At 66.7% G+C, this 102,548-nt stretch carries 106 protein-coding genes, 3 tRNA genes and 2 pseudogenes (1 of these 111 running past the window's edge); 52 read left to right on the top strand and 59 right to left on the bottom strand.

The window, feature by feature from the left end; genetic code table 11:
- From BMX43_RS15165 to BMX43_RS15135, 7 genes and pseudogenes are all read right to left on the bottom strand, one after another.
- Positions 1-232: pseudogene (locus BMX43_RS15165) on the bottom strand (HTH domain-containing protein); the annotation flags it as partial.
- Positions 233-339: 107 nt separating this feature from the next.
- Positions 340-885, bottom strand: coding sequence for a hypothetical protein (locus tag BMX43_RS15160; RefSeq protein ID WP_091302847.1), 546 nt, complete (start codon positions 883-885; stop codon positions 340-342).
- Positions 885-1,316 carry a hypothetical protein gene (locus BMX43_RS15155; RefSeq protein ID WP_091302845.1) on the bottom strand — a complete coding sequence of 144 codons (432 nt, stop codon included), beginning with the start codon at positions 1,314-1,316 and terminating at the stop codon, positions 885-887. Before BMX43_RS15155 ends, BMX43_RS15160 begins: the two co-directional genes overlap by 1 nt.
- Positions 1,316-1,591, bottom strand: coding sequence for a hypothetical protein (locus BMX43_RS15150; protein WP_091302843.1), 276 nt, complete (start codon positions 1,589-1,591; stop codon positions 1,316-1,318). The genes BMX43_RS15155 and BMX43_RS15150 overlap by 1 nt, the downstream gene beginning before the upstream one ends.
- Positions 1,588-1,995: a hypothetical protein gene (locus tag BMX43_RS15145; RefSeq protein ID WP_091302841.1), complete on the bottom strand. Its 408-nt coding sequence runs from the start codon at positions 1,993-1,995 to the stop codon at positions 1,588-1,590. The genes BMX43_RS15150 and BMX43_RS15145 overlap by 4 nt, the downstream gene beginning before the upstream one ends.
- A gap of 16 nt (positions 1,996-2,011) precedes the next feature.
- On the bottom strand, positions 2,012-2,251 hold the full coding sequence (locus BMX43_RS15140) for a hypothetical protein (RefSeq protein WP_091302838.1): 240 nt from the start codon (positions 2,249-2,251) through the stop codon (positions 2,012-2,014).
- A gap of 100 nt (positions 2,252-2,351) precedes the next feature.
- Positions 2,352-2,783 (bottom strand): hypothetical protein, encoded by a 432-nt coding sequence (locus tag BMX43_RS15135; RefSeq protein ID WP_139201595.1) that lies wholly within the window; start codon positions 2,781-2,783, stop codon positions 2,352-2,354.
- Between the two features lie 136 nt (positions 2,784-2,919).
- Between BMX43_RS15135 and BMX43_RS15130 the strand changes: the two genes are divergently transcribed.
- From BMX43_RS15130 to BMX43_RS15065, 13 genes are all read left to right on the top strand, one after another.
- A complete protein-coding gene (locus BMX43_RS15130) occupies positions 2,920-3,954 on the top strand; it encodes a tellurite resistance TerB family protein (RefSeq protein WP_091302834.1) in 1,035 nt (344 codons plus the stop codon).
- 287 nt (positions 3,955-4,241) lie between these two features.
- A complete protein-coding gene (locus tag BMX43_RS19855; protein ID WP_175482129.1) occupies positions 4,242-4,712 on the top strand; it encodes a hypothetical protein in 471 nt (156 codons plus the stop codon).
- 504 nt (positions 4,713-5,216) lie between these two features.
- A complete protein-coding gene (locus tag BMX43_RS15120) occupies positions 5,217-5,459 on the top strand; it encodes a hypothetical protein (protein ID WP_139201594.1) in 243 nt (80 codons plus the stop codon).
- Positions 5,456-5,746, top strand: coding sequence for a hypothetical protein (locus tag BMX43_RS15115; protein ID WP_091302830.1), 291 nt, complete (start codon positions 5,456-5,458; stop codon positions 5,744-5,746). Before BMX43_RS15120 ends, BMX43_RS15115 begins: the two co-directional genes overlap by 4 nt.
- Positions 5,743-6,042, top strand: a complete 300-nt coding sequence (locus BMX43_RS15110) for a hypothetical protein (protein WP_091302828.1) — start codon at positions 5,743-5,745, stop codon at positions 6,040-6,042. Before BMX43_RS15115 ends, BMX43_RS15110 begins: the two co-directional genes overlap by 4 nt.
- Complete coding sequence (locus BMX43_RS15105) at positions 6,039-6,236, top strand: hypothetical protein (protein ID WP_091302826.1); 198 nt, start codon at positions 6,039-6,041, stop codon at positions 6,234-6,236. The genes BMX43_RS15110 and BMX43_RS15105 overlap by 4 nt, the downstream gene beginning before the upstream one ends.
- Before the next feature lie 44 nt (positions 6,237-6,280).
- A complete protein-coding gene (locus BMX43_RS15100; RefSeq protein WP_091302896.1) occupies positions 6,281-6,607 on the top strand; it encodes a hypothetical protein in 327 nt (108 codons plus the stop codon).
- A 26-nt stretch (positions 6,608-6,633) separates the two neighbouring features.
- On the top strand, positions 6,634-7,494 hold the full coding sequence (locus tag BMX43_RS15095) for a DUF2303 family protein (RefSeq protein WP_091302824.1): 861 nt from the start codon (positions 6,634-6,636) through the stop codon (positions 7,492-7,494).
- A gap of 94 nt (positions 7,495-7,588) precedes the next feature.
- Entirely contained in the window at positions 7,589-7,798 is a 210-nt protein-coding gene (locus BMX43_RS15090) for a hypothetical protein (protein WP_091302822.1), read from the top strand.
- Positions 7,799-7,856: 58 nt separating this feature from the next.
- A complete protein-coding gene (locus BMX43_RS19850; protein WP_175482128.1) occupies positions 7,857-9,101 on the top strand; it encodes a nucleoside triphosphate pyrophosphohydrolase family protein in 1,245 nt (414 codons plus the stop codon).
- Positions 9,098-9,799 (top strand): hypothetical protein, encoded by a 702-nt coding sequence (locus tag BMX43_RS15080; RefSeq protein ID WP_091302820.1) that lies wholly within the window; start codon positions 9,098-9,100, stop codon positions 9,797-9,799. Before BMX43_RS19850 ends, BMX43_RS15080 begins: the two co-directional genes overlap by 4 nt.
- The gene (locus BMX43_RS15075) at positions 9,796-10,131 is read left to right on the top strand and encodes a thermonuclease family protein (RefSeq protein WP_091302818.1); all 336 of its coding nucleotides are present in this window, start codon (positions 9,796-9,798) and stop codon (positions 10,129-10,131) included. Before BMX43_RS15080 ends, BMX43_RS15075 begins: the two co-directional genes overlap by 4 nt.
- A gap of 192 nt (positions 10,132-10,323) precedes the next feature.
- Positions 10,324-11,349, top strand: coding sequence for a tyrosine-type recombinase/integrase (locus tag BMX43_RS15065; protein WP_091302814.1), 1,026 nt, complete (start codon positions 10,324-10,326; stop codon positions 11,347-11,349).
- Positions 11,350-11,427: 78 nt separating this feature from the next.
- Here BMX43_RS15065 and BMX43_RS15060 read toward each other — a convergent pair.
- A tRNA-Met gene (locus tag BMX43_RS15060) sits at positions 11,428-11,504 on the bottom strand.
- A gap of 61 nt (positions 11,505-11,565) precedes the next feature.
- The gene (locus BMX43_RS15055; RefSeq protein ID WP_091302812.1) at positions 11,566-13,569 is read right to left on the bottom strand and encodes a hydantoinase/oxoprolinase N-terminal domain-containing protein; all 2,004 of its coding nucleotides are present in this window, start codon (positions 13,567-13,569) and stop codon (positions 11,566-11,568) included.
- A 132-nt stretch (positions 13,570-13,701) separates the two neighbouring features.
- On the opposite strand from BMX43_RS15055, the gene selD reads away from it, so the two are divergent.
- Positions 13,702-15,912, top strand: a complete 2,211-nt coding sequence (selD, locus tag BMX43_RS15050) for a selenide, water dikinase SelD (protein ID WP_245749492.1) — start codon at positions 13,702-13,704, stop codon at positions 15,910-15,912.
- 59 nt (positions 15,913-15,971) lie between these two features.
- Here the strand turns inward: selD and mnmH are convergent, their stop codons facing one another.
- A complete protein-coding gene (gene mnmH, locus BMX43_RS15045; protein ID WP_091302810.1) occupies positions 15,972-17,018 on the bottom strand; it encodes a tRNA 2-selenouridine(34) synthase MnmH in 1,047 nt (348 codons plus the stop codon).
- 183 nt (positions 17,019-17,201) lie between these two features.
- Complete coding sequence (argE, locus tag BMX43_RS15040) at positions 17,202-18,350, bottom strand: acetylornithine deacetylase (RefSeq protein ID WP_091302809.1); 1,149 nt, start codon at positions 18,348-18,350, stop codon at positions 17,202-17,204.
- A 143-nt stretch (positions 18,351-18,493) separates the two neighbouring features.
- Here argE and BMX43_RS15035 point away from each other — a divergent pair, with 143 nt between their 5' ends.
- Positions 18,494-19,126 carry a hypothetical protein gene (locus BMX43_RS15035; protein ID WP_091302807.1) on the top strand — a complete coding sequence of 211 codons (633 nt, stop codon included), beginning with the start codon at positions 18,494-18,496 and terminating at the stop codon, positions 19,124-19,126.
- Between the two features lie 54 nt (positions 19,127-19,180).
- On the opposite strand, the gene iolG is transcribed toward BMX43_RS15035, so the two are convergent.
- The 6 genes from iolG to BMX43_RS15005 form a co-directional block, all read right to left on the bottom strand.
- Positions 19,181-20,182 (bottom strand): inositol 2-dehydrogenase, encoded by a 1,002-nt coding sequence (gene iolG, locus BMX43_RS15030; protein WP_091302805.1) that lies wholly within the window; start codon positions 20,180-20,182, stop codon positions 19,181-19,183.
- A 115-nt stretch (positions 20,183-20,297) separates the two neighbouring features.
- Positions 20,298-21,065, bottom strand: coding sequence for an ATP-binding cassette domain-containing protein (locus tag BMX43_RS15025; protein WP_091302803.1), 768 nt, complete (start codon positions 21,063-21,065; stop codon positions 20,298-20,300).
- A 13-nt stretch (positions 21,066-21,078) separates the two neighbouring features.
- On the bottom strand, positions 21,079-22,095 hold the full coding sequence (locus BMX43_RS15020) for an ABC transporter permease (protein ID WP_091302801.1): 1,017 nt from the start codon (positions 22,093-22,095) through the stop codon (positions 21,079-21,081).
- A gap of 117 nt (positions 22,096-22,212) precedes the next feature.
- A complete protein-coding gene (locus tag BMX43_RS15015) occupies positions 22,213-23,154 on the bottom strand; it encodes a sugar ABC transporter substrate-binding protein (RefSeq protein ID WP_091302800.1) in 942 nt (313 codons plus the stop codon).
- A gap of 87 nt (positions 23,155-23,241) precedes the next feature.
- Entirely contained in the window at positions 23,242-24,063 is an 822-nt protein-coding gene (locus tag BMX43_RS15010) for a TIM barrel protein (RefSeq protein ID WP_091302798.1), read from the bottom strand.
- A gap of 97 nt (positions 24,064-24,160) precedes the next feature.
- Positions 24,161-25,207 carry a LacI family DNA-binding transcriptional regulator gene (locus BMX43_RS15005; RefSeq protein ID WP_091302796.1) on the bottom strand — a complete coding sequence of 349 codons (1,047 nt, stop codon included), beginning with the start codon at positions 25,205-25,207 and terminating at the stop codon, positions 24,161-24,163.
- A 161-nt stretch (positions 25,208-25,368) separates the two neighbouring features.
- Between BMX43_RS15005 and BMX43_RS15000 the strand changes: the two genes are divergently transcribed.
- Genes BMX43_RS15000 through BMX43_RS14990 form a run of 3 tightly spaced genes read left to right on the top strand, consistent with a single transcriptional unit; the run spans position 25,369 to position 27,574 of the window.
- Complete coding sequence (locus BMX43_RS15000) at positions 25,369-26,448, top strand: fatty acid desaturase family protein (RefSeq protein WP_091302794.1); 1,080 nt, start codon at positions 25,369-25,371, stop codon at positions 26,446-26,448.
- 11 nt (positions 26,449-26,459) lie between these two features.
- On the top strand, positions 26,460-26,777 hold the full coding sequence (locus BMX43_RS14995; RefSeq protein ID WP_091302892.1) for a MocE family 2Fe-2S type ferredoxin: 318 nt from the start codon (positions 26,460-26,462) through the stop codon (positions 26,775-26,777).
- Positions 26,774-27,574 (top strand): 3-methyl-2-oxobutanoate hydroxymethyltransferase, encoded by an 801-nt coding sequence (locus BMX43_RS14990; protein WP_091302792.1) that lies wholly within the window; start codon positions 26,774-26,776, stop codon positions 27,572-27,574. The genes BMX43_RS14995 and BMX43_RS14990 overlap by 4 nt, the downstream gene beginning before the upstream one ends.
- Positions 27,575-27,633: 59 nt before the next feature.
- On the opposite strand, the gene BMX43_RS14985 is transcribed toward BMX43_RS14990, so the two are convergent.
- From BMX43_RS14985 to BMX43_RS14975, 3 genes are all read right to left on the bottom strand, one after another.
- Positions 27,634-28,035, bottom strand: a complete 402-nt coding sequence (locus BMX43_RS14985; RefSeq protein WP_091302790.1) for an OsmC family protein — start codon at positions 28,033-28,035, stop codon at positions 27,634-27,636.
- A 66-nt stretch (positions 28,036-28,101) separates the two neighbouring features.
- Positions 28,102-30,612 (bottom strand): ABC transporter permease, encoded by a 2,511-nt coding sequence (locus BMX43_RS14980; protein WP_091302788.1) that lies wholly within the window; start codon positions 30,610-30,612, stop codon positions 28,102-28,104.
- Positions 30,609-31,280, bottom strand: a complete 672-nt coding sequence (locus BMX43_RS14975; RefSeq protein WP_091302786.1) for an ABC transporter ATP-binding protein — start codon at positions 31,278-31,280, stop codon at positions 30,609-30,611. Before BMX43_RS14975 ends, BMX43_RS14980 begins: the two co-directional genes overlap by 4 nt.
- Here BMX43_RS14975 and BMX43_RS14970 point away from each other — a divergent pair.
- A complete protein-coding gene (locus BMX43_RS14970) occupies positions 31,279-31,956 on the top strand; it encodes an arylesterase (protein ID WP_091302785.1) in 678 nt (225 codons plus the stop codon). The genes BMX43_RS14975 and BMX43_RS14970 overlap by 2 nt on opposite strands.
- Positions 31,957-32,063: 107 nt before the next feature.
- Here the strand turns inward: BMX43_RS14970 and BMX43_RS14965 are convergent.
- Positions 32,064-32,138 (bottom strand) — tRNA-Glu (locus BMX43_RS14965).
- An 80-nt stretch (positions 32,139-32,218) separates the two neighbouring features.
- The gene (recJ, locus tag BMX43_RS14960; RefSeq protein WP_091302783.1) at positions 32,219-33,964 is read right to left on the bottom strand and encodes a single-stranded-DNA-specific exonuclease RecJ; all 1,746 of its coding nucleotides are present in this window, start codon (positions 33,962-33,964) and stop codon (positions 32,219-32,221) included.
- 210 nt (positions 33,965-34,174) lie between these two features.
- On the opposite strand from recJ, the gene BMX43_RS14955 reads away from it, so the two are divergent.
- Positions 34,175-35,605, top strand: a complete 1,431-nt coding sequence (locus tag BMX43_RS14955) for a S8 family serine peptidase (protein WP_091302781.1) — start codon at positions 34,175-34,177, stop codon at positions 35,603-35,605.
- Positions 35,606-35,650: 45 nt separating this feature from the next.
- Entirely contained in the window at positions 35,651-36,358 is a 708-nt protein-coding gene (locus tag BMX43_RS14950; RefSeq protein ID WP_091302779.1) for a DUF6065 family protein, read from the top strand.
- A 169-nt stretch (positions 36,359-36,527) separates the two neighbouring features.
- Here BMX43_RS14950 and BMX43_RS14945 read toward each other — a convergent pair whose 3' ends face one another.
- The 3 genes from BMX43_RS14945 to BMX43_RS14935 form a co-directional block, all read right to left on the bottom strand.
- Positions 36,528-36,896 (bottom strand): hypothetical protein, encoded by a 369-nt coding sequence (locus tag BMX43_RS14945; RefSeq protein WP_091302778.1) that lies wholly within the window; start codon positions 36,894-36,896, stop codon positions 36,528-36,530.
- A 181-nt stretch (positions 36,897-37,077) separates the two neighbouring features.
- Entirely contained in the window at positions 37,078-37,824 is a 747-nt protein-coding gene (locus BMX43_RS14940; protein WP_091302777.1) for an anti-sigma factor family protein, read from the bottom strand.
- A complete protein-coding gene (locus BMX43_RS14935) occupies positions 37,821-38,342 on the bottom strand; it encodes an RNA polymerase sigma factor (RefSeq protein WP_091302775.1) in 522 nt (173 codons plus the stop codon). The genes BMX43_RS14940 and BMX43_RS14935 overlap by 4 nt, the downstream gene beginning before the upstream one ends.
- Positions 38,343-38,665: 323 nt before the next feature.
- Here BMX43_RS14935 and BMX43_RS14930 point away from each other — a divergent pair, with 323 nt between their 5' ends.
- The gene (locus BMX43_RS14930; RefSeq protein WP_091302774.1) at positions 38,666-41,293 is read left to right on the top strand and encodes a cation-transporting P-type ATPase; all 2,628 of its coding nucleotides are present in this window, start codon (positions 38,666-38,668) and stop codon (positions 41,291-41,293) included.
- 193 nt (positions 41,294-41,486) lie between these two features.
- On the opposite strand, the gene parA is transcribed toward BMX43_RS14930, so the two are convergent.
- From parA to BMX43_RS14915, 3 genes are all read right to left on the bottom strand, one after another.
- On the bottom strand, positions 41,487-42,110 hold the full coding sequence (parA, locus tag BMX43_RS14925) for a ParA family partition ATPase (protein ID WP_091302891.1): 624 nt from the start codon (positions 42,108-42,110) through the stop codon (positions 41,487-41,489).
- 80 nt (positions 42,111-42,190) lie between these two features.
- A complete protein-coding gene (locus BMX43_RS14920) occupies positions 42,191-42,394 on the bottom strand; it encodes a YgaP family membrane protein (RefSeq protein WP_091302889.1) in 204 nt (67 codons plus the stop codon).
- A 106-nt stretch (positions 42,395-42,500) separates the two neighbouring features.
- Positions 42,501-42,821, bottom strand: coding sequence for a hypothetical protein (locus BMX43_RS14915; protein ID WP_091302772.1), 321 nt, complete (start codon positions 42,819-42,821; stop codon positions 42,501-42,503).
- Positions 42,822-42,970: 149 nt separating this feature from the next.
- On the opposite strand from BMX43_RS14915, the gene BMX43_RS14910 reads away from it, so the two are divergent.
- Positions 42,971-44,962, top strand: a complete 1,992-nt coding sequence (locus BMX43_RS14910) for a protein meaA (protein WP_281243141.1) — start codon at positions 42,971-42,973, stop codon at positions 44,960-44,962.
- Between the two features lie 172 nt (positions 44,963-45,134).
- Here the strand turns inward: BMX43_RS14910 and lpdA are convergent, their stop codons facing one another.
- The 10 genes from lpdA to mdh all read right to left on the bottom strand — a co-directional run bounded on the left by lpdA (position 45,135) and on the right by mdh (position 57,098).
- Positions 45,135-46,523: a dihydrolipoyl dehydrogenase gene (lpdA, locus tag BMX43_RS14905; RefSeq protein ID WP_091302767.1), complete on the bottom strand. Its 1,389-nt coding sequence runs from the start codon at positions 46,521-46,523 to the stop codon at positions 45,135-45,137.
- 78 nt (positions 46,524-46,601) lie between these two features.
- Positions 46,602-46,997: an MAPEG family protein gene (locus BMX43_RS14900; RefSeq protein WP_091302765.1), complete on the bottom strand. Its 396-nt coding sequence runs from the start codon at positions 46,995-46,997 to the stop codon at positions 46,602-46,604.
- A gap of 87 nt (positions 46,998-47,084) precedes the next feature.
- Positions 47,085-48,293 (bottom strand): 2-oxoglutarate dehydrogenase complex dihydrolipoyllysine-residue succinyltransferase, encoded by a 1,209-nt coding sequence (gene odhB, locus BMX43_RS14895; protein ID WP_245749491.1) that lies wholly within the window; start codon positions 48,291-48,293, stop codon positions 47,085-47,087.
- A 3-nt stretch (positions 48,294-48,296) separates the two neighbouring features.
- A complete protein-coding gene (locus tag BMX43_RS14890) occupies positions 48,297-51,263 on the bottom strand; it encodes a 2-oxoglutarate dehydrogenase E1 component (RefSeq protein WP_091302763.1) in 2,967 nt (988 codons plus the stop codon).
- Between the two features lie 186 nt (positions 51,264-51,449).
- Positions 51,450-52,334: a succinate--CoA ligase subunit alpha gene (gene sucD / locus BMX43_RS14885; protein WP_091302761.1), complete on the bottom strand. Its 885-nt coding sequence runs from the start codon at positions 52,332-52,334 to the stop codon at positions 51,450-51,452.
- Between the two features lie 73 nt (positions 52,335-52,407).
- Positions 52,408-53,601, bottom strand: a complete 1,194-nt coding sequence (gene sucC / locus BMX43_RS14880) for an ADP-forming succinate--CoA ligase subunit beta (RefSeq protein WP_091302759.1) — start codon at positions 53,599-53,601, stop codon at positions 52,408-52,410.
- A gap of 210 nt (positions 53,602-53,811) precedes the next feature.
- Positions 53,812-54,489, bottom strand: coding sequence for a class I SAM-dependent methyltransferase (locus BMX43_RS14875; protein WP_091302758.1), 678 nt, complete (start codon positions 54,487-54,489; stop codon positions 53,812-53,814).
- 50 nt (positions 54,490-54,539) lie between these two features.
- The gene (locus tag BMX43_RS14870) at positions 54,540-55,307 is read right to left on the bottom strand and encodes an SHOCT domain-containing protein (RefSeq protein ID WP_091302756.1); all 768 of its coding nucleotides are present in this window, start codon (positions 55,305-55,307) and stop codon (positions 54,540-54,542) included.
- Positions 55,308-55,329: 22 nt separating this feature from the next.
- Positions 55,330-56,136, bottom strand: a complete 807-nt coding sequence (locus tag BMX43_RS14865; RefSeq protein WP_091302755.1) for a glycosyltransferase family protein — start codon at positions 56,134-56,136, stop codon at positions 55,330-55,332.
- Positions 56,136-57,098, bottom strand: a complete 963-nt coding sequence (gene mdh / locus BMX43_RS14860) for a malate dehydrogenase (protein ID WP_091302753.1) — start codon at positions 57,096-57,098, stop codon at positions 56,136-56,138. The genes BMX43_RS14865 and mdh overlap by 1 nt, the downstream gene beginning before the upstream one ends.
- Positions 57,099-57,253: 155 nt before the next feature.
- Here mdh and BMX43_RS14855 point away from each other — a divergent pair, with 155 nt between their 5' ends.
- The 11 genes from BMX43_RS14855 (at position 57,254) to BMX43_RS14800 (ending at position 65,550) form a co-directional block, all read left to right on the top strand.
- Complete coding sequence (locus BMX43_RS14855) at positions 57,254-58,006, top strand: sulfite exporter TauE/SafE family protein (RefSeq protein WP_091302887.1); 753 nt, start codon at positions 57,254-57,256, stop codon at positions 58,004-58,006.
- Positions 58,007-58,234: 228 nt separating this feature from the next.
- A complete protein-coding gene (locus tag BMX43_RS14850) occupies positions 58,235-59,104 on the top strand; it encodes an HpcH/HpaI aldolase/citrate lyase family protein (protein ID WP_091302751.1) in 870 nt (289 codons plus the stop codon).
- A 39-nt stretch (positions 59,105-59,143) separates the two neighbouring features.
- Positions 59,144-59,689 (top strand): NnrU family protein, encoded by a 546-nt coding sequence (locus BMX43_RS14845; RefSeq protein WP_091302885.1) that lies wholly within the window; start codon positions 59,144-59,146, stop codon positions 59,687-59,689.
- A gap of 13 nt (positions 59,690-59,702) precedes the next feature.
- Complete coding sequence (locus BMX43_RS14840; RefSeq protein WP_091302883.1) at positions 59,703-59,906, top strand: DUF1737 domain-containing protein; 204 nt, start codon at positions 59,703-59,705, stop codon at positions 59,904-59,906.
- Positions 59,907-59,976: 70 nt separating this feature from the next.
- Positions 59,977-61,008, top strand: coding sequence for a MaoC family dehydratase (locus tag BMX43_RS14835; RefSeq protein WP_091302749.1), 1,032 nt, complete (start codon positions 59,977-59,979; stop codon positions 61,006-61,008).
- Between the two features lie 377 nt (positions 61,009-61,385).
- Entirely contained in the window at positions 61,386-61,769 is a 384-nt protein-coding gene (gene sdhC / locus BMX43_RS14830; protein ID WP_091302747.1) for a succinate dehydrogenase, cytochrome b556 subunit, read from the top strand.
- Between the two features lie 10 nt (positions 61,770-61,779).
- Positions 61,780-62,151: a succinate dehydrogenase, hydrophobic membrane anchor protein gene (gene sdhD / locus BMX43_RS14825; RefSeq protein ID WP_091302744.1), complete on the top strand. Its 372-nt coding sequence runs from the start codon at positions 61,780-61,782 to the stop codon at positions 62,149-62,151.
- A gap of 9 nt (positions 62,152-62,160) precedes the next feature.
- On the top strand, positions 62,161-63,963 hold the full coding sequence (sdhA, locus tag BMX43_RS14820; RefSeq protein ID WP_091302743.1) for a succinate dehydrogenase flavoprotein subunit: 1,803 nt from the start codon (positions 62,161-62,163) through the stop codon (positions 63,961-63,963).
- A 187-nt stretch (positions 63,964-64,150) separates the two neighbouring features.
- On the top strand, positions 64,151-64,471 hold the full coding sequence (locus BMX43_RS14810) for a hypothetical protein (RefSeq protein ID WP_091302739.1): 321 nt from the start codon (positions 64,151-64,153) through the stop codon (positions 64,469-64,471).
- A gap of 5 nt (positions 64,472-64,476) precedes the next feature.
- Positions 64,477-64,770: a hypothetical protein gene (locus BMX43_RS14805; RefSeq protein WP_091302881.1), complete on the top strand. Its 294-nt coding sequence runs from the start codon at positions 64,477-64,479 to the stop codon at positions 64,768-64,770.
- 3 nt (positions 64,771-64,773) lie between these two features.
- Complete coding sequence (locus BMX43_RS14800; protein ID WP_091302737.1) at positions 64,774-65,550, top strand: succinate dehydrogenase iron-sulfur subunit; 777 nt, start codon at positions 64,774-64,776, stop codon at positions 65,548-65,550.
- 71 nt (positions 65,551-65,621) lie between these two features.
- Here the strand turns inward: BMX43_RS14800 and BMX43_RS14795 are convergent, their stop codons facing one another.
- The gene (locus BMX43_RS14795; protein ID WP_245749490.1) at positions 65,622-66,401 is read right to left on the bottom strand and encodes a cation efflux transmembrane domain-containing protein; all 780 of its coding nucleotides are present in this window, start codon (positions 66,399-66,401) and stop codon (positions 65,622-65,624) included.
- 90 nt (positions 66,402-66,491) lie between these two features.
- Here BMX43_RS14795 and BMX43_RS14790 point away from each other — a divergent pair, with 90 nt between their 5' ends.
- Both BMX43_RS14790 and BMX43_RS14785 read left to right on the top strand, forming a co-directional pair.
- On the top strand, positions 66,492-66,683 hold the full coding sequence (locus BMX43_RS14790; protein WP_091302879.1) for a hypothetical protein: 192 nt from the start codon (positions 66,492-66,494) through the stop codon (positions 66,681-66,683).
- A 145-nt stretch (positions 66,684-66,828) separates the two neighbouring features.
- The gene (locus BMX43_RS14785) at positions 66,829-67,692 is read left to right on the top strand and encodes an urea carboxylase-associated family protein (protein ID WP_091302732.1); all 864 of its coding nucleotides are present in this window, start codon (positions 66,829-66,831) and stop codon (positions 67,690-67,692) included.
- Here BMX43_RS14785 and BMX43_RS14780 read toward each other — a convergent pair.
- The 3 genes and pseudogenes from BMX43_RS14780 to BMX43_RS14775 all read right to left on the bottom strand — a co-directional run bounded on the left by BMX43_RS14780 (position 67,689) and on the right by BMX43_RS14775 (position 70,041).
- Positions 67,689-68,468, bottom strand: a complete 780-nt coding sequence (locus BMX43_RS14780) for an aldo/keto reductase (RefSeq protein ID WP_342711640.1) — start codon at positions 68,466-68,468, stop codon at positions 67,689-67,691. The two genes, BMX43_RS14785 and BMX43_RS14780, sit on opposite strands and share 4 nt — an antisense overlap.
- Before the next feature lie 5 nt (positions 68,469-68,473).
- A pseudogene (locus BMX43_RS20465) lies at positions 68,474-68,608 on the bottom strand (aldo/keto reductase); the annotation flags it as partial.
- A 113-nt stretch (positions 68,609-68,721) separates the two neighbouring features.
- A complete protein-coding gene (locus BMX43_RS14775; protein WP_091302877.1) occupies positions 68,722-70,041 on the bottom strand; it encodes a serine hydroxymethyltransferase in 1,320 nt (439 codons plus the stop codon).
- Between the two features lie 87 nt (positions 70,042-70,128).
- Here BMX43_RS14775 and BMX43_RS14770 point away from each other — a divergent pair, with 87 nt between their 5' ends.
- A complete protein-coding gene (locus BMX43_RS14770; RefSeq protein ID WP_091302730.1) occupies positions 70,129-70,989 on the top strand; it encodes a LysR family transcriptional regulator in 861 nt (286 codons plus the stop codon).
- On the opposite strand, the gene deoD is transcribed toward BMX43_RS14770, so the two are convergent.
- The 3 genes from deoD to BMX43_RS14755 all read right to left on the bottom strand — a co-directional run bounded on the left by deoD (position 70,986) and on the right by BMX43_RS14755 (position 73,338).
- On the bottom strand, positions 70,986-71,690 hold the full coding sequence (gene deoD, locus BMX43_RS14765; protein ID WP_091302729.1) for a purine-nucleoside phosphorylase: 705 nt from the start codon (positions 71,688-71,690) through the stop codon (positions 70,986-70,988). The genes BMX43_RS14770 and deoD overlap by 4 nt on opposite strands.
- Before the next feature lie 269 nt (positions 71,691-71,959).
- A complete protein-coding gene (locus BMX43_RS14760) occupies positions 71,960-72,604 on the bottom strand; it encodes a GntR family transcriptional regulator (protein ID WP_091302727.1) in 645 nt (214 codons plus the stop codon).
- 32 nt (positions 72,605-72,636) lie between these two features.
- Entirely contained in the window at positions 72,637-73,338 is a 702-nt protein-coding gene (locus BMX43_RS14755) for a M48 family metallopeptidase (protein WP_091302724.1), read from the bottom strand.
- 151 nt (positions 73,339-73,489) lie between these two features.
- On the opposite strand from BMX43_RS14755, the gene BMX43_RS14750 reads away from it, so the two are divergent.
- The 4 genes from BMX43_RS14750 (at position 73,490) to BMX43_RS14735 (ending at position 75,255) form a co-directional block, all read left to right on the top strand.
- A complete protein-coding gene (locus tag BMX43_RS14750) occupies positions 73,490-73,822 on the top strand; it encodes a TIGR02300 family protein (RefSeq protein WP_091302723.1) in 333 nt (110 codons plus the stop codon).
- Positions 73,823-73,943: 121 nt separating this feature from the next.
- Positions 73,944-74,019 (top strand) — tRNA-Ala (locus BMX43_RS14745).
- 147 nt (positions 74,020-74,166) lie between these two features.
- Positions 74,167-74,706, top strand: coding sequence for a calcium-binding protein (locus BMX43_RS14740; RefSeq protein WP_091302721.1), 540 nt, complete (start codon positions 74,167-74,169; stop codon positions 74,704-74,706).
- Between the two features lie 60 nt (positions 74,707-74,766).
- Positions 74,767-75,255, top strand: coding sequence for a hypothetical protein (locus tag BMX43_RS14735; RefSeq protein ID WP_091302719.1), 489 nt, complete (start codon positions 74,767-74,769; stop codon positions 75,253-75,255).
- On the opposite strand, the gene ade is transcribed toward BMX43_RS14735, so the two are convergent.
- Positions 75,252-76,952, bottom strand: coding sequence for an adenine deaminase (gene ade / locus BMX43_RS14730; RefSeq protein ID WP_091302717.1), 1,701 nt, complete (start codon positions 76,950-76,952; stop codon positions 75,252-75,254). The two genes, BMX43_RS14735 and ade, sit on opposite strands and share 4 nt — an antisense overlap.
- A gap of 117 nt (positions 76,953-77,069) precedes the next feature.
- On the opposite strand from ade, the gene BMX43_RS14725 reads away from it, so the two are divergent.
- Positions 77,070-78,011, top strand: a complete 942-nt coding sequence (locus tag BMX43_RS14725; protein ID WP_091302715.1) for a DMT family transporter — start codon at positions 77,070-77,072, stop codon at positions 78,009-78,011.
- A gap of 86 nt (positions 78,012-78,097) precedes the next feature.
- On the opposite strand, the gene BMX43_RS14720 is transcribed toward BMX43_RS14725, so the two are convergent.
- Complete coding sequence (locus BMX43_RS14720; protein WP_091302713.1) at positions 78,098-78,913, bottom strand: uracil-DNA glycosylase; 816 nt, start codon at positions 78,911-78,913, stop codon at positions 78,098-78,100.
- A gap of 123 nt (positions 78,914-79,036) precedes the next feature.
- On the opposite strand from BMX43_RS14720, the gene BMX43_RS14715 reads away from it, so the two are divergent.
- Genes BMX43_RS14715 through plsY form a run of 5 tightly spaced genes read left to right on the top strand, consistent with a single transcriptional unit; the run spans position 79,037 to position 82,829 of the window.
- Entirely contained in the window at positions 79,037-79,999 is a 963-nt protein-coding gene (locus tag BMX43_RS14715) for an aspartate carbamoyltransferase catalytic subunit (RefSeq protein WP_091302711.1), read from the top strand.
- The gene (locus BMX43_RS14710) at positions 79,996-80,451 is read left to right on the top strand and encodes a hypothetical protein (RefSeq protein WP_245749489.1); all 456 of its coding nucleotides are present in this window, start codon (positions 79,996-79,998) and stop codon (positions 80,449-80,451) included. Before BMX43_RS14715 ends, BMX43_RS14710 begins: the two co-directional genes overlap by 4 nt.
- The gene (locus tag BMX43_RS14705) at positions 80,448-80,948 is read left to right on the top strand and encodes a hypothetical protein (protein WP_091302708.1); all 501 of its coding nucleotides are present in this window, start codon (positions 80,448-80,450) and stop codon (positions 80,946-80,948) included. Before BMX43_RS14710 ends, BMX43_RS14705 begins: the two co-directional genes overlap by 4 nt.
- Positions 80,945-82,219 (top strand): dihydroorotase, encoded by a 1,275-nt coding sequence (pyrC, locus tag BMX43_RS14700; RefSeq protein WP_091302706.1) that lies wholly within the window; start codon positions 80,945-80,947, stop codon positions 82,217-82,219. Before BMX43_RS14705 ends, pyrC begins: the two co-directional genes overlap by 4 nt.
- 1 nt (position 82,220) lies before the next feature.
- Positions 82,221-82,829, top strand: a complete 609-nt coding sequence (gene plsY / locus BMX43_RS14695) for a glycerol-3-phosphate 1-O-acyltransferase PlsY (protein ID WP_091302704.1) — start codon at positions 82,221-82,223, stop codon at positions 82,827-82,829.
- Positions 82,830-82,936: 107 nt separating this feature from the next.
- Here the strand turns inward: plsY and BMX43_RS14690 are convergent, their stop codons facing one another.
- From BMX43_RS14690 to BMX43_RS14680, 3 genes are read right to left on the bottom strand one after another with little or no spacing between them, the layout of a single operon-like run.
- Positions 82,937-84,283: a glutamate--cysteine ligase gene (locus BMX43_RS14690; protein WP_091302702.1), complete on the bottom strand. Its 1,347-nt coding sequence runs from the start codon at positions 84,281-84,283 to the stop codon at positions 82,937-82,939.
- A gap of 60 nt (positions 84,284-84,343) precedes the next feature.
- Positions 84,344-84,892: a hypothetical protein gene (locus tag BMX43_RS14685; protein WP_245749488.1), complete on the bottom strand. Its 549-nt coding sequence runs from the start codon at positions 84,890-84,892 to the stop codon at positions 84,344-84,346.
- Positions 84,889-85,614 (bottom strand): 16S rRNA (uracil(1498)-N(3))-methyltransferase, encoded by a 726-nt coding sequence (locus tag BMX43_RS14680; protein WP_091302871.1) that lies wholly within the window; start codon positions 85,612-85,614, stop codon positions 84,889-84,891. Before BMX43_RS14680 ends, BMX43_RS14685 begins: the two co-directional genes overlap by 4 nt.
- A 15-nt stretch (positions 85,615-85,629) precedes the next feature.
- Here BMX43_RS14680 and ubiA point away from each other — a divergent pair, with 15 nt between their 5' ends.
- The 4 genes from ubiA (at position 85,630) to BMX43_RS14660 (ending at position 90,636) form a co-directional block, all read left to right on the top strand.
- Positions 85,630-86,601 carry a 4-hydroxybenzoate octaprenyltransferase gene (ubiA, locus tag BMX43_RS14675; RefSeq protein ID WP_091302700.1) on the top strand — a complete coding sequence of 324 codons (972 nt, stop codon included), beginning with the start codon at positions 85,630-85,632 and terminating at the stop codon, positions 86,599-86,601.
- Positions 86,602-86,662: 61 nt separating this feature from the next.
- Complete coding sequence (locus BMX43_RS14670) at positions 86,663-88,666, top strand: OmpA family protein (RefSeq protein ID WP_091302698.1); 2,004 nt, start codon at positions 86,663-86,665, stop codon at positions 88,664-88,666.
- 34 nt (positions 88,667-88,700) lie between these two features.
- The gene (locus BMX43_RS14665) at positions 88,701-89,030 is read left to right on the top strand and encodes a hypothetical protein (protein WP_091302696.1); all 330 of its coding nucleotides are present in this window, start codon (positions 88,701-88,703) and stop codon (positions 89,028-89,030) included.
- A 121-nt stretch (positions 89,031-89,151) separates the two neighbouring features.
- Positions 89,152-90,636: an NAD-dependent succinate-semialdehyde dehydrogenase gene (locus BMX43_RS14660; RefSeq protein ID WP_091302694.1), complete on the top strand. Its 1,485-nt coding sequence runs from the start codon at positions 89,152-89,154 to the stop codon at positions 90,634-90,636.
- A gap of 99 nt (positions 90,637-90,735) precedes the next feature.
- On the opposite strand, the gene BMX43_RS14655 is transcribed toward BMX43_RS14660, so the two are convergent.
- From BMX43_RS14655 to BMX43_RS14625, 7 genes are all read right to left on the bottom strand, one after another.
- Positions 90,736-91,302, bottom strand: coding sequence for a DUF1190 domain-containing protein (locus BMX43_RS14655; protein WP_091302691.1), 567 nt, complete (start codon positions 91,300-91,302; stop codon positions 90,736-90,738).
- 7 nt (positions 91,303-91,309) lie between these two features.
- Positions 91,310-92,497: a glutathionylspermidine synthase family protein gene (locus tag BMX43_RS14650; protein WP_091302689.1), complete on the bottom strand. Its 1,188-nt coding sequence runs from the start codon at positions 92,495-92,497 to the stop codon at positions 91,310-91,312.
- A gap of 140 nt (positions 92,498-92,637) precedes the next feature.
- On the bottom strand, positions 92,638-93,105 hold the full coding sequence (locus BMX43_RS14645; RefSeq protein ID WP_091302869.1) for an Hsp20 family protein: 468 nt from the start codon (positions 93,103-93,105) through the stop codon (positions 92,638-92,640).
- A 125-nt stretch (positions 93,106-93,230) separates the two neighbouring features.
- Positions 93,231-94,016 carry a trypsin-like serine peptidase gene (locus tag BMX43_RS14640; RefSeq protein ID WP_091302688.1) on the bottom strand — a complete coding sequence of 262 codons (786 nt, stop codon included), beginning with the start codon at positions 94,014-94,016 and terminating at the stop codon, positions 93,231-93,233.
- A gap of 63 nt (positions 94,017-94,079) precedes the next feature.
- Positions 94,080-95,363 carry a glycolate oxidase subunit GlcF gene (gene glcF / locus BMX43_RS14635; protein WP_091302686.1) on the bottom strand — a complete coding sequence of 428 codons (1,284 nt, stop codon included), beginning with the start codon at positions 95,361-95,363 and terminating at the stop codon, positions 94,080-94,082.
- Positions 95,364-95,366: 3 nt separating this feature from the next.
- Positions 95,367-96,446 carry an FAD-binding protein gene (locus BMX43_RS14630; protein ID WP_091302867.1) on the bottom strand — a complete coding sequence of 360 codons (1,080 nt, stop codon included), beginning with the start codon at positions 96,444-96,446 and terminating at the stop codon, positions 95,367-95,369.
- Positions 96,447-96,511: 65 nt separating this feature from the next.
- The gene (locus tag BMX43_RS14625; RefSeq protein ID WP_091302685.1) at positions 96,512-97,945 is read right to left on the bottom strand and encodes an FAD-linked oxidase C-terminal domain-containing protein; all 1,434 of its coding nucleotides are present in this window, start codon (positions 97,943-97,945) and stop codon (positions 96,512-96,514) included.
- 90 nt (positions 97,946-98,035) lie between these two features.
- On the opposite strand from BMX43_RS14625, the gene BMX43_RS14620 reads away from it, so the two are divergent.
- Entirely contained in the window at positions 98,036-98,749 is a 714-nt protein-coding gene (locus tag BMX43_RS14620; RefSeq protein ID WP_245749486.1) for a DUF599 domain-containing protein, read from the top strand.
- A gap of 1 nt (position 98,750) precedes the next feature.
- Here the strand turns inward: BMX43_RS14620 and BMX43_RS14615 are convergent, their stop codons facing one another.
- Positions 98,751-100,838 (bottom strand): hypothetical protein, encoded by a 2,088-nt coding sequence (locus tag BMX43_RS14615; RefSeq protein ID WP_091302682.1) that lies wholly within the window; start codon positions 100,836-100,838, stop codon positions 98,751-98,753.
- Positions 100,835-102,548, bottom strand: the 3' portion of a protein-coding gene (locus BMX43_RS14610; protein WP_091302680.1) for a DUF4159 domain-containing protein. Its footprint extends 1,034 nt past the window's final position; only the last 1,714 of its 2,748 coding nucleotides appear in the window; its start codon lies off the right edge, out of view — the gene reads right to left on this strand; it ends in the stop codon at positions 100,835-100,837. Before BMX43_RS14610 ends, BMX43_RS14615 begins: the two co-directional genes overlap by 4 nt.

Raw genomic sequence — 102,548 nt, 5'->3', positions numbered from 1 at the left:
TCCGCCGCTGCTTGCGCGACTTCCCGGCCTCGGTCTTCAGCCAGCCCGACAGTTTGGCCGCAAAGGGGTCAAGTTTGCTCGGTCGCTCGGCAACCTTGAACTCAAGCTCAACCGCCCCAGACCGCAAATACTTCCTGATGGTGTTGCGCGACAACTTCGTCCGCCGCGCGATCTCCCGAATGGACAGATGCTCCCGCAATGCCCAACGCCGAATAATACTCAAAAAGGCCATGCCGATCACTCCAATGTCCCCTGCTGCCAGCAGCCAAGGGGAAGGTGTCACATGGGTCAGTTCTCAATGAAAATTACGCCGCTACCCGGGTCACTTCTGGGTGGAAATCAACAGAACTGGTCCAGACGGATCAGATACATCTGATCCTCTGCCAGCCGCTTTCCGCCCCCGGCCCTGACAATCTGACCCGGCAACGCCTCCAGCCGCTTGCGCTCGCGCTCGGAAGCCCGCCGCGCCAGATGATCCTCGCGCGATCCAAGCGCAGCCTGAACCACCTCCAGCACAACCGGGTGATACCAGCGCAGCGCGCCGCGATCCGTGCGGCACCGCCGCCACCCGTAAAGCGGCGAAACCTGCCGCTCCACCAGCGCCCGCCACACGTCCAGCGGCTCTGCCACCAGCTTGGCCAGCATCCGCTCATCCACCGGCAGCGTGCCCACCGGGTCTTCATCCTGCGCGCTGAAAAACAGATCCAGCCCGACAGCGCGAACCTCGCGATCCGCCAGCCCGCGAAACTCCGACCGCAGCCAGCGCCGGTGATGCCAGACCGTGAAGTAATGGGTTTCCAGCCGCTGCCCAGTCGAAATCGGGTAAAGCGGCAGACTGGCGTCATCAACCGCGACCAGCCGTGTGGATGCAGATGACACCGCCATCACGCATCCTCCCCCATGGCCCGCGCCATCCGCGCATGGCGCTGCCCGCACCAGGCCGATTGCAGCAGCGTCACATAGCGCCGCGCGGCGCGGGCCAGCGCGGCCTGCGCCGGATCGGTCGAATACTTGTACATGCGCCACACCAGCAGCGGCTGCGCCGCCCGATGCCCCCAACGCCGCGCCTCGCGCAGATCCGCATCCCGGCAGGCGGCACAGCAGTAAATCTGCCACTCCCGCGCCACCCGGAAAGGCTTGGAGCAATCCGGGTAAAAACAACGCCCCGGCTGGTGATAGGGTGCCGCCGCAATCTCGCGCGCCGCATAGACCGCCCACCCCTCCGGCTCAAAATGCGCTGCCAGTCCATTTGCGTGGGCAGGTGCGTCCATATCCGCGCCACCATCCTGCGCCACTGCGCCCTGCGCGCGCGCCATCACAGCACACCCCGCTTGGCTTCGGCCACGGCATCGCGCAGCTCGCCCACGAAAGCCAGCGCCAGAGGCCCCGGCACTCCGCACATGACGGGCACGCCATCCACGGCCACCGGCTCCAGCGTCAGATAGTCATCCGACCGCGCCGCCCAATCCATCCGCGCCCGGAACTGCGCCACCCGGCGTTGCCCGTCCGGCAATTGCGCCGCCAGACGCGAGATTTCATCCAGCATCACATGCCACGCCGACAGATCGCCCCGAAATTCCATCTGGCTCATGCCCCTCCCCCCACCGGATCGCCTGAATTCTCGGCCACCCAATCCAGACCCTCTTGCGTCAGCACCAGCCGCGACGCACCGCACATCCCCGCGCCGCCCGGCTCGCGCCGCAGCAGCCCATCCATTTCCATCCGCTGCACCGACTGCGTGACCGTCGCAATCCCCAGCCCCGACTGCGCCGCAATCTCGCGCCGCAAATGACAGCCAGCCAGAATCGCCGCGACCACGCGACGCCGCGTGTTGATCACCCGCTGCGAATTGCTGATCCCCGCGCGCGGCTGCAAATTCATCTGCCCAGCCGCGCCCGGCGGCATCCGCCCGCCACTTGCACCCATCGCCGCCAGCATCGCTGCGCACAGCGCATCCTGATCCCAGGCGTCAAACCGCATCCCCGCCGCGCTCATGCCACACCCTCCGTCATCACACCGCACCCCCGAAAATCCCGTCCAGATGCAGCGCCAGCGCGCGCAACTGCGCCGCCACGCCCGCATCGGCGAACTCATTGCACAGTACCGACCGGGCGGCCTGCCCCGGCATCCAGCCATCGCGCGTGACGATCAACTGCACCGTGCCTTCCACCTGCCCGACCGTGATCACCAGATCACTGACCGGGAAATCCCGTGCCGCGCTGACCACCGCGCGCTGCGCCTGACTGGCCATCACGCCACCCCCGGAACTGCAGGCTGGCGGGGCTGCCGCCTGTCCGCAGCCCCGCCTTTGCGCGCCGGTTTCGCCCGGCGCTGCGATGTGACACGGCAGGTCATCCCCGACCCTCCGCCCCACGCGACAGCGCCGCCTGCAGGCGCTGTGCTTTCTCGATAACGTCTTGCAGCTCTTTCGCCGCCTGCGGGCGCATCGCCGGATCGGCCACGGCGGAAAGCGAGGCGTGCTGCGCCTCACCCACCTCGCGCGACAGATCGGCCACCCCCTGCACCAGACAGACAGACCGCGCCTCCGCAGGCACCTGACCCATCAGCCAGTCGAACAAAGACCAGTCCCCCGCCGCCTCTTGCAGCGCCAGAATATCCGGCAGCGTCCAGTCCAGCTGCCGCGCCCGCTTCTTGCTCAGCGTGCCCGCCGAATGCCCGCCACCCCACCGCGCCTCCAACACGGCATTGGCAGCAGTGACGCCGCCCAGCCGGTCGATCAGCGCGCAGACATGGGCATGGATGATCGGGCGCGGGTCAGACATGCAGGTCACCATGGGTAAAGCGCGCAGCGGCGCAACGCGGGAAAAGCTGAGCTGCGGCCACAAGCAGGAGTTGCGAAACATGCACCTGCGCGTAACCATGCAGAGCATTGGTCACTGTCGTTAGGAGTGTCGTGAGATGAGTTTTCTGAAATGGCTTTTCGGGCGCGCAGGCAAAGCCACCGAGGCACCGCCGCCCATCATCCTGCGGGGTGACAGCCATGAACTGCCGCCCCTCGTCGATCTGGACAAGGAGGACGACCCTGACCTGCTGCCGGATGATGACGCGGATGATGACGCCGCGCTTCCCGACATTCTGGCGGAAATCATAACCCCCGCCCAAACCGAGGTTGCGCCGCCGAAACCAAAGTCCAAGCGCGACAAGGGAGAACCGCTCGAAAACCTCTACTGCGAAATCGAATACAGCGATGCCACTGGGAAACTGACCCGACGTGCGATCACCATGCTCAGCCTGAAACAGGAAGGTGATGCCACGCAGATTTACGCCCTTTGCCACATGCGCAAGGCGCAGCGCTGTTTCCGTTGTGACCGGATCGTCAATGTCATCACAGCCGATGGCGAAGTGATGGATGGCGCAACCTTCCTGCGCGACATCCTCTGCATCGACTTCATCCAGCCGGACCCGAAGCCGAAGAAAACCGCGCCCATGGTGATCACGGCTAAAGCCGCCCAGGATGAACCACCCACGCCGCGCGGCAAGCCCGGCAGGAAGCCCGGTCCCGCCCGCAATATCCGCGATGCGATCATGCCGCAGCTTGCCGTTCTGGTGACCTGTGCCAAGAGCGATGGCCAGTTCCACGCAGCCGAGATTGACAGGATCATGTCTTACGCAGAGTCCGAGGCGATCCATCTGCAGCGCAGCGGCGCGCTGGACTGCGAACTGACCATCGAGATGGCCGACAATCTGGCAAAAGCCCTTGCGACCATGCGCCCGCAGGCACGCACCCTCGAACGGAACATACTCGCCGTCCTCGCTTTGCCTGACGCTGCCCGCGCCAGATTCAAGCGCGCGCTTGATGGCGTCATCATGGCTGACGGCGATCTGCATGAGGGCGAAGCGCAGTTCCTGCGTGACTTTGACGATCTTGCCCTGCGCTCTCGCTACGACCTTGCCGGGGCCACCGAAGAGGTGCTTGCCGCTGCCCAAGACTGAGCAGGAAACGTGATTTCCTGTGCAACGGGCGCTGATTGCTGGATGCACAGGAAAGGCACAGAAAACGCAGGGAGGAGACATCATCATGAATCACCCCGGCCAATTATGCCTCGCCGCTCACGCTCTCGGCGCAACGCATCACGGATCGCAGCCTCGGTCTCTGGCCAAATCCTTCGCCCCTCACGGAGGCGATCAAGCAGCTTACCGTTACGAGCCAGCAGAATCCCCACGCGATGTGCGGAAAGACCAGTCTCAGACTGGAAATTTTCAACGACTTTGAGGAGGCTATGGCTCTGCATGTCAAAGCAATCGCACGCTATAGCGTGCAGTTCAATACACGCGATAACGTCCACGATTCACCCGCCCAAGCGTGCTACGCCAAGTCCATGGAAAATGGATGGTTTGACCGACTGAAAGAAGCGATTGAGAGCGATCCTCGCAGCCCGCGAGCGATCAGCTTAGCCGCAAGGTGCGGGCCTAACTACGTCCAGCAGATGCTGAAAGAAGGCAAAGAGCCGGGCTCTGACCGCCTAGCCAGGCTGCTGGATGTGCTAGGCACGTCCGGCGCGATGTATGTATTGGCAGGCATCAGAATGAGCGACGATGATCGCGAACTCTTAAAGGCGATCACGCCTCTTTCACCGGAGCTTCGGGCAAGCGCGCTTCGCTTTCTGACGGAGCTTGCAGCGAGCGGAAGTGGCTCAATGCAGTTTTCCGCTGATTCTGATCAAGTCGCCTCCAAATCAAAACCATCTTAACTATATCTTCCATCCCGCCACCAATGTTCCATATTTGTTCTAATCTGCCTTAAGGTCGATTCGGTCAATCGCAACTCATCCGAGACGCTATAGTGATCCGCCACGCACTGCCGACCCTACCGATTATCCTACTCTCTGCCTGCGCCCAGTATGCGCCGGGTCCAGCCGTTATGATCGACGGACATTCGATCAAGGTTCAGCAATCACTATCAAATTCAAACTCTTACGCCGCAGTTCACGAGAAACTGTTTCGCGGAATCAAGCCAAACGACAACAGCAGGTTCCCCCGGGAGCGCGCAGCCATTGAGCGCGTGACTGGCTGCGCAATTGTTGAGGGCACAGTTGTTCTTGGCGACTACGGCACCACCGCCCTTGTTGACTGCGCAGGCGCACCGTAGGCGAATCGGCGCCATCGACGCATGCACGCTATTGCGTTAGTTCCACAGTTGCAACGAACGCCATAGCGTGCAACACTCGCCCCATCGCAACCCGATGGAGGCACCCTTGTCCGCTCACCTGCACCCCCTGCAAGCCTTCGCCCTCCCGCCCGGCCAACTGCCGCCGGTCGCCATCCCCGGCACCACCCTGCCGATGCCCGCCCCGATCCGCCCTGCCGATCCGCGCAGCGGCTTCGCCCGGCAGATCGCCCACGCCCGCCGCATCGTCACTGATCCAGCAGAGCGCGCAGGCCGCCCGCATATCCTGACCATCGCCCAAGCCGTGCTGAAATCGGCAGGCGCAGCATGATTGCCGCTATCACCCCGCCTGACCACTGGCTGCCCGAGGCCGCCACCTTTTCCCAGCTCAAGCGCATACTGGAAGACCGCCATGTCTTCAGCCCCTGTGAGGCCTGCACTCAGCAGGATCGCGGCTGGACGCTGCTCTCGGAATCCGAGGTCGGCAGGGCAACGGAACTGACCATCGGCGGGCACGCGTTTTTCGCCATGATCTGCCGCCACTGCGGACACACGAGGCTGCACCACAAGCGGACGCTGTTTCTCGCCATCAATGGCTTGCTGGAGGCCGCACCATGATGCGCACCCCCTGCACCGTCCCGCCCGAACTGCGCCGCCTGCGCGACGCACGGGCTTGGGCGCGCCGCACCAGCCCCGCCGCCGACCGCATCGGCGCCCGCTGCCCCGTGATGATCGAGCGGCAGTTGCAACCCGGCATCCACACCCTGACCGCCACCACCACCACGGGCGACGGCGTGGCCGTGATGATCCGCGACACCGAACTGGTGATCCTCCACGTCGCCGACGCGCCGGAACGGATCACCCTCCCCCTGCCCACCCACCTCCACGCAACCCTGCCGAGGCCGCACGCATGATCACCCCGCAGACCCACCTCAACCGCGCCACGATGCGCGCCGAACGCACCGCCCGCGCCCTGCGCCTCGGCGGCGCCGCAGCCCTCGCCACGCTGATCGTGCTGGCCGTGCTGATCGGTGCGGGCACCGTCCTCGCCGCCGCCCTCACCCTCCCCGAAACGCTGGCCCAGGCCAGCGCCGCCCGGGGGATGTGATGACCGCGATCCTCAAACCCCACCCCGCTGTCGGAGCGCCGCGCATGGCAAAACACGAACTGAATTTCCTTGAATTCCTGCAGACCTTCCGGCGCGGCGAACTGCTGAACGAGGGCGACCAGAAGCTGACCGAGCTGATGGAGGCGATCCGCGACACCGGCGGCAACGGCAGCCTGACCCTGAAGATCAACTTCAAGGTCAACAAGGCGGGCCAGCTTGAGGCGACGCCGGATCTGACCGTCAAGAAACCCGCCCGTGCCCTTGGCACCGGCATCTATTTCGCCACCGACGATGGCCGCCTGACCCGGCGCGACCCGAACCAGATGGACATCGAGGACGAAATCGAGCGCCGCCGCGGCCTCGATAACTGACAACCCGAAGCTGAAAAGGACACAGCATGTCAAAACCCGTCCCCCCCGAGGCGACGCCGCCCGCCACCCCGGCAGCACATTCCCCGCGCGAGGCGCTGGATACCGCGATCCGCGCCGCCTATCTCGCCAATCCGGTGATCACCGGGGCCGATGGCCGCCAGAGCATCGTGCTGCCTCGCGAATTCTCGCTGCAGCCGATCCCTGACGAGGCGCGCCTGCCGGCCATTCCGGCACAGCGCGTCACCGTCGATGACCGTGCCTCGCTGGTCACCTATGCCAACCGCTTCCGCGATGACCGCTCGCTCATCGTCGCGGATTTCGACGCGCTGGAAATTGCCGCCCATCTGGATTGGCACCCGCACAACACGCATGAGGATTTCCTGACCTCTGGCGCGCAGAAACACAGCGTCACCCTGAAACTGCGCCCCTCCGAGGAATTCGCCCGCTGGGACGACATGGAGGGCAAGTTTGTGCCGCAGGCGGAATTCGCGCGCTTTCTGGAAGAGAACTCCAGCGACGTGGGTTTCCCCGAGGCAGCGACGATGATCGAGATCAGCCGCGATTTCGAGGCGACCGTGGGCCAGTCCTACAAATCCTCGGTCCGGCTCGACAACGGCGACCGCAAACTGGTGTTCGAGACCGACACCAAGGTGCAGAACGGCGTCACGATCCCGCAGAAATTCACCCTGTCGATCCCGATCTATAACGGCGAACAGCCCGACACGCTGGTGGCCCTGTTCCGCTGGCGCGCCATGGGTGGCGGCGTCATTGCGCTGGGGTTCCAGTGGCACCGCGTCGAATACCAGCGCCGCGCCCATTTCGCCCAGATCGCCGCCAGCGCGGCAGAGGACACCGGCCTGCCGTGGATCATGGGCCGCAAGGCCTGACCCCCGCCCCATGCCGGGCGGGGCGGCGCTTCCCCGCGTACCTCCCTGTTGACCTCCCCCGGCCCCGCGCCGGGGGCCTTTTTCAGAGGCAGCAATGACCCAATCCCACCCGATCATCACCCTCTCCCGCCTGATCCGCACCGCCCGCGTCCACACACCCGGCGGCGTGCTGTTCGCGGATGACCTCACCGGCCTCTACCGCCGCACCGCCAGCCTGCACGGCCTCACCCCAGACGCCGTGCAGCAGCTGCACCGCAGCGCCGAATCCGCAGGCGCCCACATCCCCGGCGCCCGCGCCGCCTGACGTTTCGGTGTCCGCCCGCAGGCCGGGCGGCATCCCAAGCCTCAGTTTGGAGAGAGCAATGACCACCACCCAACAGATCGACGCGCTAACCGAGGCTCTGAAAAGCATCCGCGATGATGCGCACCTGATGATGACTGGAAGGACCAGTCTGCTTGGCAAGATCGAGCGGACTGTCGATGCCGCCCTCGCCGCCGTGCAGGCCCCGGCAGAGGCGGAGAACACCAAAAGCCTGCAACAGCGGGCGCATGAATGGGCAATCGCCTGCTTTGGCGCGGACATCGCGGCAGATAAAACCGAAAGGACGCATCGCTTTGTCGAGGAGGCCCTTGAACTCGCGCAGGCCTGCGGATGCAGCAAGGGCGAGGTATCGCAGCTTGTCGATTACGTCTTTGCCCGCGATCAAGGCGTGGTCATCACCGAGGTCGGTGACGTGCTCAACACCATTGCCATGCTCTGTACGGCCCACAGGATCAACATGGAGGATGCGGGCCACGCTGGGCTAGATCGGTGCTGGGCGAACATCGAAAAGACGCGGGCCAAGCGGGCAACAAAGCCTGACATTGGGCCATTGCCCGAAGCCCCGGCAGAGATGGAGCCGGTGGCGGTGAAGGTCAAGCCGCTGGTTTGGGTTGACGGAGAGGCCACCGACCATATTACCGCGGGTGACTACAATATATACTACAGGGACCATAAATATTGGCTCTATTTCTGGGGTGTGATTCTGGCACCATCGCACCTCACTCTCGCCGAGGCTCAGGCTGCCGCATGGCATCACCACCAGATCCGCATCATTTCCTCACTGGACTCAGTGTCTGAGGAAATCATGCAGGACGCAGCACCAGCTCCGAATACATCATCAAAAATCATGCGCGGTGAATTTATCGAGCGGTATTGCAAATATTTTGATCAGAGAACACAGCGATATATGCGGGGGACGAATTACAAAAATATGGGCTGCGACTACCTCACCGCTATAGAATCTATCAAAAGCAATGCCGAATGGGCGTGGAATGACAATGGCGGGCGCGATGGACGGTCGCCGGAGGATTGCGCTGAGGAATCATTGCAGGACTGGGAAATCGACTGGGTCGATGAGTCTACCGTCCCGGAACACTGCCGCACCAAGCCAACCGCCCCGACCGTGCAGGACGCGGCGGGGGTGCCAGAGGTCGCTGCGGCTGAGAATTTCAGCGACTGTGACCGCCGCTCTGAACAGGTCGGCGCAGATCTGCCAGCTAAGGCTAGCGGCTGTATGGACCGGCTGCGCCGAGCCCTCCGCGCCATCGCAGGGGGTGAGGGATGATTTTGTGGTTGTGCGGATCGCTTGTCATATTTCTTGTGATTATTATCGTGATCTTCCTGAACGTTGATGACCCTGTTGATGGGGTTATGGGGTCATATCTCACCGTTATGGGCATGCTTGCAGTAAACGGCATGATCTATTTGCTATGGAATTTTCCCCCGAGCTTCATTCTCGGAATTAATTTTGACTGGATGGGCGGGAATATCAGGCTGGCAATTCTGTGCCTTATTGCCGCCGCCATCATTACTTTCACGAATGGCTGGGCCTATAAACGATACCAGTGGTGGCGCTGGGGAATGCCAGCCGAGCAGGCCGCAAGGACCGCCACGCCGCCCGGCGAAGACTTGAGCCTGTTCAGGCTTGAAGGTCACAGCGAGCCGGTCGCTTGTAGGGAACACCTGCCTGCCGGATGGCGGATCATCTACATGCGCGACCGCTTTGCTAGGCGAATTTTCCTTCTGCAAAAACACAACGTCACGGTGGCAAAAGGGGGTGCTGATGACTTTCGGCTGATCGTTCGGAAGTATGTTCTCAACACGCCGGAGGCCATCGCTCTGATAGATGCGGTCCTGAAAGGCAAGGAAGAAGGCCGCCAGGCTGACATGGCTCGGCGCCATGCTGAGGCCCGACGCCAGCATGAAAACGCGGAGGCGTGGCAGCGTGAGGCGGCGCAGCGCGCGCTGTTCGGTGGCAAATGACCTGCACCCTCGCCCTCTGCCTGACCGCCGCGCTCACCGTCACAGACGGCGATACCATCCGCGACGGCGCCCTGCGCATCCGCCTCTGGGGCATCGACGCGCCTGAGCTGCAAGACCCGCGCGGCCCGGCCTCACGCGCCTACCTGCGCGCGCTGATCGACGGCCAGCCCGTGGCCTGCGACCCGCGCAATGCCGATCGGTATGGCCGCACCGTGGCCACCTGCCACCTGCCAGACGGACGCGATCTGGCCTGCGAAATGGTCAGGGCCGGGATGGCCCACGACTGGCCGCGCTACAGCAAGGGCGCCTATGCGCGCTGTGAGGGGGAGTGATGGGGCGCAGGCAGGCATTCACGCGGGCCGAGCTGGCCGATGCAGCCGCCGTCGCCCGCATCGAGGGCGCACGCATCACCCTGCGGCGCGGCGATATCATCGCCGTTGTCGATCCTGCCCCCACCACTGTAGCGTCAGGGCCAGATCAGGCAGGCGCAGAATCGGCACTGGAGGCATGGATTGGAGGTCGCAATGAGGGGCCTGCATAAGGTCAACCGCCGTCTGGCGGATGGGTCAACGCGCACCCATTACTACGCATGGCGCGGGGGGCCGACGATCACCGCCGCACCCGGCACCACCGAATTTGCCGCGGAATTCGAGCGGCTGACCGCCAGCCGCGATGCAGCCCCGATCCGGCAGGACACGCTGCAGCACCTGATTAACGAGTATCAGCGCAACCCCGCTTTTACCCGGCTCAAGCCCGACACCCGGTCGGGCTATATCCGCTGCATCCGGCGGATCGAGACGGATTTCGGCACACTGCCCATCAAGGCGCTGTCGGCGCCGAAGGTGCGCGGCGTGTTCCTTGACTGGCGCGACCGCATGGGCGCCACCGAGCCCCGGCAGGCCGATTACCGATTTGCCGTGCTGGCGCGCATCCTGTCATGGGCCTATGACCGGCGCATCATCCCGGCCAACCCCTGCGAGCGGCCCGGTCGCCTGTCATCGGGCTCGCGCGCCGAAATCATCTGGACTGAGGATCAGGTGGCCGCGCTGCTGGCCGCAGCCTCGCCGCAGGTGGCACTGGCCACGATGCTGGCAGTTGAGACAGGCCAGCGGCAGCGCGACGTGATCCGCATGACATGGACGGCCTATGACGGCCAGGCTCTGCGCCTGCGCCAATCCAAAAGCGGGCGCAGCGTGATTGTGCCAGTGACCGCAACCCTGAAAGCGATGCTGGACGCCGCCCCACGCCGGGCAGTGACGATCTGCACCACAGCGCGCGGCACGAGCTGGACGCCAGACGGGTTTCGCACCTCGTTCGGAAAGGCCAAGTTGGCGGCAGAGGTTGAGGGGGTCACATTCCACGACCTGCGCGGCACGGCAGTCATGCGTCTGGCCCGCGCTGGCTGCACCCTGCCGGAGATTGTCGCCATCACCGGCCACAGCGCCCGAGGCGCCGCAGCGATCCTCGAACGGCACTACCTCAGCGCCGATCAGCGGGTGTCCGAATCGGCCATTGCCAAGCTGGAACAAGACCGGAACGCGAACAGGTGATGTAAACGGCCCTGTAAACGGCCCCGAATCAGCGATACGGGGTGCAACATCAGTCGCTTGATTTATATGGGGAATTTTTGGTGGCGAGGGGGGGACTCGAACCCCCGACCCTGCGATTATGAGTCGCATGCTCTAACCAACTGAGCTACCTAGCCACTGGCGCGCTAACTATTGATGCGCGCGGGGGGCGTCAAGCGGGAAATGCGATTTTCCGTCTTAGCCATGTGCGACGCGGGGGCGGCCCGTGGCGGTGACGGTGAGCCGCGCCTCGATGAACATCACCCGGCCCTCGATCTCGGCCTCGCGCACCTCGCGCTGCGTGGTCAGATGCGGGTCCAGTGCCCCGGCCTGATGCGCGCGGGTGGTGGCGTCATGGGCCAGCGCGGCTTCCAGCGCGTCCAGTGCCGCGTCGCGGCTGGGGAAAAGCTGGTTGCCCTCGGGCAGATGCGCGATGAAGCGGCCCTCGGCGGGGCTGGTGACGAGGCCGGTGGCGCGCTGGCTGACTTGCCCCACCACGGCGCCGATGGCATTGGCCACCCCGGCATGTTCGGGCAGGATCATCCGGGTGCCGAGCCGATCCCCCACCGCGCCGTAATAGGCGGGGGCGGAGGCACCCAGGCCGATCACCGGCACACCAAGGCAGAGCGTTGCCTGAATCACCCCGCGATGCGGGCCTAACGCGCGGCGGGTCAGCAGGTGGCGGGCCAGCGCCTCGGGGGGTTCACCGGCAAAGGCCGGATCTTCGGCGAAGGCGGCTTCCAGCAGGCAATCCACCGTCTGCGCGGTGAGCTGATCGACGATCCCCTGCGCCAGCAGCGCAGGGTCCGCGGCAAAGCGTTCGCCCCGCCCGGTGCGGCGGCGGCCCAGCAGGCGCAGCGCCTTTTCTGCCGCCGCGCCATCCCAATCGGCCAGCCGCCCCAGCACATGGCTGGCATCCGAGGGCGTGACGCCCGCGATCATCACCAGCCCGCGCGCCACCAGCCGATCCATCGCCGCCACCTCCAGCCGCGAGGTGATCGGGCGGGCCAGCGGCATGGGGTCGGTGATGCGTGCCAGCAGCGCGGCTTCGCGCGCGGACAAGCCGCCGGTCTGCCCGCCCATCGGCACCACGAAGCGCCCGTCGAACTCGCCCGCGACCTCGGTCGCCAGCGCGCGGTCCAGCGCGGCATGGACCATGGCGCCATGATCCACCGCCAGCAGCGACACCGGGATCAGGCGGCGCGGGCCGAGGCGCAGCCCGCCGTCCAGCCCGGTCGTCAGCAGATGCACCTCGCTGTCGCCGCCCAAGCCTGTGGTGCGCATCGCCACCGCCTCGACCATGGTGCGCCAGCCGCCGACGCGGGCGCCTTCGGGGTCGATCTCGGGCAAGCCGTCTTTCAGCAGGGCCACGTCGGTGGTGGTGCCACCGATGTCGGAGACCAGCGCATCGGACTCGCCGGTCAGCCAGCGCGCGCCGACGATCGAGGCGGCGGGGCCGGAGAGGATGGTCTCGATCGGGCGTTCGCGGACCATGGCGGCGGAAATCAGCGCGCCGTCGCCGCGCACCACCATCAGCGGCGCCGTGATGCCGATCTGCGCCAGATGCCGTTCACAGGCGGCGACCAGCCGGTCGATCATGCCGATCAGCCGGGCGTTCAGCACGGCGGTCAGCGCGCGTTTGGGGCCGTTGAGATTGGCCGAAAGCTCGTGCGAGCAGGTGACGGGCCGCCCGGTGACGCGGCGCAGCAGATCGCGGGCGGCGCGTTCATGGGCAGGGTTGCGGGTGGCAAAGCGGGCGGCCACGGCAAAGCCCATCACATCGGGGCCAAGGCGCGCGGCCTCGGCCTCCAACGCGGCCAGATCGAGCGCGGCGGATTCGATCCCGGCATGATCATGCCCGCCGGCCAGCCGCAGCACCGGATCGCCCGCCAGCGCCTCGGCCAGACCGCCGCGATCCAGATCGCCGTCATCGAAGCCGATGAAGATCAGGGCCACGCGCCCGCCCTGCCCTTCGACCAGCGCATTGGTGGCGAGTGTGGTGGAGAGCGAGACCATCGCCACCTGATCCGCCGCCACCCCGGCGCTGGCCAGCGCGGCATCCACCGCCGCCCCGATGCCCTGCGCCAGATCGCGCCGTGTGGTCAGCGCCTTGGCCTTGCCGATCACCCGGGTCGCGGCCTCGTCCATGAGAACCGCATCGGTATAGGTGCCGCCGGTATCGACGCCGAGAAGATATGCCATGCTGTGCCGTCCCTGTTCCTGCCCCCTCCAGATAGGCCGAAGCGGTGGCGCGGTCACGCCCCCGGGCGACGCGATCTGTCGCGGCGGCGCCTCTCGCCCTTGCCGGGGCTTGGGGATAGGGTGGCGGGGAAGATGAGTATTTGGGCCAGGGTGATGATGCAGACCTATCCGCTGACACGCGATCTGGTGCTGATGGGCGGCGGCCATGCCCATGCGCTGCTGCTGCGGATGTGGGGGATGGACCCGCTGCCGGGGGTGCGGGTGACGGTGGTCAATCCGGGGCCGGTGGCGCCCTATACCGGGATGCTGCCGGGGCATATCGCCGGGCATTACCGGCGCGACGAGATGATGATCGACCTTGTGGCGCTGGCACGATTCGCCGGGGCGCGGGTGATCCTGGACCGGGTGGAGGGGATCGACCGGGCGGCGGGCCGGGTGCATCTGGCCGGGCGCGGGCCGGTGGCCTATGACTTGGCCAGCATCGACATCGGGATTTCGTCGGAATTGCCGGAGATTGCGGGCTATGCCGCGCATGGCGTCTCGGCCAAGCCGCTGGGCGGTTATGCCGCCGCATGGGAGGCGTTCGTGGCGCGCGGGCTGGCGGTGCCCCGGGTGGTGATCCTCGGCGCGGGGATCGGCGGGGTGGAGCTGGCGCTGGCCTCGGCGCATCGGTTGCGCGCAGCGGGCGCGCGGCCCGAGGTGACGCTGCTGGAGCGCGAGGCGACCGCCCTGCCACATATCGGCGCGGGTGCGCGGCGGGCGCTGCTGGCGGAACTGGCACGCGAGGGGGTGCGGCTGATGACCGGCGCGCGGGCGGTGCGGATCGCGGCGGGGGCGGTGGAGCTGGACGGGGGGCAAAGCCTGCCGTCGGATTTCACCCTGTCGGTGGCCGGGTCGCGGCCACAGGGCTGGCTGGCGGAAACCGGGCTGGCGCTGCATGAGGGGTTCGTGGCTGTGGGGCCGACGCTGCAAAGCTCGGACCCCGCGATTTTCGCGGCGGGGGATTGCGCGCATCTGACCCATGCGCCGCGCCCCAAGGCCGGGGTGTTCGCGGTGCGCGAGGCGCCGATCCTCAGCCATAACCTGCGCGTGGCGCTGAGCGAGCAGGGGCGGATGCGCAACTACCAGCCGCAGCGCGATTATCTGAAGCTGGTGTCCACCGGGCGGCGCAATGCGGTGGCCGACAAGTTCGGCCTGCGCCTGTCGCATCCGTGGCTCTGGCGCTGGAAGGACCGGATCGACCGGCGCTTCATGGCGATGTTCGCGGCCTATCCGCAGATGGCACAGCCCGCCCTGCCCTCGCCCGCCGCTGCCGGGCTGGCCGAGGCGCTGGGACCAAAGCCGCTGTGCGGTGGCTGCGGCGCCAAGGTCGGCGCCGCCGATCTGGCCCGCGCGCTGGCCAGCCTGCCCGCGCCGCGCAACCCCGCCGTGCTGACCGGGCCGGGCGATGATGCGGCGGTGATCGCGCAGGGCACGGGGTATGAGGTGCTGACCACCGATCACCTGCGCGCCTTCACCGCCGATCACGGCCTGATGGCGCGCATCACCGCGCTGCACGCAATGGGCGATATCTGGGCGATGGGGGCCGCCCCTGTGGCGGCGCTGGCGCAGATCACCCTGCCGCGGATGAGCGAACGGCTGCAGGCCGAAACCCTGCGCGAGATCATGGCGGTGGCCGCCACCACCTTCCGCGAGGCGGGGGCGGATATCGTCGGCGGCCATACCAGCATCGGGGCCGAACTGACCATCGGCTTCACCGTCACCGGCTGGGCCGAGCGGGTGATCGCCAAGGGCGGCGCGCGGGTGGGTGATGTGCTGGTGCTGACCAAACCGCTGGGCACCGGCACCCTTCTTGCGGCGGAAATGGCGGGCACCGCCCTGCCCGGCGGGTTGCTGGGCGAGGCGGTGGCCGGCGCTTTCGCGTCGATGACCAGTTCACCTGCCTTGGCCGCCGCGATCCTGCGCGAAGGGGCCACGGCGCTGACCGATGTCACCGGCTTTGGCCTTGCGGGCCATCTGATGGAGATCTGCGAAGCGTCAGGCACGGCGGCCACCCTCAGCCTTGCCGAAATCCCGCTGCTGCCGGGCGCTGCGGCGCTGGCGGCGCTTGGCGTGGCCTCCACCCTCGCCCCGGCGAACCGTGCGGCGCTGATCGGGCGGATCGCCGCCCCCACCACGCCCGAAGCCGCGCTGCTGTTCGATCCGCAAACAGCGGGCGGCTTTCTTGCCGCACTGCCCGCCGCCCGCGCCGACAGCACCATGGCTGCGCTGCTCCACGCCGGTATCCCGGCTGCGCGCATCGGCACGGTGACAGAGGGGCCGCCCCGCATCACCGCGCGCTGATTTCATCCTGGCAAAAATACTCCCGCCGGAGGCGTCCGCCCGTTCAGCCCGGCACCCGCTCAGCCCGGCAGGCGCTTGGCCAGTGCGGCGGCGATGCCCGGCAGCGCCTCGGGCGCGAGGCTGTCCACCGACAGCGAGACCACCGGCGCCGCCATGCGGGCGCGGTGCTTGGCATAGCGCGGGTCGTAATGCTGGGCCATCAACCCTTCGGCCAGCGCTTCAAACTGCCCGGTCTCGGCCATGGCCAGCCAGTCGGCGATCAGCTCGGCCGGATGGGCGGGGCGCAGCAGGCCCACCACCTGCATCAGCCGCGCCGGATCGGCCACCAGATCGGCATAGGCGCGGGTCAGATAGCGGGCGCGTTCGGCCAGCGGCGCCACCACCTCGATCCGTGAGGCGGCGACCATCGCCTTCCACAGCGGCGCGGGCAGGCGACAATTGCCGACCTTGGAGCTTTCGGCCTCTACCACCACGGGCCGCGCCGGATCAAGCTGCGCCAGCGCCAGGGCCAGCGCGCCCTCGAACGCCTTTTGCGACGGCTGCCCACCCGGCATGGCGCCGAACAGCGATCCGCGATGCCGGGCCAGCCCTTCCAGATCGATCACCTGCACGCCCTGCGCCGCCAGCAGCGCCAGAAGTTCGGTCTTGGCCGATCCGGTATTGCCATCCAGCACCACGACCGGGCTGGCGACCGGCCGGTCATAGACCTGATCCACCACCAGCTTGCGCCACGCCTTGTAGCCGCCCGCCACCACATCGGCCCGCCAGCCGACGCTTTGCAGGATCGTGGTGAACGACCCCGAGCGTTGGCCGCCGCGCCAGCAATAGACCAAGGGCTTCCAGCCGCCGTCCTTGTCGGCCAGTGGGCCTTGCAGATGGGCGGCGGCGTTCTTGGCCACCAGCGCCCCGCCGACCTTGCGCGCTTTGAACGGGCTGTCCTGCTTGTAGATCGTGCCGACAATCGCGCGTTCGGCATTGTCCAGCACCGGCAGGTTGATGGCGCCGGGGATGCGATCTTCGGCCCATTCGTCGGGGGATCGCACGTCGATGATCGTATCGAAGCCGAGGTCGAAGATCTGGGTGAGGGAGGTGAGTGTGATGGCCATGTGCCGTTCTACCCAGTCGCGCGCCGACCCGAAACCCTTTTCATCCTGGCAAAAATACTCCGGGGGGTGAGGGCCGCCCGGACGGGCTTCCGGTGGAAGCACGTCAGGCCCGAACGCGTGATCCGCAAGGATCAGGCCGGACCGTCGCAGGCGGGGGGCAGCGCCCCCCTCGCGGTCTCCGCCTCAGAACCCCGCTTCGCAGCGCGCCAGCAGCGCATCCAGCATCGCGGCGCCGCGGGCCATCTGTTCCACCGTCACGAATTCGTCCGGCTTGTGGCCCTGCGCCATGCTGCCGGGGCCGCAGATCACCGTGGGGATGCCAAGGTGTTGCGCGAACAGCCCGCCTTCGGTGCCGAAAGCCACCTTGATCGTGCCATTCGCCCCGGTCAGGCCCTTGACGAAATTCACCACGGCGGCATCCGATGGCGTGCCGAGGCCGGGGTAATCCCACAGCCGCTCCACCCGGATTTCCGCCTCGGGGAAGGTGGCGCGCAGCGGGGCCACGATGGTTTCGGCCGCGGCGCGCAGATCGGCGATCAGGGTTTCGGGGTCATCTTCGGCCAGCGACCGGATTTCGAAATCCAGCGTGGCGGTGTTGGGCACGATGTTCACCTGCACGCCGCCCGCCATCTTGCCGACATGGATCGTGCTATAGGGCACGTCATAATCGCCATCGCGGTGGCCGCTTTCCGCCACCCTTGCCTGCAAGGCCCTGACCGCGTTCAGGAAATCCGCCGCCAGATGCAGCGCGTTCAGCGCAAGCGGGGCCAGCGCCGAATGGCCCTCGCGCCCGGTGCAGGTGGCGCGCAGGGCGACCTTGCCCTTGTGGCCGGTGGCGACCTGCATCCCCGTCGGCTCGCCCACGATGCAGAAGCGCGGCTTCACCGGGGCCAGCGCCAGCAGATCGACCAGCGAGCGCACGCCCATGCAGCCGATTTCCTCGTCATAGGACAGCGCCAGATGCAGCGGCACTTTCAGATCGCGCGTCGATGCCTTCAGCATCGCGTCGATGGCCAGCGCGCAGAAACCCTTCATGTCGGCGGCACCGCGCCCGTAAAAGCGCCCGTCCGCCTCGGTCAGCGCGAAGGGGGGTTTGGTCCAGGCCTGCCCTTCGACCGGCACGACATCGGTATGGCCGGACAGCATCACACCGCCCACCCCCTGCGGGCCGGTGGTGGCAAAGAGATTGGCCTTCTGCCCTGTGGCATCGGGGATCAGGTGCGCGGTGATGCCCGCATCGGCCAGCAGATCGCGGACATATGCCATCAGCGCCATGTTGGGTTTGGCGCTGACCGTATCGAAGGCCATGAGTGTTTCAAAAATCCCGCGCATCCTGCCCTCTGCTCCGTGCCGCCTTTGCCAAGGCATAGCGCACTCCTCCGCGAACGGAAGGGCGTTCCGCCAAAGCGGCGCTTCGGGCTTTCCTTTGCCGTGGGGTTCGGCCAGCATGGCGCGACACTCGAACCGGGGTTCCGATGCGCCTTTTGCCTGCCGTTCTTTGCCTTGCCGCCCTGCCCGCTGCTGCCGAACCTGTTGTGCCTGATGCAGCCAGCCCCGTGCGGGCGCTGGTGCTGGGCCATGCGCTGTTTCATCAGGGGCAGGCCACGCGCGACGGGCTGGCGCAGATCGCCGGGGCGCGGATCGTTGCGGGGGTGGTGGTGCAGATCGTCGAGCGCGACAGCAAGATCGAGGGGAAAGCCAGCAAGGAGGCTGCCGCCGCGCGGGCGCCGCTGGATGGCACGCAGATGATGACCGAGGCCGCTGCCGCCGTGCAGGCGGACGAGACGCTGGCCTATCTGCTGACGGTATCGGAGACCACGACGGCGGTGCTGCCCAAGGCCACGGTGAAGGCCACCGCCGCGCAACTGGCCGCCGGGCAAAGCCAGACCTTCCGCCTTGCCGCCGATGGCGGGGCGCGGCTGGATTTGGGGGTGATCGGGGCCGGGCCGGGCGGGCTTGCGCTGGTGGCGCGGGCGGGCGAGGCGGTGCTGTGCCAAAGCGCCGGGTTGCCGCTGTGCGAGGTGGTGCTGCCGGACAGCGGCTTTGTCGATGTGACGGTGCGCAATGCCGGGACGCAGACCGAGAATTACCTGTTTGTCAGCAACTGAAACCGCAGGAGGCCGGGGAGGCGGCCCCCTGCGGGATGCGAGACCTGTGGCCCGTTACAGGATCTCGCTGAGCAGAACGGTGCGCTTTTCGGCGACCGATTTCACCGCCGCATCGGCCAAGGCCAGCGCGATCAGGCCATCTTCGCCCGAGGGTGACGCCGTGCCCTTGCCCGACAGCGCCGCGATGAAACTGGCGATTTCGGCGGCATAGGCCTCGGTATAGCGGGTCATGAAGAAGTCGTGCAGCGGCGGGCGGGTATAGCCTGCGGCACTGGCCACCTCGATGGAGACCGGGCGCTGGTTTTCCGCGCTGACGGCGCCCAGCGAGCCGTGAATCTCGATCCGCTGGTCGTAGCCATAGGTGGCGCGGCGCGAGTTGGAGATCATCGCCTGCTTGCCCGAGGCGGTTTTCAGCATGACCTGAACCGAGTCGAAATCGCCTGCGGCGCCGATGGCCGGATCGACCAGCACGGCGGCGGTGGCGGCAACCTCGGTCACCTCTTCGCCCAAGAGGAAGCGCGCCATGTCGAAATCATGGATCGTCATGTCGCGGAAGATGCCGCCGGACCGGCCGATATAGTCGATCGGCGGCGCGCCGGGATCGCGCGACACGATCACCACCATTTCCACGTCCCCGATGGTGCCCTTGTCGATCTCGGCCCGCACCGCCTTGAAATGCGGATCGAAGCGGCGGTTGAAGCCCACCATCAGCGTGCCTTTGTGGGCGCGCACCACGTCGAGACAGGATTTCACCCGCGCCAGCGACAGGTCGATGGGCTTTTCGCAGAACACCGCCTTGCCCGCCTTCACGAAGCGTTCGATCAGGTCGGCATGGGTGTCGGTCGGGGTGCAGATCACCACGGCGTCGATGTCGGTGGCGGTTTCAATCGCCTCGATGGAGCGGATGTCGCAGCCATATTGCGCGGCAATCGCCTGCGCGGCGGCGGGAAAGGCATCGGCCACCGCCACCAGTTGCGCCTGCGCATCGCCGGTGATCGCCTTGGCATGGACCTTGCCGATGCGGCCTGCGCCCAGAAGCCCGAATTTGACAGTCATCTTGTCCTCACAAGGTTGGCCCTGCGGGCCGGTTGGTCACTCCGGGTGGGCCCCGGAGACGTTTTGATCGAAATCCACCACGGCCCCGGTCATCCCCACAACCGAGGCCGCAGGATCAGGCATAAGAGGCGTCAGAGCCACCCTTGACCCCGGTGATATAGGACACGATGTCGTTGCCGTCGGTTTCGTCCTTGTGCAGGCTGGCCACGATGCGGCCCCGGCGGAACACCACGATGCGGTCCATCAGATCGAAGACCTGCCGCAGGTTGTGGCTGATCAGGATCAGCGGCACGCCCCGGTCTTTCAGGCCGCGGATGATGTTTTCCACCTGCGCGGTTTCCTGCACGCCCAGCGCCGCCGTGGGTTCATCCATGATGATGAGCTTGGAGGCGAAGGCCGCCGCGCGGGCGATGGCCACGCATTGGCGCTGGCCGCCGCTCATGTTGCGGATGGTGTTGTCCACATTGGGGATTTTCACCGCCGTCGCTTCCAGTGCGCGCAGGGTGCGTTCGCGCATCGCCTTGCGGTCGAGGATGGAAAACGGCCCGAGCGGAAACTTGATGATCTCGCGCCCGAGATAGAGGTTGGAGGGCACGTCGAGGTCATCGGCGAGGGCGAGGTTCTGGAACACGGTTTCGATGCCGGATTCGCGCGCCTCCAGCGGGCCGGTGAAGTTCACCTCCTGCCCGTCGAAGAACACCTGCCCGGCGCTGCGCTGTTCCACGGCGGTGATCTGGCGGACGAAGGTCGATTTGCCCGCGCCGTTATCGCCCACCACGGCGATATGTTCGCCCTTGCGCAGCACGAAATTGGCATCGGTCAGGGCGTGAACACCACCGTAACGCTTTGTCAGGCCCCGGGTTTCGAGAATGATGTCGCTCATGGTTTCCCCTCCCTCACGACCGGCTGCGCTTGCGCTGGCGGGCCACGTCGGCGACCACGGCCACCACGATGATCACACCCTTGATCATTTCCTGATAGTAGGCGTCGATGCGCAGGAAGGTGAACCCCGAGATGATCACCCCGAAGATCAGCGCCCCCAGCACCGTGCCGATGATGGAGCCGCGCCCGCCGGACAGCGACACGCCGCCGATCACGGCCATGGCGATGGCGTCGAGTTCATACATCATCCCCATGCCCGCCTGCGCCGTCAGGTTCTTGGACGACACGACGATGGCGGCCAGACCGGCCAGCAGACCCGCGATGGCATAGACCAGCACGATATGGCGTTCGACCTTGATGCCGGAAATCCGCGCCGCCTCGGTGTTCGAGCCGATGGCATAGGTGTGCTTGCCGTAGAGCGTGTATTTCAGCGCCAGATGGAACAGCAGGGCGATCAGCGCGAAGATCACCACAGGCATGATGCCCTTGCCGATCATCGCATAGCTGTCGGTCGGGAACGAGACCGGCTTGCCGTTGGTATACCATTTGGAGATGCCGCGTGCCGCCACCATCATGCCCAGCGTGGCGATGAAGGGCGGGATCTTGGTATAGGCGATGAGCGAGCCGTTCACCACGCCCGCCAGCGCCCCCATGCCCAGCCCCACCGCCACCGGCACCAGCACCGGCAGGTCGGTCAGTCCGGCATAGACCGGCGCCGGGCCGGTGGAGGCCTGGGCGAAGCTCATGGCGATCATGGCCGTGGCGCCCACGACCGAGCCGGAGGACAGATCTATCCCGCCGGTGATGATGACCTGCGTCACCCCGACCGAGATGATGCCGACAATGGACACCTGCAGGATGATGATCATCAGCCGCTGCTTGTTCAGCAGGAAGCTTTGGCCGACCAGCAGCCAGCCCAGAAGTTCAAAGACTGCGATGATGGCGATCAGGCCCAGCAGCACGTTCAGTTCAGCCGGGCGTTTGCGATGGGCGGATGCGCCCGTCAGGCCGGCGGCGGTAATCCCCGTCATGTCCTTCCCCTCCCCTTGGTCAGGTCGATGGTCTCAGGCGCGCCCGCATGCGCTGCGGGCGCTTCAAGCGAAAGGGAGGCGGCGCTGGCCGCCCCCCTGTGTGGCTGCGCGTGGCGCTCAGTTCTTGGTCTGGAACTCTGCCATGTTGGCCGGGGTGACGAGCTGGAACGGGATATAGACCTTCTGGTCCACCGCCTCGCCCCGCGCCAGTTTCAGCGCTGCGTCGATCGAGCCCTTGCCTTGACCGGCGGCATCCTGGAACACCGTCACATCCAGATCGCCTGCCGCCATGGCCGCCAGCGCGTCTTGCGTGGCATCCACACCGCCCACCACGACCGAGGCCATATCAACGCCCGAGGCTTTCATCGCCTGGATGGCGCCGATGGCGCTTTCGTCATTGTTGGCGATCACGGCATCGAAGGCGGTGCCGGTGGACAGCCAGTTGGTCATCAGGGTCTGCGCCTGATCGCGCTGCCAGTTCGAGGTCTGTTCGTCGATGATCTTCATGAACGAACAGTCCGGCGTGGCAATCACGTCATGGATGTCCTTGGTGCGCATCACGGCGGCCTGGTTCGACAGTTCGCCCATGATGACATAGATATTCGCCTCGGTCTTGCCTGCTTCTTTCAGGATGCGGCAGACCTCTTGCGTTTCCAGCGTACCGGAATCGGCCTCGTTCGACGCGACGAAGGCCTGATTGTCGGGCAGGGTGGCGACGTTGATCGGCTCGCGGTTCACATAGACCAGCGGGATGCCTGCGGCGGCGGCGGCATCGGACATGGCCTGTGTGGCCGAGGTATCGACCGGGTTCACCACGATGGCGCTGACGCCCGAGGCGATGAAGTTGTTGATCTGGTCAAGCTGCTTGGCCACATCATTGCCCGCATCTTCGACCTGAAGGGTCACGCCGTCCAGCGTACCGGCATATTCGGTCATGCCGTTGCGCAGCACGGTCAGGAAGTTGTCGTCGAACAGTGCCATCGACACGCCGATATTCTCGGCCATTGCGGTGGTCGCCATCAGCGAAGCGAAGCTCGCCATCATCAGGGTCTTTTTCATTCTCGTTCCTCCACTAGGGTGTCCGGCGCACCCGTTCCGTCCCAACCGGACCGCCCCTCCCCGAGGCGGCTGTCTCTGTCTGGCGCCTCAGGCGGCGCGCAGTTGTGCCACGCCCGCGTCGATGAACCCCATCGAGGCTTGCAGCGGGGCGAAAGCGTCTTGCAGCGCATGAACCTGCGGCGCGAAGGGTTCAAAGCTGATCGGGCCGGTGTAACCGGCGCCGCGCAGTGCGGCGATCTGCGCCACATTGCCCAGCCGGTCCTGCGCATCGACCAGAACGCGATGCGGGTCACGCATGTCGACCACCGCCACCGCAGGATCGACCACGCCCGAGACATGAACGATGCCCGTCAGTTCCGGGAACAGCGGCCCGCCCCCGGCGAGGTGGTGGTGGAAGGTGTCATGCACCATCCAGTAGGTGCCTTCGCCGCCGACTGCCGCGATGGCCTCGGCCAGAATATCCTTGTAGCGCAGCGAGCAGACCTCGAAGCCCAGCGGCTCGACCATCGCCTTCAGGCCGTAGTGGCGCAGCATCGGCAGGATTTCCCGCAGCGCAGTTTCGGTGACGGCGCGGCTTTCGGCGCGATCCGTCGCCACACCGTCATTGCGCGGGATCAGGCTGACCGCCTCGGCCCCAGCGACCACGGCGATCTGCATCAGCGCCTCGGCCTCGGCGCGTTTGGCGTCGGACCAGTCGTTGAACATCTTCACCTCGGCCAGCGCCAGAAAGCGCAGCCCGCGTGCCCGGACCGCCGCGCCGACCTCTGCCGGATCGGCGCCCTGAAACAGCGCGCCCGGCAGATCGTTGCGAAACTCCACCCCCACACAGCCCAGACGGGCGGCCAGATCGACAAAGGCCTGCCAGTCCAGCCGCGGCGTTGTCATGTGGTTCAAGGCGAAAGGCAGCATATCCGTGATTCCCCCGTGATGCAGGGATGCCCCTGCCGCTTGGATGGAATTGATATTCTATTTATGGATCATTTCAACAAAAAAATTCCAATCTGTTTCAGATCGATTCCGCCACATGCAGATCGGGGGGCAGAAAGATCTGCACGCCATTGGGCGGCGCCCCGGCCTGCACCGTGTCGCGCATCTGCGCCATCAATGCCCGGCACAGCTTGTCAAGCGGGGTGTCGATGACCAGCGTCACCACGCCTTCGGCCAGCCCCGCCCGCGATTCGGGGGTCAGCGCCGAGACGATCAGGGCGACCTGCCGCCCTGCCCTGCCCCCCGTCCCGGCCCCCGCCTCGCGCAGCGCGGCAATCGCCCCCTCCATCCCGCCGCCTGCCACATAGACGCCGCGCAGGTCGGGCTGGCGGGCCAGCAGGCCCAGCGTCGCCTCGTAGGTGAGTTGCCGGGTTTCAAGGTTCACCAGCGGTTCCAGCACCGCAAGCTGCGGCGCGGATTCGCGCAAGTAGGCGCGAAAGCCGGTTTCGCGCAGATCGTGCCCATGCCAGCGATGCCCGCCCACGAACACCGCCACCTTGCCCGGCTCCGGTGCGGCAAGGCTCATCATCCAGGCGGCAGTGCGCCCGACCTTGAGATTGTTCAGCCCCAGATAGCCCGCCCGCGCGCCCTGCGCGAAATCCGACAGCAGCGAAAACACCGCCAGCCCCTGCCCGTGCAATTCCTCTACCGCCGCCGTCACCTCGGGGTGGTTGACCGCCGTGGCCGCCAGCACATCGCAGCGCCCGGCCATCGAGCGCAGCAGCCCCGCCATTTCCGACGGCGCCTGCGAGGCGGAAAATTCCAGCAGCAGCCGCCCGCGCACCCCCGGCAATTCGGCCACGGCGCGGTGCAGCGCCTCGGCGAAGGCCTTGTAGAATTCCTGCCCCTGTTTGTGCAGCACCACGCCGAAGCGCAGTTCCGGCAGGTCGGCGGCCAAGGGCGCGATGCGCCGCGCCGCCGGGTGGCCGATGCGCAATGCGGCGTCATGCACCCGGGCGACGGTATCGGGTTTCACCTTTTCGCGCCCGTTCAGCACCCGATCCACCGTGGCGACCGACACCCCTGCCGCCTGTGCCAGTTCCACCATTCCGGGCCGTCGCGCCATGCTGCACCTGATGATTTTTCGTCATTTTACCGCTTGGATTATGACGATTTGCGACGAGAAACACCAGCCCCCCGATTGCAGAGAATCGCAAGGCGCCTATCCTGCACCGCATCAGGGCGCCCTGCCGGGAGGGTGGCGGCGCCCGTCAGGGGAGTTTCACAATGGGAAAACGCGATTACAGCCTTCTGGGGCCGGATGCCCTGCGCGCGGTGGAAACCGGGCTGGCGGCGGCAGAGTGGTATCATACCGAGGTGCCGCGCAAGGTGATGAAGGAACTGATGCAGCGCCGCGACGGCCCGGCGCTGCGCGACACGGCGCTGCTGTTCGGCACGATGATCGTCTGCGCGGGCCTTGGCTGGGCGCTGTGGCCCTCGCTGTGGGCGCTGCCGTTCTGGGCCGTTTACGGCGTGCTTTACGGATCGGCGATGGATTCGCGCTGGCATGAATGCAGCCATGGCACCGCCTTCAAGACGCCGTGGATGAACAACGCGCTGTATCAGGTGGCCAGTTTCTGCATGATCCGCAACCCGGTGACCTGGCGGTGGAGCCATGCGCGCCACCACACCGATACGGTGATCGTGGGCCGCGACCCGGAAATAGCGGTGATGCGCCCGCCGGTGTTCTTCAAGGTCATCGCCAATTTCTTCGGCATTTTCGACGCGATCACCGGCTGGGGCCGGATGCTGCGGAATGCCAGCGGGCGGCTGGATGCCGAGGAGCGCACGTTCATCCCAGACAGCGAACAGCCCAAGGTGATCCGCGTCGCCCGGATCTGGCTGCTGATCTATGCCGCGACGATTGCGCTTGCGGTCTGGATGGGCTCGATCCTGCCGCTGATGGCGATCGGTCTGCCGCGGCTGTATGGCGCGTGGCATCATGTGATGACCGGGCTGTTGCAGCATGGCGGGCTGGCCGACAATGTGAACGACCACCGGCTGAATTCGCGCACCGTCTATATGAACCCGGTCAGCCGCTTCATCTACTGGAACATGAATTACCATGTGGAACACCACATGTTCCCGATGGTGCCCTATCACGCGCTGCCCAAGCTGCATGATCTGATCAAGCATGATCTGCCCGCGCCCAACCGCTCCATCGCCGCAGGCTTTGCCGAGATGTGGCCCGCCCTGCGCCGCCAGTTGGCCAACGAGGATTACTTCGTGCGCCGTGATCTGCCGCTTGGCGCCCGCCCCTACCGTGACGATTTCCACGCTGCCGCCCTTGGCACCGCCGCCGAATGAAAGGACAAACCATGCCCCAATGGATCGCTGCCTGCGCCACCGATGACATCGACGAAGAAGACGTGATCCGCTTCGATCACGGCGCCCAGACCTTCGCCATCTACCACTCGCCCGAGGGGGAGTTTTTCGCCACCGCCGGACGCTGCACGCATGAGGATGTGCACCTGTGCGACGGGCTGGTGATGGGGCACCTGATCGAGTGTCCCAAGCATAACGGCCAGTTCGACTATCGCACGGGTGCTGCCAAACGCGCCCCGGTCTGCGAGGCGCTGCGCACCTATCCGGTGAAGGTGGAAAGCGGTCAGGTTTTCGTGCAGGTGGCGGAATGAGCCGCCGTCCCACGGTGGCCGATCTGCGCGCCAATCGCGGCAAGCACCAATATGCCATGCTGCGGGTCGAGACGCTGGACGAGGCCGAGGCGGCGGCGCAGGCGGGGGTCGAACTTCTGTCGGTGCCCGCGGCCCTGCTGATGCACCCGCGCTTTCGCGCTGTGGCCCCCCATGCCTTTGCCTGCCCCGGCGACAATTTCTTCAACATCGGCGGGCCGGACAAGATGCTGGACTGGGCGCTGACCATGCTGCGCCATGGCGCGGATGCGGTCTATTGTTCGGGCAGCGTGGCGGCGGTGCGGCTGTTGGCCGACCATGCGGTGCCGGTCTGTGGCCATGTCGGGCTGATCCCGTCGAAGGCCACCTGGACCGGCGGGTTCAAGGCGGTGGGCAAGACGCTGGATCAGGCGCAGAGCGTCTTCGCCCAGTGCCGCGCGCTGGAGGAGGCCGGGGCCTTCGCGGTGGAGATCGAGGTGGTGCCCCATTCGATCACCGATGCGATTGCCGACCATACCGATCTGTTCCTGATCTCGATGGGCGCGGGCGCGGGTGGACATGCACAATATCTGTTTGCCGATGACGTGCTGGGCCAGAATACCGGCCATGTGCCGCGCCATGCCAAACGCTATCGCGATTTCGCGGCGGAATATGCGCGGCTGCAAGGCGAACGGGTCGCCGCTTTCGGCGAATATGTCGCCGATGTGCATTCAGCGCGCTATCCGGCGCCGCAATATCTGGTGGATGGCGACCCGGATGTCACCGCGGCCTTCCGCGCGTGGCTCTCCGAAAGCGTCTGACCCCGCTCCCTCTGGCCTTTCCGCCAGACCTGCCCCGCCGATCCTTCGGCGGGGCTTTTTCAAGCCCGGCGCACCGTTCCCACCAGTTCCACCGCCGGGGCCAGCGTGTTGTGGATCGTGCCGAATTTCTGCACATTGCGCAGCAGCAGATCAAGCCGGTGATCGCTTTCCGCCGTGTCCACCAGAAGCTCATAGGTGATGCGCTGCAACCGGGGCGGGCTGTCCTGCCGGACGCCATGCAGGCGCACCGATACGGCAGAAAGCTGAAAGTTCAGGATCGGCATCACCCGCTCCACCCCTTTGAGGATACAGGCGGCCAGCGCGGCCAGCAAAAGCTCTGCCGGGTTCAGCGCATCCGCCCGCCCGGCCAGATCGGTATCCAGCACCAGCACGGCCTCTTTCGCCCGCGCCTCTGATCCATGCGCGTCGATCCGCCGCGCGCTGACCCGATACTCCAGCATATGTCCCCCCTCCATGATGCATCAGCTTGCCAGAAACCCTGCGGCAGAACCCTGATCTGGCGCAAGCTATTCGGCAGAGCGCAAGACCTGCGCGGGGCGGGCCGCCAGCGGCCGCCAGGCGAAGGCGATGCCAGCCAGCAGCGTGACCAGCACCCCGCCCGCCACGATGGCCAGCGCCGAGACCGGCTCGAAACTGTAGGCGCTGTCCATCACCAGCACCATCACCGCCCAGCCCGCCACGGCGCCTGCGCCGATGGCGACCAGCCCCGCCGCAGCCCCCATCAGGGCGGCGCGCAAGCCAAAGCTCCACAGGATGCGGCCACGCGTGGCGCCCAGCACTTTCAGCACCGCCGCCTCGTAGACCCGGGCGCGTTCGCCCGCCGCCGCCGCGCCGATCAGCACGACAAAGCCGGTGACCAGCACCGCCGCCGCTGCCCAGGCTGTGGCTGTGGCAATGGCATCCAGCGCCTCGGTCACCCGGTCGATGGCGTCGCGCACCCGGATCGCGGTGATATTGGGCCATTGCCCGGCCAGATCGCGCAGGATGCGCGCCTCGGCCTCGGGCGGGGCATAGATCGTGGCGATATGGGTATGCGGTGCCCCCGCCAGCGCGGCAGGGTTCATCGTCATCACGAACCCCATCCCGGCGCTGGAAAAATCGACCTCGCGCAGGCTGGTGATCGTGGCGGCGATGTCGCGGCCCAGCACATTGACCGTGACGGTATCGCCCAGCTTCAGCCCGATCTCGGCGGCCTCTTCGGCGGCAAAGCTGACCTGCGGCGGGCCCGCGTAATCCTCGGGCCACCAGGCGCCGGCCACCACCTTGGTATTTGCGGGCGGGGCTGCGGCATAGGTCAGGCCCCGGTCGCCGCGCACCACCCAATGTTCGCCCGCCACCTCGCGCGCGGGGCGGCCATTGATCTGCGTCAGCACCCCGCGCAGCATCGGCGCGCTTTCGACGCGGGTGATCGCCGGATCGGCCTGCACCCGTGCCAGAAAGCCCTCGATCTGATCGGCCTGAATATCGACGAAGAAATAGGCGGGCGCCCGCACCGGCAGATCGCGGTCAATGGCGGCGCGCAGGTTGGCGTCGATCTGCCCCACCGCCGCCAGCACCGACAGCCCCAGCCCCAAGGACAGGATCACCGCCATCGCCTCGCCCCGTGGCGCGGCAATCGCCCCCAGCGCCGCGCGCAAGGCCACCGCCCCCCGCGCCCGCCGGGCCCCTGCCCGCGCCAGCCGCCGCGCCGCCCAACCGGCCAGCGCCAGCACCAGCAGCGCCGCCACCACGCCGCCCGCCGTGCCCAGCGCCAGTCCGCGCGCGCCCGACAGCGCCACCGCGCCGCCCACCAGCAGCATCGCCAAGCCCGCAAGTGCCGCCAGCAGCAGCGGGCGCGGCCACCCCGCCTGCCCCGCCCCGCGATACAGCGCCGCCGCCCGCACCCGCTCCACCCGCGCCAGCGGCCAAAGGGTGAACAGCAGCGCCGTCACCGCGCCATAGAACCCCGCCTCCAGCAGCGGTTGCGGGTACACGGCAAAGGCCACCGGAAACGGCAGCGAGGCCGCGATCACCGGCCCCGCCAGCAGCGGCACCAGCGCGCCAAGGCCCAGCCCCGCCGCGATGCCCAAGCCCGCCAAGGCGCCGATCTGCAACAGATAGGTGCGGAAGATCAGCCGCCCCTCTGCACCCAGCGTCTTCAGCGTGGCGATCACCGGCACCTTGCCCTCCAGATAGGCCCGCACGGCGCTGGAGACACCGACGCCCCCCACCGCCAGCCCGGCCAGACCCACCAGCACGAGGAAAGAGCCGATCCGCTCGACAAACCGCTCCACCCCCGGGGTGGCGCGGCGGCTGTCGGACCAGCGCAGGCCGGTATCGGTGAACCGCGCCTCGGCCTGCGCCTGCACCGCCGCCAGATCGGCGCCCGGTGGCAGATCCAGCCGGTATTGGGTTTCATACAGCGAGCCGGGCACGATCAGCCCCGACTGTGCCAGATCCTTTGTATACACGATCATTGGCGGGCCAAGGCTGAAGCCGCCGGTCGCACTGTCGGGCATCCGCAACAGTGCGGCCCCCAGCCGGAAGTCCTGCGTGCCCAACCGCAGCACATCGCCGGGCTGCAGGCCCAGCCGGTCCATCAGCACGCGGTCCACCACCGCGCCGGGCAGACCGCCACCGCCCGCCAGCGCCTGCGCCAGCGGCACGGCCGGATCAAGCTCCACCTGCCCGATCAGCGGATAGAGATCATCCACCGCCTGCACCTGCGTCAGCGCCCGATCCTCGCCCAGCGCGATCATCGAGCGGAAGCTGACCACCTGCGACACGCGGTCGGCAATGCTGGCCATGAAGGCCAGTTCGGCGGCGTCGGCGTAGCGATAGGTGAATTCCATCTGCGCATCGCCGCCCAGCAGCACCGCACCCTGATCGCGCAACCCCGCCTCGATCGCGCCGCGCACCATGCCCACGGCGGCAATCGCCGCCACACCCAGCGCCAGACAGGCCAGAAAGATGCGGAACCCCTTGATCCCGCCGCGCAATTCCCGGCGCGCCAGCCGCGCCGCCAAGGGCCAGCTCATGCGCTCACCCGCCCATCGACCAACCGCACGATCCGGTCACAACGCGCCGCAAGCTCTGGCGCATGGGTCACCAGCACCAGCGTCGCCCCGTGCATGTCGCGCAGGCCGAACAGCAGATCCATGATCGCGGCGCCGTTCACGCCATCCAGATTTCCGGTCGGTTCATCCGCCAGCAGGATCGCCGGGCGCGGCACGGCGGCGCGGGCCAGGGCGACGCGCTGCTGCTCGCCCCCCGACATCTGCGCCGGATAGTGATCCAGCCGCTTGCCCAGCCCCACCGCCACCAGTTCCGCCTCGGCCCGGGCGAAGGCATCCTTCGCCCCCGCCAGTTCCAGCGGCACGGCGACATTTTCCAGTGCGGTCATCGTGGGGATCAGGTGGAAACTCTGGAACACCACGCCCATGTTGCCCCGGCGAAAGCGGGCCAGCGCATCCTCGCCCATCGCGCCCAGATCCTGCCCCAGCGCGCGCACCTGCCCGCCGGTTGCCCGCTCCAACCCGCCCATCAGCATCAGGAGCGAGGACTTGCCAGAGCCGGACGGGCCGACCAGCCCCACCGTCTCGCCCCGTTCAACTGTCAGTGTGATGCCCCGCAAGATCTCGACCGGCCCGGCATTTCCCGCCAATGTCAGCTGCGCCTTGTCCAGTGCCAGAATCGGATCGCCCATGTTGCCTGCCTTTCGCCTCGCTTCCCTCGGATATGGGGCGCGCCTCACCCTTGGCAAAGCCCTGATCGTACTGGCATTGTCGGTTTCCCTTGCGGAAGCCGAACCGCTGGAGATCGTGGCGCTCGGCGACAGCCTGACGGCGGGTTATGGTTTGCCCGAGGGCCAGGGCCTTGTGCCGCAACTGCAGGCCTGGCTGGCCGAACATGGTTCTGACGCCCGAATCGTGAATGCGGGCGTGTCGGGTGATACCTCGGCGGGTGGGCTGTCGCGGCTGGATTGGTCGCTGACGCCGCAAACCGATGCGCTGATCGTCACGCTGGGCGGCAACGACCTGCTGCGCGGGCTGGACCCGGCGACGACCCGCGCCAATCTGGAGGCGATCCTTGCGGCAGCGCAGGCGCGCAACCTGCCCGTGCTGCTGATCGGCCTGCCCGGCCCGGCCAATTACGGCCCCGACTACAAGGCCAGCTTCGACGCGATCTTCCCCGATCTCGCCCGCCAATACGGCGCGTTGATGGAGCCGAACTTCATGGCAGGCCTCGGCGCCAGCGATCCGGCCAGCCTTCAGCCGCTGATGCAGGCGGATGGCATCCACCCCAATGCCGAAGGCGTGGGCAAGATCGTGGCGCATCTGGGGCCAAGGGTGCTGGAATTGCTGGGCAAGGCGGCGGGCTGAGCAGAGACATGGCAGCGCAGAGCCCGGGCCGGTGCCGGACGCAGCGCCGGATATACTGCATACAAGCTTCGTAAAGCCTGTTCGCACCAGAGGATCAGAAGGGAAAATGGCAGTCCGTAGGGGAGTCGAACCCCTCTTCCCAGGTTGAAAACCTGGTGTCCTAACCGATAGACGAACGGACCGCGCTTGGTGAGGCGCTATCTATGTCAGTGGCATGACGGGCGCAAGAGGAAAAATGCGTGCGTTTTGCGCCGCATGGCGATCAGGCGCGGGCGGCGTCTTCCAGCCGCAACTGAACCTTCGTGCGCCCGCCATAGGTGTTCAGTTCCAGCTTGCCCGCCAGATGGAACCGCTGGTGCCCCGGATCCAGCAGGGCAGGCCCCAAAGGCCCGTCAAAGGCGCCGAAGGCGATGGCTTCCAGCTTGGCGCCCAGCCCGTCGCCGAAGGTCAGCCGCAGATGGCTTTCGCCGATCCGCCGCGCCTGCACCGCGCAATCGGCGAAGGCGAATCGCGGGGCGGGCGAGGCGGCGCCAAAGGGCCCGGCCTCTTCCAACTGCTCTACCAGTGCCAGCGTGGCCGCGCCCGGTGCCAGCAAGCCATCCAGCCGCAGATCGGCAGGCCCGCCGGCCCCCGCGCCCTGCTTGGCCAGCAATTCGCCCAGCCGCGCCATTGCCGCTTCCAACTGATCTTCTGCCACCGTCAGCCCGGCGGCCATCTTGTGCCCGCCGCCCTTCAGCAACAGCCCCTCGGCGGCACAGCGTTGCACCGCCGCGCCCAGATCGACGCCGCTGACCGACCGGGCCGACCCCTTGCCGATGCCGCCTTCCAGCCCGATCACCACCGCAGGCCGGTTGGTCGCCTCTTTCAGCCGCGCCGCCACGATGCCCACCACGCCGGGATGCCAGCCTGCACCCGCCGCCCAGACCAGCGGCCCGTCCAGCCCCCGCGCCTCGGCCTGCGCCAGCGCCGCCGCCCGCACCGCCGCCTCGATGTCGCGCCGTTCGGTGTTCAGCACATCCAGACGTTCGGCCAAAGCTGCGGCTTCGGCGGGGTCATCGGTGGCCAGCAGCCGCGCGCCCAGATCGGCCTGGCCGATTCGCCCACCCGCATTAACCCGCGGCCCCAGCAGGAAGCCCAGCGCATAGGGGGTGGGCGCCGTATCCATCCGCGCCACATCGGCCAGCGCCCGCAGGCCAACCCGCTCGCGCCGGGCCATCACGCGCAGCCCCTGACGCACGAAAGCCCGGTTCACCCCGATCAGTGGCGCCACATCCGCCACCGTGGCCAGCGCCACCAGATCCAGCAGCGCCATCAGATCCGGCCCGGCAACCCCTTCGGCGCGCAACCGCCGGTTCGCCTCGACCAGCAGCAGAAACACCACCGAGGCGGCACAGAGATGCGCCAGAGATCCATCCTCGTCCTGCCGGTTGGGGTTCACCACGGCCAGCGCCTCGGGCAGCGTCTCGCCACCCAGATGGTGATCCAGCACCACCACATCCGCCCCCTTGGCGGCCGCAATCGGCTCGTGGCTCAGGGTGCCGCAATCGACACAGAGGATCAGGTCATGCGTCGCCGCAAGCGCCTGCATGGCCGGCACGTTCGGGCCATAGCCCTCGTCGATCCGGTCGGGGATATAAAGCGTGGCCTGCCGCCCCATCGCACGCAGCCAGACCAGCAGCAGGGCGGCGGACGATCCGCCATCCACATCGTAATCGGCAAAGATCGCAATCCGTTCGCGCCGCGCCACGGCAGCCAGAAACCGCTCCGCCGCGCGGCCCATATCCCGCAAGCTCAGCGGATCGGGCAGCAGATCGCGCAGGGCGGGGGCGAGATAGGCCGCCGCCGCCTCGGGTGCCACGTCGCGCTTCACCAGCGTCAGGCACAGCGCCAAGGGCAGGCGCGTCACCTGCGCCATGGCTTCCGCCATCCGCTCGGCCTCGGCCCCCGGCCCAACCCAGCGCCGCCCGGTCAGCGACGCCGCCACATTCAGGAAAGCCCGTTCACTCATGCCCTTCTCCTGCCGCGCCCGCCCCCGCACCGCAAGCCTTTCTCAGCCCTCCGTTGAAAATATCCACGCGGAATGGGGGAGGGTATGGCCGAAGGCGGCGGCGACGGGGCGGGTCGGGCAGCAGGCCCTGTCATCGGGGCGCGGATGGACTAGATCTGTGTGACACACGTTGTTGCAATCCACGACGTTCAGCCACGGATACGCATCGCCATGAACCGCCCTGCCCTGACCCGCTTGACCATACTGCTGTTGATCACTGCGATGGCGGGTGCCACGCCTTGGGCCGGTGGGCCTGACCCGTCGATGGGCGCGGCCTGGGCAGACGACGACGATGATGATGGCGGGCGTGATGACGATGACCGGGGGAATGGCGACAGGCCGACCGCCCGCGCGCAGGGGCGGGGGGGCCCTGCCCCGCTGCGGCAGCGCCGGGTCGCCCCTCGGGTGATCGCGCCCGCGCCGGTGCCCCCGCCCCCGACATTCGCGCCCGAGATCGTGACGCTCGGCCTGACGGCAGGGGATGCGGCGGTCTTGCTGGGGGAAGGCTTCGCGCTGATCGAGACGCGGGCCTTGCCCGGGTTCGGCCGCGACCTGCACCGCTTTGCCCCGCCGCCCGGGGTGACGCTGACCACCGCCCGGGACCGGGTGCGCGCCCTGCCCAGTGGCGGGACGGCGGATTTCAACCACTATTACCGCAGCGGACAGGACATCCTGCCCGCCGCCGCCCCATCGCCCGCCCCCGCCGATTGCCGCCATGGCAACTGCCAGTCCCATGCGCTGGTCGGCTGGCCCGACGCCGCAGCGCGGGCGGCGCGGTGCGCGGTGCCGCCCGTGATCGGCGTGATCGACACCGGCGTAAACCAGACGCATGACCTGCTGACCGGCGCAAGGATCGACGTGCAGGGCCTTGCAGCCGAAGGTGGAGATCCGTCGGCCAAGGTGCATGGCACGGCGGTCCTGTCCGTGCTGGCGGGCCGCCCGGGATCGCGGGTCGAAGGGCTGCTGCCCGAGGCGCGCTATGTGGTGGTCGATGTCTTCACCCGCGCCGGGCGGGACGAGCGGGCCGATGTCGTGGCCCTGTTGCGCGGGCTTGACCTGATGGACAGCCACGGGGTGCGGGTGGTGAACCTGTCGCTGGCCGGGCCAGCCAATACCGCGCTTGAAACCATGGTGCGCCGGCTGATCGAAGACCGCAGCATGGTGCTGGTGGCTGCCGTGGGCAATGGCGGCGCGCAGCAACCGGTCGCCTATCCTGCCGCCTATGCGGGGGTGATCGGCGTCACCGCGCTGGATTCGCGCGGGCGGGTGTACCGGGCAGCGCAGCGCGGGGCGGAGGTCGATCTGGCGGCGCCCGGGGTGGGGCTTTTGCTGGCCACCTCGATCCGCGGGGCGCGCGCGCAGACCGGCACCTCGTTTGCAACGCCCTTCGTGACCGCCGCCGCCGCGCTGGTTCTGGCACAGGCCCCCGCACTTGGCTCGGAGGAGGTTGCGGCGCGGCTTGCGGGCACCGCCCGGGATTCGGGCGATACGGGGCGCGACGATGTGTTTGGCCACGGGCTGCTGCAGGCGGGCGCGCTGTGCCCCGCCCTGCCCGCCGCCGAAAGACCTGCGGCACCCGCAATCCTGCCGCCGGGGGAATAGATCGCCCTTCCACGCGTTGTGCGGCATGGTTTCCAGGAGGATGACATGTTCCGCAAACGCCCTGCCCCCGCCATCCGCTTCACCTGCGCCCCGGCAGATCACGGTGTCATTGCGCCGCCGGTGCCGTCCAAGGCCTATCTGCCCCACTGGTTCCGCCGCCTGCCCGCCGTCGATGACGCAAAGCTGGCGCGGAATGACAGCGGGCTGACCGTCAAGCGCTGCCTGCCGTTTCTGGACGCGATGACCACCGGCTGGATCATCCCCTTTGCCGCCACCGTGCGGCTTGAGATTTCCGAGGGGGGCGCGCGGGTCGATGCGGGCTGGGATTTCGACCGCAGCATGGTTTCGAACCACGGCGCACATCAGGTGAAAGGCAACCCGTGGGGGCCGCGCCCGCCCTGCAAGGTGCATAATTACTGGACCATCACCACCCCGCCGGGCTGGAGCTGCCTGTTCGTCAACCCGCTGAACCGCCCGAATGGCGTGATCGAGATCGTGGCCGGGATCGTCGATACCGACACCTACCGCGCGCCCATCCATTTTCCGTTCTTCGCCATCGGCGAGGATGGGCTGCATGTGATCGAAAAGGGGTCGCCGCTGGCACAGGTAATCCCGTTCCGCCGCGACAGCGCCGAACTGCCCGCCGAGATCCGCGCCGAAACTACGGTCGAGGCCGAGACGCGGCAAAAGATCCTGCGCAACACGCAGGCGCAGGAGGGCTGGTATCGCCAGCAGGCACGGGCCAAGCGCTAGACCCGGGGACAGGCGCCCCCCGGGGTGACACAGACCGCAGGTGACCCTGCGGTCTTTTGTTTGGGCACCGCCACGCCATGCGCCATCCTGTCGGGCCGATCTGCCTGCCCCAAAACAGGCAAGGCCGCGAGGAACTCTCGCGGCCCTTTCAGTCTGGTGTCCGGCGCGATCAATCGTCGTCGCGATCATTGTTGGAGGAACTGTTCGACGAGGAGTTCGACGAGGAATTGCTGGAACTGTTGGAAGACGAATTGCTCGAACTGTTGGAGTTGGAATTGCTGGAACTGTTCGAATTGCCGCGCGAGCGGCGGTCATCGTCCCGGTCGTCATCGTCGCGGTGATCGCGGGTGAAGGGTTTCTTGCCGCCCTTCTTCTTTTTCACAAGGAAATGCACCTGTTCAACGGGATCGTCGGACAGGAAGGTGCCCAGCGGCACGACCAGCGCGGGGTGTCCCTTGGCGAAGGGGGCGGCGATGCCCGGCAAGGTGGCGGTCGCGGTCACGATCACGGCGGTCAGCAGGGTTTTGAAGACTTTCATGGCACTCTCCATTGGTTTGGGTTTCGTACCAGAACAACGCCGCAGCCCGGGATCTATTCCACCTATCTCTCTATTTTACAAAGAATAATAGATCCCGAGATTGCCCGGACGGCAGGCCGTAAAAGCATGGCGCCCCGCCCATGACAGGCGAGGCGCGCGGTCTGTCGTGCCGGTGGCCCCCTCAGGATGACCAGCCATGCTGGATCAGCGCGGCTTCCTCGTCGGCGGAAAGCGCCATGCCCGCCCCGCGCCGATCCAGCCAGGGATCAATCGCGCCCGCATCGTTGCCCGAGGCGGGCAGATAGCCCGAGGCCGTCTCGCCCCCGGTTGCGGCGGTTTCGGCCAGCAGCACATCCACCGCCCATCCCGTTCCTGCGCGGCAGGCCAGACCCAGTTGAATATCCCCCGTCTCTGGTGCGACCAGTTCAAACTCGCGGCAATACCCGCCGGTCGCGGGCAGCGTGGCAAGGATGGTCAACTGCCCGGCCTCGCCCAGCGGCTGCACCGCGCCCGAGGCCTGGGCCATCAGCGCCGTCTCCAGCGCCGAACCCGCCGCTACCGGGCCGACGCGCAGCCCGGCGTCTGGCTCGGGCAGGACCGCCATCACCGCCAGCGCCGCAGCCAGAGCGAGCGCGGCCCCGGCCCAGATCCGGGGCATGGACCAGCGGGGGCGGAACGCGACCACATGCGCCGCAGGGTCGGCATCGGGCAGGATCAGCGCCTGAAAGCGATCCGGCACCGGCTCTGCCATCGGCGCAGCGAAGGCCCGCGCCAGCGCCATGTTCGCCGCCATCACCTCGTCCACCCAGGCCTGATCCTCGGGGTGGTCGGCCAGATGCATGACCACGGCGGCGGCCTCTTCGGGCGACAGTTCGCCATCGGCGAAGGCGGCCAGCCGGTCCTTGTCGATCATCGGTTTGCGGGTCATTGGCGGTGTCCTTCGGCGAGGCCAAGTTTCGGAAGCAGACTGTCGCGGGCGCGGGACAGGCGGCTCATCACTGTGCCGATGGGCAGGCCCAGTACATCGGCGGTTTCGCGGTAGCTCAACCCCTCGATCGCGACAAGCGACAGAACCTCGCGCTGGCCTTCGGGCAGGCTGCCCATGGCGACACGCACCTTGGCCAGCATCATGCGGTCTTCGGGCAGGCTGGCGGCCTTTCCGCCATCCGACAGATGCGCGTCCTCGGGATCAATCGAGGTGCCACGCACCTTGTGACGGCGCCGGTCATCCAGCCACAGCGTCTGGACGATGCGATACATCCAGCTGTCCATCCGGCTGCCCGGCTGGAACTGGCTGCGGTTTTTCAGCGCCTTTTCGCAGGCCGCCTGCACCAGATCATCCGCATCCTGCATATGGCCTGCAAGGCTCAGCGCAAAGCGCCTGAGCTTTGGCACCAACCCCACCAGCTCGCGCCGGAAGGCGATTTCCGCGCCCTGATCGGTCATCCTGTCCATCCTCATGGGTGATCATTGCCGAAAACGCTTCAGATGCGCCGCTATTCCCGAAAGGCGAACATTTTTTTCATGCGCACCCCAAACAGGGTGCTGTGGCGATGGGGGACAGAAACGGCGGGGGGTCCGGCGGGGCACCCTTGCGCGCATCGAGGGGTCCGCCGTTTTGCGATCAATCTGTTACTGTCCATCGGTTAGCGCTGGATCGGTCGCAGGATCTGGTGCCTTTTGAACCCGTCGCTGCGAAGCCGCCGCCTGTCTGGCCGATCTCTGACGCCTGCAGCACGGCGCATGTTGCCTGGAGTACCGGATTGCCCATGCCCCTGCCCACCCCCCTCGCCATGCCGCACAGCCTGCCCGCCGAGGCCTGCCTTGCCGCGCTGCAGGCCGGGCCCGAGGGGCTGAGCCACGACGAGGCCGACCGGCGGCGGGCACAGCATGGGCCGAACCGCCTGCCCGAGATACGGGCGCGCGGGCCGGTCCTGCGTTTTGTCCTGCAGTTTCACAATGTGCTGATCTATGTGCTGCTTGCCTCTGCCGTGGTGACCGGCGCCTTGCAGCACTGGGTGGATACCGGGGTCATTCTGGCCGTGGTGCTTGCCAATGCCGTGATCGGCTTTCTGCAAGAGGGCAGGGCCGAAACCGCGATGTCCGCGATCCGCAAGATGCTGGCCCCCCGCGCCGCCGTCTTGCGCGGTGGCGCGCGGGTGACGGTGGACGGGGCCGATCTGGTGCCCGGCGACATCGTGCTTCTGGAGGCGGGAGACAAGGTGCCCGCCGACCTGCGGATCCTCGAGGCGCGCGGGCTGGCGGCGCAGGAGGCGATCCTGACGGGCGAATCCGTGCCGGTGGAGAAGGCACCGGGGCCGGTTGGCGCCGATGCGGCCCTTGGCGACCGTCGCTCGATGCTGTGGTCTGGCACGCTGCTGACGCAGGGCACCGCGCGCGGGCTGGTGGTGGCAACTGGCAGCCGCACCGAGATCGGCCGGATCGGCGGGCTGCTGGCCAGTGTCGATTCGCTGACGACCCCGCTGGTCGCACAGATGGACAGGTTCGCGCGCTGGCTGTCGTTTCTGATCCTGCTCTCTTCGGGCCTTCTGCTCGCCTATGGCCATTTCGTGGACAGGCGCGACTTTTCCGAGATGTTCATGGCCGTGATCGGCATCGCCGTGGCCGCGATCCCCGAAGGATTGCCCGCCGTGATGACCATCACTCTGGCCATCGGGGTGCAGGCCATGGCGCGGCGCCACGCCATTGTCCGCCGTCTGCCCGCGATCGAGGCGATCGGCTCTGTCTCGGTGATCTGCACCGACAAGACGGGCACCCTGACCCGCAACGAGATGGTTGTGGCCGCCGCCGAAACCCCGGCTGGCAGTTTTGCGATCTCGGGCGCGGGCTATGCGCCCGAAGGCGCGGTGACACCTGCGGGCGATCTGTCGCGGCTCGCACGGGCGGCGGCCCTGTGCAACGATGCCGGTCTGATCTGCCGGGATGGGGTCTGGACGGTCGAGGGCGATCCGATGGAGGGCGCGCTGCTGGCCTTTGCGGGCAAGGTGATCCCCGATCCCCGTGCGACGGCCCGGCGGCTGGATGCCATACCCTTCGATTCCCGCCATCGCTTCATGGCGGTGCTGACCGAAAGCGCCGAAGGGCGCATGGTCCATGTGAAGGGCGCCCCCGAACGGGTGCTGCGCATGTGTGCCGGGCTCGATATCCAGCACTGGCACCAGCGCGCCGAAGCAATGGCGGCGCAGGGGCTGCGCGTTCTGGCGCTGGCCGAGCGGGTCAAGGCCGGCAAATGGATCGACCCCGCGCATCTTGAGGATGGTCTGAGGTTCCTTGGCCTCATCGGCCTGATCGACCCGCCGCGCCCCGAGGCGATTGCCGCCGTGGCCGAATGTCGGGCGGCGGGTATCCGCGTCAAGATGATCACCGGCGACCATGCCGGCACGGCCCGCGCCATCGCTGCCCGGATCGGGCTGGAAAACCCGGACCGCGTGCTGACCGGCGCCGACCTTGACAGGCTGGACGATGCGCAACTGGCGCTGGAGGTGGCAACGGTCGATGTCTTTGCCCGCACCAGCCCGGAACACAAGCTGCGCCTCGTGACCGCGCTGCAGGCCAACGGCCTGTCGGTTGCCATGACCGGCGACGGGGTGAACGATGCGCCCGCGCTCAAACGTGCCGATGCGGGCATCGCCATGGGGCTGAAAGGCTCCGAGGCGGCGAAGGAGGCCGCCGTTCTGGTGCTGGCGGATGACAACTTCGCCTCCATAGCCGCGGCGGTGCGCGAGGGGCGCACGGTTTATGACAACCTGAAAAAGGTGATCAGTTTCGAGCTGCCCACCAGTGCGGGCGAAGCCCTGACCGTGGTGCTGGCTTTGCTTGCCGGTCTCGCCCTGCCGATCACGGCGGTCCAGATACTCTGGGTCAACCTGATTACCGGGGTCACGCTGGGAATCGCTCTGGCCTTCGAGCCGACCGAAGCGGGCACCATGGCCCGCCCGCCCCGCCCCCGTAGCGCCCCGATCCTGTCCGCTGCGCTGGTCTGGCATGTGGTGCTGGTGGCGGCGCTGTTCCTTGCGGCGGTCTTTGGCATCTTCACCTATGCCATCGGCCAAGGCCATCCGCTGGCACTGGCACAGACCATGGCGATGAACATGATGGTCGTGCTGGAGATTTTCCATCTGTTCTTCATCCGCAGCCTGCACAGCACCTCGCTGACATGGGCCGCCGCGCGCGGCACCCGGGTGGTCTGGGCCGTTGTGGCGGCCATGACCGCCGCCCAGCTCGCGGTGACATATCTTCCGCCCCTGCAGGCGATCCTTGGCACAAGGCCGGTGCCGCTGACCGATGGCCTGCTGATCCTCGCGATCGGGGTCGCGTTCTTTGTCATTGTCGAGATCGAAAAGCAGATCCGGCTGGGGTTGAAAGGCGCGTCGTAGCACCGCCCTGCCGCCACATCGGGAACCCCCTGCGCTGCGGCGCGTTGCCTGTACAGCAACACAGGAGACGCACCATGAAAGGTATCCTCGCATGGGTGATCGGCATCCCGATCCCGATCATCATCCTGCTATATCTGTTCGACGTATTCTGAAACGGCGCGGGTATTCTGAAACAGGCGGGGGAAACCCCGCCCTATTCCGCCAGAACCGCCAGAACCTCGGCCGCCAGCGCCTTTCCCTCGGTCGCCGCCGCGCCGCGCCCTTCGACGACCGAAAGCCCCTGACCCAGCGATTCCGCAAAGGCCACACGATTGGCCAGCCGCGCCGTGGCCACCTGCGCCACGCCATGGGCCGCCTGTGCCACCTCTTCCGCCAGCCGCGTGCCGGTATTCATCCGGTTCAGCACGATCAGCGCCCGCGTGCTTTCGCGCGCCACCAGATCCAGCACGCCGTCTGTTGCCCACAGATCCACATGGCTGGAGGCCACCGGGATCAGCACCAGATCCGCCTCGCGCAGTGACGGGCGCAGGTCGCTGTCCACCTTGGGCGGCGTGTCCACGATCACGATGTCATGGGTCTGGCGCAGTTTCTTGCACTCATAGCCCACCCCCCAAGCCGAAGCGGTGGAGAATTCGACATCTGCTGCCCCCAGCCGTTCCACCCGCGTCATGAACCAGCGCCCGAGGCTGCCTTGCGGATCGCTGTCCAGCAACGCCACCCGAAGCCCCTGCCGCGCAAAACTGATTGCCAGCGTCACGGCCAGCGTGGTCTTGCCCGCGCCGCCCTTTTGTTGTGCAACCGTGATTACTTTACCCATCCGAATCCCCTCGCTGCACCGCAGCATAGCGAAGTGATCCGAACAAAGACAGGGATTTCCCCCGCGTCAGACCGCCACGTTTACTGGAACGCGCAGCCTGCCTTGATGCCCAGCGCCTTGAAGATCATTGCCGCCGGGCAAAAGCCGGTGAAGGACGACTGGATCAGGTTGGCGCCGATGAACACGGTGAACCACACGAAATAGGGTGAAACCCACAGGGTCAGTGCCACGCTCAGCAGCACCATCACACCGGCAAACAGGAAAATCGAACGATCAAGCGTCATGGCCATCCCCTTTTTTCGGGCGCGACCCGCGCCCCCAGGACCATATAGCGCGACACCCCATCAAATTCAACTTATTGAATTTGATTTCCCCCGTTTCTCGCGAGAATTATTCGACCTTGTAGACAAGCGCGGTTCCATCCGGTCGCATCACGGTCAGCGTGCTGCCGTCAAGTACCGCATCCAGACAGGCCTTACCCGCCAACCGCTGTGGCTCTGTGATTGTACGGCACATCTGGTTGCTCTGCACGCTCCACCGGCCCTTCAATGCATCCTTGCCCACTGTCCCCGACATCACACCGTCGGCCCCGAGAACGATTGTGGCCCCCTTTGCCGTCAAGGTGCGTCCCGAAAGCCCTGCTTGCAGATCGGCCAAGGCAGGGCCGGCCGCTGCGACAAATGCCAGTAGACAAAGAACCTTGGTTTTCATGGCAAGCCTCGATGTTGAAACGATCAGACCTCATCTGAGGCATACACGGCAGGATCCGTGGCCTTGCCGCACATGCACCAGATTTGCCGCAACGCGGCGAATTGACATTGACATAATCTTTCCCCCATATACATCAGAACGAAATAAAGTTGCAATCCCGATTCACGAGGCCCGCCATGACCGTAGCGAAGGATTCCCCCTGGCTGTTCCGCACCTATGCCGGGCACTCCACGGCCAAAGCGTCGAACGCGCTCTATCGCACCAACCTCGCCAAAGGGCAGACCGGTCTCTCGGTCGCCTTCGACCTGCCGACCCAGACCGGCTATGACAGCGACCATGAACTGGCGCGCGGCGAGGTGGGCAAGGTGGGCGTGCCGGTGGCGCATCTGGGCGACATGCGGGCGCTGTTTCAGGACATTCCGCTGGAACAGATGAACACCTCGATGACGATCAACGCCACCGCGCCCTGGCTGCTTTCGCTGTATATAGCGGTGGCCGAGGAGCAAGGCGCCGATATCTCGAAGCTGAACGGCACGGTGCAGAACGACCTGATCAAGGAATACCTGTCGCGCGGCACCTATATCTGCCCGCCGAAGCCCAGCCTGTCGATGATCACCGATGTCGCGGCCTATACGCAAAAGCACCTGCCGAAATGGAACCCGATGAACGTGTGTTCCTACCACCTGCAAGAGGCGGGGGCGACGCCGGAACAGGAACTGGCCTTCGCGCTGGCTACCGCCTGCGCCGTGCTGGACGATCTGAAAGGCAAGGTGGCCCCGGCTGACTTCCCCAATATGGTGGGCCGGATTTCCTTCTTCGTGAACGCAGGCATCCGCTTCGTGACCGAGCTGTGCAAGATGCGCGCCTTTGTCGATCTGTGGGACGAAATCTGCCGCGACCGTTACGGGATCGAGGATGCCAAATATCGCCGCTTCCGTTACGGCGTGCAGGTGAACTCGCTGGGGCTGACCGAACAGCAGCCGGAAAACAACGTCTATCGCATCCTGATCGAGATGCTGGCCGTCACCCTGTCGAAGAAAGCCCGCGCCCGCGCCGTGCAGCTTCCGGCCTGGAACGAGGCGCTCGGCCTGCCCCGCCCCTGGGATCAGCAATGGTCGCTGCGGATGCAGCAGATCTTGGCCTATGAAACTGATCTGCTTGAATATGATGATCTTTTTGACGGCAACCCCGCCATTGACCGCAAGGTGGAAGAGCTGAAGACCGGCGCCCGCGCCGAATTGGCGCAGATCGACGCCATGGGTGGCGCCGTGGCCGCCATCGACTACATGAAGGGCCGGCTGGTCGAGTCCAACGCCGAACGCATCGCCCGGATCGAATCGAAAGAGACCATCGTGGTCGGCGTCAACCGCTGGACCGAGGCCGCGCCCTCGCCGCTGACGGCGGGGGACGGCGCGATCATGGTGGCCGATGCCGATGCCGAACGCGACCAGATCGAACGGCTGAACACCTGGCGCGCCAGCCGCGACGAGGCCAAGGTGCAAGCCGCGCTGGAGGCGGTGCGTCAGGCCTGTGCCAGTGGCCAGAACGTCATGCCCGCCTCGATTGCCGCCGCCAAGGCGGGCGCCACGACCGGCGAATGGGGCGCCGTGGTGCGCCGCGCCTTCGGCGAATACCGCGCGCCCACCGGCGTCTCGCGCAGCCCCTCCAACCGCACCGAAGGGTTGGAACCGATCCGCGAGGCGGTGGCCGCCGTTTCCTCCAAACTCGGGCGTCAGTTGAAATTCCTCGTTGGAAAACCGGGGCTTGACGGCCATTCCAACGGCGCTGAACAGATCGCCGCCCGCGCCCGCGATTGCGGCATGGACATCCATTACGAAGGTATCCGCCTGACCCCGGCCGAAATCGTCAGCGCGGCGGTGGAGCAAGAGGCGCATGTCGTCGGGTTGTCGATCCTGTCGGGCAGCCACCTGCCGCTGATCGCCGAGATGATGGAGCGGATGCGCGACGCGGGCCTTGCCGATATTCCGGTGGTCGTCGGTGGCATCATCCCCGAGGATGACGCGGCAGCGCTGCGCGCCATGGGCGTTGCCGCCGTGTATACGCCGAAGGATTTCGAGCTGAACCGGATCATGCTCGACATTGTGGGGCTGGTCGATCAGGCCCCGATCGCAGCCGAGTAACCCTTTGATCCGAAACCCGAAAGCCCGCCATCCCTGGCGGGCTTTCGGCTTCTTCTTTGCTGAAATACCCGCGCCGCAGGCCCCTGAGCGGCCTGCGCAGGCAGGACGCGAGGCAAAACAGCAACGCCCGGACCGCAGGTCCGGGCGTTTCCGTTTGCTAGGCCGGGGTCGATCAGGCGTGGATCGCGCCGTCGCCGCAGGCCAGCGCTGCTTCGCGCACGGCCTCGCTATAGGTGGGGTGCGCATGGCAGGTCAGCGCCAGATCCTGTGCCGATGCGCCGAATTCCATCGCCACGCAAACCTCGTGGATCAGGTCGCCCGCGCCCGGCCCGATGATGTGGCAGCCCAGAATCCGGTCGGTTTCCTTGTCGGCCAGCATCTTGACGAAGCCATCCGCCTGGAACACCGCCTTGGCGCGGCCATTGCCCATGAAGCTGAACTTGCCCACCTTGTAGGCGCGGCCTTCCGCTTTCAGTTGCTCTTCCGTCTTGCCGACCGTGGCCACCTCCGGCGTGGTGTATACCACACCCGGGATTACCCCATAGTTAACGTGACCGGCCTTGCCCGCCAGAATTTCGGCCAGCGCCATGCCTTCGTCTTCGGCCTTGTGGGCCAGCATCGGGCCGACAATCGCATCACCGATGGCATACAAACCCTTGATATTGGTGCCAAAATGCCCGTCGGTCTTCACCTGCCCGCGCGGTTCCATCTCGACGCCCAGGGCCTCCAGCCCCAGACCGGCGACATAGGGTTTGCGGCCCGTGGCGACCAGCACCACATCGGCCTCGATCTCATGTGCCGAGTCATCCTTGCGCAGTTTGTAGGCCACTTTCGCGCCCGCGCCCGTGCGCTCGGTGCCCTGCACCGCGGCGCCGAGGATGAACTTAAGACCTTGCTTGGCAAGGATTTTCTGGAAGGTCTTGGCCACTTCGGCATCCATGCCAGGGGTGATGGCATCCAGATATTCGACCACCGTCACTTCAGCACCAAGGCGGGCATAGACGGAGCCCATCTCCAGCCCGATCACGCCGGCGCCGATCACGACCATGGATTTCGGGATCGCAGCCAGCGCCAAGGCGCCGGTGGAGGTGACCACAACCTCTTCGTCCACGGTGACGCCGGGGAGGCTCGACGGCTCGGAACCCGTTGCAATCACGATGTTTTTCGCGGTGTGAACCTCATCCCCCACCTGCACCTGACCCGCTGCCGGAATGGTGCCCCAGCCTTTCAGCCAGGTGACCTTGTTCTTCTTGAACAGGAACTCGATCCCCTTGGTATTGCCGGTGATCACGTCCTGCTTGTAGGCCTGCATCTTGGCCCAATCCACCGTGGGATGCGCGCCCATCAGGCCCATTTTCTCAAAGTTTTCATGGACTTCGTGCAGCTGGTGCGTGGCGTTCAGCAGCGCCTTCGACGGGATGCAGCCCACGTTCAGACAGGTGCCGCCCAGCGCATCGCGCCCTTCGACCACTGCGGTTTTCAGGCCCAGCTGGGCGCAGCGAATGGCGCAGACATAGCCGCCGGGGCCGCCGCCGATGATGATGACATCAAATTCCGCCATGGTCAGATCCTTTCCTAGGGGGGGGTGACATCTGTGCACCCTTGGTACACCCGCTGTTCACCCGCCGTCAGACGTTTTTCAGGTCAGTGCGGCGACAAGCATCGCCACGGTTGCGAAGAATCCCACCGCCCAGATGGCGGAACGCCAGGGGCACCAGCCAAGGGCATAGGCGGGAATGTAGAAGATGCGGGCGGCGAGATAGGCCCAGGCACAGGCCTGCGTCACGCCGGAGGATTGGTTGCCGAGCGTCACGACGACGACGGCGAGGGTGAAGAGGATCAGCCCTTCGAAATGGTTGGCCATCGCGCGTTGCAGACGGGCGGTGACGGGGGAGAGCTGCCGCGCAGGCGGCGTGTCGCGGGGGCCGGAGGTGTAGGTGGTGCCGAGTTCGAGATTGGCGGGGACGGCGAAGAGCAGGTATTGGGCGACCTGCACCAGACCGGCGAGCGCAAGGGCGGTGAGTTCGGGGGTCATTGGCGGGCTCCGCAACAAGATGCGCAAGGGATGCGCATCTCAGGGGGTTTTCGGCAGGGTGCGCCGTTCTGGCGCACCCTGAGCGGATCACAGATCCATCAGCAACCGGCGCGGGTCTTCCAGGGCTTCCTTGACGCGGACGAGGAAGGTCACGGCGCCTTTGCCGTCCACGATGCGGTGATCGTAGGACAGGGCGAGATACATCATCGGGCGGATGACGATCTGGCCGTTCACCACCACCGGGCGATCCTGGATCTTGTGCATCCCGAGGATGCCGGATTGCGGGGGGTTCAGGATCGGCGAGGACATCAGCGAGCCGTAGACGCCGCCGTTGGAGATGGTGAAGCTGCCGCCCTGCATTTCCGCCATCGACAGCTTGCCGTCACGGGCGCGCAGGCCGAATTCACCGATCTTCTTCTCGATCGCGGCAAAGCCCATCTGGTCGGCATCCCGCACCACCGGCACGACGAGGCCGTTCGGGGTGCCGACGGCGACGCCCATGTGGACGTAGTTCTTGTAGACCACATCCTGACCGTCGATCTCGGCGTTGACTTCCGGGACTTCTTTCAGCGCGTGGACGCAGGCCTTCACGAAGAAGGACATGAAGCCCAGCTTGACGCCGTGCTTCTTCTCGAACTGGTCCTTGTAGGCGTTGCGCAGTTCCATGATGCCCGACATGTCCACCTCGTTATAGGTGGTCAGCATGGCGGCGGTGTTCTGCGCGTCTTTCAGGCGGCGGGCGATGGTGGCGCGCAGGCGCGTCATCTTCACACGCTCTTCGCGGGCGGCGTCATCGGCGGGCACGGGGGCGCGCGGCGGGGCCGCGACCGGGGCGGGCGCCACTGCGGCAACGGCCAGAGCCTTCGCCACGTCTTCCTTCATCACGCGGCCATCCCGACCCGAGCCTTGCACGGCATCGCGCGAAAGACCGGCCTCGGCCATGGCTTTCTTGGCGGCGGGGGCGTCTTCGACATCCTTGGCCGCCGGGGCTGCGGCGACCGGGGCCGGGGCGGCCACGGCAGCGGCGGGTTTGGCCGCCGGGGCGACAGCACCGGCAGCGCCTTCGACGATGGTGGCCAGCAGCGCGGCAGCGGCGACGGTTTCGCCTTCCTGCGCCAGAATCTCGCCCAGCACGCCTGCGGCGGGCGAGGGCACGTCGAGGCTGACCTTGTCGGTTTCCAGCTCGCACAGGATTTCGTCCACCGCGACAGTATCGCCCGGCTTCTTGAACCAGGTGGCGATGGTGGCTTCGGTGACGCTTTCGCCAAGGGCGGGGACGCGGACTTCGATGCTCATGGCTTATTTCCCTTCAACCGTCAGCGCATCATTCACGAGCGCCTGTTGTTCAGCTTTGTGTTTGGAGGCAAGGCCCGTGGCGGGCGAAGCGGAGGCGTGGCGGCCCACATAGCGCGGACGCTTGGTCGCGCCGCCGACCTGATCGAGCACCCACTCGATATTCGGCTCCATATGGGTCCAGTAGCCCTGATTCTTCGGCTCTTCCTGACACCAGATGACCTCGGCCTGCGGGAAGCGGCCCAGTTCGGCGCGCAGCGATTGCGCCGGGAACGGGTAGAGCTGTTCCACGCGCAGCAGATACACGTCGTCGATGCCACGGGCGTCACGTTCGGCCAGCAGATCGTAATACACCTTGCCGGTGCACATCACGACGCGCTTGATTTCGGCATCCGGTTTCAGCGCGGTTTTCGACACGCCGAGTTGCGCATCATCCCACAGCACGCGGTGGAACTGCGAGCCGGTGGTGAAATCGGCGGCGGTCGAGACGCAGAGCGGGTGACGCAGCAGCGATTTCGGCGTCATCAGCACCAGCGGCTTGCGGAAGTCGCGGTGGATCTGGCGGCGCAGGATGTGGAAGTAGTTGGCCGGGGTCGAGCAGTTGGCGACGATCCAGTTTTCTTGCGCCGACAGTTGCAGGAAGCGTTCCGGGCGGGCGGACGAATGTTCCGGCCCCTGCCCTTCGAAGCCGTGCGGCAGCAGCATCACAAGGCCCGACATGCGCAGCCATTTGCTTTCGCCCGAGTTGATGAACTGGTCGAACATGATCTGCGCGCCGTTGCAGAAATCGCCGAACTGGGCTTCCCACATCACCAGCGCATTGGGTTCGGACAGCGAATAGCCGTATTCGAAGCCCAGCACCGCATATTCCGACAGCATCGAGTCGATCACCTCATACCGCGCCTGACCGGGGCGGATGTGGTTGAGCGGATAGTAACGCTCTTCGGTGGTCTGATCGACGAAGGCCGAATGGCGTTGGCTGAAGGTGCCGCGCGTGCAGTCCTGACCGGACAGACGCACCGGGAAGCCTTCGACCGCGAGCGAGCCGAAGGCCAGCGCCTCGGCCGTGGCCCAATCGAAGCCAGTGCCGGTTTCGAACATCTTCTTCTTGGATTCGAGCTGACGGCCGACGGTCTTGTGCAGGTCGAAATTGTCGGGCACGCGGGTCAGCGCAGCCCCGACCTCGGCCAGCGTTTCCGGCTTGATCGCGGTCTGCCCGGCGGAATATTCGCGCCCTTCTTTCGACAGGTTCTTCCAGCGGCCATCCAGCCAGTCGGCCTTGTTCGGCTTGAATTCCTTGCCGGCCTCGAACTCTTCGTTCAGGCGGGCCTGGAACGCGGCCTTCATGTCCTCGATCTCGCCTTCCGGGATCAGGCCGTCCTTGACCAGCCGCTCGGTGTAAAGCTGCAGCGTGGTCTTGTGCTTCTTGATCGCGGTATACATCGCCGGGTTGGTGAACATGGGCTCGTCGCCCTCGTTGTGACCGAAGCGGCGGTAGCAGAAGATGTCGATCACGACATCCTTGTGGAAGGTCTGGCGGAATTCGGTCGCCACCTTGGCGGCATGCACCACGGCCTCGGGGTCATCGCCGTTGACGTGGAAGATCGGCGCTTCGACCATCAGCGCGATGTCGGTCGGATAGGGCGACGAGCGCGAGAAGTGCGGCGCGGTGGTGAAGCCGATCTGGTTGTTCACCACGATGTGGATGGTGCCGCCGGTGCGGTGGCCTTTCAGCCCCGACAGGCCGAAACATTCGGCCACGACGCCCTGCCCCGCGAAAGCCGCATCGCCATGCAGCAGGATCGGCAGAACCTGATGGCGGTCGGTCTGATCGCCCAGTTGATCCTGCTTGGCGCGGACCTTGCCCAGCACCACCGGGTTCACGGCTTCGAGGTGCGAGGGGTTGGCGGTGAGGCTGAGGTGGACGGTATGGCCGTCAAACGTGCGGTCGGACGAGGCGCCAAGGTGATATTTCACATCGCCCGAGCCATCCACGTCTTCCGGCTTGAAGCTGCCGCCCTGGAATTCGTTGAAGATCGCGCGGTAGGGTTTCATCAGCACATTGGCCAGCACCGACAGGCGGCCGCGGTGCGGCATCCCGAAGACGATTTCCTTCACGCCCAGATTGCCGCCGCGCTTGATGATCTGTTCCATGGCGGGGATCAGCGCCTCGCCCCCGTCCAGGCCGAAGCGTTTGGTGCCCATGTATTTGACATGCAGGAACTTCTCGAAGCCCTCGGCCTCGACAAGCTTGTTCAGGATCGCCTTGCGGCCTTCGCGGGTGAAGGCGATTTCCTTGCCATAGCCCTCGATCCGTTCCTTCAGCCAGCCGGCCTGTTCGGGATCGGAGATATGCATGTATTGCAGCGCGAAGGTGCCGCAATAGGTGCGCTTCACGATGTCCATGATCTGGCGCATCGAGGCGGTTTCCAGCCCCAGCACCTTGTCGATGAAGATCGGGCGATCCATGTCGGCTTCGGTGAAGCCATAGGATTTCGGGTCAAGTTCCGGGTGCAGCGAGGCGTCGCGCATCCCCAGCGGATCGACATCGGCGATCAGGTGGCCCCTGATCCGGTAGGCGCGGATGATCATCAGCGCGCGGATCGAATCCAGCACGGCGCGCTGGATCTGCGCGTCGGAAAGCGAGATGCCCTTTTCCTCGGCCTTGGCGGCGATCTTGGCGCCCGCGCCCTTCGCCTCTTTCGGCGCGATCGGCCATTCCCCGGTCAGCGCGGCGGTCAGATCGTCGCGCGGTTGCGGCGGCCAGTCGGCCCGCGCCCAGGACGGGCCCGCGGCGGCGCGCTTGGCGTCCAGCTCGCTGTCGCCCAGCGCCTTGAAGAAGGCGGCCCAGCCGGCATCCACCGAAGCGGGATCGGCGGCATAGCGGGCCTGAAGCTGGTCGATGTAATCGGCGTTGGCGCCGTCCATGAAGGACGAGGCGTGCAGCGCGTCGTTGGGGGATTGGTCGTTCATCGGCATTATCCTTGAGGATGATCGGGGCCGGGGGTCAGGATCGGGTGAGGGACAGGGGAGAGAGGGAACGGCAAAACGCCCGCCATTGGGACGGGTCCGGCGCGGTCACGAGATATCGACTTTGGACCATCTCACTCCCCTCCCCGGAGTGTGGCCCCCCGCAACCGGGAGGCCAGAGATCAGGCATTACTTGCCCAGCGCCTTCATCACGGCTTCGCCGAGGCCCGCCGGGCTGTCGGCCACGATGATGCCCGCCGCTTTCATGGCTTCGATCTTCGATTCCGCATCGCCTTTGCCACCGGCGACGATGGCGCCCGCGTGGCCCATGCGGCGGCCTTTCGGCGCGGTACGGCCCGCGATGAAGCCCGCGGTGGGTTTCCAGCGGCCACGCTTCTTTTCATCGGCGAGGAACTGCGCGGCTTCTTCTTCAGCCGAGCCACCGATTTCGCCGATCATGATGATCGACTGGGTTTCCGGGTCGGCCAGGAACATTTCCAGCACGTCGATATGCTCGGTGCCCTTGATCGGGTCGCCGCCGATGCCGACCGCCGAGGATTGGCCGAGGCCGAGGTCGGAGGTCTGCTTCACTGCCTCATAGGTCAGCGTGCCCGAACGGGACACGACGCCGACCGAGCCGCGACGGTGGATGTGGCCCGGCATGATGCCGATCTTGCAGGCGTCGGGGGTGATGACGCCCGGGCAGTTCGGCCCGATCAGGCGCGATTTGGAGCCTTCCAGCGCGCGCTTCACCTTCATCATGTCCAGCACCGGGATGCCTTCGGTGATGCAGACGATCAGCTCCATCTCGGCGTCGATCGCCTCGAGGATCGAGTCGGCGGCGAAGGGCGGCGGCACATAGATCGCGCTGGCATTGGCGCCGGTGACGTGCTTGGCCTCATGCACCGAGTTGAACACCGGCAGGTTGAGGTGCAGCGTGCCGCCTTTGCCGGGGGTTACGCCGCCCACCATCTTGGTGCCGTAGGCAATCGCCTGTTCGGAGTGGAAGGTGCCCTGCGAGCCGGTGAAGCCCTGGCAGATCACTTTGGTATTTTCGTTGACGAGAACAGCCATTTGTCTCTCCGTAGGGTGGGGTTCACCCCACCAAAGTTGGAACGGAAGGCGGGGTTTGCCCCGCCCTACGGGTTCAGCCCTTGACCGCTTTCACGATCTTCTGCGCGGCGTCCGACAGGTTGTCGCCCGCGATCACGTTCAGACCGGAGTTGCGGATGATGTCCTTGCCCAGCTCGACGTTCGTGCCTTCCAGACGCACGACCAACGGAACCTGCAGGCCGACCTCTTTCACCGCGGCCAGCACGCCTTCCGCGATCACGTCGCAGCGCATGATGCCGCCGAAGATGTTCACGAGGATGCCTTTGACGTTCGGGTCAGAGGTGATGATCTTGAAGGCTTCGGTCACTTTCTCTTTGGTGGCGCCACCGCCCACGTCCAGGAAGTTGGCCGGTTCGGCGCCATAGAGCTTGATGATGTCCATCGTCGCCATGGCGAGGCCTGCGCCGTTCACCATGCAGCCGATTTCACCGTCCAGCGCGATGTAGTTCAGATCGAACTTCGACGCGGCCAGCTCTTTCGGGTCTTCTTCGGTTTCGTCGCGCAGCGCCTGAATGTCGGGATGGCGATAGAGCGCGTTGCCGTCGAAGGACACCTTGGCGTCCAGCACCTTCAGGTTGCCGTCGGGCATCACGATCAGCGGGTTGATTTCCAGCATCTCCATGTCCTTCTCGACGAAGGCCTTGTAGAGCGTTTTCACCAGAGCGACGCATTGCTTGACGGCAGCGCCTTCCAGACCCAGCGCGAAAGCCACGCGGCGGCCGTGGAAATCCGAAAGCCCCGAGGCCGGATCAACGGAGAAGGAGATGATCTTTTCCGGGGTGTGGGCGGCCACTTCCTCGATGTCCATCCCGCCTTCGGTGGAGGCCACGAAGGAGATGCGCGAGGTCTGACGATCCACCAGCAGCGCGAGGTAGAGTTCGCGCGCGATGTCGGAACCGGCTTCGATATAGATGCGGTTCACCTGCTTGCCAGCCGGGCCGGTCTGGTGGGTGACCAGAGTGCGACCCAGCATCTGCTTGGCCAGCGCTTCGGCTTCTTCCACCGATTTGGCGAGACGGACACCGCCCTTTTCGCCCGCTTCCGGCTCTTTGAACTTGCCCTTGCCGCGGCCGCCGGCGTGGATCTGCGCCTTGACGACCCAGAGCGGCCCGTCCAGCTCACCCGCTGCCGTTTTCGCCTCTTCCGCCTTCAGGACGACGCGGCCGTCAGAGACCGGCGCGCCGTAGCTGCGCAGAAGCGCCTTGGCCTGGTATTCGTGGATGTTCATGGATCATGTCCCATCGCTGCTGATTTGGCGGCGTGATGCCATAGAAAACAGCAGGTTCAAAACGGGATTTGCAGGACAGGCGGGTTTTGGCGCAGAAAAATCGCCTTTGTGATCACAGCCAGAAAAAGTGTGATCACAAGGTGGGAACTGTTTACGCAAACGCTGCATTGCCGCGTTGCGGCGCGCACAAGTCCGGTGATTCCAAAGGACTCAGCGGCGCTGCGCCACGCAGAGCACCTGACCGCGCGGCAGGCGGTTGGGGCGGATTTCGACGGCCAGCCCGGCCTGTGCGGCAAGGTGGTGCACATCCTCGGCCAGCAGGTGATAGGGCGGGCGGATGTCATGGGTCACCACGCCGTCGGGCTGACGCACCGGGCCAAGGCTGGCCTGCGCATCGGGGGCGAGGAAGACGGTGAAGATCAGCTTGTCAAACCGCGTCACATGGGTGGCGATGCGCAGCAGGGCGCGGCGCAGGTGGTTCATCGGCAGATGGGTGAAGACGGCGAAGCACAGGATATAGTCGAAGTCGCGCGGCACGCCGGGCAGCGCGAAATCGGCGTCGCCGATCAGGTGATCGCGCGGCAGGCGGGCGCGGTCGCCCTCGGTCAGTTCTTCGGCATAGCCTTTGAGGATCAGATCGCGCGACAGATCGGTGCCCCAGTAGTTGCCGGGGTTCAGATAGGGCACAGCCCGACAGCCGGTGCGCAGCGGGCCGCAGCCGATGTCGAGCAGGGTATGTTTGGGGCGCAGCCCTTCGGCCAGCAGCATCTGCATCTGGATCACGCCGGTTTCCTCCCACCGGCCGCCAATGATGGCGCGGTGCTTGCCGCGGGCCAGCGCGTCGGGGATGAAATCGGGGGCGTGATAGGGCGAGATGTGCGTGGTCATGGCGCGGGACCTAGCATGGGCGGGCCGGGGCGGAAAGGGGCGCGGCGGTGTCAGAGCCGGGCGAGGAGTTCGGCCTTCTTGCTGGCAAATTCGGCCTCGGTCAGCACACCGATCTGGTGCAGGGCCGCGAGCTTTTCCAGCGCGGCGAAGATCTGGTCGTGGGTGGTGGCCTGGCCCGAGAGGGCTGTGGCGGGCGGGGCGGGTTGTGCCATGACGGGCTGCAAAACGGGTTCGGGGGTGGAGAAGGCCGGGGGGGTGCCCGAGACCACCGGCAGGCTGGCGAGGTTGACCGGGCCGAACTGGCTGGTGAAGGCCCAGTTGGCATCGCCGGATTGCTGCTGGCTGATGCCGCCGATCTGATGCTCGCCGGTGTCATAGACGGTGATCTGGCCGTTCAGGTTGACGGCAAGCCGGCGGCTGGCGGGGAAGATGGCGTAGCTGAGGGCGTTCTGCCCGCCGGAAGCGGAGGGCTGACCAAGGTCGGCAGGCCACCATGTGCCGCCCGACATCTGCATCAGGGTGCCCGCATACTGCGGCGGGGGCAGGTAGAAGCTGCCCTGCGCATGTGCGGCGGCAATCTCGTTGCACAGGCTGGAGACGAGGTGCTGCAACCCGGTGTTGAACATGTCGCCCACCATCGTCATGCCGCCCGAGGACCATTGCCCCATGCCGCCGAGCTCCGGGTGGCTGAACTGCGCCTGATAGCCCGCGCCGCGGCTGACGGCATCCATCAGGGTGCGCACGGCATCAGGGCTGACGCCGTAGCGCTGGCTGAGCGCGCCTTGGACTGCGGCGCCGTGGTCGGTCAGGTCAGACATCGCGCGTTCCTTGTGTTGGGGGTCAGGACGGGTCGCCGCCCTTGCCCTTCGGGCCGGGCACGCGCAGAAGCCCACGGCGCGGGGCGCCTTCGGGCCAGGTGGGATCGGCCTCGACCAGGGTGGTGAGGATCTGCGCCCGTTCGCGGCTGAGCAATTCGCGCATCCGGTAGAAGGTGGCGGGATCGCCCGGCTCGGCGAAATGCAGGGCGCGCACATGCAGGATACGCGGGGCGCCGAATTCGGTGGGCCAGTGATCCAGCAGCGACAGGTGGATGACGTTGTATTCGCCGGGCAGCACCAGAAACGGCAGCCGACTGTCGAACAGCACCTCGCGCAGGCAGCCTTGATCGAGGGCTGCGCCGGTGTCGCGCATCAGCGTTTCCCACCGGGTCAGCAGGTCTTGCGTGGCCGGGCTGTGGCGCAGGGCGATGACGCCGCCGTTGAGCATCGGAAAGGCGCGCGGCAGGCGGCCGGTGCCGTAATAGACCTTGGCGCGCGACCAGCCCTGCGCGGCGGCCAGCTCGGTGTGATCCAGCAGGTCGAACAGCTCGCTGACATCGCAGAGCACGGCGGTATCGGTATCGAGATAGACGGTGCGGGCGAAACGGGAGCGGCGCAGCGCCTCGATCTTGGGGCGATGAAAGCTGTCGGCCAGCAGGTGGATGCGGTCGAACACGTCATCCTGCAGCGGCTGGTCGGTAAAGAGATCGACCTGCGCCGAGGGCATGGCCCGGCGCAGGGTGCGGGCGGCGCGTTGCGCCGCCACGGTATAAGGCCCGGTTGCCGCGAAGACGAAGCCGCGCGTGTCAGATCCGGGTGCCGGTTGCATCAGGCCAGCGACGGGTCGATGGCTTTGCAGGCGGCGACGAGGCCTTTGACGGCATCGACCGACTTGTCGAACATCGCCTGTTCGGCGTCGTCCATCTTGATGTCCACGATCCGCTCGATCCCGTCCTTGCCGATGATGGTCGGCACGCCGACATACATGCCGTCAAGGCCAAGGGCGCCGTCAACGTAAGCCGCGCAGGGCAGCAGGCGCTTCTGGTCTTTCAGATAGGCTTCAGCCATTTCGATGGCCGAGGTGGCGGGCGCGTAGAAGGCCGAGCCGGTTTTCAGCAGGCCAACGATTTCGGCGCCGCCGTCACGGGTGCGCTGCACGATCCCGTCCAGCTTTTCCTGCGTGGTCCAGCCCATGGCGACCAGATCCGGCAGCGGGATGCCGCCGACGGTGGAATAGCGGACCAGCGGCACCATGGTGTCGCCATGGCCGCCCAGCACGAAGGCGGTGACATCGCGCATCGAGACGTTGAATTCCACCGACAGGAAGTGACGGAAGCGCGCCGAATCCAGCACGCCGGCCATGCCGACGACCTTGTTGTGCGGCAGGCCCGAAAACTCGCGCAGCGCCCAGACCATCGCGTCGAGCGGGTTGGTGATGCAGATCACGAAGGCGTTCGGGGCGTGTTTGGCAATGCCTTCGCCGACCGATTTCATCACCTTGAGGTTGATGCCCAGCAGGTCGTCGCGCGACATGCCCGGCTTGCGCGGCACACCGGCGGTGACGATGCAGACATCGGCGCCCGCGATGTCTTCATAGGAGTTGGCGCCCTTCATCACGGCGTCAAAACCTTCCGAGGGGCCCGACTGCGCGATGTCGAGGGCTTTGCCCTGCGGCGTGCCTTCAGCGATATCGAACAGGATGATATCGCCGAGTTCCTTGATCGCTGCGAGATGGGCGAGCGTGCCGCCGATCTGGCCTGCGCCAATCAGTGCAATCTTCGGTCTTGCCATGATTCCGTCTCCGGCTGGGGATTGTATACGGTGGTATGCATAGTGACTTCGCGGGATTTCCGCAAGTCGCGGGTGCGGCATGACAGGCGCCACTGTTTCACGCAAGTTGTTTGCGCTAAAGCGGACGCGATTTGACGGCAGAGGGCGGCGGGCGCGTGGAAGACATGGGATTTTGGGCCATTGCGGGGCTGGCCGCCGTGCTGGTGGGCATGGGCAAGGGCGGCGTTCCGGTGGTGGCGATGCTGTCGGTGCCGCTGATGAGTCTTGTCATGTCGCCGGTCATGGCGGCGGGGCTCTTGCTGCCGATCTATGTCGTGTCGGACGCGTTCGGGCTTTATGCCTATCGCCATGCGTTTGACCGGCGGGTGCTGGCGATCCTGGGGCCGGCGGCAACAGTCGGCATCGGGCTGGGCTGGGCCACGGCCGAGGTGGTGCCCGAGGCGCTGGTCACCGGGCTTGTGGGGCTGATCGGCGTGGTGTTTGCCGCGAACCTGCTGCTGCGGCGCCGGGTGCCGGTCGAGCCGCAGGCGGCGCGCGTGCTGCCGGGGTTGTTCTGGGGCGCCGCTGCGGGCTTTACCAGTTTCGTCAGCCATGCGGGCGCCCCGCCCTATCAGGTTTACACCATGCCCCTGCGGCTGCGGAAGGAAGTGTTCGCGGGCACCTCGACCATCCTGTTCGCTTATATCAACGCGGCGAAGCTGATCCCCTATTGGGCGCTGGGGCAGATCAACATCAGCAATCTGAAGCTGACGCTGGTGCTGTGCATCCCGGCCTCGCTGGCGGTGTTTGCCGGGGTGCGGCTGGTGCGGGTGCTGCCGGAAAAGCTGTTCTTCCAGCTGGTGACCTGGGCGCTGCTGATCCTGTCGGCAAAGCTGGTCTGGGATGGCGCGCGCGGTCTGGCGGGCTGAGCGGCGGCTGGCTACCGGCGCGACCACCCCCACCCCAGCCCTCCCCCCTGCAGGGGGAGGGGGCGCGTTTGTCAGGCCGGGGCGCTACAACATCAGCGGCGCATAGGCCGGGGTTTTGACGCACAGAGGAAGGAGCAGGGCGGAAATTCTGCGCTGCGGCAAATCGGGGCTTGCCGAATATGCCGCTGATGTGGTCTTTGGCGAAAGAATCTTGCTTGGGAGAGACTCATGACCCAGACCGCCCGCCCCTACCGTTCGGTGCTTTACATCCCCGGCTCGAAAGAGCGGGCGCTGGAAAAGGCGATGGGCCTGCCCGCCGATGCGATCATCTTCGATCTGGAAGACGCGGTGGCGCCGGATGAAAAGCCCGCCGCGCGCAAGCTGCTGGCGCAGGTGCTGACCGATTGGGATTTCGGCGCGCGCGCGCGCATCGTGCGGATCAACGGGCTGGACACCGAATGGGGCGCCGCCGATTGCAATGCGATGGACGAGGCGATTGCCCGCGGCGCCAAGATCGACGCGGTGCTGATCCCCAAGGTGAACTGCGCCCGCGATCTGGATGCGGTGGCGGCGCTGGTGCCGGGCGCCGATCTCTGGGCGATGATGGAGACCTGTCAGGGGATGCTGAACGCCGCCGAAATCGCGGCGCATCCCAAGCTGAAGGGCATGGTGATGGGCACCAATGACCTTGCGAAAGAGCTGAACTCGCGCTTCCGGGCCGACCGGCTGCCGATGCAGGCGGGGTTGGGGCTGTGCCTGCTGGCCGGGCGGGCGCATGGGCTGATTCTGGTCGATGGCGTCTATAATGCGTTCAAGGACGAGGACGGGCTGCTGTTCGAATGCGAACAGGGCCGTGACATGGGCTTTGACGGCAAGACGCTGATCCATCCGGCCCAATTGGAGATTGCCAACCGCGCCTTTGCGCCCTCTGACGCGGAAATCGACCTGGCGCAGCGCCAGATTGCCGCCTTTGACGAGGTGATGGCGAATGGCGGCGGCGTGGCGGTGGTCGATGGCAAGATCGTCGAAAACCTGCATATCGTGACCGCCAAGGCGACGCTGGCCAAGGCGGCGGCGATTGCGGCGCTGGCCGGATAAGCGCAGGGTGGCGGTGATCCTTCACACCGGAGCTGCATGATGCCCCTTCTGATCCTTGGCCTGCTGATCTGGGCGGGCGCCCACATGTTCAAACGGCTGGCGCCCGGCCCCCGGGCGGCGATGGGCGAGCGTGGCAAGGCGGTGGTGACCGTCGCCCTGCTGGTGTCGCTGGGGCTGATGGTGATCGGCTATCGCGGGGCGGAGGGCGCGGTGTTCTGGGGCCGCAGCCCGGCGCTGGTGGGGATCAACAACCTGCTGATGCTGGTCTCGGTCTATCTGTTTGCCGCAGCGGGGATGAAGACCGCCGTGGCGCAGCGGATGCGGCATCCGATGCTGACTGGGGTCATCGTCTGGGCCGTGGCGCATCTGCTGGTGAATGGCGATGTGCCGTCTTTCGTGCTGTTCGGCGGCATGGCCGTCTGGGCGGTGCTGGAAATGGCGATGATCAACCGGGCGCAACCGGGCTGGGTGCCGCCGCGCGGCAAGGGCGCGAAGATGGAGGTCATGGCGGCGGTGGGCACCCTGCTGGTCTATGGCGCAATCGCCGGGGCGCATATCGCGCTCGGCTATCCGACATTCGGGTGATGTGATGAAGACGATGAAACTCTACCGCTTTCTGTCCGACGATGACACTTCGGCCTTTTGCCACAAGGTGACCGCGGCGCTGAACAAGGGCTGGGCGCTGCAGGGCGACCCGGCCTATGCCTTTGACGCGGCGCGCGGGGTGATGCGCTGCGGGCAGGCGGTGGTGAAGGAAGTGCCCGGCGAATACAGCCCCGAGATCAAGCTGGGCGAACAGTGATCCCGCGGGGCAGGCCGCCTGCCCCGTTTTTCAGACGGCGGGAAGCCCCCCGCCCTACGGAGTATCCGCGATGAAAACCAATCCGGGCCGCTTCTTCGAGGATTACCGCCTCGGCGAGACGATCATCCACGCCGTGCCGCGCACCGTTTCGGGCGGCGAGCGGGCGCTGTATCACGCGATGTATCCGGCGCGTCATGCGCTGTATTCCTCGGACGCATTCGCGCGGGCCTGCGGGCTGCCGGCCAGCCCGATCGACGATCTGGCCGCCTTCCATGTGGTGTTCGGCAAGACGGTGCCGGATGTCAGCCTGAATGCGGTGGCCAATCTGGGCTATGCCGAGGGGCGCTGGCTGGCGCCGGTCTATCCGGGCGATACGCTGCGGTCGGAATCGACGGTGATCGGGCTGAAGGAAAACTCCAACGGCAAGTCAGGCGTGGTTTATGTGCGCACGCGCGGCATCAACCAGAACGACACCGTGGTGATGGAATATGTGCGCTGGGTGATGGTGCGCAAGAACCGGCTGGAGGTGCCCGCGCCCGAAGCGGTGGTGCCGGATCTGGCAAAGGTGGTGGTGCCCGGGGCGCTGGTGATCCCGGCGGGGCTGGATTTCAGCAGCTATGATTTCGCGCTGGCGGGCGAGGCGCATCGTCTGGGCCATTATGAGATCGGTGAAAAGATCGAGCATGTCGATGGCGTGACGATCGAGGAAGCGGAACACATGATCGCCACGCGCCTGTGGCAGAACACCGCCAAGGTGCATTTCGACGCCACCTTCCGCGAGGATGGCAAGCGGCTGATCTATGGCGGGCATGTGATCTCGATGGCGCGGGCGCTGAGCTTCAACGGGCTGGCCAATGCGCAGATGATCGTGGCGCTGAATGGCGGTGCCCATGCGAACCCCTGCTTCGCCGGCGATACGGTGAAATGCTGGTCCGAGGTGCTGGACAAGGCGCCGACCGCAGCGCCGGGGGTCGGCGCGATCCGGCTGCGGCTGGTGGCGGTGAAACAGGGGGCGGCGCCGTTTGCGCTGAAGGGTGAGGATGGCAAGTATCTGCCCGAAGTGCTGCTGGATCTGGATTACTGGGCGCTGATGCCGGTGTGACGCCGTGGCGAGGGGGCGATGCCCCCTCTTGGCCTGCGGCCAATTCACCCCCTGAGTATTTGGGCAGGGTGAAGCGGCAAGGCGGGCTCTTTCATCTTGGTAAAAATATCCCGGGGGAGCGCCGCAGGCGCGGGGGCAGCGCCCCCCTGCCCGCGTCGATCCGGGCGCAGCGGCTGAGTCGGATCGATCCGGCCGGTCGTGATCACAGCCCGAAAAAACGTGATCACAAATCGAAAAAATCCTGCCTGATAGCGGCAACAGCCCGGAATGGCAGCGAAAGCGCGCGTGACTTGCGCGAAAAAGGCGCTAATGAAACATACAGGAAATCCTGCCAGCGCGCGGCCCTTCTGCCGCGCCAAGCGACAAAGGGAAATGTCATGGCTGAAGTGAAGCGGGTCGAGCGCCCCCTTTCCCCCCATCTCCAGATCTATCGCCCGCAACTGACCTCGATCACCTCGATCCTGACGCGGATCACCGGCAACGGGCTGATCGTGGGCACGCTGCTTGCGGTGTGGTGGCTGCTGTCGGCCGCGATCTCGCCCGAGTATTTTGCACTGGCCAATGGCGTCGCAACCTCGTGGTTCGGCGATCTGGTGTTCACGCTGTCGGCCTGGGCGGTGTGGTATCACTACCTCGCCGGTCTGCGGCACCTTTATTACGATGCGGGAAAGGGGCTCGACATTCCCACCGCCGAGAAGCTCGGCTGGGCCTGCATCATCGGGTCGGTCGTGCTGACCGTCATCACCATCATTCTGGTCTGAGGAGGCTGAGATGCGCTATCTGACCGACCGCAAGCGCGCCGAGGGCAAGGGTGCCGCAGGCACCGGCACCGAGCATCACTGGTACATGCAGGTGTCCGCCGTCGGGCTGGCCTTCATGGTGCCGGTCTGGCTTTATGTCTTCGGCTCGGCGCTGGGGAAAAGCCATGACGCGGTTCTGGCGACCTTTTCGCACCCGTTTCCGGCCATCCTGACCGGGCTCGTCCTGTTCGTGGGGATGCGCCATTTCGCCAAGGGGGCCACCATGATGATCGAGGACTATGCGCGCGGCAGCGCGAAGAAGGGCCTGATCATGCTGGTGATTTCGATTTCTTACGCGGTGATCGCGGTGGGCTTTTACGCCCTTGCGAAACTGGCGCTCTGAGAGGCTGACATGACTGCTTATCCCTATGAAGTGCACGACTATGATGTCGTGGTGGTCGGTGCCGGTGGCGCGGGTCTGCGCGCGACGCTGGGCATGGCCGAACAGGGCCTGCGCACGGCCTGCGTGACCAAGGTGTTCCCGACGCGCAGCCACACCGTTGCGGCACAGGGCGGCATCGCCGCCTCGCTGTCGAACATGGGCCCGGACAACTGGCAGTGGCACATGTACGACACCGTGAAAGGGTCGGACTGGCTGGGCGATACCGACGCGATGGAATATCTGGCGCGCGAGGCGCCGAAGGCGGTGTACGAGCTGGAACATTACGGCGTTCCGTTCAGCCGCACCGAAGAGGGCAAGATCTATCAGCGCCCGTTCGGCGGCCATACCACCGAATTCGGCGAAGGCCCGCCGGTGCAGCGCACCTGCGCCGCCGCCGACCGCACCGGCCACGCCATCCTGCATACGCTGTATGGCCAGAGCCTGAAGAACAACGCGGAATTCTTCGTCGAATATTTCGCGCTCGATCTGATCATGACCGACGGGCGTTGCACCGGCGTGGTGGCGTGGAAGCTGGATGACGGCACCATTCACGTCTTCAACGCCAAGATGACCGTGCTGGCGACCGGCGGCTATGGCCGGGCCTATTTCAGCGCGACCTCGGCCCATACCTGCACCGGCGACGGCGGCGGCATGGTGGCCCGTGCGGGCCTGCCGCTGCAAGACATGGAATTCGTGCAGTTCCACCCGACCGGCATCTATGGCTCGGGCTGCCTGATCACCGAAGGTGCGCGCGGCGAAGGGGGTTATCTCACCAACTCCAAGGGCGAGCGGTTCATGGAGCGTTATGCGCCCCATTACAAGGATCTGGCGCCGCGCGACTATGTGTCCCGCTGCATGACGCTGGAAATCCGTGAAGGCCGGGGCGTGGGCGCGGAAGGCGACCATATCCACCTGCACCTGAACCACCTGCCGCCGGAAACGCTGGCGCTGCGTCTGCCGGGCATTTCGGAATCGGCCAAGATCTTTGCCGGGGTCGATCTGAACAAGGAACCGATCCCGGTTCTGCCGACGGTGCATTACAACATGGGCGGCATCCCCACCAACTATTGGGGCGAAGTGCTGAACCCGCAGCCGGGCAACCCGGATGCCGTGTTCCCCGGCCTGATGGCGGTGGGCGAGGCGGGCTGCGCTTCGGTGCACGGGGCGAACCGGCTCGGCTCCAACTCGCTGATCGACCTTGTGGTGTTCGGTCGGGCGGCGGCGATCCGCGCGGGCGAGATCGTGAACCCCAAGGAACGCTCGGCCCCGGTGAACACCGCCGAGGTGGACAAGGCGCTGGGTCGGTTCGACGATCTGCGCCACGCCAAGGGCGCCGTGCCGACCGCCGAATTGCGGCTTGAGATGCAGAAGACGATGCAGGCCGACGCCGCCGTGTTCCGCACCGAAAAGACGCTGGCCGAGGGCGAGCGGAAGATGACCGCGATTGCGGGCAAGATGGGCGATCTGAAAGTGACGGATCGCAGTCTGGTGTGGAACAGCGACCTGATGGAAACGCTGGAACTGACCAACCTGATGCCCAACGCGCTGGCCACGATCTATGGCGCCCATGCCCGCACCGAAAGCCGCGGCGCCCATGCGCACGAGGATTACCCGACGCGGGACGATCTGAACTGGCGCAAGCACACGCTGGCCTGGGTGGATGGCGCGAAATGCACGCTGGATTTCCGTCCCGTGCATGTCGATCCGCTGACCCCGGAATCGGCGGGCGGCATCAGCCTGAAGAAGATCGCCCCGGCAGAGCGGAAGTTCTGATGACTCTGCGGCCCGCATATCCGCGCCTTGCATCCCAAGGGGCCCCGCTTGCCGGGGGCCTGCGGCGGCAAGGCTGCGCGGGCCGCAACAAGCGGCTTCTTGCCGCCCGGCGCGTTTTCACCTTGTCGCAGGCGGCGGATGCGGCAGGCTGCCCTGATCAGCAACGCAAACAGATTGTGAGCGGATCATGAAACCTGTCCTCCTCCTGCCCCTCTGCCTTCTGGCCCTGACCGCCTGTTCGCCGCAAACGCTGGCCGACAGTGTGAACCGCAAGGCGGCGCGCACGGTGGTCGTGCCGGTGCTGCAGACCTACATGACCGCACCGCAGGCCGAAACCGCCGCCGATTGCGTGATGGCCAATGCCTCGCCCGCCGAGATGGCCGCACTGGCGCGCGATGTCGGCACGCGGGCGGGCACGCTGACGGTGCAGAATGTGGTGACCATCGTGCGCCGTCCGGCCACGGGGGCCTGCATGCGCGCCGCCGGTGTCGGGCCGATCGCGGGATGAACGGGATGGGGCGCCTCGGTCTGATCCTGCTGGGCCTGCTGGCGGCCTGCGGCCCCGTCCCGCGCGAGGTGGCAGAGCGGAACTGTTACGAACGCGCCCGACTTGCGCAGCAACCGCGCGGCGAGATCCGCGCCGGTCTGGGCTCTGACGGCGAGGCGGCAGGCGGCTTCGACATCGCCGTGTCGTCCGATTTCCTCATGGGGCGTGACCCCGCGCAGGTCTACGACTCCTGCGTCTATCAGCAATCCGGGCAGCTGCCCTCTCAGCCGCTCTACTCCCGTTCAGATTGGAGAAACTAGCCAATGGTTCAGTTCACCCTGCCAAAAAACTCCAAGATTCGCACCGGCAAGACCTGGCCGAAGCCCGAGGGCAAGAATGTCCGCAAGTTCCAGATCTATCGCTGGAACCCCGATGACGGCCAGAACCCGCAGGTGGACACCTATTTTCTGGATATGGACAAGTGCGGCCCGATGGTGCTGGACGCGCTGATCAAGATCAAGAACGAGGTCGATCCGACGCTGACCTTCCGCCGGTCCTGCCGCGAGGGGATCTGCGGGTCTTGCGCGATGAACATCGACGGCATCAACACACTGGCCTGCATTTACGGGCTGGACGAGGTGAAGGGCGATGTGAAGATCTATCCGCTGCCGCATATGCCGGTGATCAAGGATCTGATCCCCGATCTCACGCATTTCTACGCCCAGCATGCCAGCATCATGCCCTGGCTGGAAACCAAGACCAACCGGCCCGCGAAAGAGTGGCGCCAGTCGATCGAAGACCGCAAGAAGCTGGACGGTCTGTATGAATGCGTGATGTGCGCGTCGTGTTCGACCTCCTGCCCCAGCTACTGGTGGAACGGCGACAAATACCTCGGCCCGGCCGCGCTGCTGCACGCCTATCGCTGGATCATCGACAGCCGTGACGAGGCGACGGGCGAGCGTCTGGACGGGCTGGAAGACCCGTTCAAACTGTATCGCTGCCACACGATCATGAACTGCGCCAAGACCTGCCCCAAGGGGCTGAACCCGGCCAAGGCGATTGCCGAGATCAAGAAGATGATGGTGGAACGCGCGGTGTAAGCCGCCGCTCTGCACAGGGCCGCCCGCATAGGCCCCCCGCACTGGCCCCGGTATCCCCGGGGCCTTTTGCGTCAGCGCAGCTCGGCCCTTGCATCGCGCAGGATGATCCGCGCCGCGCCAAGGAACAGCCCGGCAATGCCCAGCGCCACCACAAGGTCGGGCCAGGGCGATCCTGTCACTCCGACCAGCGCGGCCGCCGCCACAACCGCCAGATTGCCCAGTGCATCATTGCGCGAGAACAGCCAGACCGCCCGCATTCCGGCATCGCCCGACCGGTGCCGCAGCAGCAGCCCGGCACATCCGAGATTGACCAGCAGCGCCCCCATCCCCGTCCAGCCCATGACGGCTTCGTCCGGCAAGGGCGGTGCCTGCATCCGCCAGAGCGTGCCGCCGATGACCCAGAGCCCCATCAGCGCCAGAAACCCGCCCTGCAACAGCGCGGCCCGCGCCCGCGCCCGCAAGGTCCAGCCGAGCGCCAGCAGTCCAAGCCCCGAAATCAGCCCGTCCCCCAGGAAATCCAGCGCATCGGCGCGCAGCGCCTGCGATCCGGCCATCCAGCCTGCGATGATTTCCACCAGCGCATAGCCCAGATTAAGCGCCACCACTGTCCCCAGCACCTGCCGATAGGCCGGATCCGCCGCCACCGCCCCCAGCGGCGCGATGTCATGGCCGGTTGCCCGCACCGCCGCCAGAAGATCGGCCGTCTGCGGCGTGCCCGTCACCGTCAACTCGCCCGTCACCAGCGAGGCGGTCGCCGCCGCCACCCCCGGCACCGCGCGGGCCGCAGCCTCGATCCGCGCGACACAGGCGCCGCAATCCAGATCGGTGACGCTGAAGCGCTGCTCCGCCATGGCCGCCCTTCCCATGTGCTGAAAACCGGGCCGTGCAAAGGCCTTGCCGCCATGCTAAGGCTGCGGCGCCTCTCTGCACAAGAGCCCCCCATGCTCCTGCTCATCCCCCTGCTCGCCCTCGCGGTCTTCCTGTTCCTCTGGCTGTCGCGCCGCGGCTCCAGCCTAACCCGGCAGTGCCTCTGGCGCGAACACCGCGCCGAAGACCTGTGGCGCTGCGCCGCCTGCGGTGCGATCTGCCACCCCGAGAAAGGCGCGCCGCGTCACTGCCTGCGCCCGCGCTGATCCCGGGCCCTGCTTATTTTCTGTTTGAAAATATCCTCTGGGGGTCCGGGGGGCGAAGCGCCCCCGGCGGCGTCCGCCCCGCGTTGCGGTTGACCTTCTGACCCTGCCGCCGCAGTCTGGCCCGGCCAGCAAAAGGGTCATCCCGATGAAACCTGTCCATCCCGATCACACCGCCCCCGCCGATGCCGAAACCCGCCGCGCCGTGGCACCCGTGATCTGCTATCCGGTCGAAGGCCTGCCCGCCCCCGATCTCGCCCCCTATCGCGCCGCCCGCGACGGCTGGACCAAGGTCGGCGAAACGCAGGTGCCCGCCCGCGAGGCGCGCTGTTTCCGCGTGCCCGCCGGGCATTTCTTCCGCATCACCTCGGTCGAGGGGCCGCAGGTCGGCGATCTGAACCTGTGGAACGCCACCAATCTGGCCGAGCGGTTCTATTCCGGCAAGACCCGCGCGCTGCATGGCACGCATCTGTCCAGCGGCGACCGGATGTGGAGCGCGCATCCCTATCTGCGCCCGATGGCCACGATCACTGATGACAGCCTGGACTGGTACGGGTTCGATGCGTTTGGCGGCGCGGTGCATGATGTGATCGGCACGCGCTGCGACCCTTACACCCACAACCTGCTCAGCCATGGTGGCCAGTATCACCACTGCTGCCATTCCAACCTGACCCGCGCGCTGGCCGATACCACCGGCCTGTCGCTGGCCGAGGCAGAGGGGCATGTGCATGACGTGCTCAACGTCTTCATGTGCACCGGGTTCACCCGCGACACCGGGCAGTATTTCATGAAGGCCTCGCCGGTGCGGGTGGGCGACTATCTGGAATTCTTCGCCGAGATCGACCTGCTGGGCGCCCTGTCGGCCTGCCCGGGCGGCGATTGTTCGGCGGAACATTCGTCAGATGCCGCCGCCTGCCATCCGCTGCTGGTCGAGGTGTTCCGCCCCGTGGCGCCCCCGGCGGGCTGGGTCAGCCCGCCGGTCAATGGCTATGACCGCAGCCACGGGCGCTAGCAATAACGCTCGATGGATTGCAACTGGTGGTCGCCATAGCGATCCCCGGCGGCAAAGCCCACAGGCAGGATACGGTCCAGTTCGGCCCGGTCTTCGGCGCTGAAGCGGATGTCCGGGGCGGGCCGCCATTGGCGCAGCCGGTCGGCGTGGCGGGTGCCGGGGATCGGGATCAGGTGATCGCCCTGTTGCAGCACCCAGGCCAGCGCGGTGGCCGGGGTGCTCCACCCCCGGGCAGCGGCGAAGGCGCGCAGGCGGTCGAAGCTTGCGGTGTTGCGGGTGAAGTTTTGCCCCGAAAAGCGCGGGTTCATCGCGCGGAAGCCGTCTTGCACCTGATCGCGGGTCAGCGCGGTATCGCTGGCCATGCCGCGCGCCAGCGGCGAGAACGGGATGAAGGCCACCCCCAGCGCCGCGCAGGTCTGGATCAGCCCCAGTTCGGGCTGGCGGGTCCAGAGCGAATATTCATTCTGCACGGCGGTGCAGGGATGGATCGCATGGGCCTCGCGCAGCGTATAGGGCGCGATTTCCGACAGTCCGTAGCCGCCGATCTTTCCCTCTTCCTCGAACCGGTGCAGCGTGCCCACCACATCGGCCAGCGGGATCGTGGGGTCGCGGCGGTGGATATAGAACAGCTCCACATGATCGCGGCCAAGGCGGCGCAGCGAGGCTTCCAGTTCCGCCCGCAGATGGCTTCGGAATTGTCGACGCGCCGGGGCGGGCCGTTGACGATGCTGGCCTTGGTGGCAATCGTCACCCGCGGCTTGCGGCGGGCCAGCCATGTACCGATCACCGTTTCGCTGATGCCCGTGCCATAGATATTGGCGGTGTCGATGAAGTCGATGCCGCTGTCCAGCATGGCATCCAGACAGGCGAGGCTTTCCGCCTCGGTCGTCGGGCCGAAAATGCCGCCGAACGACATGGCGCCAAGGCCGATGGCCGAAACCATCGGCCCGCGCTGGCCGAGTTTGCGCTGCTGCATGGAATGTCCTTTCCGCTGGGGGGAGGGCACTACAGCGCAGCGAATCGGATCGTTCAAGCCCGGATGTAGTGCAGCCCGGTAAATTTCTGCCGCAGCGCGGCGGTGCGGGGGGCGATGGTTTCCGGCGCGTTGGACCGCAGGGCCTCGGCGATCAGCGCGGCAAAGGCCGGGGCATCGGCAGGCGTGACACCCCGGCGCACCAGTTCCGGCGTGCCGATGCGCAGCCCGTTCAGGTCGCCCGGCACCTCGGCCAGCGGCAGGCCGATGCCGCAGGCCAGAAACCCCGCCTTGCGCAGGGTTTTCGACGCCGCCTGCCCGCCTCCGAACGCCGCCGCTTCGATGGCAAACTGGTGGCTTTGCGTCGCGCCCCGGTCGGCGGCGAAAACCGGCAGGCCAAGGGCGGACAATTCGCGCGCCAGGGCTTGCGACAGGTCCACCATGGCCTGCGCATAGGCCGGGCCATAGTCGCGCCAATCCAGCAGCGACAGCGCCAGTGCGGCAGATTTCGCCGCGTCGAAATTCGCGGTCATGCCGGGGAAGGCGATATGGTCCAGCGCCTCGGCAATGCCCGCGTCATTGGTGACGATCAGCCCGCCCGCCGGGCCGCCCAGCGATTTATAGGTGCTCATCGTCATCAGATGCGCGCCCTCGGCCAGCGGATTGGCCCAGAGGCCGCCCGCGATGATGCCGCATTGATGGGCGGCATCGAACAGCACCCTGGCCCCCACCGCATCGGCAATCGCCCGGATCTCGCGCACCGGATGCGGGAACAGGTTCAGGCTGCCGCCCACGGTGATGATCCTGGGGCGCACCCGGCCCGCCAGATCGGCCAGCCCTTGCAGATCAAGGGTATAGCCGTCAGCGTTCACCGGCGCCGCATGGGTTTGCAGCCCGTAAAGCCCGGCACAGCCCGCCGCGTGATGGGTGACATGCCCCCCCACCGCAGCCGGGGGCGCGATGATCGCATCGCCCGGTTTTGCCAGCGCCATGAAGCCGTAAAGATTGGCCAGCGCCCCCGACCCGACGCGGATTTCGGCATGGGTGGCGCCGAAAACCTCGGTCGCCAGTTCGGCGGCGATCACCTCGATCTCCTCGATCGCCTCCAGCCCCATTTCATACTTGTCGCCCGGATAGCCCAGCGAGGGGCGGGAACCGAGGCCGCGCGACAGCGCCGCTTCGGCCACCGGGTTCATCACATTGGTTGCGGGGTTGAGGTTGAAACATTCGGCATCATGGATCGCGCTGTTGCGGGCGATCAGCGCCTCGATCCGTGCGGCGACGGTGGCCGAGGCGGCGGTGGCATCGCGGGCGATCTGCTGCACGCGGGTTTCGCAGGCGGCGGGAACCCAGGGACGGGGGGCAAGATGGGGCATGGGGATCTCCTTTTGCGCCATCTGGCCAGAGGTGGGGCTTGCGGGCAAATCAGATTTGCGGAAATCTAGGGTCAGGAAAATTAAGCCATGCCCGTCGCCCCGCCCCGCCCGAAAGACCTTGCGCTGAACGCGCTGCGCGCCTTCGAGGCGGCAGCGCGACTGGGCGGGTTTGCCGCGGCGGCGGCCGAACTGGGGGTGACGCCGGGCGCGGTGACAGCGCATGTGAAGGCGCTGGAGGATCGGCTGGGCGCGGCGCTGTTCGCGCGTGGCGCCAAGGGGGTGCAGTTGACCCCGCTGGGCGCGCGGGTGCTGCCGGAGTTTACGGCGGGTTTCGATGCGCTGGGGCTGGCGGTGCATCAGTTGCGCGCCGAGGCCGCCCCCCGCGTGGTGCATATCGCCACCCTGCCCGCGCTTGCGCAGCTTTGGCTGTCGCCCCGGCTGCCAGCGCTACGGGCGCAGATGCCGGGGGTGGAGATTTCGATCACCGCGATGGAGGCGCCGCCCAACCTGAAACGCGCGCCCTATGATCTGAGCCTGTTTTACGGCGATCAGGGGCGGCTGGTGGCCGAAGACGAGATCTTTCCGGTCTGCGCCCCGGCGCTGGCCGCGCGGCTGACAGCGCCCGCCGATCTGGCCGCCCTGCCCTGCCTGATCGACAGCGCCTGGGCGGGCGACTGGGCGCTGTGGGCGGCGGTGGCACTGCCCGGCGGCTTTGCCCCGCGCGGGCCGGTGTTTTCACTTTACGCGCTGGCGGTGGAGGAGGCGGCGAATGGCGCCGGGGTGCTGATGGCCCATGGCGCGCTGGTCGCAGGCCATCTGGCACGGGGCACGCTGGTCGCGCCGCTGCCACAGCGGGTGCGGCTGGCGCAGGGGCTGCGGCTGTGGTCGGCACGGGCATTGCGGGCGGGCCAGCCGGTGGAACAGGTGGCCCGCGCCTTGCTGGCCTAGGCGAATGCCGCGGTCAGCGCGATATCCACCATATCGGCAAAGCTGGTTTCGCGCTGATCGGCGGGCAGCGCCTCATGCGTCAGCAGATGGTCGGAAATCGTCAGCACCGCCAGCGCGCGGCGCTGATAGCGGGCGGCAAGGGTGTAAAGCTCTGCCGCCTCCATCTCCACCGCCAGCACGCCATGGCGCTGCATCTGCTCGTTCAGGTCGGGGCGTTCGTCATAGAAGGTGTCAGAGGAGAAGATCTGCCCGGCATGAAGGCCGATGCCCTTGGCCTGTCCCGCCTCCCACGCGGCTTTCAGCAGGCCGAAATCGGCGGTGGGGGCATAGTGGAGTTCCTTGAAGATGGTGCGCGAGGGCGTGCCCGCCGTGCAGGCCGACATGCCCAGCACCACATCGCGCAGCTTCACCTGCGGCTGCATCGCCCCGGCGCTGCCGATGCGGATCAGCGTCTGCGCGCCATAGTCGCGGATCAGTTCGTTCACATAGATCGACAGCGAGGGCATCCCCATGCCGGTGCCATGGATGGTGACGCGCTGCCCCTTCCAGGTGCCGGTATAGGCCAGCATCCCGCGCACCTCGTTCACCAGCACGGCATCCTTGAGGAAGGTCTGCGCCGCCCAGCGCGCCCGGTAGGGATCGCCGGGCAGCAGCACGGTTTCAGCAATCTCGCCGGGTTTGGCGCCGATGTGGAAGGTCATGGGTCTCTCCTGCGGGTTTGGGCGACTATGCCGCCGGGCGGCGGCAGGGGCAAGACAGGCAGCGCGGCGCATATGGCTGCCGCAGCATGGGGGGCTGTCTGCCCCCCAACGGCCCTGCGGGCCGCCCCCCGAGGATATTTAGGAACAGAAAATGAAAGAAGAACGCGGACCTGCTTCATTTTCTGTTCCTAAATATCCTCGGGGGTGAATTGGCCGCAGGCCAAGAGGGGGCGGAAAGCCCCCTGCCCCATTGGATGCAGGGCGCGGCCTCAGGACGCCAGATGCCGCAATCCCTGCGTGACATCGGTGCGCACGGCGAGGCGCAGGCCCGGCTCATCCCCCGCGCGCAGGGCGGCGAGGATCATGCGGTGATGTTGCGGCGGCTCGTTGCGGCGCAGGCGGGAATAGAGCGCGCGCATGGTGGGGCCGAGTTGCAGCCAGACGGTTTCCAGCATGGCCAGCATCGCGGGCGCCTGGGCGCGCAGATAGAGGGTGCGGTGAAATTCCAGATTGGTGCGGATATAGGCGACCGAATCCTGCCGGGCCACCGCATCGGCATTGGCGGCGTTGATCGTGGCCAGACGGTCGATCAACGCGAAATGGGCGCGCGGCAGGGCGCGCGAGGCAAGCTCGGGTTCCAGCAGGGCGCGGATGGCGGCCAGTTCCTCGATCCGGTCGGGGGTCAGTTCCGGCGTGGCGACACGGCCCGACGAGGACAGCGACAGCGCGCCTTCGGCCACCAGCCGACGCACCGCTTCGCGCGCGGGGGTCATCGAGACGCCGTATTGCTTGCCCAGCCCCCGCAGCGTCAGCGCCTGACCGGGGGCCAGTTCGCCATGCATGACCTGCGCACGCAAGGTGCGGTAAAGCCGTTCATGCGCGGCGGTGGTGTCATTGGGGCGGCTGTTCAGCATGGAGTGAGCGAAACACCCGCCACGGCCCCGGGTCAAGGGCCATCGAAGCGCCAGGCGTGCAGGCCCTGCCCCTGCGCCTTCAGCCAGCCACGCGGCGCCGCGTATCCGGGGCACAGCCGGGTGACCTCGGCCCAGAAGGCGGCGGAGTGGTTCATCTGCGCCAGATGCGCCACCTCATGCGCCGCGACGTAATCCAGCACGGCGGGGGGGGCCATGATCAGGCGCCACGAATACATCAGCCGCCCGTCATGGGTGCAACTGCCCCAGCGCGAGCGGGTGTCGCGCAGGGTGAGGCTGCGGTAAGGCAGGCCCAGCGCCGCCGCGTAGCGGTCGGACGCGGCGGCCAGCCGGTCACGGGCGCGCAGTTTCAGATAGGCGGACAGGCGGCGCGGCAGCAGATCCTCGGCCCCCGGGATCAGCAGCGAATCGGCCTCGGCCCGGATCAGGCGGCCATCACCGGGCGCCAGCCGCAACAGCCGCCCTTCCAGCGGAAAGGCCGCCCCCCAGCGCAGCGCCGCCTGCCCCGGCACGGCTTCCAGCGCGCGGCGGATCCAGCTTTCCTGCGCATGGGCGAAGGCCAGCGCATCGGATTCGCGCGCGCGGGTCGGCAGCGACAGGGTGACCCGCCCGTCAAGCCGCGAGACGCGCAGCGAAAAGCGCCGCGCCCGCGCGGAACGGCGCAGGGTGATCTCGATTGGGGCATGGCCGGGCTGCGTGGGTGGGAGGTGGGGCATAGAACGCTCTTGATTTTCCTGCGTAGAATAGCCAGATGGGCGGTTCTCGCAACCGCTGCAAAAGGTTTTGACAGCGGGGCTGCGCTGTGGCATGGGCCAGCTTTCGCTGGTTCTGCCAGCCCGCCTTTAGGCCTGTTTCAAGGGAACCACCATGCCCAAGGAAGACTGGGGTACGAAGCGTATCTGCCCGACGACCGGCAAACGCTTCTACGACCTGAACAAGACGCCGATCGTCAGCCCCTATACGGGCGAGATCGTCGATATCGAAACCGCGCGGCGCAAGATGGCGGCCTCGGTCATCGCCCGTGTGCCCGAGAAGGACGACGACGTTCTGGTGGACGATCTGGATACCGATGTCGATCTGCTGGAAACCGCAGGCACCGATGACGCGGATCTGGATGATGATCTGCTGGAAGATGATGCCGACGACAACGTCTCGCTCGACGATCTGGCCGATGTGCCGGGCGACGAAGAGGACGTGTAAAGAAATCGTCGCGGGGGGATGAATTTTCCACTTGCAGCCCCCCGCGCCATCCCCTAGATAGCCCGCATCGAAGCGAAGACGCTGACGGAAACGACAGCAGAAGCCGCCAAGATACCCCGGTGGGGTCATAGCTCAGATGGGAGAGCGCTTGAATGGCATTCAAGAGGTCGGGAGTTCGATCCTCCCTGGCTCCACCAACTTCCTCGCCCAGAGGATAACAGGAAAAACCCGCGCCTCGGCGCGGGTTTTCTGCTTTTCGGGCAATGGGTTGGCTTGAGGGGCTTTCGGGTTGTGCCGCGTGGCGGCACATTTGGCACGCGTGAAGGGTTGCCGGAGATGTGCAGATGATTGTCCATGAACCTGTCTATTGGGGAGGCATCGAAGAGCCGGATGGGGACCCCGATATCTTCGTGGTCGCCCTTGGCACATCTGGGCCAGACCGGATGCGCGGCTCGGATGGCGTCGATCTGCTTTATGGCCGCGCCGGGGATGACCGGCTGCGGGCCGGGGCGGATGATGATGTGCTGTGCGGCGGGCGTGGGCAGGACCGGTTGATCGGCGGTGCAGGCGAGGACAGGTTTCTGTTCAACGGGCCGCTGGGGCAGGCCCATGCCGACCGGCTGGTGGATTTTGAATCGGGGGTGGACCGGGTGCTGCTTGCGACCGCCCTGTTTGGCGTCGATGCGCCGGGGCAGATCGCTGCCGGAAGTTTTGCGCTGTCCTCGCGCGGGCAGGCGGCAGAGGCGGATGACCGGATCATCTTCAACCCCGTCACCGGGCGGTTGTTCTTCGACCCGGACGGCAGCGGCGCGGCAGAGCGGCAGTTGATCGCGGTGCTGGACCCGGACAGCGGGCTGTCGGCGGCGGATGTGTGGCTGATCTGACAGGCTCTTGACGCGCGGGCGGGCAGGCGCACCAATGGGGGGCCGCCACGGAGGACCGCCATGCGCCTGCCCTTTGCCCTGTTTGCCCTGCTGGCCTGCCCGGCTGCCGCCCTTGCCGAGCCGCTGGACGGCAAGAGCTATATCATCGAGCTGTCGTCGAGCCAGTATACCAGCGGTTACGGAGAATACCTCGTGCCGCCGCTGGCCAGTGTGCTGGCGAAATCGGGGATGCGGGCAAAGAACGGGCCGGGGGCGGATGTGGTGGTGAACATCGTGCCCGAATCGGATGTGGGCCAATGGGTTGGCACGGGGGATGCCCGGCAATGGCTGTATACGGTGAAGATCACCGTGGGGATTTCGCCCGAAAGCTATGTGATTCCCTATGAGGGCACGCCTGCCTTTGGTGTGACCGCCCGCCTGATGACCCCCAATTCCGACCGCGAGGACGAGTTGGCCTGCCTCGTCAAGCTGGCTGCCCGCACCGCGCTGGCCCATTACCGGCCCACGGGTGCGGTGCAGACCGATGGCAGCGCCTGCCTGCGCCGTTAGGGCATCACCTCGAACCGGTCCACATCGACCATGCCGTGATCGGTGATCTTCAGATGCGGGATCACCGGCAAGGCGAGGAAGGCCAGTTGCAGGAAGGGTTCTTCCAGCACCACGCCCAGCGATTTCGCGGCGGCGCGCAGGGCGATCAGGTGGTCGCGGACCACCTCGAACGGCTCAAGGCTCATCAGCCCGGCCACCGGCAGCGCCAGTTCGGCCAGAACCTTGCCGCCTTCCACCACAACGAATCCGCCCTCGATTTCCGACAGGCGGTTGGCGGCCAGCGCCATGTCGGCGTAATCGGCGCCGACCACCGCGATGTTGTGATGATCGTGGCAGACGGTGGAGGCGATGGCGCCGCGCTGCAAGCCAAAGCCCTTGACGAAGCCGGTGGCGCGGTTGCCGTTCTTGCCGTGGCGTTCGATCACCGCGATCTTCACCAGATCGCGGGCGATGTCGGGGCGTTTGTCGCCGTCTTGCGGCGCAATGTCATAGGTCAGATGTTCGGTGATGATCTTGCCGGGCAGGATGCCGATCACCGGCGTGTCGATGCGGTTGCCGCCGGTGCGGAAATCACTGGCGGCAATCGGTGGGGCCTTCACCGAATGGCGGGCCACCGGGGGGATGATCTTGCGCGCGGCAAAGGCGGCATCACTGGCGCGCACCCCGCCGGTGAACACCATCTCGGGGCGACACGCGGCCAGATCCCCCAGCACGACGATATCCGCCCGCTTGCCCGGCGCGATCAGGCCGCGATCCTTCAGCCCGAACGCCTCGGCCGCCGACAGCGAGGCGGCGCGGTAGACCGCCAGTGGCGGGCAGCCCAGCGCAATCGCGGTGCGGATCATGTAATCCAGATGGCCGTGTTCGGCGATGTCGAGCGGGTTGCGGTCATCGGTGCACAGGCACAGGTAAGGCGCGTGGCGTTCGGTCAGAATCGGCGCCAGCGCGTGCAGGTCTTTCGACACCGAGCCTTCGCGGATCAGCACCCGCATCCCCTTGCGCAGCTTCTCCAGCGCCTCGGGGGCACTGGTCGCCTCGTGTTCGGTGCGGATGCCAGCGGCGATATAGCCATTCAGATCGCGCCCCGACAGCAGCGGCGCATGGCCGTCGATATGGCGACCGCGAAACGCCTCCAGCTTGGCCAGACAGCCGGGGTCTTTCATCAACACGCCGGGATAGTTCATGAATTCCGCAAGCCCGATGACGCGCGGATGATCCATCAGCGGCGCGATATCCGCCGCCTCCAACACCGCGCCGGTGGTTTCCATATGGGTGGAGGGCACGCAGGAGGACAGTTGCACCCGAATGTCCATCACCGTATGGGCGCTGGCTTCCAGAAAATAGCCGATGCCGGTCAGGCCAGCGACATTGGCAATCTCGTGCGGATCACAAATGGCGGTCGTCACGCCATGCGGGGTGACGCAGCGGTCGAACTCATAGGGGGTCACCAGGCTCGATTCGATATGCAGATGCGTGTCGATGAAGCCGGGGACGAGGATCTTGCCGGTGACATCGACGACCTCACGCCCCTCGTAGCTGTCGAACACCCCCACGATCACGCCGCCACAGATCGCCACATCGCCCGCGCGCAACTCGCCCGAGATCAGGTCGAACACCTGTCCGCCACGCAGCACCAGATCGGCGGGCGCCAGCCCGCGCCCTTGGTCAATCAGATCGGCAAGCGGCGGTCGGGTCATGGCGGCACTCCTTTTTGCGCCAGTCAAACCCATGTGCGCAGGCGCGGCAAGCGGCGTTTCGCCCTTGCCCCCGGCGGCGCAGAGTGCGACGCATTGGCGCAGACAACGGAGCCTGCCATGCAGCCGACCCGCCCCCCGCAACGCCCGCTGCGGGGCATTACACTAAAGATCCTGTCGGTGATCGTATTCATCGTCATGTCGGCGCTGATCAAATCGGTGGCTCAGCATGTGCCCCCCGGTCAGACAGTGTTCTTTCGCTCGCTGTTCGCCATTCCGGTGATCGTGGTCTGGCTGGCACTACGGCGCGAATTGCGCGGCGGCTTGGGCACCTCGAACCCGCTGGGCCATGTGTGGCGCGGGGTGATGGGCACGCTGGCGATGGGGCTGGGCTTTGCCGGGCTGGCCTTCCTGCCGCTGCCCGAGGTGACGGCAATCAGTTATGCCGGCCCATTGCTGACCGTGATCTTCGCCGCAATGTTTCTGGGCGAGGAGGTGCGCGCCTTCCGCATCTCGGCCGTAGCCTTGGGCATCGCGGGGGTGATGATCGTGCTCTGGCCGCGCCTGTCGCTGACCGATGGCACCGCCAGCCATACCGAGGCGCTGGGGGCGATGCTGGTGCTGGGCGCTGCGGTTTTCGCGGCGCTGGCGCAGGTTTTCGTGCGCAAGCTGGTGGATGGCGAAAAGACCGCCGCGATTGTCTTCTGGTTTTCGACCACCGCGACCGTGCTGTCGCTGGCCACCCTGCCCTATGGCTGGGTGATCCCCACGGCGCGCGAAGCGGCCATTCTGGTGCTGGCGGGCCTGCTGGGCGGTGTCGGCCAGATCCTGCTGACCTCCAGCTACCGCGAGGCCGATGCCTCGCTGATCGCACCGTTCGACTATGCCTCGATGCTGTTCTCGCTGGCGATCGGCTATGCGGTGTTCGACGAGGCGCCCACCCTGACCATGCTGGCGGGGGCCGCGCTGATCATCGCCGCCGGCATCCTGATCATCTGGCGCGAACGCAAACTGGGGCTGGAACGCGCCCGCCAGCGCAAGGCGATGTCGCCGGGGGGCTGACCCCGCCCTGTTTCATTTTCTGTCTGAAAATATCCTGGGGTGAATTGGCCGCAGGCCAAGAGGGGCAAAGCCCCTGCTTGCTGCCGTCACCCACGCAACCTTGCCTGAAGGCTCAGCAAATCCGCCCAGGCCTCGCGCTTCTGATGCGGCTGGCGCAGCAGATAGGCGGGGTGCAGCATCGGCAGCACCGGCTTGCCCCAGGCCTGTGCCCATGTGCCGCGCAGCTTGGTGATGCCACGGCTGCCCAGCACCGCCTGCGCGGGGGTATTGCCCATCACCACGATCACCTCGGGGTCAGCCAGGTCGACATGGCGCTGCAGGAACGGGATCATCATCGCCATTTCCTCGGGCGTGGGGTCGCGGTTCGACGGCGGGCGCCACGGCATGACATTGGTGATATACAGCGCGTGCTCGGCATCCGGGGTGTCGCGGTGCAGGCCGATGGCGGCGAACATGCGGTCCAGCAACTGGCCCGCGCGACCAACAAAGGGGCGCCCCTCCTGATCCTCGTCCCGCCCCGGCGCCTCGCCGATCAGCATGACCCGCGCCGCCGGATTGCCGTCGGCAAACACCGTGCTGCGCGCGCCTTTCTTCAGCTCGCACAGCTCATAGCCCGCCAGCGCCGCGCGCAATGCGTCCAGCGTGGGCGACTGTGCGGCGGCCTGGGCGGCGATGGCGACGGGATCGACCTGCGCCGCAACCACCGGCGCGGTTGGCGCGGCGGGTTTGCGCGGGGCCTGCGCCTGTGCTGCGGGTGCGGGCGCAGCCCGCACCGGCTCGGCCAGATCATAGCGGTTCAGCGGCGTCTCGCCCACCGGATCCAGCGCGCCAAGTTCCTGCTGCCACTGCAGCGCGGCATAGGCGGCGTCCCAATCGGCCAGAATGTCGGTTTCGATTCCCATCGCGCGAGGGTAGGCCCGCAGCGCCGCAGCGGCAACCGGGGCGCCCAGATATTTCCACCCTCCCTTGCCGCGCCGCCCCCCGCTGCCTATAAGGCCCCAAACCCGCCGCCGAGGGAGAGCCCCATGAGTTTCCGTGCCCGTCACCTTCTCGGGATCGAACATCTGGCGCCCGATGAAATCCGCGCCGTGCTGGATCTGGCGGATCGCTATGTCGATCTGAACCGCCGCACGATAAAAAGCTCTGATGCTTTGGCGGGCATGACGCAGATCAACATGTTCTTCGAAAACTCCACCCGCACGCAGGCGAGTTTCGAACTCGCCGGCAAGCGGCTGGGTGCCGATGTGATGAACATGAGCGTGGCGCAATCGAGCGTGAAGAAGGGCGAGACGCTGATCGACACGGCGCTGACGCTGAACGCCATGCACCCCGATCTGCTGGTGGTGCGCCATCCCAGTTCCGGCGCGGTCAACCTGCTGGCCAGCAAGGTGAATTGCGCGGTGCTGAATGCGGGCGACGGCAAGCACGAACATCCGACGCAGGCGCTGCTGGACGCGCTGACCATCCGCCGCGCCAAGGGCCGGATTCAGCGGCTGACCGTGGCGATCTGCGGTGACATCGCCCATAGCCGGGTCGCGCGCAGCAACCTGATCCTGCTGGGCAAGATGGAAAACCGCATCCGCCTGATCGGGCCGCCGACGCTGATGCCGTCGGGCGTGGCTGAATTCGGCTGCGAGGTGTTTGACGACATGCGCGAAGGGCTGCGCGGCGCCGATGTGGTGATGATGCTGCGGCTGCAGAAAGAGCGGATGGACGGCGGGTTCATCCCGTCGGAACGCGAATATTACCACCGCTACGGGCTGGATGCCGACAAGCTGGCCTTCGCCAGCCCCGAGGCGATCGTGATGCACCCCGGCCCGATGAACCGCGGGGTGGAGATCGACGGAGAGATTGCCGACGACATCAACCGGTCCGTCATTCAGGATCAGGTCGAAATGGGCGTGGCGGTGCGCATGGCCTGCATGGATCTGCTGGCGCGCAACCTGCGGTCCGAACGCGGCGCCAAGGCCACCGGGGTGATGGTGTGACCGGCCCGGCGCGCGACAGCCTGTTCACCGGCCCCCTGCCCTTGGCAGAGGGTGAACAGTTGCGCGCCAGTTTTGTGCCGGACCGGCGGCTCTATGTCCGCAACAATCTGATCATGGCGGTTCTGCTGGGCTTTGTCGCGGGGGCCGCCCTGCTGATTGGCGGCAATCCTTCGCCCTGGGTCGGCCCGGTTGCCGCCGTTCTGGCCATCGGCATCCGCGCGGCCTATGTCGCCTCGGACGCGCTGGCGGCGGAGTGGCGGCTGACCGACCGGCGCCTGCTTGGCCCCGCCGGGCGGGCCGTCGCGCTGGCGGATATTGCCACGGCCCGGCCGTTTTTCGGCGATGTGCAGGTGGTCAGCCGCAGTGGCGACAAGCATCTGCTGAAATATCTGGCCGATGCGCCTGGGGTGATCGCCGCGATCGAAACCGCGGCAGGCAGGACCGCACGATGACCCTGCTGCCGGGCGAAAAGATCCTGTGGCAAGGCCGCCCGGAAGCGCGCGCGCCGCTGGATGTTTCGCGCCCGTCGCAACTGCTGTTCGGGGTGGTGTTCGTCGCCTTCTCGATGGTCTGGATGGACAAGGCGCGCGAAAGTGGCAGCCTGATCTGGCTGGCGGGGTTCGTGTTCATGGGGCTGGGGTTGAAGCTGTCGGTCTGGCGGGCCTGGCAGCCCCGGCTGCGGGCAAAGTTCGCCCGCTATACCCTGACCGACCGCCGCGCGCTGGCCGAAATGCGCTGGCCGCTGATCGCGGCGCGCGGGGCTGCGCTGACGCTTTCGCCCGCTACCATCATCGACATCGAGGGGCATGACCCCGCGACGCTGAGTTTCACCCAATCCGGCCTCGCCGGGCGCGAGGGCGCCCGGTCGCAGACCCTGCGCTTCGAGCGGATTGCCGAGGCGCGCCATGTGCTTGCCCTCGCCCGCGATGTTCAAAAAGGTGCCGCATGACGCTCCATTTCACCAATGCCCGCCTGATCGACCCCGAAGCGGGCACCGACGAAATCGGCAGCCTGACCGTTTCGGGCGGCGTGATTACGGCCCGCGACGGCGCGGCGCCCGCAGGGGCGCGGATCGTCGATTGCGGTGGCAAATGTCTGGCACCCGGGATCGTCGATCTGGGCGTGAAGATCGGCGAGCCGGGCGAGCGGCACCGCGAAAGCTTCAAATCCGCCGGGCTGGCGGCGGCGGCAGGCGGGGTGACCACGATCATCGCCCGCCCCGACACCACCCCGGCCATCGACACGCCCGAGGTGCTGGAATTCGTCACCCGCCGCGCCGCCGAGGCGAGCCCGGTGCGCATCCGCCACATGGCCGCGCTGACCAAGGGGCGGCAGGGGCACGAGATGACCGAGATCGGTTTTCTGCTGGATGCGGGCGCCGTGGCCTTCACCGATGCCGATGCGGTTTCCACCGATACCAAGGCGTTGGGGCGCGCTTTCACCTATGCCCGCAGCCTTGGCGCGCTGGTGATCGGCCATCCGCAGGAACCCGGCCTGTCGAAAGGCGCCGCCGTCACCTCGGGCAAGTTCGCCTCGCTGCGCGGGCTGCCGGGGGTGCATCCCATCGCCGAGCGCATGGGGTTTGACCGCGACATGGCGCTGGTCGAGCTGTCGGGGGTGGCCTATCACGCTGATCAGGTGACCTCGGCCCGCACCCTGCCGGCCTTGGCGCGGGCCAAGGCGAACCGGCTGGATGTGACCGCCGGGATCTCGATCCACCACCTGACGCTGAACGAGATCGACGTGGGCGATTACCGGACCTTCTTCAAGCTGACGCCGCCGCTGCGGTCCGAGGAAGACCGGCTGGCGATGGTCGATGCCGTGGCCGAGGGGGTGATCGACGTGATCTGTTCGATGCACACCCCCGCCGACGAGGAAAGCAAGCGCCTGCCGTTCGAAGAGGCCGCCTCGGGCGCCGTGGCGCTGGAAACCTTTCTGCCCGCCGCGATGCGCCTGTATCATGCCGAGGCGCTGAGCCTGCCGCAACTGTGGCGCGCGATGAGCCTGAACCCCGCGCGGCGTCTGGGCCTGCCGCAGGGGCGGCTGGCCCTGGGCGCCCCCGCCGATCTGGTGCTGTTCGACCCCGATGCGCCTTTCGTGCTGGATCGGTTCCGCCTGCGGTCAAAGTCGAAGAACACCCCCTTTGACGGGCAGCGGATGGAGGGTAAGGTTCTGGCAACCTATGTGGGCGGCACGCCCGTTTTTGAAGCGGGAGAATAAGATGCCGGAACTCACCAGCGGTTTTTCGACCTTGGCGCTGGTGGCGCTGCTGGCCTATCTGCTCGGCTCCATCCCGTTCGGCATGGTGATCACGCGGGCGCTGGGGCTGGGCGATCTGCGCAAGATCGGGTCCGGCAATATCGGCGCCACCAATGTGCTGCGCACCGGCAACAAGGGCGCCGCGCTGGCCACGCTGCTGCTGGATGCGGGCAAGGGCGGTGTGGCGGTGCTGATCGCGCGGGCCATGGCGGGCGAGGATGCCGCGCAACTGGCGGCGCTGGCCTCGTTTCTGGGACATCTGTTCCCGCTGTTTCTGGGCTTCAAGGGCGGCAAGGGGGTCGCCACCTTCCTTGGCACGGTGCTGGCGCTGGCCTGGCCGGTGGGGTTGGCCTGCTGTGCCACCTGGCTGGTGATGGCGCTGATCTTCCGCATCTCGTCGCTGGCGGCGCTGGCGGCGGCGGGGTCTTCGACGTTCTGGATGCTGGGGCTGGGGCAAGGGCGGATGGTGATTCTGGGCATGATCCTGACCCTGCTGGTCTATTACCGCCATGCCGCGAATATCCAGCGGATGCGCGCCGGGACCGAGCCGAAGATCGGCAAGAAGGATTAACCCAAGCGTAACCCCTGCCCCCGATGCTGAAGTGATCAGACAGGGGGACAGGGATGATTCGCGCGCTGCTGCGCATCTGGCTGAGGATCGGCGGGCTGTTCGCCCGCTTACAGCCGCGCGGCGGTGTAGATCGGCGCCAGACTGCCCTGCCATTCGCCCTGATAGGCCGCCAGCAGGCGATCCGCCTGCACCTGACCCGACTCAAGGCTGGCCCTCAGCGGGGCCAGAAGCCGCTCCTCGCCAAGCCCCCGCGCGGCCAGCCCGGCGTGGGACAGACCCACCGCCGCGCGCGCCAGATCCAGCAATTTCACACCCCCGGCCTGCCCGGCAAGGGCCGAGACCGAAGCGGCGACGCGCAACTCTTCGCGCGTGGCGGTGTCAAAGCCCTTGACCAGATCCCAGGCGGCATCCAGCGCGGCCTGATCATACATCAGCCCGACCCAGAAGGCCGGCAGCGCCACGATATGCGCCTGATCGCCACAGTCGGCGCCGCGCATCTCGATGTATTTCTTCACCCGCGCCTCGGGGAAGACGGTGGTCATATGGTCGGCCCAATCGGACAGGGTGGGCTTTTCACCCGGCAGCGCGGGCAGTTCGCCCTTCAGGAAATCGCGGAAGGATTGGCCCAGCGCGTTGATATATTGCCCGTCGCGGTAGACAAAATACATCGGCACATCCAGCACCCAATCGACATAGCGCTGAAAGCCCATGCCGGGTTCGAAGGCGAAGGGCAGCATGCCGGTGCGCGAATCGTCCAGCCCCCGCCAGATGCGCGACCGCCAAGAGCGATGGCCGTTCGGCTTGCCATCGAAGAAGGGCGACGAGGCGAACAGCGCCGTCGCCACCGGCTGCAAGGCCAGCGAGACGCGCAGCTTCTGCACCATGTCGGCTTCGGAACTGTAGTCGAGGTTCACCTGCACGGTCGAGGTGCGATACATCATCTGGGTGCCATGTGTGCCCACACGCCCCATATATTCTGTCATCAGCCGATAGCGGCCCTTCGGCATCACCGGCATGGTGTCATGCGACCATTCCGGCGCGGCCCCGATGCCCAGAAAGCCCACGCCCCAACCTTCGGTCACGGCGCGCACTTCATCGAAATGGTTCTGCAATTCGGCTGCGGTGTCATGCACCGAGGCGAGCGGCGCGCCCGACAGTTCGAACTGCCCGCCCGGCTCCAGCGAGATATTGGCGCCATCGCGGCTGAGACCGATGATATGGCCCTGTTCCAGCACCGGCTGCCAGTTGAACCGGTCGCGCAGACCTTCCAGCAAGGCCTTGATCGACCGCGGCCCGTCATAGGGCAGCGGGGCGTGATCAGCCTCAAGGAAGCCGAACTTCTCGTGCTCGGTGCCGATGCGCCAATCGGATTTGGGCTTGCACCCCTGCTCCATCATCTCGGCCAATTGCGAGAAATGCTCGATTTGGCCGCCGCCGGATTGAGGGATGGACATGGGAAGGCTCCGTGCTCTGGCTTTGGGGTTCGGGCGCCAACAGGTGGCGCGCGCGGCGGCTCAAGTCAAGGCCGGGCGCTGCGCACGCCGCCAGATCACCGGGCCGAGCGTGTCTTGCAGCAACGCTGGCACCCCGTCTGCGCCCGGAGCGACCGGAAGATCAAGGGCTGCGACAAGGCTCTGGCTGTCCATCCCCGGCAGGGCCGAGAACGCATCGAACAGGCCTTCGGCCCCGGTCGCATCGACCGGCACCAGCAGCGCCTGCCCATCGGCCTGTTTCAGCCGCCAGAAGCGCTGCCCGCCGCGCGCCAGCAGCCGCAGCTCCACCAATTCGCGCAGCGACACGAAGCCGCCGGAGACCGGGCCGAAATAGCTCACCTGCCCCTCGTCCACCTCCACAAGGCCTGGGGCGGCGGGGGCTTGGGCAAAGCGCAGGCGGCGCAGCGCCAGCAGCGCCATGCCCGCGCCGACCGCGATGACGGCCCCGCCCACCGGCAACAGGATCAGCCCACCCTGCCCCATCAGCCAAAGCCCCAGCGCAATGATCCCCGCCGCCAGCGCCACCTCGCGCCAGCGGGCAAGGGCCGCCATGGCATCGGGGCGGATCACGCCCAATCCCCCAGCGCGCTTTGCCACAGCGTCAGCGCTGCCACCGCCGCCGTTTCCGCGCGCAGGATGCGCGGGCCAAGGCTGGCCTGCACCACCTGCGGCATTGCCGCCAGCCGCGCGGCCTCGGCTGGGGAAAACCCGCCTTCCGGCCCGATCAGAATCGCCCAGGGCCCCCGCGCCTGCCCGGCCAGCACCGTGGCCGCCCCGGCCAGCGCCTCGTTGCACCACAGGATCCGGCGCTCTGCCGGCCAGTCGGCCAGACGCCGCTCCAGCGGCAGCAGATCCTCCACCTCGGGCACCACCGTCGCGCCGCATTGTTCGGCGGCCTCGCGCGCATTGGCCTGCATCCGGTCGCGGTTCAGCCGGTCGGCATTGGTGCGCGCGGTCTGCACCGGGCAAAGCCGCGCCACGCCCAGTTCCACGGCCTTTTCGACGATGAACACGGTTTCGGCCTTTTTCACCGGCGCGAACAGCAGCCACAGGTCGGGGGACGGGGACAGCGGCCGGGTCTGCGAGCGGCAGATCAGCACGCCACGGCGTTTGGTCGCCTCGGCCACTTCGGCCCGCCATTCGCCGTCCCGCCCGTTGAACAGCAGCACCGCATCCCCCCGTTGCAGCCGCATGACCGAAAAGAGGTAGAGCGCCTGATCGGCATCCAGCGGAACCGATTGCCCCCCGGCCAGCGGGTGATCTACATAGAGCCTGATTTTTGCATCCGTCATCATGGGGCCAAGCCTATGCAACAGCGCGACGAAACGCCAGTGGCCGACCAGAGCGTTGCCGATGCCGTGCAGGGCAACTGGGTGGACCGGCTCGCCCCGCCCGCCACGCGGCCCTATCTGCGGCTGAGCCGGGCCGACCGGCCCATCGGCACATGGCTGCTGCTGCTGCCCTGTTTCTGGGGGCTGGCGCTGGCCGCCGCCGCCGATCCGGCGGGGTTCCGGCTGTGGGATCTGTGGATCGCAGCCAGTTGCACGCTGGGTGCCGCGCTGATGCGCGGTGCGGGTTGCACCTGGAACGACATCACAGACCGCGAGTTCGACGGGCGGGTGGCGCGCACACGGTCGCGCCCGATCCCTTCGGGGCAGGTGAGCGTGCGCGGCGCGTTGATCTGGATGGGGCTGCAATCACTGGCGGGTGCTGCGATCCTGTTCACCTATAACCTGACGGCGATCCTGCTGGGCGTGGGGTCACTGGCGCTTGTGGCGATCTATCCGTTTGCCAAGCGGTTCACCTGGTGGCCCCAGGTGTTTCTGGGGCTGGCCTTCAACTGGGGCGCCCTGCTGGCCTGGGCGGCCCACGCGGGCAGCGTGTCGCCGGCGGCGGTGGCCTTGTGGGCCTCGGGGATCGTCTGGACGCTGTTCTATGACACGATCTATGCCCATCAGGACAAGGAGGATGACGCGCTGATCGGGGTAAAATCCACCGCGCGGCTGTTTGGCGATGCGCATACCGGCACGGCGCTGCGGGTGTTTCTGGCACTTTCGGTGCTGCTGGCGGCGCTGGCGGTGGTACTGGCGCTGCTGCCGCAGGGGCCGCTGCCGCTGGCGCTGGGGCTGTGCGGCGTCTGGGCCTTTGGCTGGCACCTGGGCTGGCAGATGTCGCGGCTGGATACCACCGACCCGGCGCGCTGCCTGCATCTGTTCCGGTCCAACCGCGATGCCGGGTTGATCCTTGCGCTGTTTCTTGCCGGTGCGGCGCTGGTTTAATTGATCCGGGGCGGGGATCGCCCTAATGAACCCATGACACCCGCTTGCGAAAGCCATGCCCATGCGACTCCCGCCCTCCTTGCTGACCACGGCTGCCTTCGTCTCGGCGGGGGTGGTGGCGATTGTCACGGCCTGGACGGGCACGGGGCTGATTGAAAGCCGGTCGGTCGCCGCCGTGCGATCCGCCCTGATGACCGAGGGGATCACCTGGCCCGAGGTGCGCGCCTCGGGGTTGCAGGTGCGCATCGTCGGCACCGCCCCGAACGAGGCGGCGCGATTTCGCGTCATCAACATCGCGGGCACGGTGGTGGACAGCGCGCGGGTGCGCGACCGGATGGATGTGGCGCCGGTGCGCGCGATCGAGGCGCCGCGCTTTTCGGTGGAAATGCTGCGCAACACCGACGGGATCTCGTTGATCGGGCTGCTGCCAGCCCCGGTGGAGCCGGATCCGGCGGCACCTGCCCCCGATGCGCCCGAGGTAAAGCCGCTGTCGGATGTGGTGACGGAACTGGCGGGCGGCCTGCCCGTGTCGGACATGCTGGAAACCGCCGCCTTTCCGCCGCCGGAGGGCTGGGAGGCCGCGCTGAAATTCGGCACCGAGGCGCTGAAGCTGTTGCCCCGCTCCAAGATCTCGGTCGCGGCGGACAAGGTGGCGATCATCGCCATTTCCGACAGCGATGCGCAGAAACGGCGGCTGGAGGCTGAGTTGGCGAAGATCCGCCCCGCCGGTCTGGCGGTCAGCGTCGATATTTCCGCGCCGCGCCCGGTGCTGACGCCGTTCACCCTGCGCTTCATCAAGGATGCCGAGGGCGCGCGTTTTGATGCCTGTTCTGCCGATACCGACCGCGCGCGCGACCTGATCCTGCAGGCGGGAACGGCGGCGGGGATCGAGGGCGCGGCGATCTGCACCGTGGGCCTTGGCGTGCCGACGCCCAGTTGGGCGCAGGCCACCACCGCCGGGATCAGTGCCGTGGCCGAGCTGGGCGGCGGCACGATCACCTTTTCGGATGCCGATGTCACGCTGCTGGCCAGCCCCGACACATCGCAGGCCACCTTCGACCGTGTGGTAGGCGAGTTGCAGGCCGCCCTGCCACAGGTGTTTTCGCTGAAGGCCACGCTGCCGCCGAAATCCACTGCCGCCTTGCAGGGCCCGGCAGAATTCACCGCCAGCCTGTCGCCCGAAGGCAAGGTGCAACTGCGCGGCCGGCTGACCGACGAACTGCTGAAAGCGGCGGTGGACAGTTATGCGCGGGCGCAATTCGGCGCGGCGAATGTCTATACCGCGACGCGGTTCGACCCCGAACTGCCAGACGGCTGGCCGCTGCGCGTGCTGGCCGGGCTGGAGGCGCTGGCCGAACTGCATGACGGCGCGCTGACCGTGCGGGCGGATACGGTGGAGCTCTCGGGCACCACCGGCAAGCCGGACGGGCGGGCGCGGGTGGCGCAGATCCTGTCGGACAAGCTGGGTCAGGGCAAGAGCTTCAAGGTGGCGGTGCGCTATGACGAGGCGTTTGATCCTTTCGCCGCCCTGCCCAGCCCCGAGGAATGTGCGGCGGATCTGAACGCGGTGATGGCCAAGCGCAAGATCACCTTCCCGCCCAGTTCTGCCGAGATCACGCCGGAAGATGGCGCCACGATGGATGCGCTGGCCGAGATCCTGAAAGGCTGCCCGGAACTGAAGCTTGAAATCGCCGGGCATACCGATGCGCAGGGCTCGGTCGATGGCAATCTGGCGCTGAGCCAGGCGCGGGCCGAGGCGGTGCTGTTGGCGCTGCAGGGCCGTCACGCACCTGTGGCCGGGCTGGTGGCCAAGGGCTATGGCGAAGGGCTGCCGGTCGCAGACAATGGCACCGAAGAAGGGCGCGAAGCCAATCGGCGGATCGAGTTCACCCTGCTGGAAGGCAGCGCGCCCGCAGCCGCGCCCCCCGCCGACGCAGCGGGCTCCGCCAAACCCGACGCCCCGCCTGCCGCAGAGGCAGGCCCCGACTTCTCTCAGGATACCAGCCCCTCGGTCGCGCCCGACAAGATCACCCTGCGCCCGAAACCCCGCCCGACCAAGAACTGACCGCCGCTTTCCGTGACGCCACAGGACATTCCGCATGAACCGCAATGAATTCGTCGTCGCCACCGCCATCGTGCTGATGCTGGCCTTTACGCTGGGCTGGTTCGCCAATTGGCTGGTGCACCGCTTCCGCCGCGTTTCAGCCAGCGATATGGGGGAGTTGGACCGTCTGGCGCAATCGCTGCACGAGGCCGAGGAAACCCGCGATCAGGCGCTGCTCTATGTCGAACAGCGCGAGTCAGAGCTGATGAACCAGTTGTCGCAGACCGAGGCCGAACTGCGCGCCGCAATGGAGGGCCTGCGCGATGCCCGCCACGAGGCCGAAGAGATGCGCGGCTATATCGAACGGATGCACGCCAAGAGCTGATCCTGCGGCCCGCAGGTATTTGATCAAAAATGACGGAATTCTTTGGATTTCTGCCGCCGGCGAACTGGACAGCGCAGCGCAGTCGGATCACCATGCGCCAAATTGAAGTCAGGAGACTCCCATGCTTGATTCCGCCACCGATCTGCGCGCCCGCCTGAAGGATCCGTCGCTGCTGGTGACGCAGGCCTATGTGGCCGGCGCCTGGATCGACGCCGATGACGGCGCGACGATGGAGGTGCGCAACCCCGCGCGCGGCGACGTGATCTGCACGGTGCCGAACCTTGGCCGGGCCGAAACTGCCCGGGCGATTGCGGCGGCGCAGATCGCCCAGAAGGAATGGGCGGCGCGCACCGGCAAGGAACGCGCCAATGTGCTGCGCAAGTGGTTCGACCTGATGATGGCCAATCAGGATGATCTGGGCGCCATCCTCACCGCCGAAATGGGCAAGCCGCTGGCCGAAGCCAAGGGCGAAATCGCCTATGGCGCCAGCTTCATCGAATGGTTCGCCGAAGAGGCGAAGCGCATCTATGGCGAAACCATCCCCGGCCATATGCGCGACAAGCGGATCACCGTGATCAAGCAGCCGATCGGCGTGGTCGGCTCGATCACGCCGTGGAACTTCCCCAATGCGATGATTACCCGCAAATGCGGCCCGGCGCTGGCGGCAGGCTGCGGCTTCGTCGCCCGCCCGGCCGAAGACACGCCGCTGTCGGCGCTGGCGCTGGCTGTTCTGGCGGAACGCGCGGGCATCCCGGCAGGCCTGTTCTCGGTCGTCACCTCTGACAAGAAGGGCGCCGTCGGCATCGGCAAGGAATTCTGCGAAAACCACGCGGTGCGCAAGCTGACCTTCACCGGATCGACCGAAGTGGGCCGCATCCTGCTGCGTCAGGCCGCGGATCAGGTGATGAAATGCTCGATGGAGCTGGGCGGCAACGCGCCCTTCATCGTGTTCGACGATGCCGATCTGGATGCGGCGGTCGAGGGTGCGATGGCCTCGAAATTCCGCAACAACGGCCAGACCTGCGTCTGCGCCAACCGGATCTACGTGCAGGCCGGGGTTTATGATGCCTTCGCCGAAAAGCTGTCGGCCGCCGTGCGCAAGCTGAATGTCGGCGACGGGCTGGAGGCGGGGGTGACCACCGGGCCGCTGATCAACATGGATGCGGTGGAAAAGGTCGAGGAACATGTCGCCGATGCGCTGGCCAAGGGCGCCTCGATCATCACCGGCGGCCAGCGGCACGCGTTGGGCGGCACCTTCTTTCAGCCGACCGTGGTCGCCGGGGTGACCGATGACATGCTGGTGACGAATGAAGAAACCTTCGGCCCACTGGCGCCGCTGTTCAAGTTCGACACCGAGGAAGAGGTGATCGAAAAGGCCAATGCCACGATCTTCGGCCTCGCCTCTTACTTCTACGCGCGCGATGTGGGCCGGATCACCCGGGTGCAGGAAGCGCTGGAATATGGCATCGTCGGCGTGAACACCGGCATCATCTCGACCGAGGTCGCACCGTTTGGCGGGGTCAAGCAATCGGGCCTTGGCCGCGAAGGCAGCCATCACGGGATCGAAGACTATCTCGAAATGAAATACATCTGCCTCAGCATCTGACCGGCGAAGGGGGAAGAAACCTCCCCCTTTCATCCTGGTCCAAATACTCTCAGGGGGTGAATGGCCTAAGGCCAGAGGGGGCGCGAGCGCCCCCTTTCCTTATCCGCCCGAACTGCTGCGCGGCGCGGCAGACCCACCGAACCCGCCGCGCGATTGCACCTGTGCCTGCGTCATCGGCGGCAGGCCCTTGGTGATGGGCGCCTTGGCAAAGGCGCTGGCAGGCATCTTGCCCGCGCCCCCCAGATTGGAAACGGCAGTGCCACCCGGCGTGGTGAAGCCGCCCCCTGCCCGCGCCATCACCGGCTGCGCCACCGGGCGCCCGCCGCCCAGCGCACTGCCAATCATGTAGCCCATCAGCAGCGGCATGAAGCTGAACCCGCCGCCCCCGCCCGACACGCTGTCACCGCCGCAGGCGCCCTCTCCATGTTCCTGCTCGCACAGTTCGCGGCTTTCATAGCGCGGCGCGGTTTCCTCGTGCAGCACTTGCGCCTCGGCGAAGGTGGTCTTGCAATCGGCCTCGGTGAACCAGCCGCCATCGCTGGCGGCGGCCAGGCAACTGTCGAGATCGGCAAAGCTGGCCGCCTCGGTTGCCTCTTCCTGACAGGCGGCGAGGCCGAAGGCGGCAGCCCCCAGCAGGGTCAGCGCCACATGGCGAGAGCGTTTCATCGCGTCGTCATCCTTCCATGAAATGCGGTTTGAAGCGGGACAGATCCTGCGTGATCCGGCTGGCATCCTCGCGCAGGCCCATGCCCACGCAGGTTTCGCCGACGATCCAGGCGCCGATCACCGGGCGCATCCCGCCCATCAGCGGCAGGGGATGATAGGCCTGCAGGATTCGCGGGTGGCGGTCGTAATCGGCATTGCCCGACGCCTCCAGCATCTGACCATTCTCGACGATCCGCACCCCGACCCCTTCGCGCGAGAAGATCGGTTTTTCCACATGCCCCGCTGCCAGCGCCTCGGCAGCGCCGGAGGCGCGACCGGCGGTCACATCCTCGGCAAAATAGGCGGGCAGCAGGTTGGGATGGCCGGGGAAGAACTGCCACAACATCGGCAGGATCGCCTTGTTCGACAGCAGCGCCTTCCACGGCGGCTCGATGAAGCGGCAGCCGGACCCCGCCAGATGGGCGGCAAATTCATCGGCCAGCAGGTCTTCCCACGGGTACAGCTTGAACAGCGTACCGATCACCCGGCTTTCGGAATCGGCAAACTGGCCCTGCGCGGTCAGCCCGATCTGTTCCAGATCGGTGTAATGCGCGCCCAGCCCCGCCTCGCGCGCGGCCCAGCCCAGCGCCTCGACTGTGGCGTAATCTTCGGGATTGCCTGCGGCTGCGGCGAAATGCACATCCGTATCGGGGGCAAAGATTTCGGCAAACCGTTCCACCAGCGCCTCGTGGATGCGGTTGAACTGGTCTGCACCTTCGGGCAGCACCCCTGCCGCCAGTTGCTGTTCCAGCCACAGCCATTGGAACGACGCGCTTTCATACAGCGAGGTTGGCGTATCGGCGTTGTATTCCAGCAACTTGGCAGGCTCCTGCCCGTCATGCGCCAGATCCAGCCGCCCATAAAGCTCTGGCTCGCCCGCCTGCCAACTGTCGGCGATCAGGCCCCAATGCGCCTCGGGCAGGCCCATCCGCGCCATCAGCGCCTCGGAACCAACGATCCGCGACACCGCTTCGCGGCACATCGCGTGCAGTTCGGTCGCCGGGTCTTCGATCTGATCTTCCACCTCGGCCAAGGTAAAGCGGTAGGCGGAGGTTTCGTCCCAATAGGGCGCGCCGTGCATATCGGCAAAGGTGAAGCCCAACCTCTCCGCCTCGGCCCGCCAGTCGGGGCGTTCGGGCAATGTCACTCGATCCAATCAACATCCTCCTGCAGGTGCATCGCATATCGGCAGGATGGGCGGCGATGACAAGGGCGTTGATCGCGGTTTGCACCCCGCGCACAGAATGGAAGGGGCGCGCCAGTTGCCCGGCGCGCCCCCGTTGATCCCGCGTGGTTTCAGTTCACGCTGCCTTCGACCTGCCGGGCCGCGACGGGCGCGGCAGGGCGGGCGATCTCGATCCGGCGGGGTTTCAGCGCCTCGGGCGTTTCGCGCATGAGGTCGATATGCAGCATCCCGTGTTCATGCGCCGCCCCCGTCACGCGCACATGATCGGCCAGCGCGAAGCGGCGTTCAAAGGCGCGGGTGGCGATGCCGCGATGCAGGAAATTGCGGTTGCCTTCTTCCGGCGCCTTGCGGGCGGTGACGAACAGCGCGCCATCCCGCACCTCGACATTCAGCTCTTCGGGGGTGAAACCCGCGACGGCGATCGAAATGCGATAGGCGTTTTCGGCGGTCTTTTCGATATTGTAGGGCGGATAGGTGGGTTGGGCGACATCGGCGCTGAGCGCCCGGTCCATCAGATCGGCGATCCGGTCAAAGCCCACGGTGGCACGGTAAAGCGGTGCGAAATCAAGGTTGCGCATGGTCATCCTCATCGAGCGATGTATTTTCATGCCCCCCGTTTGCAGCGGGCGGGCGGTGGTTCCGGGCCCGTCATGGCACCCGGCAATCCTCACTTGGGAAGCGCCGCGCGTGGTTTCAAGAGGGATCAGGGCCGCTGAAAATTTCCGGCATTGCCGCCCGACAGCACGCGCACGCTGCCCGGGCGCACCGTCACCCCCAGCGCAAGTTCGGCGCGCAGATCGGCCAGCGGCGCCTCCAGAGAGGTGCCCAGCGCCACCTTGCGCCCCTCGACCTCGGCCTTGGCCGACACGACAGAAACCACCTGCGGCGCGCCGTCCTTCATCGCAAAGACCGGTGCGCCCGACGATCCGAAATCGACATCGCAGCTCAGCACCAGCATGTCTGGCTGCTGCCCCAGCACCGAACACACCTCTTGCAACGAGGGCGCATCGGCCCGCCCCTTGCCGTAAGACACCACCCCCACCGCATCGCCAGCCCTTGGCTGCGCGCCGGTGGCAAAGGGCTGGATCGAGGGCAGGCGGATCGGCTGATCCAGCTGGATCAACGCGATGTCATGCGCCACCCGTGCCAGCTTTTCCGCGCCACCATAGACGAAATCCGGGTGCGCCAGCGCGCGTTTCACCCCGCGATAGGCGGCGGCCCGACCATTGCGCCAGCCCGCCAGAAACTCGATCTTTTCCGGGTCGATGCGCGCGCCGGTGTCCTTGTCGAACAGGCAATGCCCCGCCGTCAGCACCAGATCCGGCGCGATCAGGGCGCCGGTGCAAAAGCCCTTCTTGCCCAGATTGATCCGCCCCACCGCATCCCAGCCGCGGCTGTCATTGGCGGTCTGCAGGCTGTGCAGCCTTGCATCCTCGGCCTGCAACGGCAGGGCAAACAGGCTCAGGGCAAGGGTGGCGATCAGGCGCATGGAACCTCCGTCTGCGACAGCTTATCGCAGCGCAGCCCGGCAGGAATGTGGCATTTCCGCGCCTCAGGCAAGGGCCTGCGGTTTCGGCCCGCCCAAGGCCCAATCCAGCAGTTCCACCGTATGCACCACCGGGATGCCGGTGCCTGATCCGATCTGCATCATGCAGCCGATATTGCCCGCCGCGATCACCTGCGGCGCCTTCGCCTCCAGCGTCTTCACCTTGCGCGCCTTCAGTTCCGCCGAGATTTCGGGCTGCAGCAGGTTGTAGGTGCCGGCCGAGCCGCAGCACAGATGGCTGTCGGCCGGTTCCACCACCTCGAACCCCACGCGTTTCAGCAGGTCTTTCGGCGCGGTTTTCACCTGCTGGCCATGTTGCAGCGAACAGGCGGCGTGATAGGCGACGCGCAGGCCCTTGGGGGCGCCCTGCGGCAGGCCGATCTTCACCAGAACCTCGCTGACATCCATCGCCAGCGCCGAAACCTCCGCCGCATCGGCGGCGGCGGGATCGTTGCGGAACATATGGCCGTAATCCTTCACCGTCGTGCCGCAGCCCGAGGTGTTGATGACGATCGCATCCAGCCCGCCCTCGCGCTTTTCCGCCATCCAGGCAGCGATATTGGCCCCGGCCTGCGCATGGCTTTCGCCGGTGCGCCCCATGTGATGGGTCAGCGCCCCACAGCAGCCCATGCCCTTGGCCACCACCACCTCGCAGCCCAGCCGCCGCAGCAGGCGGATCGTGGCATCGTTGATATCGGTATTCAGCGCCTTTTGCGCACAGCCGGTCAGCAGGGCGACCCGCATCCGCCGCGCGCCGAGGGGGGCAAACACCTGCGGATCGTCATTGCGGCTGACGGCGGGCACCTGTTTCGGCGCCATCGCCACCATGGCGCGCAGCCGCCGGTCGGGCAGCAAGCGCACAAAGGGCCGCGCCATCTTGGCCCCCAGCAGCGCCAGCCGGAACCGCCCCGGATAAGGGATCACCCGCGACAGCACCCAGCGCAGCGCCCGGTCGGTGAAGGGCCGCTTGTAGGTCTGCTCGATATATTCGCGCGCCTGATCCACCAGATGCATGTAATGCACCCCGCTCGGGCAGGTGGACATGCAGGACAGGCAGCTCAGGCAGCGGTCGATATGCTTTACCGTCTTCGCATCGGCGGGGCGCCCGGTCTCCAGCATCTCCTTGATCAGGTAGATGCGGCCGCGCGGGCTGTCCAGCTCGTCGCCCAGCACCTGATAGGTGGGGCAGGTCGCGGTGCAAAAGCCGCAATGCACGCAGGTCCGCAAGATCTCGTTGGCGCGGGCGATGCCGGGGTCGCGCAACTGTTCGGGGGTGAAATGCGTCTGCATGGATCAAACCTCCTCGGGTGCCGCGAAAATCCCGCGCGGATCGAACTGCGCCCGCAGGCCTTCGCTCAGCGCCACCACCGGCGCCGCTTCCGGCGGCAAGGCGGCAATGCCCGGCGCGCCCGACAGCCGCGTCGCATGGCCCGCAAACACCCCCAGCCGCGCCCGCAGATCGGCACCCGGCGCCATGCGCGCCCAGATCAACCCGCCGCCCCAGTCATAGATCACCGCCTCTGCCCCCATCCGCGCCACGATCCCCGGCGCCTCGGACGGTTTCACCGACAGCCGCCACAGATCCCCCGCCACCGCCGCCAGCGGCCCCACATCGCGGATCGCCGCCCAGGGCGAGGGCACCTCCTCCGCCACGCCAAACCCCTGCAACAGCCGCGCCAGTTCGCCAAAGCGATAGCGCACCGAACCCGCAAACCCCTCGATCCGCAAAAACGTCCCCTGCCCCGGCAGATGCGCGGCCCCGCTCACCTCATAGGGCGATCCCAGCGCCGCCGACAAAGCCGCCACGGCCTGCGCATCGCTCAAACCGCGCAAGGCCAGCGTCACCTCCGCCTCGGGTTTGGGCAGAACCTTCAGCGCCACCTCGGTCAACACCCCCAGCCGCCCCCGGCTGCCCGCCATCAGCTTCACCAGATCATAGCCGGTGACATTCTTCATCACCCGCCCGCCATTGCGCAGCACATCGCCCCGCCCATCGACAAAGCGCACGCCCAGCAGAAAATCCCGGCACGCCCCCGCCTGCACCCGGCGCGGACCCGAGGCATTTTCCGCCACCACCCCACCGATGGTCGAGGCGCCTGCCCGCCCCAGCACCTGCCGCAGATCCGGCACCTCGAAGGCCAGCCTCTGCCCCTCCGTCGCCAGCGCCACCTCGATCTCCGCCACTGGCGTGCCCGCCCCGGCCACCAGCGTCAGCGCCCCCGGCTCATACAGCCGCACACCCGACAAGCCCGAGGTCTCCAGAACCACCGCCCCGCGCGCGGCCAGCCCCCGCGTGCCGCCCCCCCGCACCGCCAGCGGCCCGCGCGCATGCCGGACCATCTCACTCAGCTCGGCCTCATTTTCCGGGCGCATCACATCTTCCATTTTCTGTCTGAAAATATCCTCGGGGGTCCGGGGGCAGACAGCCCCCGACGTTCTCAACCCGCGCGCCGCCCGGCGGTCACATGCAGCGGAAACACCTTGGCGGGGTTCAGCAACCAGCGCGGATCGAACACATCCTTCACCCGCACCTGCGCCTCCAGATCGGCGGCGCCATATTGCACCTCCATCAGATCGCGCTTCTCGATCCCCACGCCATGCTCGCCGGTCAGACAGCCGCCCACCTCGACACACAGCCGCAGGATGTCGGCCCCCAGCGCCTCGCATTTTTCCTGGTCCCCCGGCAGGTTGGCATTGTAGAGGATCAGCGGATGCATGTTGCCATCCCCGGCATGGAACACATTCGCCACATCCAGCCCATAGTCGCGCGACAGCTCGCCGATCCGGCGCAGCACATGCGGCAGGCTCGATACCGGGATCGTGCCATCCAGACACATATAATCATTGATCTGCCCCATCGCGCCAAAGGCCGATTTGCGGCCCAGCCAGATGCGCTTGGCCTGCGCCTCGTCCGCCGCCTCGCGGATTTCCACGGGGTTGTGGCGGCGCGCAATCTCGGTGATCAGGCCAAGCTGGTGACGGATTTCCGCCTCCGATCCCTCCACCTCGACGATCAGCAGCGCCTCGCAATCGGGATAGCCCGCCTTGGCGAAGGCCTCGCAGGCCTTGATGCAGGGGCCATCCATGAATTCGATCGCCACGGGCAGCACGCCCGCCTTGATGATGTCGGAAACGCAGGCCCCCGCCACCTCGGACTCGTTGAACCCGATCAGCACCGGCAACGCGCCCTCGGGTTTCGGCAGGATGCGCAGCGTGGCTTCCGTCACCACGCCCAACTGCCCTTCCGATCCACACACCACGCCCAGCAGATCCAGCCCGCCCGCATCCATCCAGGGCCCGCCGATCTCGACCACCGTGCCATCCATCAGCACCATGGTCACGCCCAGCAGGTTGTTGGTCGTCACCCCGTATTTCAGGCAATGCGCCCCGCCCGAGTTCATGGCGATATTGCCGGCAATCGCGCAGGCCAGCTGGCTCGACGGATCGGGGGCATAGAAGAACCCGTCCGATTCCACAGCTCCGGTCACGCTCAGATTGGTGCGGCCCGATTGCACGCGGATGAAGCGGTTCGGGTAATCGACCTCCAGCACCCCGTTCATCCGCGCCACGCCCAGAATCACCGAATCCGCCGTAGGCAGCGCCCCCCCGGCCAAGGATGTGCCCGCACCGCGCGGCACGACAGGCACGCGTTCCTCGAAGCACACCCGCAGCACGGCGGCCACTTCGGCGGTGTCGCGCGGCAGAACGGCGGCAAGGGGTGGGCAGCGATAGGCCGACAGCGCATCACATTCATAGGCGCGCACCTCGTTGGGGTCATGCACCACCGCGTCGGCGGGCAGCACCTCCAACAATCGCTCCACGATCCGCGCCTTGCGCGACAGGATCTGCAGGCTCGGGGTTGGCATATCCATGGCGCGCCTCCTCACGACTGGTAAATTAATATAACCAATTTGCCGATTTGGCAAGCGAAAGCGAAGCGGCTACACAGGGGCATGGATCTGATGAGCCTCACCGCCCTGTTCTCGCCCGGCGATTACGCCGCAATCGGCTATTCGATGGCCGGGATCGCCGTGCTGCAACGGCTGATCGAACGGCCCAACAGCGTCCGCCCCTCGGTATCCGAGATCATGGCACATTACCGGCGCGACTGGATGCGCGAATTCGTCACCCGGCAGCCGCGGATATTCGATGCGACCATTGTCGGCGGACTGCGCGAGGGGATCACCTTCCTTGCCTCCACCTGCCTGTTCGCGCTGGGTGGCGGGCTGGCCCTGCTGGCCGATACCACGCCGCTGCAAGGTCTGGCGCTCAGCTTCGAGCTGCATCCCGATCCGCTGCTGCTGCTGAAGGCCAAGGTCGCCTTCGTGCTGCTGTTCGTCGTGTCGGGCTTTCTGAAATTCGTCTGGTCGCACCGGCTGTTCGGCTATTGCTCGGTGCTGATGGCCTCGGTGCCGAATGACCCGCACCACCCCCATGCCTTTGAACGCGCCGCTCGCGCCGCCGAGGTGAATGTGACCGCCGCGCGCAACTACAATCGCGGGCTGCGGGCGGTGTATTATGCGCTGGGGGCGATGGGCTGGCTGCTGGGGCCGGTGGGGTTGTTTGTCACCATGACGGCGACCTTTGCCACCGTGGCCCGGCGCGAATTTGCCTCGCAATCGCGGCGCGCCATCGTGGCCCGGCTGGCGGAGCCTGATCTGGCGAAGCCCGACTAGCTCAGGCCCGCCGCCGCACCAGCCGCCCTTCGCGCAGCCACGCCGCCAGCATCAACGCGGCGGCCAGAACAAGCCAGGCCCAACCGGGCAGCAAGGCCGCCACGCGAATATCCTGCGTCACATAGGCGCCGCGCGGGATGAGGCCGATCCAGCCGCGCCCGGCGGCCACCCGCCCTTCGGCCACGGCGCGCAGATCGGGCATCCCCGCTTCGATCCGCAGCACACCGCCACGCGTTGCCGCCACCAGCGGCGCCAGTTTCTCGCCGCTGGCGATGGTTTCCTCGAACTCCTTCGGCGCAGGCGGGCCGATGGCGACCACGGTTTCCAGATCGCCCTGCGTCACCCGATACAGCCCCACCCCAGGCGCCGCGACCTCGGCCTGATAGTGGCCGGGGCCGACCTGCGGCAGATCCAGCGACGCCACGCTGCCATCGGGTCGCGTCAGCTCTGCCGGGCCGGGCGGTGTTTCCGACAGCGTGCGGCGGATCACCCGGATCGCGCCCTCGCCCGGCTCGGCCACCAGCGTTTCTTCCTCCAGCTCCGGCTCTTTCAGCATCCAGTGGGCCAGGCGCCGCAACATCTCCAACTGCGGGCCGCCACCCTCGTAGCCGCGCCCCCAAAGCCACGCATGATCCGAGGCCAGCACGGCCACCCGCCCCTCGCCCTCGCGCGCCAGCACCAGAAGTGGCTTGCCCTGCGCGCCTTCCATCACAACCTGCCCCGCCGGGCGGGCCGAAATCTCGATCTGGCGGAACCAGCGGCCCCAGCCCGCCTCGGGTGCCAGCGCATCAAGGCCCTGCGTCACCGGATGCCGTTCGCCCAGCGGCGTCAGCTTGGGCCGAAAGCCCCCTTCCAGCACGCGGCTGGTGGTCTCCACTGGCAGAATCTCGGCCAAAGGCGACCGCCAGAGGCTGTCCGCCGTGCCAAATTCCGGCCCCGCCGCCACCAGCACCGTGCCGCCGCGCCGCACATAATCGCGCACGTTTTCCAGATAGGCGGTGGGCAGGATGCCGCGCAGCCGGTAGCGGTCAAAGATGATCAGATCAAATTCGTCGATCTTTTCCACGAACAGTTCCCGCGTCGGAAAGGCGATCAGCGACAGTTCCTCCACCGGGATGCCGTCCTGCTTTTCCGGCGGGCGCAGGATGGTGAAATGCACCAGATCGACCGAAGGGTCGGATTTCAGCAGGTTGCGCCAGACCCGTTCCCCGGCATGGGGTTCGCCCGACACCAGCAGAACGCGCAGCCGGTCGCGCACGCCATTGATGGCGGTGACCGAGGCGTTGTTGCGGTCCGTCAACTCGCCTTCTCTGACAGTGACCTGAAATTGCAGGATATTCTGTCCACCATGCGGCAGGGTGACCGGCAGGTCCAGATCTTCGCCCACCGGCACGCTATAGATTTGCGGCTCCCCGCCATCCACCGCGATGGACAGTTCGGCCACGCCCGCCAGATCGGCCGGCACCGCGCCATGATCCTCGATCCGCAGCGTCAGCGTCACCGGCTCGCCGATGATGGCGAAGGCCGGGGCGTTCTTGACGATCAGGCGGCGGTCCCAATCCTTGGCCGCGCCGGTCAGCAGCAGATGCAGCGGCGCGGGCATTTGCGGTGCAAGATCAAGATCATGCACCTGCCCGTCGCTGAGGATCACCGCCCCCGCCACCCGCGCGCGCGGTTCCTGCGCCAGCGCCTCGGCCAGTGCGGCCATGACCTGCGATCCGCCATCGCCCGGCGCATCCGGCACGGTGACCACGCGCAATTCGGTATTCGGCAGGGCCGCGACCTCGGCCCGCAGCGCCGCCAGCGCCGCATCGGCCTGCGCCGTGCGGGTGCCGACAGACTGGCTCGCCGTGCGGTCCACCACCGCGATCACGATATCCGACAGCGGCGCGCGGTCTTCCTCTTGCAACGAGGGGTTGGCCAGCGCGATCAGCAACACCAGCGCCGCCGCCCCGCGCAGGGGCCAGCCCGGCAACCCGCGCCACAGCGCATAGACCACCAACACCGCCGCCAGCCCCGCCAACCCGGCGATCAGCAGCCAGGGCAGATGCGGGTCGAACACCAGCGCGCCCGAAAACAGCCCGTTCATTGCCCCAGCCTTTCCAGCAGCGCAGGCACATGGACCTGATCGGATTTATAATTGCCGGTCAGCACATGCATGATGAGGTTGATGCCGAAGCGATAGGAAATCTCGCGCTGCCGCTCGCCCGCGCTGCCGCGCCCGACGGGGTAAAGCGGGATGCCCCGGTCATCCATCGCCCAGGCCGCCGCCCAGTCATTCCCGCCGATCACCACCGGCGTCACCCCGTCATTCAGGCTGCGGAACGGCATGCCTTCGGCCTGCACGGCATCGGGGGGCGGCGCCTCCACCCAGATCGGGCCGTCATGGCGCCCCGGAAAATCCTGCAGCAGATAGAAGGTGCGGGTCAGCACATGATCGGGCGCAATCGGCGCAATCGGCGGGATGTCGAGGCCGGAGGCGATCAGTTGCAGCCGCTTCGCCTCAAGCGAGGTGCCGCCCACCATGCCGGCGTCGCGGGTGTCGAACAGGATCATGCCGCCACTGCGCAGATAGAGGTTCAGCTTCTGATAGGCCGCGACCGACGGCAGCGGCGCATCGGCGCTGATCGGCCAGTAGAGGAAGGGAAAGAACGCCAGTTCGTCGCGTTCGATGTCCACGGCCATAGGCTCGGCGGGCTCAATGGTGGTGCGTTCGAACAGCCGGGCGCCGATGCCGCGCAGGCCCGCATCGGCCAGATCGTCCAGCTTGCGGTCGCCCGACAGCACATGGGCCAGCCGCACCTCGGTCGTCGCCGCAATGGCGAAACCGTCGTCCTGCGCGCGCGCCTCGGGGGCCAGCCCCAGCGCCAGCAGCGCCACACACAGCCGCGCCGCAAGCGACCCCGACAGCCGCCCCGAAACCCGCAGCGCCGCCAGCACATCGGCCAGCAGCAGCAGCAGCGCCCCGGCAAGGAAAACGCCCTTCAGCGCCCGTTCCTGCAGCGCCTCCTGCCAATCCTGCCGCACCCCGGCACGCCAGACGGCAGGGGACAACGCGGTATCGGGCCGGATCACGTTCAGCGCCACGCGGCGATCCTCGTCGGCATAAAGCCCCGGCAGCAGCGCGGGGCCGGGCTGCGCCTGCGCCAGATCCTCGCCCGCCACGCCCGGCAAGCTGCCCGGATCCTGCAGCGCACCATAGGCATCCAGCACCCGTTCCGGCGCAAAGATCCGCCCGGCCAGATCGCCCGCCTCTGGCTGACCGGGGCGGGTAGAGACCGCCAGCCGCTCCATCATCTGCACGAACAGGCCCGACAGCGGCAGCGAAGACCAGTCGGCGTTCGCGGTGACATGGAACAGCACCACCTGCCCCTGCCCGATGGGTTTGCGCGTCACCAAGGGCGTGCCATCGGCCAGCGCGGCGATGGTGCGCGCGGCCAGATCGGGGTCGGGTTCGGCCAGAACCTGCGCCTTCACCGTCACCTCGGGCGGGATGGGCAGGCCGAAGAACGGGCTGTCCTTGCCAAAGGGCGCCAGCGCCTTCGGGTCGCCCCAGCTCATCGCGCCGCCAAGGCTGCGCCCGCCTTCGCGCAGGCGCACCGGCAGCAGCGGGTCCGCCGCGCCGCGCCCAATGTCAGAGGCCGCCAGTTTCGGCCCGGCAAAGCGCAGCAGCAGCCCGCCCTTGGCCGCCCATGTCGCCAACCCGTCACTTTCGGCCTGTGTCATGCGCGCCACATCGGTCAGCACGATCACATCGGGATTGGCCTGCAGCACATCCTTCAACCCGCCTTCCAGCAGA

The organism is Gemmobacter aquatilis (assembly GCF_900110025.1).
Classification (GTDB): Bacteria; Pseudomonadota; Alphaproteobacteria; order Rhodobacterales; family Rhodobacteraceae; genus Gemmobacter; species Gemmobacter aquatilis.
The sequence above is the reverse complement of the archived record's forward strand: the minus strand, read 5'-3'. Positions and strand labels throughout refer to the sequence as shown.

Coding starts and splice junctions, on each gene's coding strand:
- glcF (WP_091302686.1), bottom strand. CDS start 95,363: ATGCAGACGCATTTCACCCCCGAACAGTTGCGCGACCCCGGCATCGCC.
- mdh (WP_091302753.1), bottom strand. CDS start 57,098: ATGGCAAGACCGAAGATTGCACTGATTGGCGCAGGCCAGATCGGCGGC.
- BMX43_RS15080 (WP_091302820.1), top strand. CDS start 9,098: ATGATTTTGTGGTTGTGCGGATCGCTTGTCATATTTCTTGTGATTATT.
- sucD (WP_091302761.1), bottom strand. CDS start 52,334: ATGGCTGTTCTCGTCAACGAAAATACCAAAGTGATCTGCCAGGGCTTC.
- plsY (WP_091302704.1), top strand. CDS start 82,221: ATGCCGGAACTCACCAGCGGTTTTTCGACCTTGGCGCTGGTGGCGCTG.
- parA (WP_091302891.1), bottom strand. CDS start 42,110: ATGGGTAAAGTAATCACGGTTGCACAACAAAAGGGCGGCGCGGGCAAG.
- BMX43_RS15000 (WP_091302794.1), top strand. CDS start 25,369: ATGGGAAAACGCGATTACAGCCTTCTGGGGCCGGATGCCCTGCGCGCG.
- BMX43_RS14935 (WP_091302775.1), bottom strand. CDS start 38,342: ATGACCGATCAGGGCGCGGAAATCGCCTTCCGGCGCGAGCTGGTGGGG.
- sdhD (WP_091302744.1), top strand. CDS start 61,780: ATGCGCTATCTGACCGACCGCAAGCGCGCCGAGGGCAAGGGTGCCGCA.
- BMX43_RS14750 (WP_091302723.1), top strand. CDS start 73,490: ATGCCCAAGGAAGACTGGGGTACGAAGCGTATCTGCCCGACGACCGGC.
- BMX43_RS14620 (WP_245749486.1), top strand. CDS start 98,036: ATGAGCCTCACCGCCCTGTTCTCGCCCGGCGATTACGCCGCAATCGGC.
- odhB (WP_245749491.1), bottom strand. CDS start 48,293: ATGAGCATCGAAGTCCGCGTCCCCGCCCTTGGCGAAAGCGTCACCGAA.
- sucC (WP_091302759.1), bottom strand. CDS start 53,601: ATGAACATCCACGAATACCAGGCCAAGGCGCTTCTGCGCAGCTACGGC.
- BMX43_RS15055 (WP_091302812.1), bottom strand. CDS start 13,569: ATGGCATATCTTCTCGGCGTCGATACCGGCGGCACCTATACCGATGCG.
- sdhC (WP_091302747.1), top strand. CDS start 61,386: ATGGCTGAAGTGAAGCGGGTCGAGCGCCCCCTTTCCCCCCATCTCCAG.
- mnmH (WP_091302810.1), bottom strand. CDS start 17,018: ATGGCCATCACACTCACCTCCCTCACCCAGATCTTCGACCTCGGCTTC.
- BMX43_RS15005 (WP_091302796.1), bottom strand. CDS start 25,207: ATGGCGCGACGGCCCGGAATGGTGGAACTGGCACAGGCGGCAGGGGTG.
- BMX43_RS14615 (WP_091302682.1), bottom strand. CDS start 100,838: ATGAACGGGCTGTTTTCGGGCGCGCTGGTGTTCGACCCGCATCTGCCC.
- ade (WP_091302717.1), bottom strand. CDS start 76,952: ATGACCCGACCGCCGCTTGCCGATCTGATTGACCAAGGGCGCGGGCTG.
- BMX43_RS14715 (WP_091302711.1), top strand. CDS start 79,037: ATGAGTTTCCGTGCCCGTCACCTTCTCGGGATCGAACATCTGGCGCCC.
- BMX43_RS14705 (WP_091302708.1), top strand. CDS start 80,448: ATGACCCTGCTGCCGGGCGAAAAGATCCTGTGGCAAGGCCGCCCGGAA.
- BMX43_RS15115 (WP_091302830.1), top strand. CDS start 5,456: ATGATTGCCGCTATCACCCCGCCTGACCACTGGCTGCCCGAGGCCGCC.
- pyrC (WP_091302706.1), top strand. CDS start 80,945: ATGACGCTCCATTTCACCAATGCCCGCCTGATCGACCCCGAAGCGGGC.
- sdhA (WP_091302743.1), top strand. CDS start 62,161: ATGACTGCTTATCCCTATGAAGTGCACGACTATGATGTCGTGGTGGTC.
- BMX43_RS14785 (WP_091302732.1), top strand. CDS start 66,829: ATGAAACCTGTCCATCCCGATCACACCGCCCCCGCCGATGCCGAAACC.
- BMX43_RS14995 (WP_091302892.1), top strand. CDS start 26,460: ATGCCCCAATGGATCGCTGCCTGCGCCACCGATGACATCGACGAAGAA.
- ubiA (WP_091302700.1), top strand. CDS start 85,630: ATGCAACAGCGCGACGAAACGCCAGTGGCCGACCAGAGCGTTGCCGAT.
- BMX43_RS15015 (WP_091302800.1), bottom strand. CDS start 23,154: ATGAAAAAGACCCTGATGATGGCGAGCTTCGCTTCGCTGATGGCGACC.
- BMX43_RS14690 (WP_091302702.1), bottom strand. CDS start 84,283: ATGTCCATCCCTCAATCCGGCGGCGGCCAAATCGAGCATTTCTCGCAA.
- recJ (WP_091302783.1), bottom strand. CDS start 33,964: ATGAGTGAACGGGCTTTCCTGAATGTGGCGGCGTCGCTGACCGGGCGG.
- BMX43_RS14940 (WP_091302777.1), bottom strand. CDS start 37,824: ATGACCCGCAAACCGATGATCGACAAGGACCGGCTGGCCGCCTTCGCC.
- BMX43_RS15155 (WP_091302845.1), bottom strand. CDS start 1,316: ATGGCGCGCGCGCAGGGCGCAGTGGCGCAGGATGGTGGCGCGGATATG.
- BMX43_RS14875 (WP_091302758.1), bottom strand. CDS start 54,489: ATGACCACGCACATCTCGCCCTATCACGCCCCCGATTTCATCCCCGAC.
- BMX43_RS15010 (WP_091302798.1), bottom strand. CDS start 24,063: ATGCTGCCTTTCGCCTTGAACCACATGACAACGCCGCGGCTGGACTGG.
- iolG (WP_091302805.1), bottom strand. CDS start 20,182: ATGACTGTCAAATTCGGGCTTCTGGGCGCAGGCCGCATCGGCAAGGTC.
- deoD (WP_091302729.1), bottom strand. CDS start 71,690: ATGACCTTCCACATCGGCGCCAAACCCGGCGAGATTGCTGAAACCGTG.
- BMX43_RS14670 (WP_091302698.1), top strand. CDS start 86,663: ATGCGACTCCCGCCCTCCTTGCTGACCACGGCTGCCTTCGTCTCGGCG.
- BMX43_RS15090 (WP_091302822.1), top strand. CDS start 7,589: ATGACCCAATCCCACCCGATCATCACCCTCTCCCGCCTGATCCGCACC.
- BMX43_RS19855 (WP_175482129.1), top strand. CDS start 4,242: ATGGCTCTGCATGTCAAAGCAATCGCACGCTATAGCGTGCAGTTCAAT.
- BMX43_RS15160 (WP_091302847.1), bottom strand. CDS start 885: ATGGCGGTGTCATCTGCATCCACACGGCTGGTCGCGGTTGATGACGCC.
- BMX43_RS14970 (WP_091302785.1), top strand. CDS start 31,279: ATGTTGCCTGCCTTTCGCCTCGCTTCCCTCGGATATGGGGCGCGCCTC.
- BMX43_RS14790 (WP_091302879.1), top strand. CDS start 66,492: ATGCTCCTGCTCATCCCCCTGCTCGCCCTCGCGGTCTTCCTGTTCCTC.
- BMX43_RS14975 (WP_091302786.1), bottom strand. CDS start 31,280: ATGGGCGATCCGATTCTGGCACTGGACAAGGCGCAGCTGACATTGGCG.
- BMX43_RS14930 (WP_091302774.1), top strand. CDS start 38,666: ATGCCCCTGCCCACCCCCCTCGCCATGCCGCACAGCCTGCCCGCCGAG.
- BMX43_RS14640 (WP_091302688.1), bottom strand. CDS start 94,016: ATGCGCCTGATCGCCACCCTTGCCCTGAGCCTGTTTGCCCTGCCGTTG.
- BMX43_RS14775 (WP_091302877.1), bottom strand. CDS start 70,041: ATGCCCCATCTTGCCCCCCGTCCCTGGGTTCCCGCCGCCTGCGAAACC.
- BMX43_RS14850 (WP_091302751.1), top strand. CDS start 58,235: ATGACCCAGACCGCCCGCCCCTACCGTTCGGTGCTTTACATCCCCGGC.
- BMX43_RS14740 (WP_091302721.1), top strand. CDS start 74,167: ATGATTGTCCATGAACCTGTCTATTGGGGAGGCATCGAAGAGCCGGAT.
- BMX43_RS15145 (WP_091302841.1), bottom strand. CDS start 1,995: ATGAGCGCGGCGGGGATGCGGTTTGACGCCTGGGATCAGGATGCGCTG.
- BMX43_RS15135 (WP_139201595.1), bottom strand. CDS start 2,783: ATGTCTGACCCGCGCCCGATCATCCATGCCCATGTCTGCGCGCTGATC.
- BMX43_RS14955 (WP_091302781.1), top strand. CDS start 34,175: ATGAACCGCCCTGCCCTGACCCGCTTGACCATACTGCTGTTGATCACT.
- BMX43_RS15140 (WP_091302838.1), bottom strand. CDS start 2,251: ATGGCCAGTCAGGCGCAGCGCGCGGTGGTCAGCGCGGCACGGGATTTC.
- BMX43_RS14755 (WP_091302724.1), bottom strand. CDS start 73,338: ATGCCCCACCTCCCACCCACGCAGCCCGGCCATGCCCCAATCGAGATC.
- BMX43_RS14780 (WP_342711640.1), bottom strand. CDS start 68,468: ATGGCTGGCCCGCCGCAAGCCGCGGGTGACGATTGCCACCAAGGCCAG.
- BMX43_RS14845 (WP_091302885.1), top strand. CDS start 59,144: ATGCCCCTTCTGATCCTTGGCCTGCTGATCTGGGCGGGCGCCCACATG.
- BMX43_RS14800 (WP_091302737.1), top strand. CDS start 64,774: ATGGTTCAGTTCACCCTGCCAAAAAACTCCAAGATTCGCACCGGCAAG.
- lpdA (WP_091302767.1), bottom strand. CDS start 46,523: ATGGCGGAATTTGATGTCATCATCATCGGCGGCGGCCCCGGCGGCTAT.
- BMX43_RS15110 (WP_091302828.1), top strand. CDS start 5,743: ATGATGCGCACCCCCTGCACCGTCCCGCCCGAACTGCGCCGCCTGCGC.
- BMX43_RS14680 (WP_091302871.1), bottom strand. CDS start 85,614: ATGACGGATGCAAAAATCAGGCTCTATGTAGATCACCCGCTGGCCGGG.
- BMX43_RS14870 (WP_091302756.1), bottom strand. CDS start 55,307: ATGTCTGACCTGACCGACCACGGCGCCGCAGTCCAAGGCGCGCTCAGC.
- BMX43_RS14725 (WP_091302715.1), top strand. CDS start 77,070: ATGCAGCCGACCCGCCCCCCGCAACGCCCGCTGCGGGGCATTACACTA.
- BMX43_RS14835 (WP_091302749.1), top strand. CDS start 59,977: ATGAAAACCAATCCGGGCCGCTTCTTCGAGGATTACCGCCTCGGCGAG.
- BMX43_RS14805 (WP_091302881.1), top strand. CDS start 64,477: ATGGGGCGCCTCGGTCTGATCCTGCTGGGCCTGCTGGCGGCCTGCGGC.
- BMX43_RS14645 (WP_091302869.1), bottom strand. CDS start 93,105: ATGCGCAACCTTGATTTCGCACCGCTTTACCGTGCCACCGTGGGCTTT.
- BMX43_RS14900 (WP_091302765.1), bottom strand. CDS start 46,997: ATGACCCCCGAACTCACCGCCCTTGCGCTCGCCGGTCTGGTGCAGGTC.
- BMX43_RS14665 (WP_091302696.1), top strand. CDS start 88,701: ATGAACCGCAATGAATTCGTCGTCGCCACCGCCATCGTGCTGATGCTG.
- BMX43_RS14990 (WP_091302792.1), top strand. CDS start 26,774: ATGAGCCGCCGTCCCACGGTGGCCGATCTGCGCGCCAATCGCGGCAAG.
- BMX43_RS15150 (WP_091302843.1), bottom strand. CDS start 1,591: ATGAGCCAGATGGAATTTCGGGGCGATCTGTCGGCGTGGCATGTGATG.
- BMX43_RS14630 (WP_091302867.1), bottom strand. CDS start 96,446: ATGCGCCCGGAAAATGAGGCCGAGCTGAGTGAGATGGTCCGGCATGCG.
- BMX43_RS14760 (WP_091302727.1), bottom strand. CDS start 72,604: ATGCTGAACAGCCGCCCCAATGACACCACCGCCGCGCATGAACGGCTT.
- argE (WP_091302809.1), bottom strand. CDS start 18,350: ATGCGCGGGATTTTTGAAACACTCATGGCCTTCGATACGGTCAGCGCC.
- BMX43_RS14735 (WP_091302719.1), top strand. CDS start 74,767: ATGCGCCTGCCCTTTGCCCTGTTTGCCCTGCTGGCCTGCCCGGCTGCC.
- BMX43_RS14890 (WP_091302763.1), bottom strand. CDS start 51,263: ATGAACGACCAATCCCCCAACGACGCGCTGCACGCCTCGTCCTTCATG.
- BMX43_RS14945 (WP_091302778.1), bottom strand. CDS start 36,896: ATGAAAGTCTTCAAAACCCTGCTGACCGCCGTGATCGTGACCGCGACC.
- BMX43_RS15105 (WP_091302826.1), top strand. CDS start 6,039: ATGATCACCCCGCAGACCCACCTCAACCGCGCCACGATGCGCGCCGAA.
- selD (WP_245749492.1), top strand. CDS start 13,702: ATGAGTATTTGGGCCAGGGTGATGATGCAGACCTATCCGCTGACACGC.
- BMX43_RS14865 (WP_091302755.1), bottom strand. CDS start 56,136: ATGCAACCGGCACCCGGATCTGACACGCGCGGCTTCGTCTTCGCGGCA.
- BMX43_RS14950 (WP_091302779.1), top strand. CDS start 35,651: ATGTTCCGCAAACGCCCTGCCCCCGCCATCCGCTTCACCTGCGCCCCG.
- BMX43_RS14655 (WP_091302691.1), bottom strand. CDS start 91,302: ATGAAACGCTCTCGCCATGTGGCGCTGACCCTGCTGGGGGCTGCCGCC.
- BMX43_RS14980 (WP_091302788.1), bottom strand. CDS start 30,612: ATGAGCTGGCCCTTGGCGGCGCGGCTGGCGCGCCGGGAATTGCGCGGC.
- BMX43_RS14985 (WP_091302790.1), bottom strand. CDS start 28,035: ATGCTGGAGTATCGGGTCAGCGCGCGGCGGATCGACGCGCATGGATCA.
- BMX43_RS14660 (WP_091302694.1), top strand. CDS start 89,152: ATGCTTGATTCCGCCACCGATCTGCGCGCCCGCCTGAAGGATCCGTCG.
- BMX43_RS15130 (WP_091302834.1), top strand. CDS start 2,920: ATGAGTTTTCTGAAATGGCTTTTCGGGCGCGCAGGCAAAGCCACCGAG.
- BMX43_RS15095 (WP_091302824.1), top strand. CDS start 6,634: ATGTCAAAACCCGTCCCCCCCGAGGCGACGCCGCCCGCCACCCCGGCA.
- BMX43_RS19850 (WP_175482128.1), top strand. CDS start 7,857: ATGACCACCACCCAACAGATCGACGCGCTAACCGAGGCTCTGAAAAGC.
- BMX43_RS14770 (WP_091302730.1), top strand. CDS start 70,129: ATGCCCGTCGCCCCGCCCCGCCCGAAAGACCTTGCGCTGAACGCGCTG.
- BMX43_RS14625 (WP_091302685.1), bottom strand. CDS start 97,945: ATGGATATGCCAACCCCGAGCCTGCAGATCCTGTCGCGCAAGGCGCGG.
- BMX43_RS14810 (WP_091302739.1), top strand. CDS start 64,151: ATGAAACCTGTCCTCCTCCTGCCCCTCTGCCTTCTGGCCCTGACCGCC.
- BMX43_RS14795 (WP_245749490.1), bottom strand. CDS start 66,401: ATGGCGGAGCAGCGCTTCAGCGTCACCGATCTGGATTGCGGCGCCTGT.
- BMX43_RS15020 (WP_091302801.1), bottom strand. CDS start 22,095: ATGACGGGGATTACCGCCGCCGGCCTGACGGGCGCATCCGCCCATCGC.
- BMX43_RS15100 (WP_091302896.1), top strand. CDS start 6,281: ATGGCAAAACACGAACTGAATTTCCTTGAATTCCTGCAGACCTTCCGG.
- BMX43_RS14840 (WP_091302883.1), top strand. CDS start 59,703: ATGAAACTCTACCGCTTTCTGTCCGACGATGACACTTCGGCCTTTTGC.
- BMX43_RS15025 (WP_091302803.1), bottom strand. CDS start 21,065: ATGAGCGACATCATTCTCGAAACCCGGGGCCTGACAAAGCGTTACGGT.
- BMX43_RS15075 (WP_091302818.1), top strand. CDS start 9,796: ATGACCTGCACCCTCGCCCTCTGCCTGACCGCCGCGCTCACCGTCACA.
- BMX43_RS15065 (WP_091302814.1), top strand. CDS start 10,324: ATGAGGGGCCTGCATAAGGTCAACCGCCGTCTGGCGGATGGGTCAACG.
- BMX43_RS14720 (WP_091302713.1), bottom strand. CDS start 78,913: ATGGGAATCGAAACCGACATTCTGGCCGATTGGGACGCCGCCTATGCC.
- BMX43_RS14915 (WP_091302772.1), bottom strand. CDS start 42,821: ATGAAAACCAAGGTTCTTTGTCTACTGGCATTTGTCGCAGCGGCCGGC.
- BMX43_RS15035 (WP_091302807.1), top strand. CDS start 18,494: ATGCGCCTTTTGCCTGCCGTTCTTTGCCTTGCCGCCCTGCCCGCTGCT.
- BMX43_RS14920 (WP_091302889.1), bottom strand. CDS start 42,394: ATGACGCTTGATCGTTCGATTTTCCTGTTTGCCGGTGTGATGGTGCTG.